This is a genomic window from Chitinophaga filiformis (assembly GCF_021646545.1).
Taxonomy (GTDB): domain Bacteria; phylum Bacteroidota; class Bacteroidia; order Chitinophagales; family Chitinophagaceae; genus Chitinophaga; species Chitinophaga filiformis_A.
The window spans coordinates 56,894-142,837 of sequence record NZ_JAKIRP010000025.1; the positions used below are offsets into that span (position 1 = coordinate 56,894).

The window sequence follows — 85,944 nt, forward strand, 5'->3', positions numbered from 1 at the left end:
ACAGCCGTTAGTGAACACGATCTTCTTACCCTGTGCCTTATACATGTCGCAGAGCGCCTCCAGTTCTTCTGCATCGCGGACATATTTATCTTTCATCGAGAAGTAAGCAATAAGCTCTGCCTGTTTACAATGAGCGGTATTGTTTTTCCGGATCGCAACTGTTGCAGCGGCGCCGGCTATTTCAGCGGCAGTGAGTGGACTTGCGCCTGCAAGACTGGCCAGTGTAAAGGCGCTGACATAGGTGTCTCCTGCGCCGGATACATTCGGATTGCTAACAGCACGTGCTGCAGTATGACAAAGCAGTTTGTCTTCCTGGAAGATCAACGCGCCCTCTTCATCCAGCGTCACTGCCGTGATAGCAGCTCCTGTTGTTGCATAGATCGCTTCACCCATCTCTTCCAGCTGTTGCGCCTTGGAGCACGGTTGTTCGGGCAATTGCAACATAGCCATCATCTCCTTGAAATTAGGTTTTGCCAATGCAGGCTGTAAGCCCTTATACTGTTGCAGCTTCTTGGCATCCACGGCGACGAACTTCCTGTGTTGTTCATTTAACCGTTCCAATGTGGCAATGATACCGGGAGTGAGCAAGCCCTTATTATAGTCAGCGATCACGATGGCATCATGCAATGGAAATTCCCTTTCCAGTACGGCTATCAACTGCGCTTCACAGGCATCGTCCAGCGGCATCTCTGTTCCTTCATCATAGCGGGTCAACAGTTGCTGCCCGGCAATCACACGTGTTTTTATCATTGTGGTCCGGGTGGCACAACGCACTACCTCATCCCTGATGCCTTCTTTTGCCAGCAGGTCGCCGGCCAGTTTAGCAGCGTAATCATCTCCAATAAGACTGACAAAGGTTACTGATGCTCCGAGATGGCGTAGGTTTGCAGCGGTATTGGCACCGCCTCCGAGTACGGATGTATGTGAACTGATATCCACAACAGGCACCGGTGCTTCCGGCGACAAACGTGTGCTGGCGCCTCTCAGGTACGTATCGATCATAAGGTCGCCCAGTACCAGTACAGCAGGCTGCATAAAAGCCCTGATCAACGTTTGATATATGAGTTCCATGTTCTGAATTTTGCAGTAGCGTTTTTGACAATAAACTGAGCAGCGTCCCGCAGATCATTTGCAATGTATGCAGGTTCATTATGTTCATTCATTTCCCACACAGTTTCATTCCCATTGTTAAGTAATACAGACTGGCAACCGGCACGATTGCCCGCTTCCACATCATTCAATATATCTCCTATCATCCACGATTCAGGGAGGAAGATATCCATCTCCTTTGCTGCCCGCAGCAGCATACCGGGCAATGGTTTCCGGCAATCGCAGCTGATGGCGTACGGCGTTATTTTTCCCGCGGGATGATGAGGGCAATAATAAAACCCATCCAATGCTATCCCCGCTTCGCTCAGCAGTTGGCTTACCTTCGCAATCACAGGCTGCATCTCTTCTTCCCGGAAATATCCGTGAGCAATACCCGCCTGATTAGAAACAACGATCAGTGCATAACCTCTCTCCTGCAGTAAGCGCAGTCCTTCCACTGCGCCTTGTTCCAGCACTATCTTGTCCGGATCTGCATTGTAGGGCACGTTACTGATCAGTGTACCATCTTTGTCGATAAATACTGCTCTTCTCATAAGGAAATACTTTCTTCTGCTCTGAAGTTTCTTGGAGATGATGTATCATCGCCGCCGATAACCCTTTCGTACACTTTCTGCATATCGCGGGCCACCAGTTCCCAGGTGAACAACCTGTTCACTCTTCTGAGTGCATTGTTGCCCATTTCTCTCAGCAGGGCCGGCGACTGCAGCAGCATAGTGATCTTGCGGGCAAGCGCTTCCGGATCTTTGGGTGGTACCAGCACACCGGTTTGTCCGTCGGCAACACTGTATTTAATTCCCCCTACATTACTACCAATCACAGGAGTGCCACATGCCATCGCCTCCAGTGGTGTGATGCCGAAAGGCTCATACCATGGGGTAGTAATAAACAGGTCGGCTGCAGTGTAGTAGTATTTCAATTCGTTCCTGGATTTTTGTCCGAGGAAATATACTTTATCACTGAGCTTCAGATCCTCCGCCAGCTGCTTCAAACGTGCAAGTTCTTTTGCAGTATCTGCGTCTCCGCCTACTATCAGCAATCTCACCTTCGCGTTCCTGCATTTTACCTTCGCCAATGCCATGATCACATTGTCCACTCCTTTCCTTGGCACCATACGTCCGAGTTGCAGTAATACCTTTTCATCATAAGGCAGGCCTAATACTGAACGGGCCACTGACTTATTGATAGGATAAAGCTCATCTGTATTAACGCCACAGGGAATGATCGTGATCTTCTCAGCAGATGCGTTGTAATATGTCATAAGGTCTTCCCTGTCCTGCGGGCACTCAGCTATGATCAGGCTCGCCTCCTTCACCGCATTCTCCTCAATAGTGATCCGTTCTCTCGGGAACTGGTCATTATCTCCCTGGTGAATACGACGGATGTGTCCCAATGCATGGAAGGTCACTACGAAAGGTATACCGAGTTCTTTCTTCAGTTCCATAGCTACCAGTGCTGACATAAAAAAGTTGGCATGTATCAGTTCGTAGCTAACTTGCTCCTGCTGTATGAAACGCAGCATATCTGCTTTAAAAGCTGGCATATATTGCAACAGTGTCTCCTTGGGAATATCTTCTGCGGGCCCGGCATTGACATGAATGATCCTTATTTTATCACCGAAGGCTACAACATCCGGCAGTTTGTTTTCATCCCGCCTTGTAAAGATGTCGATCTGGTAGCCCATGATGGCCAGTTGTCTGGCTACTTCTCCCACATATACATTTTGTCCTCCAGCATCTGCGCCCCCCAAAGCGGCCAGTGGTGAAGCATGTTCACTAATGAACGCAATCCTCCTTCCCATACACTTAATTTTAAATCAGTTATCACTGGTAATAGTGCTGTGATCAGACTCTATTGCCTGCTTTCCGAATAGTTGGTCGGTATAAATTATCTCATTCATATTTCCACTGCAGACAGTTTCAAATAACCTTTCCCAGTCTGCAGTAAAGCGATCTATATTAAACCGTTTCATGGCGGTAGTCTTCGCTGCCTCTCCCATTTGTGCTGCGAGTTCCGGCTCGTTCAGCAACAGCTTCATCTTCCTGATCAGATAATTAATATCTGTGTGAATGAACCCGTTCTTTCCATTCTCGATTACGGTTACCAGCTCAGTAGTGGCCAATCCCACAACAGGCATCCCCTGCATCATTGCTTCACAAACAGCCAGTGCCAGACTGGTATGCCTTACAGGATGGAAATAGAACCGGTACCGGCTTCTGAACGATGGCAGCTGCGGATGTAATACCTCACCAAGACCATCCTGCCCATTGCCCATTCCTACAAGGTCTACCGGCAATATATTGCGGACGTGCTGAAAGATATCCCAACCCAGTCCTCTGCCCCGCTGGGGCAAATGATTGATGGTAACAAGTCCCTTAGCCAGTTCCCCTGTGTACGACACATCAGGCATCGTCACGCCATGCTCGATCACAGTAGCTGGTGTACGGTTATTGTCCCACATCAACCGATTGTAGTGTGTCACATGCACCAGGCAAATGCGACGATCGTTTACTACATGTCGTGTGGTAACAGGATTCTTGGCAGGCGTGTTATGTTCCAGGTAGACCCTTGGCAATCTGCGCTGGGCGGGCGATAAAATATCATATTGGTCTACCAGATAGTCTTTTGTAGATTGATAAAGGATGACATCGAAGTCTAAATCTTTCACCATTCTTACCGGCACCTCATGTACATTATCACCGAACGGAAATGTCTTTCCTCTACCATAATACCCTGGAGTACGTTGCTCGTTGACAGGAATATAGATGTCATAATTTCCTTGTGACAGATAATACAGGTAGCTTCCGTGGATATGCCAAGTAAAGATTTTCAGCCTGGGCTTTTGCTGTGTAGTCGTCATATATGTCATTAAGTAGAATTGACTATGTAACAGAAATTTGCTTATTACCTTCCCGATGTGCCTTTATATTATTCACCAGACAAACATTCACTTACTCTTCCAATGGTTCAAAAGGGAAGATCAATAAACAAACCAAACATGTGGTGCTGGAAATAATTGATTTTTAGACAATTATTTTCTGCTATCGTGAATTCTGTGTAAGCGCTGTGTAGCAGCGCTTCCCCGGCGAACGCTGCTGAAGCATGAAGTAAAAATTGCGCTCACATCTATGGAGCAACGGCTACATGGCACAATTGACGCAAGAGTTCTACACTTAAGGTATCCTTATTCACGTTTTAAAGAATATGCATATATAGCTACGGCTGAAAATGGCCATGGCACGATTTTGCACACGATTTCTACCAGTAAATTCTATTTCATGAAGGCAGCTGTTTTCCATAAAATCGGAGACATTCGTGTGGAGAATGTAGAAGATCCGCGTATTGAACAATCTGAAGACATCATCGTGAAAGTCACATCCACCGCTATTTGCGGTTCTGACCTGCACATTTATGATGGCTTTTTTCCACAGTTGAAAGACCAGGTCATGGGCCACGAGTTCATGGGGATTGTAGAAGAAACAGGCAGTGGCGTATCAAAGCTGAAACGCGGCGATCGTGTGGTAGTGCCTTTTCCTATTGCCTGCGGGCATTGTTATTTCTGCAATCAGCAATTGCCTGTTCACTGCGAGAATAGTAATACCGAGCATTACGGTCCACAGGGAGATATGACTTCCGGTAAAGGTGGTGGCTTATTTGGTTACACCGATCTCTATGGTGCGTATGCCGGCGGACAGGCAGAGTACGCACGTGTGCCGTTTGCTAACTTCGGTCCGCGGGTGGTACCGGAGAGTATGACTGACGAGCAGGTGCTGTTCCTCACTGACATCTTTCCTACTGGTTGGTCTGCTATCGACTGGGCACAGCTGAAAGGTGGCGAGACTGTCGCCATCTTCGGTTCTGGTCCTGTCGGGTTAATGGCGCAGAAGGCTGCGTGGCTGCAGGGTGCGGGCAGGGTGATTGCTGTTGATCCGCTGGCATATAGGCTAGATATGGCGAGGAATGTCAATCATGTGGAAACGATTAATTCTTCTGAGGTCGATGCTGTGCAAGCGATCTATGATATGACACAGGGGCGTGGGGCGGACGTTTGTGTAGATGCTGTGGGGATGGAGGCGGATCGGAGTTTCCTGGAGAAGGTGAAGGCGACGGTGAATTTTGAGAAGGGGACACCGAAGGTGATGGAGGATTGTTTTAAGGCTGTGCGCAGAGGTGGGACGGTGACGATTGTTGGCGTGTATGGGAGTACATATGACAACTTCCCTGTGCATCGCATCTTTGATAAGGGCATTACTATTAGGACAGGTCAGGCGCCGGTGCATAGATATATCGATCATCTGATCTCTCTTGTGGTTTCGGGGCAGGTAACTTTGAATGATATCATTACGCATAAACTGCCGCTCTCTGCGGCGAGTGATGCGTATGATATCTTTAAGAAGAAAGAGGATAATTGTGTGAAGGTGGTGTTGAAGCCGTAGATTGCGCTTTGCGCGGATTGGCGGCGTGGCAGCGGGTTTTCAGATGGGATCTCTGGCTGGGTTCTTTGAAGTTTTCCTGCTGCTGAGCCGTAGATGGTCGTATTCAGCTATTGGTGAACTATTGAACCCCTATCAAGCGGGGCAGCTACTTCAAACAACCAAGGCCAGAAATCTCCATCTGAACCCGCTGCTGCTTCCAGACGTCCAATTGTGGCAGGAACGCCTCATATCAAATGAGTCGCGTTCCTATCGCTCTGTATGTTTTTATACGCTCTCATGTTCTTCTATATGCCCGCAAGCATTGTTGTCAGGGCTTCACCGCTTTCGTTCTCCAGGTTGTGTACTAACCGTATAATTCTACTCTGCTGATGTTGGTCAACTATACCTTCTGATAAATGGCTGAACTTCTTAATGACGTCGTCCCAGCTGAGTGGGCGGGTAAAGAAGCCTTTGAAGTCTTCACACTTCTGCTCTACCTCTTCCCCGCTGTTGAGCGTTATGGTTACTTTCGCCGGCATTTTATCAGGATATACGGAGGTGTAGGGATCCAGATAGTCTACTACCTTACGGGGCGTCTTCAATGGAAAGTTTGTGTGGGTCTCCACCTTCCTCAACAGCTCCTGTACGTCAGGACGACGGATGCGTTCCTTCATAAACTGGTCAGGCCCTACGACTCCATCAATCAGCGCTACTGCTATTACGTAAGCCATACTGTGATCTGCCTGCTCTTTGGTTTGTACCATGTGACGATCGCCGTAGTGGCCTCCGCCTACAATGTCGTAGGCTGTTTCAAAAGTGGTGACCTTTATTTCTTTTACTTCTCCCGGTACCAGTTTGTACTGCTCCCGCAACATCAGGGTGGCTTCTATGGCAGACTGCGTATGTACTTCTGCATTGTAGCTCTTCAATATGCATCTGGGGATCAGCGAGAAATCGCCTTTTTCCTGCCGGAAATGGGGTTTCATGCCCGTCAGATGTTCAAACCCTACTGCTCCCTCAAAATAATTGATAGGCCCTGTAATGCCCTCTTTTGCCAGTAAAACGATCTGCATACAACCGGCGGCAACCAGTGAAGAGGCTAATCCCTTCCATTCATACGTGTACGATTCCCTGCTGCCTGTGGCCGGATTGAAACTACAGGCTGCCGTACCTATGGCGTGTGCTGCCTGCTCTTCCGTCAGGGAAAACAATCTGCATAGTGTAGCAGTAATGGAACAGGCCAGTAACATGGTGTGATCTATACCTTTCAGCATCACAGGTATTTCGTCTACCAGCTTGCATTGTATCTGATAGGCAATGGCCATGGCCGTCAGTATGTCCCTGCCGCTTGCTTTAATTAATTGTGAGGCAGCCAGTATAGATCCTATGTTGTCGCTCGGGTGACAGGTAGCGTCTTTTCCCAGGTAGTTGTCCATGAAGTCAGGATACCTGATCAGTTGCGTATACCATTGTGCAGCCCTGTCCACAGCAGTACTTCCCAACAGCGGTACGATGCAGTCTCCGCTTTGTTGTAATATCTTCAATTGACGCAGACACTTCTGTATGGTGTCCTGCCTGGAAGCGTAGATCATAGAACCTATGGTGTCCAGTAAATGCCGTTTTAACTGATCGGTGATATCTGTGTCCAACTGATCAAAGGCGGTCAGATTTGCAAACCTGGCCATAGTTGTAGTCATTGCCGTAGCAATAGTGCCAGGCATAGCCGTGTGCGTTGCTGTAGTCATGCTTGTAGTCTTAATTATTGATGTGTAGTCCCTTATCAGTGAAACAAGTTATGTACCACTTCGCTATAGTGCCTGATTATGAGCCCGGCTCAACCAATTCTATTGTACAGGCATGTTAATTGATTCATTTACAGCGAACCAAACTGCAATATCATGATACAGAGAGATGGCGCACTTACCAGTCTATGGCAGGGAAACATAGCTCCCTATATTGTTACTAACAGACCCGATAAGAATGTTGTGTATGACGTAATCATTGTCGGTGGTGGCATTACCGGTATCAGTACTGCCCTCTTGCTGCAGGAAGCCGGGAAACAATGCCTGGTACTCGAAGCTGCCGAGATGGGTTATGGTACCACGGGAGGTACGACTGCACACCTGAACACATTGCTGGATACGCCTTATTACGTGATTGAGCAGAACTTTGGGGAAGAAAATGCGGCACATGTAGCAGGCGCAACTGCTGCCGCTATCAATCTTGTAAGGAATAATGTGCAACGTTTTAACATAGATTGTGGATTTAAAGAAGCCGATGCGTATCTTTTTGCACAGGATGAAAAACAGGAAAAGGAACTCGAGAAGATCCGGGAAACTTCTGCAAAGGCTGGATTGGATATTTCCTATGCACAGCAGATACCTGTGAGTGTTCCTTTTACGAAAGCAGTGAGAGTAACAGGACAGGCAAAGTTTAGTCCGCTGGAGTATGTGCATGGCATCGCGAAGGCATTTGAGGCTGCCGGTGGCGTCATTATGCAGCAGTGTAAAGTGATCGATACAGATAAAGGAAGCACGCTGAAAGTACAGACCAATGCAGGTGTGTTCTCTGCGGTTGATCTTATTTACGCAACCCATATTCCTCCGGGCATTAATCTGCTGCATCTGCGTTGTGCGCCCTACAGAAGTTATGCTATGGCTGTAACACTGGAAGATGAGGCCTATCCCGAAGACCTGAGTTATGATATGTATGATCCTTATCATTACTATCGTACGCAGGTTGTAAAAGGCGAAACATATCTCATTGTGGGTGGTGAAGACCACAAGACAGGCCATGAAACGAATACAGAAAAATGCCTGCTGACATTAGAAAGTCATGTCAGGAAATATTTCAAAGTGAAAGAAGTTGCTTACAGGTGGTCCTCTCAATATTTCGAACCTGCGGATGGATTGCCCTACATCGGTTATCTGCCTGGTTCGGAAGATCATATTTATGTAGCATCCGGTTACGGCGGTAATGGTATGACCTATAGCTCCGTTGCGGCTTTGCTGCTCAAACAGATCATCCTCGGAGAGAAACCTGCATTAGAGAAACTGTTCGATCCTAACAGGATAAAACCGGTGGCCGGGTTCACCAACTTCGTTACACACAATACAGATGTTATCAAGCAATTTTTTGGTAAGATGTTCTCTGCTGAAGAGATCAGTCAGCTGACGGAGCTGGCCCCGGGTGAGGGAAAGCTGGTGGAATATCATGATCGGAAAATAGCGCTGTATAAAAGTGAGGAAGGACAGCTGTATGCGCTTAACCCAAGCTGTGCGCATATGAAGTGTGATGTTAAATGGAACCAGGCAGAGAAATCGTGGGATTGCCCCTGCCATGGCGCCAGGTACAATTATGACGGGAAAGTGATGACAGGTCCTGCAGATACAGACCTGGAAGGTCTGGCATTGAGCTGAGCAGACATAGATAGTGTGTTTGATAATGGTTTTAGTAAGTAAATGAAATGATAGCATATGATTGATCACGGTTATGATCTTGAGATAATAAACAATATTGCTGATGTACTGATGCCTAAATATGAAACACTGGCTGTGGCAGAAAGCGTAACTGCCGGACAGTTGCAGGTAGCCTTCTCCCTTGCGGAGGGCGCTACACAGTTCTTTCAGGGTGGTATTACCGCTTACAACATCGGACAAAAATCAAAACACCTGCAGATTGATCCTATCCATGCGGGCAACTATAATTGTGTATCGGAAAAAGTGACCGACCAGATGGCGGCACACGTGGTATCGCTGTTTGCGGCAGACTGGGGCATTGCCATTACCGGTTATGCTTCCCCCGTACCCGAAGAGCACATTCATGATTTGTTTGCCCACTACACCATCTATTACAGGAATAAATGCGTGAAACATGAACGTATTACGGCTCCTCACAATGATGTGCTTACCGTCAGAACACATTTTACGAATGCGGTATTGCGCAAGTTTTATGATGCCTGCCGGACGATCGGTATCTGATATGGAGGTGGAATAATCTTTGCCGCCTTTTCCTAAAAATGCGTCTTATGGAAAGATTGTCCCTCGAGAAAGAAACAGTACATGTTGACTATACAGGGGAAGGTATTCCCGAGTCAGTGAAAAATTTCCGTCCTTCCGTATTCAGGGACGGAGATAATTATTATTGCATCCTGGGTAGCGATAAAGAGACCGCCGTATGTGGAAGTGGCGCAACGGTGGAAGAGGCATTCCTTGAATGGGATCACGCTTACCAGGATAAAACGAAAAGATAATACCATCGATGAGAAAATGTAATAAAAATGGCCATTCCGTATAAACAGAATGGCCATTTTTATCTACTGAAATTATTGAGATTATCAGGGAGTTCCTTCTGTAATATTATCATTACTATCGCTGCCTCTACTGTAGGTATTGTTCTCTTCGTCTTCTGCTCCTATGTCTTCATTCTCATCATCCAGCTCAGCACCAGGCACATCCAGATCGGCGCCGGATGTTTCCTCACCAAAGCTTCCTTCATTTAACGGGTCACCATCATCGTCAGTACTATCCAGTGAGGCTCTTCTGAGTCTGTCGGCATCTTCTTCGCCGGGTGTTACATTAGCACTGTTTTCAAGGTCCTGCCGTTCTTCATCCGTAACATCTGATTCATTGTCTATATTCTCTTCATCATCTTCGTCATCCAGGATGCCTTTCCCTTCTTCGTCATCCGAAGATATTGTAGTATCCGCCAGCTCTCCAAGTGGTGGCACGTGTATGTGTTCCTGGCCCGGGATGTCTGACACATCGGGTAGTGTCATTTCAGTTTCTTCCCGCTGCATCTTCTTTTCATCCTGCGGACTGTCCTGTATATCCTGATTCTCTTCGCTACTTTTTATACGTGTGAATGCTTTTTCCATATCATTATTTTTTAATTTTTATTGCCCTGGTCTCTGGTTTTCCGGTTGGCTTGAAAGACCAGATAGACCACAACGATAATAACGACGAACAACAGCGCAATTAGCACTACCATATATTTGCTTTACTATAAGTATTACAAATAATCTGCCATGCCGGCAGCGTTCAGTCTGCCGGAAAAGTATGTTGCCTGGGGGCTGTTTTCATGATATGGGTATTCCCCCTCCCTGATGGGCAGCGGGTTGAAATTATCTCCTGATATCCTGCGGACACAACAAAATATCTGAGGATGAACAGCCTCTTATGGAGATAGTCTGGGAATATTTATGCACAACTTTCCGGACTTACATAGCGCTGTAAGTAAGATGGTGTGCTGTATTCCTGAAGGTTTTTATTAGTGACTCAGTGCGGATCAGACCTGCGCGAAAAGATGTTGCAGTTCTTTTACGAGATCATAAACGGAGGTTGGTTTCTGTATACAACGGAAAGCCCCTCTGTTCATGGCTTCCTGTTGAAGGAAGGTGTCAATGCAGGTGGAGTACATAATGACAGGGATGTGTTGTAGTTCTTTTTTCTTTTTAATCTCTTCGAGGCAGGCAAGACCATTATGCCCTGGCATATTATAGTCAAGGAAAATAAGATCTGGCCGCGCAAAACGTAATACACCGTAGGCCATTTCGGCCCCTTCCGCCCAATCACAGGTACTATCACTTCCCGCCATCTCCACCGCCTCATTCAGAATTTCTATTTCATCGGCGTCGTCATCAATAAGCAGTATGGACCTAACCATAGAGAAAAAATTAAAGCAGTGAGACAATGCAATTTCAAGGGATAAATTGTTATCCGTTGCTTCTCGTATAATAGTTGTTTGTTTTCGTATAGGGGCAACCGCATTCCCGGTGGATGAAAGGAAAGAAATAATGCAAGCACTATTGTATGAGACCTGATAACAGCAATCAACGCTTAATGGTTACAACCGTTGTGTAAATAAATATAAGAACTATTTACCGACAAGCCAAAAGAAACATGAGCAAGATCATATTTTAATCGTTTACAACTCAACTTTTTACATCAAATAATTCAAAAAACCAATGTACCTTCCTGACAGATCGAAAAATGTAACTTAATGATGTTGATCCACCGAGGTAAATTCACGTTAAAGCGGGAACATAGTATACATACTGCCGGATTTTGCATCCTGCACAGCTCCCCGGATCAGTTGATCCAACAGCTTCACCTGTTACATCCGGAAGAACGGTCTTATTATGATACCTTAAAATTCGATAAGCGACGGGAAAGTTATCTTTTAGGCCGGATCTCTGCCAAAAAAGCGATTGGCGCCTTGTCTTCCTTTGAAGATCTGGCCAGGGTCGCCATTGAAGCGGGCGTCTTCCAGTTTCCGGTAGTTAAATACGCCACTACCCACAACCTGCAGGTCAGTATTACACATTGCGACGGGCTTGGCATTGCCCTTTCTTACCCGGAGGTACATCCGCTGGGTATAGATCTGGAACGCACAGATAAAGCGAATACAACAGCCATTAAGGAACAACTGACGGCGCATGAGCTGGCGCTGACCACTACTGTGCCGCTACCGGGTGATGTAACCTGTACCATGGTCTGGACAATGAAGGAAGCCCTGTCCAAAATACTGCGTACAGGGCTGACCATGGACCTCAAAGTGCTGGAGGTCCAATCACTGGAAAAAGATGGGGACCTATACACCAGCCATTTTACCCATCTCATTCAATATAAGGCCATTTCCTGCCATGCCGGCGCCTATATTTGCTCCATTGTAGTGCCTGGTAAAACCAGCCCTGATCTGGAAGAATTCTGGCGGTTTTTCCGCGAAACAGCATCGCGTGCAGGTGAATGAGGCTATAAGAACAACGGCCGCGCCAGAGGCGGGCCGATTGCTGTGAATAATGTCATTATGCCGATTGTGGAGAATGAACCTCATAAAGTACGTTTAAACATGCCGTATACCCGACGTATACCCGACGTATCCATGCCTTTAGGTTGGACCTGGAAACGCCTTTTATGTCATTATATCTGTTGTGGTTTACAGCAACAGCGTATCAATTCTGTGGGCTTGTACCAGCTGTACCTGTTCCGACCAGGAAAAGACGGTAAAATAACCATCCTGGGAAGCTACCAATGCAATAGCATCCCGTTGATCATGAACGAATTGTGCGGCAGAGAGGTGTCTGGTGCCCCCTATTGCGGATGGATGCATCAGCTCGGGCGTTCCCCCAATGACAGGTTCTATCATCACGACACGGTCGACCCCCCTGGAAGACCAGGCCGCCCGAGTGATCTTTGCCCCGAAGGTCAGCAGTTCATGACGGTCATTGATAACAGTAGCGCCATCTACAGCGGTGAGGCCGGTGATATTGTCTACTTCCCGGCGCATAGCGTTCTGCCAGTATATTTCGGTCACTTTAGTACCGTCCTGGCGGATAAGATCTGCCACACCTGTAAAAGCGGGAGAAATGGGATATGTCAGCGGGTGTACAATAGATTCCTTCCATTTGTCAGTACCCGACGGTACCAGCAGCAGGATGCCCCCTCTTTTATGCGCCCGCATGGATACCGCTATCTGGATCAGGACATTCACCGGGTCATTCCACATAGCGGAAGAGGTGAGTCCCAGCAGGGAAGTCAGAATGTCGGGACTGTCTGGCAGCAATCCGCAGGATTCATCGACGATCTTTACCTGGTCGCCTTTCAGCACCGCTACGTTGGCAAACTTACCCAATCCAATGCTGCGGCGGTGTTTGACTACCAGCAATCCTGGCTCAGAGACATCCAGCACAAAGCAGAAATTGGGCAGTTTAAGGGTGGTACCCCATATATACAGTTGTTCCCCTTCATACCAGATGCCTACATGCACACCGGCCCGTTCTACACCGGGCGCCAGTTTAGTGAGTACACGTACGTCGAAGGGGAGTTTTTGTGCAAATTTCAGTGGTTTCCCTGCCTGGCAGGGATTGAGGAATGCGAGGGAAATGCGGGTGGGAACCCCCTCTTCTCTCCGCAGACTGGCCCAGAAGGCCACATCGAGCATTTTCTCAATAAATTTAGCCTGCGGCACGGTGGCAAGGTCTTCTTCCCCACTCACAGCAGCAATGGCCAGGTGTTTGGAAAAATGAGTTTCTATCTGGTCAGCCACCTTCACGGCAGCCTGATAAGTCGAGTCTAGTGTCAAATCCATAGCTATACAATACAAATTAGAGCCGGCCCAAAATTAACCTTTTATTCTATGCCCCAAAACATACCACTTATTCCCTTCATATGCCTTTTTATGACATTTCAATCAATCTGCGTAAGGATAATCGGGATCTTAGAGTTCCTCTTTAAGCCAGGATATGGTTATGGTCAATGAGAAGGAGTGCCAGCCCCAGGTGCTCCTTTCTCTTTTTTATTTGAAGATCTTAAAAGCCTGGAGGAATTCATCGATATAACGGCGGCTGAAGAAAAGGGTCTCTCCGTCCCTGAAAAAGATTTCGTTATTAATAACGTTAATCTTGACCACTTCCCTGACGTTCACAATATAGTTCCTGTGCACCCGGCAGAACTGCATGGCGGGTAGCTGGACCTGTAAGTCCTTGAGCGACTGCTGGATCACGAATTTCTCTGTATGGCAAACCACCTTGCTGTATTTCCCATCCACTTCTATGTACCTGATATCGTCAATGGCGATCCTTTGCAGCAGGTTACCCTTTTTAATGAACAGGGTATCAGAGGCCTGCGGTATGGCCTGTGCAGGAGGCGCCACAGTTTCCTGTTTGAACTTTGAAATGGCCAGCTCGATCGCATATTGTAACTCCAGCGGGTTATAAGGCTTGAGCAGATAATTGTAAGGTGATGTGAATTTGGCCAGGCGGAAGGTGGTATTATCGTTTGCGCTGGTCAGGAAGATAAAGGGACGTTTTTGTTCCCGGTGTTCGTTGATGGTTTCGGCAAAGAGGATCCCATCCGGCTTATCGCCCAGGTAAATGTCAATCAGGCAAATGTCCGGGAGCTCTTCATCATATGCAGCCACCGCATCTGCCAAAGCAGTGGTGATCCTGATGTCAGTACAGCCCAGCTGGCGTAAAAAACTTTCCAGGAAGTCCGCTTCGGCGGGACTATCTTCCAGGATGAGTACTTTCAGTTCCTTCATAATGTTTATTAGCAGGCAGACAGACTACAATAGTGGTGCCGGCGCCAACACTGCCGGTAATACGTAATGCACCTCCGTTCTTTTCTGTCATAGCCTTAACCAGCCATAGTCCCAGTCCGGTACTCCTGCTGCCCGCTGTATCTTGTTGTATGCGTTTTGTATCCCGTTTGTAAATAGCCTGTATGATCTTTTCATCCATGCCAATACCCGTATCCTGCACGGTTATTTCACAGCCATTGCCGTTGGTCTGTCCGGAAATAGTGATGGTACCGCTGGGATGCGTGTATTTGATCGCGTTATCGATGATATTTCTGAAGATGATCTTGACAGTATTCAGATCTGCCAGAAAGGTCATTCCTGCCGGCACTTCGTTGATGATAGTGATCCTTTTCAGGGCAGCGCCTGCATTGAAATCGTATACCACCTGTGCAATGACCCTGTTTGCATCATGCGGTTCCGGATGCAGGCTTAACTGGCCTGTCTGGCCCAGAGACCAGTACAGCAGGTTGTTTAAAAGCGCGTAGGTATTGTCGGAGATCTTTTCAATATTCTCTGACAATGCCGTCGCTTCCCTGATCTTGTTGCGGGCAAGGGTATCTTTCAGATAGGACAGGTTAATCTTAAGGTGATTTACGGGAGAACGCAGATCGTGCGCCACAATAGAGAAGAGCTGGTCTTTCGTTTCATTGAGCAGTTCCAGCTTGTCATTCTGTTCGGCAATGATGCGGTTTCGCTTCTGTGTTTGCCGGTAGGCAAAAAATATCAGGCCGGCACAGGACAGGAAGAACAGGGAAAGGACAAAAAAAGTATTCCGCTGCCATCTTCTTCTTGTCAATTCTGCTGCACGGAGTTTATTCTCCTGCCGCAGTAACTGCAATTTATATTCCTGCTGTTGTATAGCGATCTTCTTTTCCTGTTCCGCCAGTTCCCATATTTTATCGCGGTTGGCAATCTGCGCTTCCAGCTGCTCGTATTCCTTTCTGTATGCCAGTGCAGATTGAAAATGCCCTGTGCGTTCTTCGACGATAGCGAAGTTGAGGTACACCTTACTGCGGATCTTCAGATCACTGGCTTTCTTCGCCAGCGCCAGCGCCCGCTGCAGGTAGCTCCATGCTTCCTTCTGCCGTACCTGCTGATCGTACAGCAGTGCAGTGTTCAGGAATGAGTTCACCAGTGCAGTGGTATCTTTCAGTTCTGCGGCAATGGCGATACTTTTCTCGAATTTCTCCTCTGCCTCTTTGAAACGCGCCATATGGAGCAGGCATACGCCTGTATTGTTCAGGATCTTCCTTGCAACGACGGGTTCATACAGATGGAAAAAACGCTGTTGTATCAGATTAAAATATGCGAGGGACGTGTTGAACTGTCGCTGTTCCAGGTAGATCTCCCCGATATTGGGATAGATATTAGCCTGAATATTGATATCAAGCGCAGGAACGGCTGTTAGTTTCAGGTATTCCGAGAGCGCTTCTTTATAGAAGTCCTTATAGTAAAGGATCTTGGCCTTCAGGAACTTTACGGTGAGTGTACGCGGCGCGAGGGAATTGCTATCGGTGATAGCGGTAATAGTAGACGCGTATTTAAATCCATCATCCAGGTTGCCACTATCGAGGGCAGCATGGCATTGATGAAAATAACGGGACACCACGCTGTCCTGACCCGCCGGCAGCTGATTACACACATTACATTGCTGTGTGATCAACTGCCGTACAGCGACAGGCAGATTAATTTTCTGTGCAGACACCCTGTTGAGTGCACTACAGCATAAGAATAAAATAAGCAGCGGGTAACATGGGAATCTTAACATGCGGATCAGGTCTTCTCAACGCTGGTAACGGTACCATTTGTTGTTTCAGGATCACCAATTACATAACGTACACGGATAGCTGGCATTTCGCGGCCTTCCACACAGTAACGGAATTTGATCTCCCACAGGGAATAGGCATAAATTTCAGGATGGCCTGCCGGATTGTCATAGATAATATTAATATCTCTGACTTCCATAGGTCCATTCCAGATCTCGATCACGCCACAGTCAGAAATGTTCTCATCCAGGTGTACGTTCCTGGCATGATCCGGCAGGTACATGTGAAGGTTCACATCGTAACAGTCCTGGAAGTCGCCGGACTTACGCAATGAAACCAGTGGCTCCTTGGATGACAGTTGTCCCATCAAACCTGATGCAAGTAACCTGATGCTTTGTGTTTTGATCTTTGCTTTAGATGACTCTGTAGCCCGAAAAGTGCCGGTAGCACTTCCGGCATTTGGTTGTTGTGTGTCCAAGGGATAAGGGTTTAAGTACCAAATATAAATAAATTATTATAATGAGAGATGGCAAAGATTTTGTGCAGTAGGCACATATACACTATACATATGGCTTTTATAGATTATTACAAGGTACTTGGAGTAGATAAAAAAGCCTCCCAGGATGATATTAAGAAAGCGTACAGGAAGCTTGCCAGGAAACACCATCCCGACATGAACCCAAACGATAAGGAGGCGCAGATTAAGTTTCAGCAGATCAACGAGGCCAACGAGGTATTGAGCGACCCGGAGAAACGCAAGAAATACGATGCATACGGAGAGCACTGGCAGCATGCAGACCAGTATGAGAAGGCTAAACAGCAACAGGGCGCCGGCTTTGGCGGTCAGCAGGGATATGGCGGTTTTGGCGGACAGGGTTTCGGTGAACAGGACTTCGGTGACTTTTCCGAGGGACAGTTCTCCGACTTCTTTGAATCCCTCTTCGGCAACCGTACCGGTGGCAGCCGGCGTAAGTTCCGTGGTCAGGATTATAATGCGGAGTTACATATCAGTCTGCGGGATGCTTACATTACCCATCAGCATACGCTGAGCGTAAATGACAAGCAACTGCGGATCACGATACCGGCGGGTATTGCCAACGGACAGGTTATCAAACTGAAAGGACATGGCGCACCCGGAGGGAACGGAGGGCCGAACGGAGATCTGTACATTACTTTTGTGATAGCAGAAGATCCCGTTTTTAAAAGGGTGGACAACGACCTCTATATGAATGTGGACCTGGATCTTTATACCGCCATACTGGGAGGAGATGTGACCATCGATACCCTAAGCGGCAAGATCAAACTAAAGGTGAAACCCGAAACCCAGAATGGCACAAAGGCACGACTAAAAGGCAAAGGATTTCCCGTATATAAACAGGAAAATGTGTTCGGAGACCTGATCATCACGTATTCCATATTGCTTCCAACCAATCTGACCGAAGCACAGAAAGAACTATTCAGGCAACTGGCAGCATCATCACATTAAACTATCCGTTATGCAAACAGCAATGATAGCTATTACCCAATATTGCAGCATACATGAAATTGAGACCGACTTTATTAACTCACTGGCAGACGAAGGACTAATAGCCATTACCGTTATAGAAGGCGACCGTTTCATATCAGAGGAACAGCTGCAGGACCTGGAGCTGTATACCCGCTGGTATAGCGAGATGGGGATCAATACGGCCGGTATTGAAGTGATCAAACATTTACTTGACAAGATCAGGCATATGCAGTCTGAGATAGCAACGCTCAGAGAACGGCTGCATTTGTATGAAGCATACTGAGATGATTTTTGCAGGCCTGATGAGGCATTTCATCAGGCCTGTTTATTTTAAACCCCGGTAAATTATCGACCATGAATAAATTTTTCAGAGCGCTTATTGCTTTTTGGGGAGCTAAAAAATTCGGAGGCGGGTGCCTTGGGACGATTGTGTTGTTTATTATTATTTATTGGGCCCTGGGGCATTGTAATTGACGATCCGGGGTTATCACCCCGCGATGACGGACACCCGGGGTTGCCCCCCCACGACGAACAACACGGGGTTATCACCCCGCGATGACGAACACCCGGGGTTGAAACCCCACGACGAACAACACGGGGTTATCACCCCGCGATGACGAACACCCGGGGTTGAAACCCCACGACGAACAACACGGGGTTATCACCCCGCGATGACGGACACCCGGGGTTGAAACCCCCACGACGAACGATACGGCATTATCACCCCGCGATGACGAACACCCGGGGTTGAAACCCCGCGCTACAAACGCCGCGGCTCCTAAAGGAGCCGATTGACGTTTTGTTAGATACGTTGTTTGAAATCGGAGATTGTTGAATGATGGTTACTTATTATTGTTTGTATGCGGTTTTGGTTGTACCATAAGAGATCTTCCAAACGCGGTTTGTTTTATCGTCGGTAATGAACATGTCGCCGGTGTTGGAAACGATGATACCTACTGGTCTTCCACGCACTTCTCCCGCTACACTATCTTTCATAAATCCTGTCAGGAAATCTTCTGCTTCTCCGGCAGGCTTGCCGTTTTTGAAGGGAACGAATACCACTTTATAACCAGAGAGGGGTTTGCGGTTCCAGGAACCATGCTGGGTAATAAACGCCCCATTATGATATTTTTCCGGAAAGCTGTTTTTTGTATAAAAGGCCAGCCCTAAAGAGGCGGTATGTGATTTTAGATCATAGTCGGGTACAATGGCTTTTTCTACCAGTCCTTCGGGAGCATTGGGCACCCTGGGATCCCGGTGCTGTCCCCAGTAGCTGTAAGGCCATCCATAAAAAGCGCCTTCTTTGACACCTGTCAGGTAGTCGGGTACCAGGTCGTTGCCCAGTGCATCACGTTCGTTGACCACTGTCCAGAGGGTATTGGTACCGGGCGCCCAATCCATGCCTACCGGGTTTCTTAATCCGGATGCATATACCCGCATATCACTACCATCGGGATTCATTTCGAGAATATTGGCCCTTAATACCTCTTTATCCATGCCTTTCTCCCCGTGGTCTGTACCGCAACCCACCGCTACATAGAATTTTGTTTTATCCTTATTGGCAATGATATGACGCGTCCAGTGCTGGTTGACCTTACCATTGCTGAAAGTGGCTATTTTCTCTCCTTTTACATCAATACTGGTGGCGCCCTCCGTATATGGGAAGCGCACCAAACCGTCGGTATTGGCCACATAAAACTGGTTACCTACCAGCAACATCCCAAAGGGCTGGTGCAGGCCTTTGAGGAACACTGTCCTCGTTTCAGGAACACCATCATGATCGGCATCTCTCAGCAGGGTGATGCGGTCGGCGCTCTTCTTTGTACTGTTGGATTTGCTTGCCCCGATCAGCACAGCGCCGATCTTTTTGAAAAAGCCGAAGTGCGAGTTTGATTCCGCTACCAGCAGGTCTCCATTGGGCAGTTCATATAACCAACGCGGATTCCTGAAGTCATCAGCATACAGGGTGACTTCAAAGCCCGGAGGAGCGATTGGTTTCGTGCCATCGTCCCAACCATCCACATCACTGAAATTCGTATAAGACTTTGTTGCATGAGGAGGCGGCAATTTCGGCTGCTGTGCATATAACACCCATGAATAAACAAGGAGCAAAAACAGCGGAAACATCTTTTTCATAACAGTAGGTTTATTACGAAAAAGATGTTGCAAAACACATGCCCCTGGAAAGGATACAGGCTGAGGCCGATGTTATCTGCGCAATAGATGCGGCCTATCGCTTTCTTACAGATGTTACAGATGTTGCAAGCTGGGTATTCTATCATGCCACAGATGCCGGCTTAACACCTTCTCCGGAGGGCGCAATCCCCTGCAATCTATCTGGCAACAGATATGGACTTAGCGTCTCTCTCCGATGGCTTAGCCCCGTGCATTCTATCGGCGCAACAAATGCGGATTTACCGCTTTCTTCCAGATGGCATAACCCTGGGCATTCATGTGCAGCATATCTCCCACAAACAGTTCTTTTCTGGGCTGGCCGTTCTTGTCGAGCATGAGTTGAAATATATCTACGAAAATGATGTTAGATTGTTTGGCAATGTAAGTGCGAATGAGGTTATTCGCCTGCCTTGCAACAGGCAGGAACTCTACTCTGCTGGGACTTGGCTTTATCGAAATATATACAATGGGAATATTGGGCAGTTTACTTCTGATAGTAGCATACAGGTTTTTAAACCTGTTAAAGATCGTATCTGCATTTACGCCTTTTTCTACCAGGTCATTTTCTCCCACATAAAGTACTATCTGACGTGGGTTATAGGGAAAAATGATCTGATTTGCATAGCGGACAATATCGTTTGTTACCGCACCTCCTACGCCTCTGTTCATTACCACATAGTTGCTGAACGTCCTTTCCAGGTCATCCCATTTGCGGATGGAGGAGCTGCCGGTGAACAGTATCGGATTCGCCGGAGGCGCATACATCTTATCCCATTTCAGGATGGTATTGATATCATCCTGGTAACGCTGGGCGTGAATGGAGGAAATGCTAACGAAAAGGATCAGTACTAAAAAGCTTAACAGTTTCTTCATAAACATGGTATAATGATGATTATTTGATTGCACGAAAGGTAAGACTCATTCTTCCATTGTTTATATCCGATGCGGGGATCGCATGCAGCCATTCATCCTGTACCTCCTGTGTCATATAGATCAGCGAGCCTGCAGGCAAAGGAAAATCACTCTGTTCTGATGGGTCTTTGATATTTTTAAACCGGAGCGTTCTTGTTTCGCCGACAGAGACAATCGCGATGCCCGTACCTTGCTCAAGGATATCCGTCTGATCTGCATGAAAACCCATTTTCGATTTTCCATCCAGGTAATAGTTTATAAGACAATTATTGGGCGTAAAACCAAGCGTATCGCTTATCCGCATTACAATAGCTTCCAGTTCAGGGCTGAAAGCCTGAAAAGGATAATTCATCTGCGAATAATTGTAAGCGACGCCAAAACTGGCGGTTTTACGGGCAAGCATTCTTTCATCCCATAAAACATTCTCTCTCAATGAACTAAACAATCCTTCGGGGTCGGGTATAAAATCGGGTATAAATGTAATTCCATTCATAGTGTCGCAAAAATAGACAATCTCTTCAAAGATATACCGCTGAAATCGCGTCTGGCAGGGATGATTATATCATGTAAGCCGGATTGACTATATTTACATACCAGATTTACACACCAGGAAATAAGTTTACAATGGAAAGCGCAGAAACACAAGGACAAGCAATTAAGGTAGTGATCATCGGCGGAGGATTTGCAGGCATTAATCTGGCCCAACGGTTGCAACACGACAAACGTTACCAGATCACATTGGTAGATAAGAATAACTATAACTTCTTCCCGCCACTGATCTATCAGCTGGCAACGGGATTTCTGGAAACTTCAAGCATCTGTTACCCTTTTCGTAAACTGTTCCGGGATAAACCCAATCTCCGATTCCATATGGGAGAATTCCAACGGGTAGACCCGGCAGCACATATCTGTTACCTGAACAATGGCGAAATACAGTATGATTACCTGGTTTTTGCCACAGGTACCGAAACAAATTATTTCGGCAACGAAAACATCAGGAAACACGCTATTCCGATGAAGAACGTGAATGATGCACTGGAAATGCGGAATACACTTCTAAAGCGACTGGAAATAGCCTGTATCACCAAGGATCCCGTAGAACGGAGGAAGCTCACCACCATCGTCATTGCGGGTGGCGGCCCTACCGGCGTGGAAGTATCGGGCATGCTGGCGGAATTACGTCAGTATGTAGTGAGAAAGGATTATCCGGAACTGCATGGACACGGAGGGGAGATCTACCTGGTAAACGGAGGTGAAAGCCTGCTCGAACCGATGACTAAAAAGTCGCAGCAACATACTTATAATGCTTTGCGTAAGCTGGGCGTGAAGATCAAGCTGAAAACCAGGGTGAAAGACTTTGTGGACGACCAGGTGATCCTGAACAACGGCGACACCATTCAAACCAAAACCCTGATCTGGGCCGCCGGGGTAACCGCGCGACTGATGGACGGCATCCCTGTGGCAAGCACCGGAGCGGGCAGAAGAATGATGACAGACGCCTACAACAGGGTGATCGGTGTGGACGATATCTTCGCTATTGGCGATACCTGTATACAGACAACAGATAAAAACTTCCCTGAAGGGCATCCTCAGCTGGCGCAGGTAGCCTTACAGCAGGGTAAACTGCTTGCTGATAACTTCTCTGCAATGGCGAGTAATAAACCGCTAAAACCATTCAGTTACGTAGATAAGGGCACTATGGCTATCATAGGTCGCAATAATGCAGTGGCAGACATCCCCAAGCCTAAACTGCACTTCAATGGCTTTATAGCCTGGGCGATGTGGCTGTTCATTCACGTCATGGCGCTCATCAATTACCGTAACAAACTGAAGACCATGTACAACTGGACCGTGGCCTACTTTACAAGAGACCAGGCCCTGCGTATGATCATTAAACCGATCCCGCCACAGCCAGACGTGAAGCCGGCTGAAATGGCGGCAGCAGTTAAATCTTCAGTCTGATCCTTTTCTTTTCCATCCAGCCCACCAGCAGTATCACCAGGAAAGCAATGGCGATGGAACGGAGCAGCCCTCCGGTTCCCTCACTCAGCACTGTTGGGTACCTGAACCCTGCCAGCAACATGAGAGAATAGAGCAGATAAGGGATCAGGTAGCAGGTCAGCGTGCTGGTACCTGCCGGACGGATCCATTTAAACCAGTTCATCTTCCCTTTTACGTCTACCAGCCAGATCATTGCGGTAAACAGTAATATACTGATGCCCGAACAGATCAGTACCCAGGCCGGCGTAGCCCGGATCTTGGAAATACCCGCGGTGTAAGGACGTAATATAAAAGCAGCCACTATTGCCAGCACTCCCAGGCTTATGAATACGGCCCAGAGGGAGCCTAACTTTTCTTTTTTGTCCAGTAATGTATACAATGAGGAGATCACCGCTCCTGCCATGATCAGCGATTCGGAGGCTGCATTGTTTATAACCGGAATACTGAAGTGCAGCAACCCGGCATGGGTCAGTATGTTTATCAGCAGGAAAATGCCTAAAATGGCGGTTATAGCCCCAAAATTCCCTTTTACCAGCAGGTAGAGGGTGGCACAAACCAGGTAAGCCCAGCCAATGATGCCCAGGATGCCCCACCAGGAAGGCTGCATCCAATGCGGCGCTTCTACCGGCCCGCCTTTGTATAAAGCGGCCATAGCTGCCAGCAATACAATACCAGCGCCTATCAGCGTATATCTTTTTCTTTTCTCCATTTCAGGAGGATAGTCCAGCCATACCAGGAAGAAACCGGCAGTGATGAGCAGCTCCCATATCGGGTATGGTAAGTATGCCGCCGGACTGTAACTTTCCAGGTTCACATGGAAAAAGCCCATAACGATCAGCGCCAGTGAACGCACCAGGATATGCATCTCGGTGCTGATAAAAGACTTCTGCTGACTGATACGTTTTCCAATGGCAAAGGGAATAGAAAGGCCGACAATAAACAGAAAGGCGGGGAAGACCGTATCGGCAAATCCTAACCCGTCTTCCTGGGCTTGTACATGTTCAATCCAGGCAGGAATATTTTTCACACCGCTGACATCATTTACAAAGATCATGGTCAGCATAGTAAGTGCGCGAAAGGCATCGATGGATAAAAGGCGTTGTGATGGTTTAAGCATGCTATAAGGTATCAATATTTTTTACAATATTCAATATCCCTTCCTGTTGCATGTGTAATATTTTCAACAGCACTCCGTTCGTCCATCCAAAACCGTCCTGGTTGGGATACTCTCCTCCCCCTCCAGGCAGCGATGTGTCTTTCACGTTATACTTCTCCAGCAACTTACCTGTCTGTTTAAACACCCGGATATTCTGGTGCGCCCAGCGGCCGGCGATATCTGATGCGAGGGAGTCGTTCTTATAGGTAAGCAGGCCGGATATCGTCATCCAATGCAGGGGCGCCCAGCCATTGGGGGCATCCCATTGCTCACCCGTTTCTACCGGTGTAGATACCAGTCCTCCGGGATACAGGAACTGTTGCCTTAACACAATAGCAGCGCTATCGGCCTGTCCCTGACGGGCAATTCCAAAAAACAGAGGGTACATCCCTCCCAGGTGCAGTATGGGTGTTCTGGCTCCCTTTTTAAAGTCGTAGTCCCTGAAAAAGCCCGTCTTCGGGTCCCAGCAGAAGCGCATAATAGCATCCCGGCGAACCGCTGCGGCGGATTCATACTGCAGGGCTTTGACGGTGTTGCCTTTCATACTGTAAGCATCACCCAGGGTCATTTCCAGGTTATATAACAGGCAATTGAGGTCTACCGGAATAATATCGGTGATGTGGATAGAGCCCAGTGTTTTCCCGTCTGCCAGCCAGCGGCTGCTGAAGTCCCAGCCTGATTCCGCGCAGGTGCGCAGTTCCTGGTAGACCTGTTCTACGGGCTGCCGGCGGGAAGCTTTGGCGGTATTGATATCTTCCGTCCACGCTTCTTCTCTGGGCCAGTTCCCCCTGTCATAATAGCGATTCAGGGTGGTCCCGTCCTGCAGCACTACCAGGTGTTCGCCGGTTTTACCATCGGCAGGTTGCTTCATCCAGAACTGGTATTCTTTTTCCAGGGCGTCCAGGTAGGTAGTGAGCAGCTCCTGTTTGCGGTCTTCCTTTGCGGAGATCAGCAATTGCAGCATCAGGGCGAAATAAGGCGGCTGCGAGCGTGTAAGGTAGTAAGTACGGTTGCCGTTAGGGATAAAGCCATAGGTACGGATCAGGAAAGCAAAGTTCTTTATCATACTCTCTATGAGGTCTGTACGACCGCTTTCTTTCAGTCCCAGCATAGTGAAATAGCTGTCCCAGTAATACACCTCACGGAAACGGCCCCCCGGTACAACGTATGGCGCGGGCAGGCTGATAAGCGAGCCCCAGGTATTGGCGGAGTCGGGGTCGCGTTTTAAGACCTTCCAGAGGGATTCAATATGTGCAATCACGTCCTGACCCGTATCGGAGGTATAATGTGTTGCTGCGGCTGTGGGTACATTGAAATGATTGTGTACGAAGCCGGCCAGGCTAAAGCCGGCGGCACTCTGTTCTTTCGCATAATATTGAAGGATCTTTGCAGGAGACGCCTGAGGTGCACAGTCCGCGAAAGTTTTACTGTCCGGAAAAACGTGAGCGGATTGGACGGCCTCAAACAATCCTGGGAATTCCTGCCGGGGAGAACGTTCTTTGACCAGCGGCGGCTGTTGCTGTTTACAGGCTATGCCGCATGCCATTACAATGGCAATGAACAAGAGTTTTCCATTCATACGTTACGTGGTTTCTATATTTATAAAGGCAATGCCTGTTTACCGGTTAATACGGTTCAGCAATATGGCGAAAGATCGCATATTTTCGCGGGTTGCGTTAGCATCATTTTCAGATTGCTCAAATAATTGCCGCAGGTCTTCCATCTGGCCCATCAATGCAGGCGATATAAAACTATATTTTCTCAGGATGTTGATCGCTTCATCTACCTGTGGCTTCGCATAACTATATATCCTAAAGGTGTAGGGAGGGTCGAGAAAATAGGATTTGATCTCTGCAAGGCGGATGATATCCGGATTACTTATTTTCATAATTACCACTTTTCAGACGAAACAAAGTACAAAGTTACGCTATTACCGGGGGATACGGACAAATTAATCTCTATCCTTCCTTCGGTGTACAATACTTACTTTTGCTGCTCGTGTAAAATACCTTACTATGAGCAGCTTGCTGAAAGACATTTATTCTCCTGCCTTTTATAACGGTTTCGCCGATATACTTATCAAAACAGTGCCCTCATTTAATAAAAAACGGTTCATAGAGAAGATCTACCAGGAAGGCTTTGAGGAGAAGGAGCTGAAAGAGCGGATGAAACATACAACGGCTGTTCTGCACGAATTCCTGCCTATTGATTATCCCCAGGCTATTCTGTTGATTGAAAAGACCATCAATGCTCTCAGAAAGGCCGGATATGGAGAAGCCCTGGAGTTTATCTTTTTCCCGGATTACATCGCCACCTATGGGCTGGAACACTATGAAAAGTCTGTAAAGGCGCTGGAATTTGTGACCCAGTTCATCACCTGTGAGTTTGCTGTACGTCCCTTCATCCTGCAATATGGTGACCGCATGTTGCAGCAGATGCTGGCCTGGTCTTTACATAAAAGCGAGAAGGTGAGACGTCTGGCCAGTGAAGGCAGCCGTCCGCGCCTGCCCTGGGCCATGGCAATCCCTTTTCTGAAAAAAGATCCTGCGCCGATATTACCCATTCTGGAAAACCTCAAACAGGACCCTTCTGAGTCGGTAAGACGCAGTGTGGCAAACAGCCTGAATGACATCGCCAAAGACAATCCGGCCGTTGTTATTGCTATTGCAGCCAAATGGAAAGGTATCAGCAAGGAAACGGATGCTATTATCAAACATGGCAGCCGTACCTTATTAAAGCAAGGCAGTAAGGAGATGTTGCAGCATTATGGACTGGACAGTACACACGTTGCTTTCAGCGACTTTAAAATACTCACGCCAAAGGTCAGGACAGGCGACAGCCTCGAATTCTCTTTTGCCATCAGGAACAAGGATGCGCAGCCGCAAACGATCCGGCTGGAATACGGCGTGCATTACCTGAAGCAGAATGGGACCCTATCCAAAAAGGTATTTAAGATCAGTGAAAAGACCTATGCTCCGGGCGAGCAGGTAAAGATCTCCAGAAAACAGTCCTTCCGGCTCATCACTACCCGGGTATTTTATCCGGGCAAACACCAGCTGTCTGTCATCATCAATGGAGAAGAATATCCGGCCAAAGCTTTCGAACTGATATAAGGGAAGTAATCAAGACGGCAATTTGTCTCAACTCCCCCCCTATTATGGCAATAATGCCCTGCCATTCTTTGCGCATACATTTGGACATTTGTAGTACACTAAACCTCAAAGACATGAAAGAATATATTGCTGATCAAGCCGCTACACTTGACCACCCGGTAGTGTCCCAGCAGGAATGGCTAGAGGCCCGCAAAAAGCTGATGCAGAAAGAGAAGGAGCTGACCCACCTGAAGGACGATCTGACCCGCCTGCGCATGCAGCTTCCCTGGGTAAAAGTGGAGAAGAATTATATTTTCCAGGGCCTTGACCGGGAATACACTTTGTCGGACCTTTTTGATGGCCGCAGCCAACTGATCGTACAACACTTCATGCTGGGGCCGGACTGGAAAGAAGGATGTCCCGGCTGTTCCTTCCTGGCCGATCACGTAGATGGAGCGCTGGTTCACCTGATGAATCACGATGTATCTTATGTAGCCATCTCACGTGGTACCATGGCAGATATTGAGCCTTTCCGCAAACGTATGGGCTGGGGTTTCAAATGGGTATCCTCCAACAAAAATGACTTCAACTACGACTTCCACGTTTCCGCTACACCGGAAGACATCGCCAACAATGAAATGATATATAATTATGAAAAAATACCTGTAACAGAAAAAGAATTACCTGGCTTCAGTGTGTTCTACAAAGATGAGAACGGAGATATTTTTCATACTTATTCCACTTATGCAAGAGGAGCGGACATCCTGCTCAACACCTACAATTTCCTGGAGCTGACACCGAAAGGACGTAATGAAGAAGACACCATGGATTGGGTAAAACATCACGATAAATATCAAACCAAGGCGCCCGAAGCACACAGCTGCTGCAGCCATTAACCTTGATATCATGCGTACATTTAATTGTTGCAGGGGACATGCTGAAAAGACAGTTCCCTGCAATGTTCCTGCACACGTATCCGCATCTGTTGAAGAAGCGAAAAGTGAGAAGGGGGCGTCAATAACAGATGTATCTGCCAACAAGCCAGCGGGTTCCTTCAGACGGGCTATCCGCTTCATTAAACCCATACTGCCTGCCTTTCTCCTGGCGCTTGTACCCAAATGTCCTTTCTGTCTTGCGGCGTATGTTGCACTAGGCACAGGCATTGGTCTGTCAGTAGCCAGTGCGAAGTTTCTACACATCTCCCTGTTATGCGCAGGTGTGATACCATTGTCACTGTTTGCTGCTAAACATATCGGGACATATTTCTTCCCTGTTCAGTTTGCGGGTTGGAAACCACAGCAGCAGCTGTTTATCGGCATGACGGGTATCCTGATCGGCAGTAGTATTTTATTGCTGTTCTGAGTTGATTATAATCTACAGACAGGCAAGCCCCATAAAGCAGGTGCCCGCATATCAAGCTTGAAAAGGTTCCTATCCCGCTGCATACCTCCTGAGCGACGGTTAGTCAGCGGGAGATTTTGCGACTGCAGAATAATTGATATCTTAGCCCTGACAAAAACGACCTATGAGATATATCCTACTGTTTGCCGGAGTGCTGCTTTTTTGTAACTGTCGGACCTCCCAAACGATCTCCCGCAATACCAATTCACCCGATACACTGATACGCTTTAACGCCTGGGGACTGCCGTATTTTAAAACAAAGGGAATAACAGACTCGGTTAACCGTAAATGGGGTTTCTATGAGGACTATGTGATCGGATGTGGTGTTCTCCAGACCCAGATAGACAGTCTCACACGCGATAATGAAATAGCCGCACGCCCGCTTGTGGCGAAGTATGGCAAAAACTGGCATAAGAAATACGAAAGGGATCTGAGCCTGGCGTTTGCGACACCTGCGCAGATCATTCAACCCCTTCACTTTAGTGAGGAAATCACTAAAAAACGGGATGAACTACAATTAGTGGGAGACACGCTTTTTTATCACTTTAAACAGGGAAAGGCAGCTGGTACTTACAAGGTGGACGTGGTGGGATGGCAACGCCAGGGAAATGAGAAAAGATGGGTATCGTACTACAAGTATTACTTGAGTCACAAGACAATCGAGCCTAAGCTGCTCAGTAATAAAATAAGAACTGACCCAGCGTATCTTCACAATAACGTTTATTTCTTAGAGAAGCCGGAGGAAGTATATCCAAAAAACTAATGCATGCGATATCCAGCTATTATCACAGCAAATAAAAAAGCCTTCCCGCATCAACAGGAAGGCTTTTTACTATAAATACATTTTTATATCTCCCCTTTCTTCAACTGTGCAACCGCATAATCCACTGCCCTGGCAGTTAACGCCATATAGGTCAGTGAGGGGTTCTGTGTTGAAGTGGATGTCATACACGCACCATCCGTTACAAATACATTATTCACGGCGTGCATCTGGTTCCATTTATTGAGGATGGATGTTTTTGGATCTTTACCCATGCGTGCACCGCCCATTTCATGAATGTCCAATCCAGGGGCCTGCTTTGAGTCCTCTGTACGGATGTTGGTAAAACCAGCTTTGGTATACATTTCAGTCATCTGCTCGTAGAAGTCTTTCAACATCTTTTCGTCGTTGTCATCATAGCCGATGTTGACATGTATAACAGGCACTCCCCATTCGTCTTTCTTCGTTTTATCGAGGGTGAGCTGGCTGGCTTCCTTAGGAATGGTTTCTCCCATCATGTGAGAACCTACCCACCAGTTACCCATTTCCTGGTTGAACAGCTGATCTTTCAGTGTCTGACCAAAACCATCGGTCTTGTTCCAGGTACGCCTGCCGGTACTGAAACCTGCAGCGTAACCACGCAGGAAGTCTGTTTCCTGTTTTGCCACGTTACGGAAGCGTGGAATGTAAGCACTGGTCGGGCTGCGGCCTTCAGTTGTCTTATCAAGCATACCATCATAGTCGGCAGAAATACGGCCACGATAGTTATGGAAAGCAAAATATTTACCCAGCACTCCGCTGTCATTACCCAATCCGTTCGGGAAACGGCTGGAAGTAGAGTTCAGCAGGATCAGGTTTGTATTGATAGCAGCAGCGTTGACAAAGATGACCTTTGCATAGTACTCGGTCGTTTCTTTTGTCTGTGTGTCTACTACGCGCACACCTGTTGCCTTTCCTTTCTGTTCGTCATAGATGATAGAGTCTACCACTGAGAATGGACGCAGTGTCAGGTTGCCCGTCTTTTCTGCCCAGGGCAGCGTAGACGAGTTGCTGCTGAAATAACCGCCGAACGGACATCCGCGCTGGCAGAGATTTCTTTTCTGGCATTGTACCCTACCCTGCTGGATATGAATAGGCTGAGGTTCTGTCAGATGAGCGCAACGACCATATATTACGTGACGGTCCTTGTAGTTCTTTGCCACGAAACCTTTGAAATATTCTTCAACGGCCGTCATCTCCAGTGGTGGCAGGAATTCGCCGTCAGGGAGGTTGGCAATACCGTCTTTATTTCCTGAGATACCTACAAATTTCTCTACATAGCTGTACCATGGAGCAATATCAGCATAGCGGATAGGCCAGTCTACCGCAAAACCGTCCCTTGCCGGGCCTTCAAAATCGAAATCGCTCCAGCGTTGGGTCTGTCTTGCCCACAGGAGCGATTTACCCCCCACCTGGTATCCACGGATCCAGTCGAAGGGTTTATCCTGTTCGTAAGGATGTTCCTTATCTTTTACAAAGAAGTGCATCGCATCTTCCTTAAAAGCATAGCAACGGCTTACAACAGGTGCTTCATCCTGTATAGCCTGTGGTATTTGCCCCCTGTGAGGAAATTCCCAGGGATATTTATTGGTAGTAGGATAATCTTTGAGATGTTTTACGTCGCGGCCCCTTTCCAGTACCAGTGTCTTTAAACCTTTCTCTGTAAATTCCTTTGCTGCCCATCCTCCACTGATACCAGACCCGATAACAATAGCATCGAATGTGTGGTCCTGAGCCCCCTTATTAATATTCGCCATACTGATTTATAAAATTAAGCAGTCTTTTTGCTGGTTGATTTAACCGGCACGCTTCCATGGAAACGTCCGGGTACCAGCTCGTACACCTGTACTTTAGTTAGATAAAATTCGGAAGTCGTATATCCGTAAATGGTGAGTTGTTTTGCGGTGTGGTAAAATGCAGCAGCAGCGTCTTTGCTGGCATCCGCAGCTTCCAGTTCTTTCAGGAGCGCTGCTCTTTCGGCTGAACTGCTCTTTTCAAAAGAATGACCATTCTTTTTCTGGCACAGGTCTGAAAATGCTTTCATACCGGTAAGGAATTTCTGCTGATCTTCTTTTTTCATGCAATCGTCCACCATGGTGAGGGCAAATAAATGCGCCTTCACGTCCTTTGCACCTGGTGTAGAGGTGGTCGGGATCAATGTATCTGCCAGCGCTGCCAGCATATTCTCTCCTTCAGCATCTACTGCAATATTTTTCAATGAGATAGAAGCGGGAGACGGTTTCCGCAAACAGGAAGGCAATAATGCCAGACCTGCGGATACTACTAAGACCTGTTTTAACGCGGTTCGTCTATTTACTAGCATGGATCGGTGTTTACTAAAACAAGGCGATAAGGTATAGGTTAAATTTAATATTTCCAAGCCAATTGTTTGATAATTTTCGATGTAGTATCTTCAGCCGACCTCCTTTATGTCAATTATATCAATATGCATGTTATGAAATTATACTGTTTGTCGCTCATCCTGTTCAGTCAGCTGGCCTGGCTGCCAGGCAATTGTCAGGTCCGGACCGGTTCCTCCTCTCCTGTTGTTAAAACTGAAAATGGCCGTGTGCAAGGCACTACGACCAGTCCGGCCGGGATCTATGTGTATAGGGGCATCCCTTATGCGCAACCGCCAGTAGGGCCGCTGCGCTGGAAAGCGCCACAACCTGTGCATGCCTGGGACACCGTCCTGAAGGCCGATCGTTTTGGCCCCAGGGCTATGCAGGGGAATATTTTCGGCGATATGAACTTCCGCTCCAATGGTATGAGTGAAGACTGTTTATACCTGAACATCTGGGCGCCTGCCCAGCCCTCCCAACAAAAGCGGCCGGTGCTGGTCTATTTTTATGGTGGCGGCATGGTAGCGGGAGATGGTTCAGAAGGCCGTTATGACGGCGAAAGCATGGCCCGCAAAGGGATTGTGACGCTGACGGTGAATTACCGACTCGGGGTATTTGGCCTCCTGGCCCATCCGGACCTGTCAAAAGAAGCGCCCTACCACGCCTCCGGCAATTACACACTGCTGGACCAGCAAGCCGCCCTGGCATGGGTGAAGAAGAATATTGCCGCCTTCGGCGGCGATCCTGAGCGGGTAACCATTGCCGGCGAATCAGCCGGTTCTATTTCTGTATCAGCCCTGATGGCCTCTCCCCTGTCCAAAGACCTCATCAATGGGGCTATCGGCGAAAGCGGCGCAATGATCTTCCCTACCATGCCGCCGGCCAGTAAGGAAGATGCCGAAAAGAACGGCGTAGCTTTCGCTACTGCGATAGGAGCCAGCTCGCTGGAAGCCCTGAGGGCCATTCCTGCCGAGGAATTATTGAAAAGAGCCTCCGGACCGGGTATGCCGCCATTATCAACAAATGTGGACGGTTATGTGCTGCCTAAAAAGCCGGCAGAGATCTTTGCGGCTGGCGAACAGGCACATGTGCCGCTGCTGGTAGGCTGGAATTCCGCTGAACTGCCATATAGGGCTTTGCTCTGGAAAGATGACCCTACTCCGGAGAACTATGCCAGAAAGATCAAAGAACTATATCCACAGGATGCGGAGGAAGTACTGCGCCTCTATCCGGGGAACACTAAAGAAGAGGTCATTGCCTCTGCCACAGACCTGGTCAGCGACCGGTTCATTGTATATAGTACCTGGAAATGGGCGGTACTGCATGCAGGCACCAGTCAGCAACCGGTGTACCGTTACATCTTCTCCAGGAGCCGTCCGCCAATGACGCCTAAAATGGGTAATGCACAGCCGGGGCTGGCGGGAGGTGTGATCAGAACAAGCGCTTCTCAGGCTGCTAAACCTACACCGGCAGAAACATTCAAAGGAGCGCCTCATGCCGCGGAGATAGAATATGCTTTGGGCAATCTGCGCCACAACGAGGTCTATGCCTGGACCAAAGAAGACTACCAGGTGTCTAATACGATGCTGAATTACTTTGCGAACTTTATTAAAACCGGCAATCCGAATGGCAGTTCTCTTCCAAGATGGGAAGCAGATGCTGCTACAGGTTCCCGGTACATGAATATAGATCTGCGGTCTTCCCTTCAACAGGAAAAGCATGCAGACAGGTACCTGTTCCTTGATAAAGCATATAAACAATAATACATCCCGGGAGCTGTTACTACTATCGCTGTAACGGCTCCCGGGCTTCTTCTGACTGTGCCAATGGCCTGGTTATTGTACCTGTATTTAAAACAATGTTTATGATGACCCGGCAAATAACAATTTCGCACAATGACACGCACGATATGTACGATGTATCATTTGAAAGAAGAGGAAATGCAACCGTCTACCATATTGCGCCGAACGTAAACTCCAATGTATCTTTTCCGAGGCAGTTCGACATAGTAAAACCTGACGACAGTGAACAACCTCAATATGAAACAAAGGACCTGAACAAAGAAGGCAGAGAAATAGCAGACGCCTTATGGCAACAGATCAGTTTACTTCCGCCCCAGTTCAGCGGAGGTAAGGAAAAAGTATAATTACCATCAGGAAAACAATGGAGCATAATCTTCCACAAACTGTTCGAATCTTCGCGGCTCCTTCCCTGTCACTACCTTCACATCCGGGGTGACCGCTGAAGCCTCATTCAGCCGGTAATGTGCATAGTCTTCCAGCAGACCATCCGCCTGCCATACAGGAAATCCAACGCCCAGCAAAGCCTCTTTCATAGCCTCTTCAGGCACATCTATGAATAGTATCTTACGGTCGAGTATCTTCGAAAATACCGCTGCCAGTTGCTGATGTGTCAGTACTTCCGGCCCTGTTAGATCATATATTTTATTTTCATGCCCGGACTGAGTGAGCGCTGCAGCAGCTACGGCAGCTATATCTCTTATATCTATCAGGGAAATGGCAGCATCGCCTGCAGCAGCAAAGAATTTATTCCTCAGTGAGATAGCTCCTGCAAACCCCAGGAAGCCCTGCATGAACAGGTTAGGACGAAGAAAAGTATAGGCAATACCGGAAGTCCTGATAGCTGCTTCCACAACAGCATGATAACGCAGGAAACGTACGGGGGAATTGACATCAGCAGCCCACTGTGATAACTTCACAATATGTTTAATGCCCGCTTTCTTAGCTGCTGCTACAAACCTGAGCTGCTGCTCTTCAGCAAGTTCTGAAGAATTGGTAAGCAAAAAAGCTTTTTCTACCCCCTGGAGTGCGTCATCTAACGAGGCTTCATCATTAAAATCACCTTTGACCAATGTAGCACCGGGCAGCGCTGCGAGATCTTTTGCCTGTTCTACTGACCGCACCATCGCTTTAAAAGGTATGCCCTGCGCGGATAAGATTTTGGTAAGTTCCGTACCAATGTTGCCGGTAGCGCCGGTGATGAGGATTGTAGCTGTTTGTTGTGTTGACATCTTGTTATATTTTTTTGTTGTTTGAATATTTACAGTGTCAAAATTAGGTGCAGCTACCTCCGTGGTATTGTAAGAAAACGAAAAACGGCGATTACCCTATACGAAATCAATCAGTTAACAACAATAAAAAGATTTTTTATATCATCAGGCAACCTTTACAATTCAGGTCTCGTATTAAGTAGTTGACACAAGTGCTCACAATTTGCTTATTTAAAAATTTCTAACACCATGCATTTATTAAAATCTGCAGTGGCAATGCTATTCGTTGCCTCAGTGATAACATCATGTTCAAAAGATGACAACGATGGCGGCAGTACACCTCCTCCAACTCCTAAGAAAACCGTATTATTAGCCAACAACACGACCTTAGGTAAAATATTAACAGACAGCACCGGTAAAACATTGTACTTCTTCTCCAACGATGCACAGGGTACACCCACCTGTAAGGATGGTTGTGTTGCTGCATGGCCTGTATTCTATGTAGAAGCTGACAAACTGACGATCGACACTTCACTGGACAAAGCAGATTTCACTACTGTTACACGTCCTGATGGCTCCAAGCAGACTGCTTATAAAGGATGGCCTTTATATTACTATGCTAACGATGCAGCAGCAGGAGAAACCAAAGGAGAAAACGTTGGCAACATCTGGTTTGTAGCTAAACCTGACTACACGGTAATGGTAGCTAACTTCCAGTTACACGGCAACGACGGAAAAGATTATGTACTGGACAACACCGGTACTATTGCCCTGGGTACAGGCGCTTCCAAATATCTGGTAGACGACCGTGGTCATACCCTGTACAAATTTGCCAACGACAAATCCGGTAAGAATAACTTCACCAACACAGATGAAACACACAATGCAATCTGGCCTATCTATGAAGTATCAGAGGTAAAGAACGTACCTACAGGATTTGCTAAAACAGATTTTGCGATCATCACTGTATTGGGCAAGAAACAAATTACCTACAAAGGCTGGCCGTTGTACTACTTCGGCGCTGATGCGAAAGTAATGGGCGCAAATAAAGGCGTAAGCGTGCCTTCACCAAATGTATGGCCTGTAGTATATACCACCACAGCTGCTGCACCTTTGCCATAACAGCGTAAACATACCACTGCCGCACTTGTGTTAAGCCGGCAGTAGTATAGATAAGCGGATTGCCCGACCTGGGATACCGGGTTGGGCAATCCGTTTTTATTGAGTATTTTGTTCTCAATTAAAACCTATACCATGAAAGTTCAGGTACTATTATTTGGCCTGTTATTGTCGGCTTATGCCGGTTACTCCCAAACCACCTACATTTTTCAACCCGATTCCTGCAATGGAAAAGATGCGACAGTATTTGTCAAAACCGGTCTTCCTGAATGGTCTGACAGGAACTTCGGACAACGTGATGAGATCAGCGCTTCCGGCTGGACGTATGGCGGCCAGGGAGGCGAGGACGGTTACTCCCGCACTTTTATTGACTTCGACGGCTTGAAAAGTATCCCCAGAGGTACTGTTATCACCAGCGCTACGCTTAGCCTGTATGGTAAAACAAGTAGTATATTCATTAAACAGGGGAATGCTGGCGATAACGATTGCTTCATTGAGCGCGTAACCGGCAGCTGGGATGAAAACACCATCGGCTGGAATAACAAGCCCAATATCACTTACAAACATCAGACAGTACTTCCCGGATCTAATGGCAGTCAATGGAAATACAATGTGGATGTAGATGTAACAATGCTGGTGCAGGATATGACAGACCTCCCTGCCGACAGCAGCCATGGTTTCTGTATCCAGCTGCAGGGAGAAGAATATTACAGAAACCTCCTGTTTGCTTCCAGTGAACATACCGATCCTTCGCTGAGACCTAAACTGACGGTGACATTCAATCTATGTAATCCTGCTCCCCGGCGGACAGAAACGACTACAACTTCCATTGCCAATCCACCAGTCATAAAACCTCTTCCGGTAAAAAAAGCGGTGCCCGCTAAGAAATCGACAAAGGCGACTGAGCAGCCTCAAAAAGAAGAAGCAGAGGTTGAGACAACGATTATGATAGAGCACGTGAAAGAGCCTTAAATAGTTAATTTAAATAGTTGACGGACAGCCTGTTTATAGCTGGCTGTCTTTTTTTATGCGCTTTTTATTTGCGTAACTAAAAAGTTACATATACATTTGTGTAACTTCAAAGTTACATATATGAAAAGAGACATCAAACTCAAGTGGTTCTATCCACATCCTGTAGAAACGATATGGGAATGCCTGACCAACCCCGAAATACTGAAACAATGGTCGCTGAGCTCCGGCGATTTCAGGGCGGAAGTAGGCTTTAAATGGATGGAAGTGTCGAAACCCCGTCCGAAGATGGACTGGGACGGTAAGATGTATTTTGAGGTACTGGAAGTGATCCCCTTGCAGAAACTGTCTTATTCATTCAAGGGTGGACCCAGTGAAGGTGTGTACAATCTCGACACGGTGGTGAACTGGATACTCGTGCCGAAAGATGGTGGTACAGAATTACAGCTGGAACAGACAGGATTTAAGGGTATGAAGAATTATATTAGCAGCTTTATTATGGAAATGGGCTGGAAGAACAAAGTGGCCAAACGTTTCCAGCAAGCACTTACAAAATTTACCGATGACCGCACTACAGTCAGATAGCTTTCAGGCTATCGCAGACCCAAGCCGGCGTGAGATACTGCTTATGCTGGCAGGTGAGAAAAAGTCCATCAACGCCATTGCAGAGCAGTTCGACATTAGCCGCCCTGCTATTTCGAAACATATCAAGGTATTACACCAGGCAGGTTTCATCACTTTTGAAGAGAAAGGAAGGGAACGGTATTGTATACTCCGTCGTGAAGGATTTGACGAGTTAAAGGAATGGATCAACTTCTTTGACAATTTCTGGAAGGAACGTTTGGGCAAACTGGAGCAACTGCTGGAAAAGAACCCGGACATCGCCCGAAAAAAGAAATGAAAAAATGTCTGTAACCCCGTTACCTCAGCGCTACTGCGGTAACGGGGTTACAGATCTGAAATGCCGTCTCATGCAACGCCATACGTTGGCACCAATACCTCTGCTGCCTTCTTTTCCCTGTCTTTTACGTACAGTACCGCTATGGCTGCAATGATCATAAATGCACCACCCATTACCAGGGCGAAGATCGCTTCATTGTAAAATAAATGTTTTACGATCAGGCCTCCGAAGATGCCGTTCACTATTTGCGGGAAGGTGATAAAGAAGTTGAAGATACCCATGTATACCCCGGTTTTATGAGAAGGTATTACACCAGAGAGGATAGCATATGGCGTCGACAAAATACTGCCCCATGCCATGCCAATGCCGATCATAGGCCATATCAGCAGGTTTGGATTCTGGATGAAATAGAAAGAGATCAGCGATAAGCCGCCTGCTGTCAGTGAAATGGCATGCGCTGCCCTGCGGGATGTTTTACGCGCTATATAAGGTAAGATCAGCGCATAAACAGCTGATACCGCACTGTAGATGCTGAACAGGAAACCTACCTTATTGCCTGCGTCAGCAAAGAGCGCTGAAGAAGTATCGCCTGGTTGCACCTTGTAGATATGTTGTGCCACTGCCGGTGTGGTAAATACCCACATCGAGAACAGTGCAAACCATGAACAGAACTGCACGAGGCCGAGTTGCTTCATGGCGGAAGGCATGTTGGAAAAATCTTTCAGGATAGTTCTGACTCCTCCTGTATGCAGTTCTGAGGCATGCTCCGGATTGAACTGTTTAAATTCTTCCGGTGAATATTCTCTCGAAGTAAAGATCGACCAGAGAATAGTGGCCAGTAATACCAGCGCCCCTACATAAAAGGAATAGATCACGTTATCCGGCACTACACCGGGATCGGCTGTTTTAGATACGCCCGCATATTCTGCTAAGAGATAAGGCAAAGAAGAACCCAACACCGCTCCTGCCCCTATCAGGAAGGTCTGGGCCGAAAATCCCTGACTGCGTTGTTCGTCGGGGAGATTGTCTGCCACCAGTGCCCTGAAAGGTTCCATGGCTACATTGATCGATGCGTCCATCAGCGTCAGCATACCTGCCCCTATCAATACCGGCGGCAATACATACGCCAGCAATGAAGAATTGGGCAGCAATATCAAAGCCAGTGCAGTTGCAATAGCGCCTACCAGGAAGTATGGGCGGCGACGGCCTAACCTGTTCCAGGTACGATCACTATAATGACCGATGATCGGTTGTACGATCATCCCTGTGAGTGGCGCCGCCAGCCAGAACAATGACAGGTGTTCCACCTCTGCTCCATAGGTCTGCAGAATACGGGAGGCATTCCCGTTCTGCAGGGCAAAACCAAACTGGATACCGAAAAAGCCCATGCTCATGTTCCATATGCGCGCAGCAGACAACCTCGGCTTAACCATTCCTTTCATGGGATAAATATTTTAATTGACTAAATTTCCTTGTTTTGTTGTCACCATCTTTCCTGCTGGTACCTGTACCGGTTCTCCGTACACGAGCACCGTGATATCTTCTGCAGATCCGTTCTCAATGTTCACGCCCTGCTGACTTACTTTTATCTTCAGCACCCTTCCTCTGAAACGGATATTAAAAGCAAAAGATTGCCACTTGCCCGGCAGGAACGGCGTGAACTGCAACTGTCCGTCTCTTACACGCATACCCGCAAAACCTTCCACTACACTCATCCAGGTACCCGCCATAGAGGTGATGTGCAGACCGTCTTCTGTATCGTTGTTATAGTCGTCCAGGTCAAGACGGGAAGTACGCAGGTAGAACTCATGCGCACGTTGCTCATCTCCCAGTTTAGCCGCCAGTATGGCGTGTACGCAGGGCGACAAAGAACTTTCATGTACCGTTCTGGGTTCATAGAAATCAAAGTTCCGGCGCAGTGTATCCATATCATACCTGTCTTCCAGGAAGTACAGCCCCTGCAACACGTCGGCCTGTTTGATATAACAGGAACGCAGGATGCGGTCCCAGCTCCACTTCTGGTTCAGTGGTCGCTGCGCAGGATCCAGGTCTTTCACAAGGATCTGCTCTTTGTCCAGGTAACCATCCTGTTGCAGGAAAATACCGCGTTGTTCGTCTACCGGGTAATACATATTGTCGATGATATGCTGCCATTTCTCCGTTTCCTTTCCTGCCTCAAAAGCTGTTTGTTGCAGGATGGCGGCATACCTGTCGGGAGCGGCATCCTTCACCTGTTGTAACCCTTCCATAGCATATTGCAGACACCAGGTAGCCATGGTGCTGGTGTACCAGTTGTTGTTGACGTTATTCTCGTATTCGTTGGGTCCTGTTACGCCCAGCATCACGTACTGCTGACGCGCATCGCTCCAGTTCACACGTTGCGCCCAGAAGCGCGCAATACCGATCAGTACTTCCAGTCCATACTCTGCCAGGTACCCTTCGTCCCCCGTATAGCGAATGTAGTTGAAAATAGCAAAAGCGATAGCAGCATTACGGTGAATTTCCTCAAAGGTGATCTCCCATTCGTTATGACACTCTTCTCCGTTCATCGTCACCATAGGGTACAAGGCAGCACCATTGTTAAAGCCCAGTTTAGCGGCATTCTCAATGGCCTTACCTAGTTGTTTATAACGATAGATAAGCAGATTGCGGGCCACCTGCGGATCGGCAGTGGCCAGGTAGAATGGAATGCAATAGGCTTCCGTATCCCAGTAGGTAGAACCCCCATATTTTTCACCGGTAAATCCTTTAGGCCCGATGTTCAGACGAGCGTCTTCCCCCGTATATGTCTGGTTCAGCTGGAAGATATTGAAGCGGATACCCTGTTGTGCAGCAGGATCGCCTTCTATAACGATATCGCTTTCTTTCCACTTCAGCTCCCAGGCAGCAGCCTGTTCGGCCAGCATCAGATCAAAGCCTTTCGCAGCAGCTGTGCTGACGGTGGTTTCACAGTTGTTGACCAGTGCGGCTACAGTATGATTTTCCGAAGAAAGATTAGCGGCATATTTGTAGATGATCGTTTCTTTATTGCGTGATATGGAGACAGTAGTAATACATCCAACATATTTCTCCTTCTGTACCGGTATAATGTCCAGTGCCAATGGTTTACCCTCCTGATGGATGTGGAACTGCATACCTGTACATACCTGGAAACCGGTCTTCTTTGTTTTCAGCGTCAGGTAAGCACTGTTGCCCTCTACGCTGGCATTCACCTCATCCCAGAATTTCTCATCGTAGTTGGCATCCTGGTTCTTTACATCACCATCAATATAGGAAGTTACCTGCAATGTACCCTCAAAGTTCAGCGGTGTGATGCTATAGCGGATCACACCTGTTTCATCGTCCACGATACTGCAGAAACGGGTAGCTACTACGCGTAGCTGTTTACCATCTGATAAGGTAGCGGTAAATGAACGCTGCAGATAACCTTCCTGCATGTTCAGCACACGTCTGAAATCATTTACCTGTGCAGTATGAAGATCCAGCACTTCATTGTCAATACGGATATCGATACCGATCCAGTTGGCGGCGTTCAATACTTTGGCGAAGTATTCGGGGTAACCATTCTTCCACCAGCCCACACGCGTCTTGTCGGGATAATAGACGCCGGCCACGTAGTTACCCTGTAGCGTTTCGCCTGAATAAGATTCTTCAAAGTTGGCACGCTGGCCCATACGGCCATTCCCCAGGCTGAAAATGCTTTCAGAAATCTTGTTATAATGTGGTACAAAACCTTCTTCGATAATGTTCCACCCGTCTACTTTTATATATTGCTTCATGACTCTTAGTGATGGCACCGTTTTGCGCGCGCAATTGGTATTGTTTATTTTGAGTTGTATAAATTGGTCAGTGTTTGGATATTGATATCCTGCAGGCCGCTGACTACCAGATCTGCTTCGTTCAGCACACTCTTCTCTCCTATGCCCACCACTTTCATTCCTCCTGCCTTACCTGCTTCCACACCAGCAATGGCATCTTCAAAAACAATGCACTTGTCCGGCGATACACCCAGGGCTTCAGCGCCTTTGAGAAATACTTCAGGGTCCGGTTTCGAGGCAGATACCATATTGCCGTCTATCACTACGTCGAATAAAGGCAGGATATCGACCTTCTCAAGTATCACCCGGGCATTCTTGCTGGCCGATCCCAGGGCTGTTTTTATACCAGCTGCACGCAGGCTTTCCAACAGCTCCTTTGCACCCGGCAGGATCTCTTCAGGCGTCATATGGTGCACCATGTCCACATACCATTCATTCTTCCGGGTAGCCAGTTCCTGCTGTTCGGCGGCAGACTTTTTTATGCCCCCCCATTCCAGGATCAGCTCCAGGGAACGGACACGGCTCACGCCTTTCAGCTGCTCGTTCTGTGCTTCGGTAAAGTTGAACCCCAGTTCGTTGGCCAGTCTTTTCCAGGCTTTAAAATGATAGACAGCTGTGTCTACGATTACGCCGTCAAGATCAAAAATGCATGCTGATATTCCTTGCATATAAATCAGGTAAATCGTTTGTGAATATTATCGTTCCAGTTCCATCACGAGTGTGCTCATAGCTGGGATGCGGAGGCTGTCTGACAGGCTGAAACTATTTCCAGAGACTACATCTTTTGCTTTGGTAAAACCGGTGGTCCTTTCGGTGAACCGTGCTGTTGACAATGCCATCTCCTTTTCGTTCGGATTCATGACGATCATCACGGTCTTGTCCGCGTTATAGCGGAAGTAGGTGTACACATTATCCTGCGGAATGTACTGCATCAGTTTACCTGTTTGCAGCACGGCGTTATTCTTCCGGTAGTTGGCCAGTTTGCTGACATAATCATGCAGCTCGTTCTCCTCCGCGTTACGGCCTGCAGCGGTAAATTTGTTTAATGTATCGCCAGCCCATCCTCCTTTGAAATCTTCCCGCACCAGGCCATCCGGATTGCTGAAATTTTTCATGCCAATCTCGGCGCCATAATACAGTTGGGGAATACCGCGGGTGGTGAGCAGCCAGGCCAGTGCAGCTTTGTATTTGTGTTTATTGCCGTTTACCACAGAATAAAAGCGGCTCAGGTCATGGTTGTCCAGGAATACTACATTACGCATCGGGTCCTGGTATTGATAATCCTGTACCAGGGCAGCATAGAGTTTCACCACACCATCATCCCATCCCGGCTTTTCATTGAGGGCGGCAGAAATAGCCCAGAGGCTCTGAAAATCTGTCGCGCCAGGCAGCTGTGTGTCGAAGCCCCTGTTTACCGTATTTCCCTGGGTAAAATAGACCTGTTCAGGACCACTGCGTACCCATACCTCACCAAAGAAAGTAAAGCCCGGATAAGCGGCTTTAATGGCCTTTCCCCATTCAGACATAAAATCGGCATCGTTATATGGGTAGGTATCCAGGCGGAACGCATCTACGCCGGCATATTCGATCCACCAGATATGGCTTTGTGTAAAGTATTTGCGCACATAAGGATTGGACTGGTCCATATCCGGCATATGCACATCAAACCAGCCCTCTGTCATCAGCTTCCTGTCGGCAGCTGCACTGTAAGGGTCCATCAGCGGAGCAGCCCGGAAGTTGGACCGGGTGAATGCCGGCCACTGATGTACCCAATTTCTCATAGGCAGGTCTTTCATAGTCCAGTGCTGACTGCCGATATGATTGTGCACGAGGTCCTGTACTAGTTTCATACCTCGTTTATGCAGGCTGTCAGCCAGGCGTTTATAGATTTCGTTGGAACCAAAGCGCGGGTCTATACGATAGTTTTCTGTTGCGGCATAACCATGATAGGAAGCTGAAGGCTGATCGTTTGTGACCAGGGGCGTCATCCACAATGCGGTCACACCCATATCCTGCAGGTACCCCAGGTGATCAATGATGCCTTGTATATCGCCGCCATGGCGTTTATACATGGAATCCCTGTTCAATGAGGTTTCCTGCATGCCTTTGACAACGTCATTGTTTTTATCGCCGTTGGCAAAACGGTCGGGCATGATCAGGTAAACAAAATCACTACTATTCACACCCTGCGCCTTGATGCCGCCTTCTCTTTTCTTCAGCTCATACTGGTACACTATATCTTTCTGCCCTGTTTGTCTGAATATAATTGGGAACGTTCCCGGTTGAGCAGATGAAGAGATATTGATATCCACGAAGAGATAATTCGGGTTGTCTACTTTGTGTACTTCTCCGAGTGTCACACCGGGATAGCTGAGGGATATTTCACGTACAGCTATCTTATCGCCGTGTACGATGAGCTGTACCAGTGGCTCCTGCATACCTGTCCACCAGAAAGCAGGTTCTATCCGCTCCAGTTTTGGCATCTGCGCCATGGCTGTATACATTGTAGTCAGCGTCAGGATAGCGGTCAATAACATTCTTCTCGTCTGTAACATGCGCATTTAGTCTTCTCTTGTTTTAAATAATGCAGCCCGGTTGAATTATTCCGGGCTGCATATATCATGCAATCAATCCTTACTATTGAGCCAATGTATAAATGTAGTTGCCCGGATTGTTGAGGTCCATCGTGATGGTGTATGTTCCGGCAGTCTCAATATTGATAACGCCTGCACTGCCTGCTGTCAGTACGCCGTTATTGTCGTCGTCACTCAGTGTGATAGTATTGGCATTATTAGCCCTGAAGTAGAAGCTACCCGCCTGTAAGGCTGTTGTGATGCTCCATTTTTTAGTAGTGGCATCAAAGCTCATTGCTTTGTCTGCACCACCAGCAGCGCTACCGGTAATACTCCAGGTCGTATTGGTGAGCGACCAGCTCAGGGTGTTCAGGTTCGCTGTAAGCCTGTAATATCCTGGCTCTATAGCCTTCATGTTATCACCGTTTTCTTTCAGTGATCCGCCGCCGGCATCACCATAGTTAAGGTCCCAGCTTTTGGCTGCTGCTATTTTAAACTCGGTGTTGGCATCCGGGAAATAGAGGTAGCCTTCATATACTTTATCGCTGTTCACAGAAGCCAGCGCACCCAGACGGGGATCGTCAAAAGACCATCCCTCATATGCGCCCGGTACATACACAGACGGATATACTTTCGGAACATAGTACGGTGTAACTGTCAGCAGTACGCTGTCAGAAAACACCTGGTCGCCTACAGTATCTACCGCAGCCCTTACACGGATCACCAGCTCGTGCTGACGGCCGGATGCCAGTCCCATATTATTGATAACCTGGTTCAGTGCTCCAACAGTAAATGTTTTACTCAGGCTGTTATTGCCACTAAAAGCTTCCGTTGGATTGCTGAAACCATTGCCTTTCTCATCGATCTGTAAGGTATAGTTGACTACGGCCCTGTATCCCCAGTCGCCGGAGGCTGTCCAGGAATAAGTCACCGCGTCCTGATCTGCAGTAGCTTCTGAAAAAGTGAGCTCAGTAGCGGTAGCAGAGAATGTAGGCGTAGTACCTGTCTTCACCTGCGTGAAACTGTCCTGTTTTTCGCAGGAGAGTAATCCCATCACACAAAAGCTTCCTGCTATTATTTTATTCAACCAGGCATTCATGATGCAAGTATTTTGGTATTGTGGTTAAATACGGTTTGTGATTAATAATCGTCGTTCTGGACCAGGTTAGGATTAGCCACTAATGCACTGGTAGGTATCGGGTATACATTGCGGAAATTGCCTACAGAGGTACCCGCTGCTACTCCACCCTTGAACGGCCACACATAAGTACCTCCGGTGAACAGTCCATAACGGATCAGGTCTGTTCGGCGATGTCCTTCCCAGTACAGCTCACGGCCTCTTTCTTCCAGGATGAACTTCAGGTTCAGCTGACCTGCAGTGATATTGCCGGAAGTATTGCCATATGCCCTTTGACGCAACGCATTGATATAACCAAGTGCAGTTGTGGCGCTACCACCAGTACCACCGCGCAGTACCGCTTCTGCATAGGTCAGGTACATTTCAGCCACACGCATTAAAGGGAAGTCTATGTCTACGAAAGTAGAGTTAGAGCCATCTGCTCCTTTGGATGTTTTGTTAGACCATTTGGTAATGGCATAACCATCTGTAAATGAGCCCAGATCTGCGATAGTTTTGTTTTGACCTTCTGTATAGAACATCGCACGTTTATCGGTCGCACCGGTGATATCTGTAAACAGGTTCACAAAAGCGCTGGTAGTACGTAAACCGCCCCAGCCACTGTTCACGCCGAATGCAGCTGCACTCATACTACCACCGATGGCGGCATGCACCAGGTAAGTGGTACCACCGTAAGTCTGTGTGCGCGTACCGTCAAAGTTGGCGGTCAGCAGGAATTCGGACTGAGACGTGGCATTATTATCTGCCATGAACATATGCGCATAATTGGCCACCAGCGTATATCCGGAGTTGATCACTTTACTGCTGTAGGTAATGGCATCTGTATAACGATCAGTACCGGTATATACAGTAGCATTCAGGTATAACTTCGCCAGTAAGGCCCATACACATGCTTTATCTGCACGCCCATACTCATTGGTATGCGCATCTGTCATCTGTTCTTCTATATCTTTCAACTCGCGTTCAACGTAGGCAAACAGGTCTGCACGGGATATCTGATTAGGATAATAGTATGCTACTTCATTACTATCTGTCACAAACGGTACACTGCCAAACAGGTCCAGCGCATGATAGTAGCTCAGGGCACGCAGGAAGCGGGCTTCTGCACGGAAGGTCCTTGCGGTGGTCTGGTCTTTTTCTGCAATACCATTGCTGCTCAGGTTCGCATCAGATGTCTGCCTGATGAACTCATTACACTGTGCTATCTGGTAGAACAGGCGGGAGAACATCGCGTTGATGAAGTTATCGTCCGCTGTCCAGTCCATCTGGTGAAAGTCCTGCAGGGTACCATCATTCCAGCCGATCACAGCTTCGTCAGTGGGTAACTCCTGCATCTGGAAATAACCACGGATGTAGCTGGAAGTACCTTCATCAATACCGCTGATATCGGGACTACCGGTTGGACCTACCTGTCCGGTCACGGAAAAGCCGCCGTACAGCTTCGCAAGGATAGCCTTGTAATTGGAAAAGTCTTTATATACACTGGCAGAAGTTGCCTCTGTGATAGGTGTACGGTCCAGGTCTTTGGTACAGGAAGCCAGTCCCCATGCCATTGTTCCGGCCAGTATTATCTGATATATGAATTTCTTGGTCATAACGTTTCCTGTTTGTTAATTAAAAATCAAGGTTAACACCTAAAGAATACACACGTGGACGAGGGTAGAACTTATCGTCTATACCGCTGAACACTTCCGGATCCTGGCCGCTGTACTTAGTGATCACAAATACGTTCTGTACGTTGAAGTTCAGCCGTAATCCTACTTTATCGTGCATCAGGCGACCGAAATCATAACCGAGGTTGATGTAATCCATGCGGAGGAATGAACCATTTTCCACGTAATAGTCAGACCAGTATTGAGTGGTGGCAAACTTTGTGGACAGTACACTTCTTGACAGGTTGGCCAGATAGTTACTGTTCTGGAACGTCTTGTAAGAGCCGTTGTTAGACGCCTGGTTGTTGTAGATGTAGTTACCGAGGTTACTGCGCATGCTGAAACCAAGGTTCCATTTCCTGTAATTGAACTGTGAATTAAAGCTCAGGTATACAGTTGGATTGGAAGATTTGTAACGGTATTTATCATCAGAAGTGACTGCACCATCACCATTGGTATCTTCATACAATCCTTCTATCGGGTTGCCGTTCTTATCGTAGATCTGTTTATATACATAGAAAGAATTGATCTGGTGTCCTACAGAGTTGATCTGTATGGTGTTTCCCGTACCACCGCTGATATTACCTGTAGCGATACCTACAGAAGTATCTGCTTTTGCTTTGGAGAGGGAAAGGATCTGGTTCTTGTTGTAAGTGATGTTGAAGCCTGCATCCCAGCGGAAGTCTTTGGTTTCAACCGGCGTAGCATTGATGATGAATTCCACGCCCCTGTTCTCCAGGCTACCGATGTTGGTATACAGTGTATTGGTCAGGTTAGTACCGGCAGGTGTGGTTACATCAGCCAGCAGGTCGGTGGTCTTTTTATAGTAGAAGTCCACGCTACCGGAGATCCTGTTGTTCAGGAAACCGTAATCCAGCGCTACATTGTAAGTAGCGGTCTGCTCCCACTTGATGTTCTGGTCATAACCAGCAGCACGTAATGTTTTATAGAATGCATCGCCCAGCTGATAGGAAGAGTTTGCGTCACCATAAGTATAACGGGACAGTGCCGCATATTCCTTACCAACACCAATGTTCTCCTGACCGGTCACACCATAGCCCAGTCTCAGTTTCAGGTCAGACACTATTGGCGAATTTTTCAGGAAGGCCTCGTCTTTCATTTTCCATGCAAAAGCTACGGAAGGGAAACTACCCCAGTGCTGACGGAAACGGGACGTACCGTCGCGACGCATGGTAAAAGTCAGCAGGTATTTATCATTGAAAGTATAGTTCAAACGGCCGAAGAAGGACACCAGTGTATGCTGTGCTTCACTGTAGTTGCCGGCAGCAGTGGTAGTATCGCCTGCTTCATCCAGCGTAGGATAGCCGGGCGTAGCGATGATGAAATCCTGGTAGGAATAACCCGCCATTACATCCACACGGCTTTTGATACCCTTCAGCTCTTTAGCATAGTTCAGGTAGAAGTCGAGCAGTTTGTTCTTCATCTCCTGTGAATAATGCTTGTAGGAACCGCCGGTACCATTGTAGTAAGCCAATGCAGCGTATTTCGGAATGTTGGTATTGCCTTCGCCTTTCTGATAGTCGTAACCCAGGTTCAGGTTAGCGCGCAGTTCGGGCAGGAAGTGGAATTTATAGTCAAACTGGATATTACCAATACTTCTTTTTACTTCCGATTTATCTACTTTCTGCTCAAGCATCGCAAGTGGATTCTTGGTTCCCAGGTCGTACAGCTTACCGTTGTACAGCCACTCGTAGTAACCGCCAAAGTCGCTGCTACCGGTACGTACAGGCTGTGTAGGATCGAAGGCTATAGCCGCGTTGATAGCACCCTGGTCAGCGAAACGGTTGTCTGCAAGAGACCCTTTCACGTTCATGTTTATTTTCAGGTGATCATCAAATAAACTGGGAGAGAGATTGATGCTGGCAGATTTCCTTTCCAGGTTGGAGGTCTTCAGGATACCATCCTGGTTCAGATAACCGAAAGAGATGCGGTAAGGCAGTTTCTTCCAGGAACCGCTTAGCGCGAGGTTATTGTCACTGCTGAGGGCTGACTGATAGATCTGTTTCTGCCAGTCAGTGTTAGCTGTTCCCAGCAACGCGATCTGCGCAGCAGTACCATTAGCCTTTACAACATCGGTGAACTCACTGGCAGTTAACACCGGTGAATAGCTGGTCACTTTAGCTACAGCGTTGGTAGAGCTGAAAGATACGCGGAACTTATCACCCAGGCGGCCTTTCTTGGTAGTGATGATGATCACACCGTTGGATGCACGGGAACCGTAGATAGCGGTAGCAGAAGCGTCTTTCAGCACGTTGAAGGTCTCAATATCATTCGGGTTGATGAGGCTCAATCCGTTGGATTGTCCGCTCACGTTGTTATTATCGAGTGGCACACCGTCTACGATGATCAACGGATCGTTGGTAGCATTGAGGGATGCACCGCCACGTACACGGATGGTGCTACCTGCGCCGGGTGCGCCACCATTGGAGGTGATCTGCACACCTGGTACTTTACCGGTGATCAGTTGTTCGGGAGAAGATAAAGGCCCTTTGTTGAAGTCTTTAGTAGAAACAACAGCTATAGCTCCTGTGAGGTCGCTCTTTTTCTGTGTACCATAACCCACGACTACGATCTCGTTCAGGCCCTTGGTATCGGCCTTCAGCTGGAAGGTAAGCGGTGCTGTATTGTTAGCTGCGTTCACAGGCAATTCAAATGTTTCGTATCCCATGATGCGTGCTACCACCACTATGTTGCCGGCTGTAACGCCGGTGATGGTGAAATTTCCCTGGGCATCGGAAGTAGCGTTCCTGCTGGTGCCTTTAACGAAGACGGTGGCGCCGGGAATGGGCTGGCCTGTTTCATCCGTCACTTTTCCGCTGATACTGCCCGATTGTGCATAGGTAAAAAAGGACATCAACACAAAGCACAGCAGAAATGCAAAACTGGCAAAGCGTGTTCTTTTCATTGATCGATTGATTAATTGATAAGAAATTTGTTTCACAATAGTTCACTGCAAGACCTTTTAAACAAAAGTCTCCCCCTGTCGAATCCGCCTGAATTCAACGACTATGAATTTTTGTTGTAATGATTTTACCGGTTACTGATGGTGAACCGGCTTTTAAGAGATCCGGACATGTGGTCCGGAAGTTCAATAGTTACGTTCCAGCGACTTTTCTTTTTCCTGCGGGATGATCCGGAGCAGTATAGCTTTTTTCCCTGACCTCCCGGATGCCGTCATCCGGACTGTTCTGAATGCTGTCATTTTTCTCTACGTAGGATTCATTTGCGATTTGATTTTCATTTCCGGGAACGTTCCCGGAACGTGGAACACTTTTGCTAAAGTAGAGTATTTCCTGAATACTGTAACATTCTGAAACAGATTTTTTTAAAAAAAAGTTAAAAAATGACAGCGGAGATGCTCAACAAGATAAGTCAGCCAGTACTTAATATGCTGCAAAACAATTAATTAGCGAAAAAACGATGTATAACGTCTGAAAGGGGTCTACTTTCACTTCCTTTCTTTTTATTCTCCCCTCTTTCCGGGTGTTGTCTTTATGCCTGTGGAGGAGGTTCTGGGGATGAGTTTCGAATTTAAAACGACATGGTCGTTGGTCGTGGCATTACCTTCCAGGGCTTTAAACAAGAGCTGCGCTGCATTCGTACCCAGATCATATGCCGGCTGGGTAATGGTAGACAATGCAGGGTTCAGCAGGGGCGCTATTTCCAGGCTGGAGAAACTGACGATCTTAATATCTTCCGGAATGCGGATACCCAGATGATGGCACACGTAATAACTGGAGATAGCCAGACGCTCCACTGAAGCCAGCAGACCATCCGGGCGCTGTTCCTGCAGGACCTTCGAGAGGATCTCAAAGTTCTGATCATAGTCGTTGGAGCAATCTATCACCAGCTGGGTGTTATATTCGATACCTGCATCTTTCAGGGCATCGCGGTAGCCCTGCATACGCACATTACCAATAGACAGGCTTTTATTGATCACCAGGAAAGCGATCTCCTTACAACCCATCTCTATCAGGTGCCGGGTAGCGGCAAAACTGCTGTCATAGTCGTCGGTAGTCACTTTGGGCACATCAATATCATCATACACCCTATCGAAGAATACCAGGGGAATATGCTTGTTATCAAGCCTGTTCAGGTACTGGTGGTCGTTCGCCTCCCCGGATGCCGACATGATAATGCCATCCACGCGGCCATTGTATAGTTTGTCGATAAATGTTACTTCTTTCTGATATTCATCATCTGTTACATAAATGAGCGTATGATAGCCCTTCTCCCGTGCCACACGTTCTATGCCGTGAATGGCCTGGGAAAAGAAGTTATTGGCCAGTTCAGGCACTATGATAGCAATTGTCTTGCTTTTCTTTTCCCGCAGATTACTCGCGTGGTGATTAGGCTGGTAATTGAACTCTTTCGCCATGGAAAGGATCCTGGCCTTTGTTTCAGGATTGATGTCACTGTTGCCCCTGAATGCCCTTGAAACGGTAGAGGTAGATAAATTCAGTTTTTCTGCTAACCTTTTGATATCAACGCGATCCATTGCTAAAGTTGTTTAGATAGGTTGAACGGCCAAATTAGTCAAATTTGGTAAATATTGCCGTTTTTCCCTGCTTTTTCGGCACGAATCCCTTATGATTTCTATTCAATTCCTATATGTCCATATCGCTTTTATCATCGTCCGGCTATCAGTTCGTCGTCATCTGTAGATACAAATTACGACGAACTGATATGGAAGCAAAAATCAATCTGCCAATGATGCTGCAACATTTCTGACAGCATTCAGCAACACCTGTTGATTGAGATCGCCGGAGTTGCGTTGATATACCACATTGAGTGATATAAGGCCGTGTACGGTTGCCCACATGCCAGCATAGGCAACAAACACCTGCTCTTCCGATTGCTGGCCTGCCGGCAGGATCTGTCTGATCACTCGTCCAAACAGATTAGCAAGTGCTGCTGCTTCAGGCATGGTACTGATATCGCTGCAGCCCTGGATATTGATACCAAACATTAACTGGTATAGTTCCTTTTCTGCGAATGCGAAATCCCAGTATGCCATCCACATGTTTTCCAGTTGCTTTTCCGCCAGATGATGCGCGGACCGGGCCTTTTCAATATTTCCTGCCAATTGTACGAATCCTGTTTTTGCAAGGTCCAGCAGTATAGCCTCCTTGTTCAGGAAATAATCATAGATCACCGGCGGTGTATGTTCAATCATATCGGCTATCTTCCGCATGCTAACGGTCTGCCAGCCATGCGTTCTGGCAATGCTTAATGCAGCATCGAGGATATTCGTGCGGCTCTCTTCTTTGAGGCGTAACCTTCTTTCTTTCACTTCCATTGCAGTTGTGTTTAATGGTTTATCTTTTTGTTGTAAATAAAGACATAGTAATTCCGCACTGGTCCCACACGCTTACGCGTGAGACCATTCACATGAGCACACAATTCCTTTTGAATAGACTATTTAGTCTCTTTACGGAAAGAAAAAAACAGCCATTCCCAAGGCTGTTTACGTTAATTGAGTAAGTTAAAATAAGACTGTACGTAAGTTAAATAAGACTGTACGTTGCCAGTTCTTTTTTCATTGCTTTCACTGCAGTCTTCATGGGTAGGAGGCTCCCGGTGACACGGGACATCATTGTGGCCCCCTCCACTGTTGCGAACAATTTCACCGCTATTTCATCTGCGTTTATAGATGGAGACAATTCTCCGGCTTTCACGCCTTCTTTAATAATGCCGGCCAGCATTTTGATGGTCTGGCTGACAACGGACTGTACCTTTTCTTTGATAGCCGGATTGGTGTCATCTGAATCTACAGCAAAGTTCAGGATCGGGCATCCGCCATGTATGAAAGAACTATCGAGCGGGTTCGCATTCAATTCTGCAAAAACGGTCAACTTCCCTATGGCCGTTGTCTGTTCCTGCATTAAGCGATTTCTGTGAGTAGTCAGTTTGTCGAGCAGGTATGCTGCACTGGCATAGGCTAATTCATCTTTGCTCTGGAAATGCCCATACAGACAACCCTTCGCTACCTTCGACGCCTGCAGGATCTCATCGATAGAGGTACCCGCTACGCCTTTTTCGTTAAATAAATCCGCCGCCTGTTCAATAATGAACTGCCTCGTCCTTTCCGACTTCTTCATTTACGTTAATTTAACGCTGTCAAAAATAGACTAAGTAGTCTTCTCTGGCAAATTTATTTTAAATGAAAAAACCGTCCGGCGTAGAGCGGACGGTCTTCCCCTTTTTACCACATGGTGTTATTTATTTTGACATGACTTATCTTAACGTTGTGTGTGTTCAACACTCATACTTGATTCAAATGCTGATTTCAGAGCGTTGTTGGTATCAAGATTAGCATCGATGTTCAACACGAGTTTTCCGCCAACAAAGGTACCTGTGAAGTCCCCGATCTGCAGTTTGGTCATAACGAGGTTCAGGTCGATTTTCAATTTACCATCGAAAGTCACACCATCCGTACCGATTGATACATCTTTGCCGGTAGCGGTCAGTTCAATTTTTCCTGTCACATTTACTATAACAGGGATGTCTGTTCCGCGCCAGGTGATCCGGCCGTTCATTAACAGTGCAGGTTTAGGTTCATCACCTTCTATGCGCACATACACTTTTACATGCTCAAAATTTCCTAAAGGCAGTATAAGGCTACCCAGTTCAGTACTATCGAGGATGTCAATAAACCTGTCGCTTTTAATTCTCAGGTCTATTTCATCCGGACCGTTTTTAGCTTCAAACTTCAATTCGCGGAATCTGATTTTCACACTGTCCCAGGTAAAATCAAACCGTAGGGATGGAAAGGACGCCAACGACGGATCGTTGATAATTCTGCCCAGACGTTCTGTTCCTGCGGCGTCTGCTGCAACCGATCCTGTAGGATTGACTGCCTGGATCTGGTAAGCTACACTGGCTTTACCATCTTTTGCTGGTGGTGCTACAGCTTCTTCGGAGCTTTGTTTAGAACATGCAGAGAACATAACAGCTAGCAGAGTCACAGCTGCACATAACTGAAAAAACGATTTTTTCATTTGTAATTGGTTTAATTGTTTCCAATAAAATAGAGGTAAGAAGGCTTTAGATCGATATGGTTAGCTCCCGGAAATAACAGTAAGTGCTATTGGCTCTCTACGCTGACATATTTTTTTTTCATACGGGTCTTAGCTGGTATCTCAGGTTGTTTTGGATCATACAATATTCGTACCGTAAGTGCTCATAACAGCATTATTATTAATGCGATAGAGGGAAACTATTTATACCAGAGTAACAACGTATATGCGGCACGCTATCACACTGTCTCATTTTACAGACACATTGTGGAAAAATGTCGATACTTTTCACAGTAATAAAATTGGCATCGAAGAAAGAGGACGTTAGTAAGGTCTGATTCTTGTGGCGAATTGCGAAAAGGATAACTATGAAGAAATTATCATTCAACTTATTGGTTGACGGTGTGCCCTATATGGTGAAAGCGGAGCCTTTTGCTTTTAACAGCGAACAACGTTACAACGTAAGTTTTAATGGCAGCGAGACATACATCTTTGCCTGGGACGAAGACACATTGAGATATGCGCCTATCGGAGACATTGCTGTAGATCTGCCAATGGCGTTACAACAGGAGATTGCAAGCAGGCTGTACGAAGTCACGCCCAGCAGGGAATAAGAACAAATAAAAACTTCCCTATACCTATCTTTAGAAATTCTTTTCAGCCAACGAACAAAACAAAATAAGCGCTGTTATCTAACAGTATAAAAGTTACTAACTCAAGTAAACGCATACTTACATAACTCCAGGACCTCAATTACCATAACAACAATGAACAACATTAAACACCACCAAACAATCTTTAAAAGATACCACTAAATAACCAGGACATAATAATAACAGGTCACTATTGAACCCCGTAGCAGGGTGATCTATTCTCATGTCTTCTTCTAACTGCTTCTGCCCTCCGGCGGATGATCAGATTTCTTTGTCTGATATGTATCACTCATACATACATGAACTTTCATGGCGGATACCGAAAAGCCAGAACAGAGTAGGTAATACTTTAATTTAAACCACATTTTATGTCAAACTCATCGCAAGCTCCCAGTCAGGTAAAAGCGAAACCATCCCCCAAGATAGCTGCCACCACTGTCAACATAATGACAGTTATTGACACCGATTACATCAAGGCGACATATGGGCCTAATCAACGCACAAAGGACAACCCACAGGGCCTTAACAAGCATGAAGGCATCACCATGATATGCCCTCACGCGAACTACGACGGGATCATTAATAATGACTCAGCCCAAATCGTTTTCAAGGCAAATGTAGGAGACACTGTTTCTTTCTGGGGCCTTTCTTTGTCTGGTAATTCAGAAGATGCCGTTATTATCTACAACATATATCCTGTTGGCTCTAATCCGACAAATGTATTTAATCATTTCCACCAGGACAGGGAAAGCAGGACTGGTGCAGCAATACCTGATGAGAATAGCCAGGACGGTATACCAGCATTACACGTGTCTAAAGACTTTTATACCTTCGATAGTAAGGTAGCCAATAAAGGCACAGAAAGCATGGGTATAAGCTTTGCCTTATATACACTCGACGATACCAGAGAAAACCAGGTGTTTTATGGTTTCTACTGGTGGGATCCAACCATTGAGGTAAAATAGTCAGACTTATATCATAGCACATATTGAAAGTTTTTATTACAGCAGTCCTCCTTATGCGGGACTGCTTTTTTATTATCTATCGTTGACGGATTTGTTCTATTTTTCCTTTCCGCACTCATCTAATTTTGATAAAAAAAGATGAAACGGACCATGCGTATGCTTTTAATTCCCCTGCTGCTCTTCCTGGTTGCCACCGGCTTTAGCACCCGCCATACCGGCGAAGGACAAACCCTCTACGAACAGCATTGCGCCCGCTGCCATGGGGCAGACGGTACAAGAGGAATGTTCGGGGCTAAGAACCTACAGAAAAGCCTGCTCCCGGATACGGCTATTGCCCTGCAGATCAGGAACGGCAAAAGGATCATGCCCCCTTTTAAAAAGAGGCTGACACCCGATCAGATAAACGAACTTACTACTTACATTAAAACCCTTAGAAAACCTGCAATATGACACCTGTAAAAACGACAAACATGTTTACTATCTCCTACATCGTTTTGATCATTACAGCGACGACAACCGCGCTGATCAGCGGGCTATTCTATGCATGGTCCTGTTCCGTTGTGCCAGGACTGGCACGCGTATCTGACGGCACTTATCTTGAAGCCATGCAACAGATCAACAGGGCCATTCTGAATCCCGTGTTCTTTATGAGCTTTATAGGCACAGCCCTTCTTTTACCTCTGAGCACCTGGCTGCATTACGGCCCTGAACTGAATGCCCGTTTCTGGTTGTTACTACTGGCATCGATTGTTTACCTCGCAGGTACCTTTGGCGTGACGATGTTTGGTAATGTACCATTGAATGAAGCACTGGACGCATTTAATTTATCGTCCGCCTCCGTAGAGGAACTCGCTACCCAGAGAGCAAGATTTGAAGGGCCCTGGAACAACCTGAATATCATTCGTACCATCGCCGGTGTGGCTGCCCTTGTCCTGATCATTCTGGCCTGCCTTAATCCTGTGGCAGAAACAACGCGTCCGCCTGTTGTGTACCGATAAGCTATTAATGCAACGAGGGCGTCTCGCTAAAAGCGGACGCCCCGTTGTTATTTAAATGAATGGGTTAGTTATTGTCGTAATGCCTCTATAGCGGCTATTGTTTTTGGCAGATCTTTTCCCAGCTTCCTGCTACCGTCTGCAGTGATCAGGTAGTTGTCTTCTATACGGATGCCTCCGAAGTCACGGTAAGCAGCTACCGTCTTGTAATCGATAAAGTTACTGAGTTTATCTTCAGCTACCCAACGGTCGATCAGTTCAGGAATAACATACACACCAGGTTCCACTGTGAGCACAAATCCAGGCTGAAGTTCACGTCCGAGACGCAGGGACTTCCAGCCAAATTCAGTACTCTTCTTTAACGTATCTGTATACCCTACATATTGTTCGCCCAGATCTTCCATGTCATGTACGTCCAGTCCCATCATGTGACCAAGACCGCATTGGAAGAACAGGGTATGTGCACCGGCGGCTACTGCCTCTGCAGGGTCTCCTTTCATGAGCCCCAGTGTTTTCAGGCCTTCCACCAGTTTTATGCTTGCTTGTGTATGCACTTCTTTATACTGTATGCCTGGTCTCAACAGGCTTACTGCATGATCCAGCGAATCCAGCACCACCTGGTATACCTCCCGCTGACGGGCAGTAAACTGTTTGCCTACCGGGAAAGTCCGTGTCAGGTCGCCGGCATAGTGCATTACGTTTTCTGCACCGGCATCACAGAGTACCATCTGGCCTTCTGCTACCCGGTTGCCATGGAAGTGATTGTGCAGGATCTGTCCGTTGATGGTCAGGATGGTAGGATAGGATAACCGTCCGCCGCCTGCAAGCGCCGCTTCCTCTACTTTGGCGGCGATCTCATATTCCATCATGCCTGGCCGTGTATACTTGATAGCTGCAAGATGCATATCTGCACTGATAGAAACCGCTTTCTCCAGTTCTGCTACTTCATGTTCATCTTTGATCTCTCGTTGAGAGATAACCGCTTTGATAAGGTCGAGCGAAGCATATTGCTGCAGGCTACCAATGGGTTGCTGCAACCATTCTGACAACCTGATCTTATTCTCAGGACGGTAAGGAGGCAGGATATGTATACGGCGACCAGAAGCCTGGGCATTTTTTAACACCTCTGCCAGCTGCGCATAAGGACGCGTTTTCGCAATATTAACTGCAGATGCAAGGTCCTGTAATGAAGGTAATGCGCCTGTCCAGATAATATCATCTATACCGGCTTCTCTTCCGAAGAGTGTCTCCTCGCCTGATTCTGTATCCAACACTACCGCCAGTCCCGGAATATCTATACCTGCGTAATAAATAAACGTACTGTCCTGACGGAAAGGATAGGTATTGTCGGCATAGTTCATGCTGCTGTCTTCATTCCCCATCAACAGGATGATCCCTTTTCCCACCTTCGCTGCCAGCTTTTGTCTGCGCTTGCTATAAACGAGTTTATCAAACAGATGTAAATGCATAGTCTTTAAAAATCTGCCACGAATTTAGTACTTAGATATCTAATTCCGTTTGTATTAAAAATAAAAAAGTAGGCCTTACTGTTGTTGTGCTGCTTTTACAAGATCCAGGATCTGCTCATGATAATAAAAACTCTTTTTAAGATCAGTCATGTACCTCGCCATGTTTTCCAGCACGATCACGCTTGTCTTTGTAGCGGGAAAATACACATTCATGGAAATAAAGCCTGGGGCCACACCAGTTACCGCCAGTTCAGGAATGGCGGTCTGTCGTGGGATCGTGATACCATAACCATAGTCGATCGTGCCGAATGTAAGATGCTCTCTGAAAGCATTTTCCTTCGGAGTGATCATCAGACGATAAGTACTGTCAGACAGCAGCTTGCCGCCATGGAGAGCGTTATTCCATTTCACCATATCATCTCCTGAAGAGATCAATCCGCCGGCAGCTGCAAAAACATCCAGCATACTCCGCTCCTTTTGCGGCTCGCCTTTTTCATTCAGCGTATATCCCTGCGCCAGGTGTTTGTACTGTTTAGTTCTTGGATGGAAACTATGCTGCATACCACACTGTTTAAACAGGACCATACAAAGATCAGGGAAAGTCTGGCCGGAGGTTTTCTCTACTATCTGCGATAACAGGTCAAAGCTGATGAAGCCATATGCAAAACGGGAACCGGGTCGGTAAGCAAGTGGCTTATCCAGCGCCGTAATACCATGGGTATGTGTCAGCAGATGATGAATAGTAACGGTATCCGCCCATTTTTCCGGCAGGTCTGGCAGGTATTTGTGGATAGGATCATTCAGGTGAAGACGTCCTTTTTCCATCTCCTGCAATACGATCACGGCTGTGACCTGCTTACTGATGGAACCGATAATGAACTCCGTTTCAAGGGTAACCGGATGTTGCTGCTCAATATCGGCATAACCGGTAAATCTTCTGTAGAAGGTCCTGTTTTCGCTACTGACCACCACAATACCATTAAAGGGAGTTGTTGTACTGGCTGTCAGCAGGGAATCCAGTTTTCGGGAGAGGTTTCTCTGTGGTGTGGCTCTCAGTTGTGCGAATAAGTTGTTAAAAGAACATAAGAGGGCAATGAGGAAAAGGATGCGCCGGGTCATTGAAATTGGAATTTATGCGGTGAGATTTAATGTGCTGCAAGTTCGAATTAATTATCTGGATTCATTCATCCACCGCAAAAAAATTTTTATCAGAGCAGGTTCGCTTTATACATCACCCGCGTGTCCGACCATCTGTCATACAGACTTCTGCCCTTCTTATCCAGTAATATACTTAACAGATATACGAATACGATGAGCTGGGGTACTATCAGTACTACCATCACCCATAAAGGGATATCCGCTCCCATCCGGTTGTAGTAAAACAACCAGTGTAAACCGGTATGCGCTATTTCCCAGGGCAGGAATTTCAGGATATTACGACGGATCACATCAGCTGTATGTTTTCCGGGGTCGTTGCTGACCACAACCAGGCCCATTACTCTCTTCCCTGGTGTGGCCCTGTAAGGGCCTTTTTCCCAGAGAACAAAGCAGGTTACCGCGGGTATCGTCAGGGAGAGCATACCAAGCAATTGTCCGGCCAGCGGAGGCAGCGCAGCATCCGCAAGTCCTACCAATGTGGCAATCCCAAACAATAGCAGCGCATACAATATGATAAAGGAATAATCTATAAAAGCGGCAAGGCCGCGACGAATGATCAATCTCAAAATAAAAAGGGTTAAAAAGGGTCAGACATTATTTACTTAAATATAATTTTTTCTCCTGTAATACAAGGGACATTCTACGATTGGCCTGAGCAGGTTCTGCTCATGTTTGCCTGAAAGCAAGCAAATTATGACTAATTTTATACCGGTAAGATCAAGACAATAACAACATGAAACGGCATTCCTTTCCAGACAGTCCATTCCAGATACAACTGAGTTTTTTCCATATTGTTGAAGAACTGGAAAAACGGGCAGCGGGGCCGGAGGGTGAATCCACCATCCGTGCAAAGGCCTTGCTGGCAGAGGTAGCGCAATGCCCTGAACTGGTGGAGGGATTGACTACCTTCGAGCAGATTGAAAAGAACCAGGACCTCATCCACCGCCTGCTGGCTGATTACTTTCCCAAAGAGCTGACCCTGAATGAAATCAAAGCGATCAATCTTCCTTATACGGACCTCCTTTTTAACCATACAGAACGTTTTAAGAATATACTCAAAGCTGCAGGACCAGACTTTTCATTCAATATCAGGGACTTCGACGAACACCAGTTCTATGTACTGAGCTGCTGCCTGATCCTGAATGAATTTTATGGCACCACGCTCGACTTCAGCAGGCCCTTGTTTTATGACATCCCTACGGCGGATGGCGTGATCAAACACTACCGGATATTATACAATGCTGATTTCCTGGATATTCTGCCCACTGAAAAGGCACTGACACTGACGGCTGATGACATAGACCTTTTACTGGACAGTTATGATGACCTGGACCTATGGAAATCAAAGTTCCCGAAGGAAAGCTGGACATTGAAAGGCTTTGCCATCATGACCCTGTATGATGCCACGGTGGAGAATGCCGTATCTATCTTCAAGGAAAGATTACTGGGTATGAATGCTGCAGGTTTCGAGGAAAAGATGCAGTCCATCTTCCGCTCTATTTACCGCATACCTGACATAAAGGTCGGTTTTACACTTTATAACCAGGAGGAAGATCAGTTCTCCGCCAGCGATCCTTTCAGCCAGTATATGACCAGTTTCATCGTACAGGGGCAAGGTCATAAGGAAGCCCATATGCTCTTATGTTCCAGTTCTTATAACTGCCTGATAAAAAAGAAGGAATACTTTGCCATTTCTGATGTGGGCGAATTTATAACGGCTGATCCGGAGAACCTGCTGGGTAATTACTTCCACCAAAAAGGCATTAAGAGTTTTATACTGGCGCCCGTGGTAAAGAACGGACAACTGTTAGGTGTACTGGAACTGCTTTCCCTGCGCACCAAAGAACTGAACAGCATTAATGCCAATAAGCTGGAAGTGGTCATGCCCTACCTCACCGATACGATGGAGAGGTTGCTGGTGGAATTGCAGAACGAGATACAAGCCGTCATCCAGGAAAAATTTACCGCCATCCACAGCAGCGTATACTGGAAGTTCAGGGAGGAGGTGCAACAGTTGATCGCTCACCGGGAAGCACGCAAAGACTATGCATTGCAGGAAATCGTCTTTCCGGACGTATACCCGCTGTATGGACAGATCGATATTAAAGGCTCGTCCGAGGTGCGCAACGCAAGTGTACAGCAGGACCTTCAATTGCAGATAAAGACACTATGCCCCCTCATAAAGCAGTTAAGCCATCCGGAGTATGCGATGGCGCAACAGGAAGTTTCCGGCTGGACTTCCACCACAACGGGGCATTCCCCTCAACAAACTGAGGCCTTTGGGGCGGTACAGGAACAACTACGGGATTATCTGATCGAGCTTTCGTTTCCGCTGAGAGCAGGAACGGAACAATACATTACGGCATACCTGGCCAGTGAAGTGCATCCGCTGTTACAGCGATATGCCACTGACCCGCGGGTGCAGGCCTATTTCGCGGAAACCGACAAGGAAAAGGGCGCTTTCCATTTACAGCGGCGGAAGTATGAAACCACTATTTCCAGCATCAATAACAAGTTATCCGACGTTATTGACCGGAATCAGACCACTGCCCAGACCTTATTCCCTCATTATTATGAGCGGTTCAAAACAGACGGTATAGAGCATAACCTGTATATAGGCGCCTCTATCTCTCCCAAACAGGCCTTTAGCCTTCAAAAATTGTACGACCTCCGCCTATGGCAATTGCAGACGCTTTGTGAGATGGAAATAGCGCATCATCGCCTGAAAGCGGAACTCCCCTATCCCCTGGACGTCACCTCCCTGATCCTGGTCTACAATGCCACCATCGCTATCCGGTTCCGGATGGATGAGAAACGGTTTGATGTGGACGGGAGTTATAACGCGCGGTTTGAGATCGTGAAAAAACGGATAGACAAGGCCTTTATCAAGGATACTACTGAGCGTATCACCCAGGCGGGAAAGATAACGATCGTTTTTTCCAGTAATATGGAAGAACAGGAATACCTCCGGTATATTAAAACCTTACAGTCGCAGATGATCCTGGAAAATGACATTGAGCAATTTGATGTGGAGGACCTGCAGGGAGTATCAGGATTGAAGGCGATCCGGGTGAAGATTGTTCATTAGGATGAACGGCCGCAGAACGGCTGCTGCTTCATAGCTCAGTCCCGCTTTGATTAGCAACCCTCGCTTTTAACTGCATATTACTCCGTACATCCCTCGCTTTTAACTGGATATAACGCCGTACAAGCAATGTTTCTCCGATGTTCATCTTACGTTCATCTTACGTTCAAAGACGTAAGATGAACGTAAGATGAACATCGGAGAAACATTGTTTGTTCCTGATCATATCCTGATTGTATCGGACTATTCTCCTTGCTGCGAATACCCGTTTCAGGCAGACCCAGGCATTAGACGAAGACCGGACGAACAAGCATCGAACAAGCGACGAAGAAGCGATATCGTTCAGATCCGCTCTTAAAAACATTATCCCATAGCGATCGCTACGGGATAATGCATGTAAATGGAGAGGGAAAAGCCAGTATACTATGGCGTCAAGCCTTTTGAAACTATAATTAGTAAGTAAATTTCTCCCAACCCTGAATGGTAGGACGGTTGCAGGTCATTGCCTGTACACCGTTCTCGGAAGAAACGTAAGCGCCGTTATTGCCACGCAGAGAGAACGTACCATCACCGTTATCGATCCAGTCGAATTTCTCCCAATCCTGGATGCTGGTACGGTTGCAGGTCATTGCCTGAGCGCCGTTTTCAGAAGAAACATATTTACCCATGCTCTGGAGGGCTACTTTACCACCACCGGCATCAACAATGGTGAATTGTTCCCATCCCTGGGCAGTAGGACGGTTACAGTTCATTGCCTGTTCGCCGTTCTCACCGCTCACGAAAGAGCCGTTGTTGCCCCTGATAGAGATAGTAGCGCCGATCGGAGCACCACCACCAGGTGTCTGCGTGATGTTATATACTCTGACATAGTCAACCAGCATGCTGGCAGGCAGTCCTGCATCGTTGATAACGTTACCAGGCAGGTTACCACCTACGGCAACGTTTAAGAGAATGAAGAAAGGTGCATGGAATTCCTCTGTACCGTTGATGTTGTTGAGGATGTTCGCTTCATTGAACTGCACACCGTCCACATACCAGCGGATAGCAGCAGCATCCCATTCTACAGCATACACGTGAAAATCAGTTACAGTCGTAGTAGTGCTGCGGCTATAATAAGTATAGGCAGTGTTCCACCAGTGGATGGTACCCAGCACGGAGTTGCTGGTGTTTACCTGTTCCATGATGTCGATCTCGCCACAACGAGGCCAGCCGGCGCCTGTGCTGATGCTGTTACCCAGCATCCAGAAAGCAGGCCATAAGCCCTGAACACCTGGAAGTTTGATACGGGCTTCGATACGGCCGTATTGTGTAGAGAATTTACCGTTACTGTTCAGACGGCCGGAGGTATAAGGCTGTCCCTGAACAGTTTCTTTGCGCGCAGTGATCACCAGGTTACCACCGGTAACGGCAACGTTCTGGGTTTGATAGAACTGCTTTTCGTTGTTTACGCCCAGGTTACCATTTTCATACCCCCATTTGGAAGTATTTAATGTGGTACCGTCAAATTCGTCAGACCATACCAGTTCATAAGCCTTGGCAGCTGCTACAGCACCTACGGTTTTGTCATTGGCAGAGAGTTTTGGCGCTTTTTCGGCCTGGTTTTCTTTTGTACACGATGTTACGGCAGTTGCCAGCAACAGGAGGCTCAGGAGCCCGGAGAAGGTTTGTTTTTTCATAGTTGTAAGAAATTCCGGTTTTACATTGTTCCCGCATACAGCATTCTTCGCTACCGGAATGGGCGACAATCCCCCCTGCTATCCGTAGCCAGGAAAATGTTATAACGCGGAAACTGGTTATTTTAAGATCAGGGCAAAGATGCGGTTAATTTTCAGGTCGCCTCATTTCAGGGGTACGTCTAATCTACTACAGGCCAAACATAGACTATTGATTATCAATAAACATTCTTTACGTCAGCACTACTTCAAACCATAATATTCCTATTTTTAGCGAAACGTTATGGAAAATGAACAAGCTCATTTTGCTTGTGCTGTCTATCCTATGGACAACTGAAAACCTGGCACAACAGATTATTGGCTTACCACCTATTGTCAACTATACCAGGCAGCAATACCTGGGAGGCGGACAAACCTGGGACCTGGACATGGACAGTAATGGCATCCTTTATTTTGCCAACAATGAAGGACTGATGACTTTTAATGGTCATTCCTGGAAACTGCTGCCTGTTCCGAATCATACGCGGCTGCGTTCTGTGAAGGCAGATAAGGACGGACGTATCTACGTGGGCGCACAGGACGATTTCGGATATTATCTGGCGGATGCGGATGGAGTACTCCGTTATACTTCCCTTAAGCCGGCCGTGAGGGACCGGAAAGACCAGTTTGCGGATATCTGGGACATCGTCTTCTATAATGGGGGCGTTTTTTTTAGAGGGACCACCAAGATCTTTTATTATGATCATCACAATTTGCATATATATCCCGGCACATTACAATGGCAGATGCTATGCCGCGCCAACAACAGATTATATGCCCAGGATGCGAACAAGGGGTTGATGCAATTCAAAGATAACAGCTGGCAGCCAGTCTGTAAGGAAGTTGCCGACAGGCATTTGCTGATCAGGGAGATCATTGGAACAGCGGGCAAAGGCGATGCAAGCCCTGGCTCTGAGGATGATAATGACACCTTACTGGTCTGCACATTGAAAAATGGTATTTTCAAATTACATCGGGGACGTCTCTTCCCATTCCAAAGTAGCGCCACCCCTATTTTCATCAAAAACCAGATCTATTGTGCAAGGCCCTGGGAAGACAATCAACTGCTGATCGGGACATCTTATGGAGGCTGTTATATTATACACCGGAATACAGGTGCTGTTATCCAACAGTTCACCGTCAGTGAAGGATTACAGCACAATAGTGTACTAAAGATCTTTACTGATCCCGGAAAAAATATCTGGCTGACGCTGGACAATGGCATTGACATGGTACGGTATAATACCGCCGTAAAACAGATCCTGCCGGATAATAAACGTTACCTCACTACTTATACCGCCACCATCTTTGACAAGCAATTGTATATCGGTACTTCTGATGGGGTATACAGTACGCCGCTGGACGAGCAGCGGGACCTTAGTTTCCTGGAGAGCCATTTCCGGCAGATAGACAATACCGCCGGACAGGTATGGAGCATTGCCCAGGTGGAACAGCATCTGCTGATGGGACATCATGAGGGCGCTTTCGAGATCCGGGGATCAACAGCAGTTCCTTTGTCAAAGCGTACGGGATGCTGGTTGTTCCAGCCCTTATCATCTTATATGCTGGCAGGCTGTTATAACGGCTTGCAGTTGATGCGTAAAGATGGAAGCGGGTTGTCGGCCGCAAGACCCATAAAAGGACTGTTTGAGTCGCTGCGCTTCCTCACAGTAGAAGACGACAGCATTATCTGGGCCTCCCATCCATACCGGGGTGTATTCCGCATGCACCTGGACAGAGATACGGTACTGCGGTATACATTATATACCCAAAAGAACGGGTTACCCGCTGACTACAACAACTTTGTATTCAGGATCAGGGGCAGGATGATCGTAGCCACGCAGGCGGGCGCATACGAATATGATGCAGCAAAAGACCGTTTTGTGCCTTCACGCTGGCTATCCCCGATCCTGAAGGATGCCAGCGTGCAATACCTATCGGAAGACGCAAGCGGGAATGTATGGTTTATTTCTGACAAGATGCCCGGCGTGATAGACTTTCATAAACCTGTTCCGGAACATGCGTACAGCATCGTGCATTTCCCTGAACTAAAAGGACAGATCGTCAACGGCTTTGAATTCCTGTATCCTTATAATGATGAGAATATTTTCGTGGGCGCCGAGAAAGGCATGTTCCATATTAACTATAAACATTACCGGCAGGCAAAGGAGCAGCCATTGGTACTCATCAGTCATGTGAGCGCGCACGGGAAGGCGGACAGCCTGCTATTCGGCGGATATCATCCCTCGGGAAAACATTCCTTCAAAGCAATGCCGAATGCTTTTTCCGGGTTTCATTTTGAATATGCATCGCCGGTATACAGTCAGGGTAATACGATTGAATACAGTTATAAACTGATCGGGTTTGATCAGCAGTGGAGCGAGTGGTCTGTAAAAACAGAAAAGGATTATACGAATCTTCCTTATGGTCATTATACCTTCTCAGTAAAAGCGAAAGACAATCTGGGGAATGTATCCAAGGCGGCTGTGTATTCGTTCAGAATATTGCCAGCCTGGTATCAGACGCCGCTTGCAAGAAGCGGATATGTACTACTTGGATTAGCAGTATTGTTGTGGGCTTATATCTCCCAGAAAAGAAAATTTGCACGGCAGCAGCGCCGTTATCAGCAGAAACAGGAGCAACTAATATTGCGGCACAAGTTTGAGAAAGAGCAGCGCGAGAAAGAACTGATCAGTCTTCAGAATGAAAAGCTCACCACAGAAGTTCGTTTTAAGAATAAAGAGCTGGCTACCGCTACGATGTATCTGCTGCACCGCGGCAAGGTATTATCCAATATTAAGGAAGAGTTGCTGGTAGCAATAAAGAAGATAGATCCCTTGCCGGACAATATATTTAAAAAAGTATTACGCCTGTTTGAGGAAGCGGAAAACAACGAAGAGGACTGGGAGCAGTTTTCCCGGCATTTTGATGAAGTACATAACAATTTCCTGTACACACTGAAGCGCAAATATCCTGACCTGAGTACGACCGACCTCAAGTTATGCGCCTACCTCCGCATCAACCTGACTACAAAGGAAATTGCACAGTCGCTGGGAATATCCGTCAGAGGCGTAGAGACCAGCAGATACCGGCTGCGGAAAAAACTGGAGCTGCCGGCAGATACCAGTTTATATGATTTCCTGATGGCGGTGACCGGCGACCCGGAGAAACCACTATGAAAACCAGTGACAAACGGTTATATTTGTGTTTTACGCCTTTACCACAATTGTCATTGTCAGAGCCTATTGTTCATATACGCATAGCAGAAGAAGAGGAAAGAAATTTACTTCAAAATGTTGCAGCTGGTGACTGGCAGGCTTTCACGCGCCTTTACGAGGCATATTCCCCCCTTATTTTACATTATTTGCAGGTATACCTGGCAGACAAACAGGATGTCGAAGAGATCGGCCAGGAAGTGTTCCTGAAGGTCTGGAAGAAAAGGGAACTACTTGTAACAGTACGTTCCTTTAAGAATTATGTGTTCATTATGGCCAGGAATGCCCTGAATGACTTCCTGAAGACCCAGCAGGCGCTGATACAGAAGCAGGCAGGATACAGCAAGGATTATGTACAACCGCATTACAGTGCCGACGACAAACTGATCACCGACCAGTACGAATCCCTCGCGCGGGCTGCCCTGGATACACTCCCGGAGAAACAACGCCAGATCTTTTTGTTACGAACCCGCGATGAAATGACTATACAGGAAATTGCCGATATGCTGGGCATGTCTGTAGGTGGGGTACATAAATCATTGCAACAGGCAACTACCTATCTTAAAGATTATCTCGCCAGGAATGGCATCAGCTTTACCCTCCTTTTACTGATCCTCTTTTTCCAGCCCTGAAAGTTTTTTTAAAATTTTTTACTGTCCCGGTGAAAATTCGGATTCAACGACCGTCTTTATCCGTATATGTCCTATATGAATATATCTGAAGCCATATTACACGTTACGAGACTGGCAGAAGGGCATGCAGTAAGTGAGGAGGAAACAGCCGAATTCCGGCAGTGGTTCCTCCAGGAGGCAAGTGAAGAGGAACTGCAGGAGCTGGCAAGTGCGCATGAAGCTGTACTGATGGAAGTGCAGGAACCCGTCTATGATAATAAAGAGATTGTCAGTAATATATACAGCCGGCTGACGGCCTACTACCAGGCAGAAGTAAGCGCCATGGAGGAAAGCAACAGACAGGAAACTACTATCCGGAGGATCAGGAAACGTAATTACTGGTGGGCCGCAGCGGCATCTTTACTCCTGGTGGGAGGCAGCGTCCTATGGTTCATGCGTCCACAGGAACCTGGACCAGCCCAAATGGCACAAACTGCCGTGCTGGAGCCGGGTGGCAATAAAGCAATTCTTACACTGGCGAATGGCCAGCAGATCATTTTGGACAACCAGGCAAACGGCAGCATTGCTGTGCCGGGTGGTATAACAATCATGAAAGCAGATAGCGGCGCTATCGCTTATATGAGGACAGGGGACAATGTTCAATACCACACACTGTCCACTCCGCGGGGTGGACAGTTCCAACTGACATTACCCGACGGCTCAAAGGTTTGGTTGAATTCGGCCTCATCCATACGCTATCCTACGGCGTTCACCGGATCTGAAAGGAAGGTGGAAATGACCGGAGAGGGATATTTCGAGGTTGCCCCTGACGCTGCCAAACCCTTTACCGTGAAAGCGGGAAGACTTGATGTACGCGTGTTGGGTACAGGTTTCAACATCATGGCTTATGCCGATGAAAATGCCATCCGTACAACGTTGGTAAGCGGATCGGTAAAGGTGACGGCAGGCGATGCAACAACGGTGCTCACGCCAGGAGTACAGGCCAGCCTGGCAACGGAAGCGCAGACATTTAAAACCACCAGACCAGACCTTGCAGAGGTGCTGGCGTGGAAGAACGGGCAGTTCCGTTTCAACCGGACTGGTATTAAGAACATCATGCGTCAGGTGGCCCGCTGGTACGACGTAGATGTGCGTTATGAAGGGAACGTAGATAATATAGAGTTCCAGGGCATTTTATCCCGTAAGGTAACTGCCAAAGCATTACTGGAAACACTGGAAGCGACAGGAGAAGTGCATTTCAGGATCGAGGGAGACCGCATCAGTGTTATACCGGGCGCAAAAAAATAATATAGGGTAGGGTACGATAAATAGAAACAGGTTAGCATTCTATGGCACAGGATCAATCAAACATCTAAATCAAACAACCAATCAGCGTATGTCGTAAACGGGAAAACAACCAACGAATCAGCACAGAACATTGAACAGCTGTAAGTAAGTCCTGATACAAAAGGCAGGGCCTCAACTGCAATTGAGGTCCTGCTATGGGACTACTTCATTAATGTCACTTACGTCATTTAAATCAGTAAATCCCTAAATGTACAAGTATGAAGAATATTGTACCTGGCAAAGGTATGCCAATTCCTTTTTCAAAATTAGTAATGATTATGAAACTAATCATCCCGCTTATCCTTGTTGCGGTGCTTCATGTAAGTGGAGCTACTTATGGGCAGAAGGTAACGATAAGCAAAAAAAAGGCGGCACTGACTGATATCTTTAAAGCCATCAGTGAACAGACAGGACGGGAGTTTCTGGCCAGTCCTACCTTGTTGGAAAAGACCCAACCGGTGGATATTAATGTAAAGGATCAGGAGATCGGCGAATTCCTCCCTGCCTTACTGGCAAAACAAGGACTTACTTATTCCATTCTCAACAATGTGATCGTCATTACCAGGGACCCCAAATCATTTTTCCCGGTGGCCCCGGTAACTGTTGCACCGCCCGATCCGCCCAGGCTCGTGAAGGGATGGGTAGTTGATCCTTCCGGTACAAGACTACCAGGAGCAACGGTGATGCTGAAAGGCACGCGCAGAGGAACAACTACCGATGCCAGTGGCTATTTCGAATTGAAGGTGGACGATGGAATTGAAAATGCAGAACTGACCATCACTTATACCGGATACATTGTAAAAACCGCCACTGTCACCCTTAAAAATCCAACCTTCATTTATCTGAAACCTTCTACAAGTGAGCTGGACCAGGTACAGGTGATCGCTTATGGCACTACCACCAAACGTTTCAGTACCGGTAACGTTGCAACTGTTACGGCGGCAGATATCGCCAAAAACCCGGTGAGCAATCCCCTGCTGGCCTTATCAGGAAGAGTATCCGGCCTGGTGATCAACCAGACGACGGGTATGCCTGGAGGTGCAGTAAGTGTACAATTGCGCGGACGTAATTCCATTGCCTCAGGCAACGATATACTTTATATCATCGACGGCGTGCCATTCAAAGGAGGTACCGCTGGTTCGGTGAACAGTGCACTGGCGCAGGGCAATCTGCTTGACCTGGTGAACCCTGCAGATATTGAAAGCATTGATGTGTTGAAGGATGCCGATGCTACCTCCATTTATGGTTCGCGAGGTGCAAATGGCGTGATCCTGATCACTACTAAAAAAGGAAAACCAGGACGTACGCAGGTGAACCTGACAGCCTATACCGGTATCAGTAAGATCACCCGTATGCCGGAGTATATGAACCTGCAGCAATACCTGCAGATGCGTCGTGAAGCATTTGCGAACGACAATGCTAAACCTGGCTTCCTTGACTATGATGTGAACGGTACCTGGGATACCACGCGATATACCAACTGGCAAAAACTAATACTGGGTGGCAGTGCACATACCTCCGATGTACAGGGAACGATAACAGGCGGCACGGACAATATCCAATACCTTGTAGGTGGCGGTTATCACCGCGAGACGCCGGTCATGCCAACAGATGGCGCTTTGAAAAAAGGTTCTGCGCATTTCAGCATAACCGGTACCAGCAACGATAGAAAATTAAGCATTAATGCAGGTGGTATCTATGTGTCTAATACCAACAATATTACCCCGCTTGATCCCACATTCAACATCAGGAACCTTGCACCCAATGCGCCTGAAATTTATAATCCGGATGGAACACTGAACTGGGAGAACGGCACCTTCGACAATCCGTTTGCAGCCCTGTCACAACCTTACCTGGGGCGTGCCAATCACCTGAACGGGAATGTGACTATCGGATACAGGTTGATCAAAGGAATGAATGTAAAAGTATCTGCAGGCTACGAAAATGTAGCACAGAGAGAGTATGTAGGCAATCCCCTTTCCATCTCCAATCCTTACACGTCAGCAGGAAGGCTGGCCTCCGCCAGATACAGGAATGCCAATTACGGCAGCTGGAACGTGGAGCCGCAGGTAACTTATAATTTCAATCTTGGTAAAGGTAATGTTGAGACCTTACTGGGTGCCACATTCCGGCGGGAGCGGAATGAGAACCTGACGCAGAGGGGTGCAGGCTTTGCGAGCGATGCATTACTGCAAAACCCGCAGGCAGCAGCTACCATTACCGTTGAAGATTTTGGCGATAATGAAAACAAATACACGGCTACTTTCGGCAGGATCAAATACAACTGGGCCAATAAGTATATCCTTAACTTAAATGGAAGGTATGATGGTTCCAGCCGCTTTGGTCCGGAGAGCAGGTTTCACTTCTTCTGGTCAGCAGGTGGTGCATGGATCTTCACCGAAGAAAAAGGAATAAAAGAGCTGCTGCCTTTCATGAGTTTTGGTAAACTGAGAGGAAGTTATGGTACTACGGGTAATGACAACATTGGAGATTATGCCTTCCTTGATCTCTATAAATCTTTAGGATTCAGCTATCAGGGCGATAAAGGTTTACAGCCAACAGGACTATTTAACCCGGAGCTGGCCTGGGAAGCAACCCGTAAAATAGAGGGTGCGATAGATCTTGGTTTCCTTAATGACAGGATACTGGTAACTGCTTCCTACTATACCAACCGTAGTAATAACCAACTGCTGTCGTACCAGCTATCGGCGGTAACAGGCTTTGGTTCTATTCAGCGTAACCTGCCAGCTTTGGTACAAAACACCGGATGGGAATTTGAGCTGCATACTACCAATATAAAGAGCAAGAACTTTGAGTGGAACAGCTTCCTGAATGTATCATTACCACGCAATAAACTTATCGAATTACCGGGACTAAGCCCTGATGATCCAAACTTCATGATCGGCAAACCCCTTGGTATCACGAGGGTATACCAGTATGAGGGGGTAGATCCGCAGACAGGCACCTACCGCTTCATCAACAGTGAAGGTAAGAGCGTGGGGGCGCCCGACCAGAAGGTTGCCGTTATTGATCCCACAGTGAAATATTTCGGGGGCTTCCAGAACTCTCTCCGTTACAAAAACTGGTCGCTCGATCTGTTGTTCCAGTTTGAACAACATACTGTTAAAAACCCCTTGCTGAATGGCATCTACCCTCCCGGCTTCATGGGCAACCAGTTGGTAAATGTTGCACTGGACCGCTGGCAGCAACCAGGCGATGTAAAGGACATACCGAAGTACACGCAGAACATCTTCGGTTACCTGCCCTGGGCATTATATGCAAGAAGCAGCACGCTGGCTTACTCCGACGCCCCTTTCCTTCGTCTGAAGAATGTGTCCTTCTCTTACCAGCTGCCGTCAAAATGGCTGCAGAAGATGCGCTTGCAACAAGTGGCGTTGTTTGCACAGGGCCAGAACCTGCTGACGTTCACGAAAAAAGAATTCCGCGATTTCGATCCGGAGTCCGGAGGTCTCAACCTGTCGCCGATGAAGACATTTACCGGTGGTGTTAAAGTAAACTTATAAAACGAGCAACCATGACATTTCAATATAAATCGTTCCGTTACCTGTATACTGGTCTTATGCTGCTGGCATTGGGTAGCAGCTGTAATAAGGCTGTGGAGATCGATCCGCCAACATCGAGGATCATAAGCTCGGAAGCCTTCGCGGGCAATGCCTCTGCAACGTCTGTCATGACAGGTTTATATAGCGCCATGATCAGCAATAGAGGATTTGTAAGTGGCATCAATGGTATCAGTATGCTGGAAGGGATGGCAGCAGATGAAATGACTAACTACCTCCCGGCTATTATGGGCCAGACGCTGCAGGAGTTTTATACCAACACCTACAATGTAGGCGGTAGTTATTTCTGGAATGAATTTTATCAGCGTTTATATACGTGTAATGCTACCATAGAAGGGGTTACTGCCTCTAAAGGGCTTTCAGAGCCGGTAAAACAGCAGTTACTGGGAGAAGCAAAATTTCTGCGTGCGCTTATTTATTTCTATGCCGTGAATACTTATGGAGATGTGCCGCTGGCGTTGACTACTGATTACAGGGTTAACAATACACTGTCACGCACGCCGAAAGAACAGGTATATGCACAGATCATTGCTGACCTGAAAGACGCACAATCATTGATGGGAGAAGCTTACTTCAGAGGTATCACTCCAGGCACCACTGAAAGAGCACGCCCTAACAAACTGGCCGCAACTGCACTATTGGCACGTGTGTATCTCTACAGAAAAGACTGGGCCAATGCAGAAGCACAAGCGACTGCTGTGATCAGCAATGCCACTTATCAGCTGGAGCAGGACCTGAATAAAACGTTCACTGCAACAACCAAAGAAGCCATCTGGTACCTGCTGACGGTTGATCCTATTAACTATGCCACTTACGATGCGCAGGCGTTCATTCCATTCACAAATCCACCGGGAGTTACCCCTAACTTACCAGGAGCACTCAGCACTTCGCTGGTGAACGCCTTTGAACAGGGAGATGCCCGTCGTGATAAATGGGTAGGCGCCTTCGTTGCGAATGGTACTACGTATTACTACCCTTTCAAGTATCAGAAAAACCCAAGCGGTACGCCTGAAGCATTGATCGTGTTGCGCCTGTCAGAGCAATACCTGATACGTGCAGAAGCCAGAGCACAACTCGGCAATATCACGGGCGCAGGGAGCGCGCAGGCAGACGTAGATGCCATCCGCGCTAAGGCTCTATTGCCAGGTACTACTGCTGCAGACAAAGACGCTATGCTGGCTGCCATTGCGCAGGAGCGAAGAATAGAGCTCTTCACGGAATGGGGACACCGCTGGTTTGACCTCGTACGTACGGATAAAATAGATGAACTAATGACTGTGTTAGCTCCGCAGAAAGGTGGCGTATGGGACCCGAACCATAAGGTACTACCCATACCATTCTCGGAAACACAGCTCAATACGAATATCAAACAGAATCCGGGTTATAGCAATTAAAACACACAACCTTTTTCATAGCCTTGCCATATCCAAATAGGAAAGCCATGCCGACAATTTAAAACACACTATTACCGATGAAATCTGCAACCGCAAGCATGATGCTTGGAATGCTATGCACCGTGGCCATTGCATTACCGGCAGCCGCACAGAAACAACAGAAGGGGAAAGACACCACTATTATAAAAAAAGACAGTGTGGCTGCCGCTTTGGCCAAATTGGCCTTACCGGCAAAACCGGACGCGCTGAAACCATATAAGGAAGTGATTCCGGCAGGTACCATTACCACTAATGGACTGTTTAAAGTACATAAGTCGAACGACAAATATCTCTTCGAGATACCTGATTCATTGCTCGAACGGGACATGCTGGTAGTTGGCAGGATCGCCAAAGGCTCTTCAGAATTCCGTTTCATGCTGGGTACTTATTCCGGCGATCAGATCGGGGAAAAAGTGATCCGCTTTGAGAAAGGCAATGGTAACAAGATTTTCCTGAAAACGATCTCTTTTAAAGAACGCTCTGCAGATAGTTCTGCGAATGGCTTATATCGTTCCCTGCTGAACAATAACCTGCAATCCATACAGGCTGTTTTTAGTATCAAAGCGATCAACGATAGCGCCAAAAGCAGTGTGATAGATGTGACGGATTATGTAAACGCCGATAACGCTATCCTGTTCTTTGATCCGGCACTCAAAAACCTAATGGGGCTGGCGATGATGGCGCCGGATAGATCTTATATAGAAGACATCCGTTCCTATCCGATGAATGTAGAGGTGAAGACAGTACGTACTTACAATTCAAGGCCTTTTCCCAATGGAGAAACCAGGACGTACAGCTTTGAGCTGAACAGCTCAATTGTACTACTGCCAGCTATACCTATGCAACCGCGGTTCTTTGATCCACGGGTAGGTTTCTTTGCAGATGAATATGTTGACTTTGATGCGAACTCCCAGGGCATAAAGAGTGAAAGCATGATCTGGAAATGGCGCATGGAACCGAAAGAGGAAGACCTGGAAAAATATAAACGCGGGGAACTGGTAACGCCTAAACATCCCATCGTTATCTACATCGATCCGCTGACGCCGAAGAAGTGGGTACCGTACCTGATGGCGGGCATCAATGACTGGCAGGCAGCTTTTGAATCAGCAGGGTTTAAGAATGCCATCATGGCTAAAGAGGCCCCTACTGACGATACCACCTGGAGTATTGAAGATGCCCGTCATTCGGTATTGGTATACAAGCCGTCCAATATCGCCAATGCGATGGGGCCGAGTATTAAAGATCCACGCACAGGAGAGATACTGGAGACACATATCAGCTGGTATCACAACGTGATGGATGTGTTGTACAAGTGGTATTTCGTACAGGCAGGCGCTATCGATAAAAGAGCACAGGCCCCACAGCTACCTGATTCGCTGATGGGAGAGTTGATCCGCTTTGTTTCTTCCCATGAGGTGGGACATACACTAGGACTGCGTCATAACTGGGGCGCCTCTTCTACTGTGCCGGTAGATAGTCTTCGCAACAAACAGTGGGTAGAAGCTCATGGACATACACCTTCCATCATGGACTATGCGCGTTTCAATTATGTAGCACAACCGGAAGATAATATCGGGCCTAAAGGTATCTTCCCCCGTATTGGTGAGTATGATAAATGGGCAATTGAATGGGGATACAAGCTGGTACCTGGCGCTAAAAGTGCGGCAGAAGAAACACCAGTGCTAAACAAAAGAGTGATCGATAAACTTGCATCGGGTAAGCAATACTTCTTCGGTATTGAGAGAGTGCCTAATGATGCGAAAACACAATATGACCCGAGGAATCAGCGTGAAGACCTCGGCGACGATGCCATGAAGGCCAGCACTTATGGTATCGCCAATCTGAAACGGATAGAGAAACATCTGATGGAATGGACACGCCAGCCTGACGAAGATTATTCAAAAGCTGGTGAGATGTATATGGAAATTGTGAAGCAGTTTGATCTTTATGTAGGGCATGTGGCATCGCAGGTAGGTGGTATACTCACCACACCGAAGACGGTGGAACAGTCGGGTGCTGTTTATGAATTTCCTGCAAAGAGCAAGCAACAACGTGCAGTGGCCTTCCTGAACGAACAGCTGTTTACCACGCCTTCCTGGCTGGATGACAAACAGCTGGCTTCTCTGACCACTACTGACTTTTCTGCCGTGACGACTATCCAGAAGAAGGTGCTGATGCAGTTACTGTCGCCGGACGTGCTGGACAGGTTAAATGCACAGGAGACATACGATGCCTCTAAGGCCTATACAGCGGCGCAGCTGCTGCATGACCTAAAAGCAGGCATCTTCTCTGAATTAACGACGCATAAAGCAACGGATGTTTATCGCCGTGGCCTGCAGCGGGTTTATGTGGAGAGCCTGTTGGCTATACTGTCGCCCACTGCAAGGATCAGCAAAGACAGTGAAGTGACACCGCTGATCAGGGCACATGCAAAAGAACTGGCAAGCGCCATAAAAATATCGATGCCATTGATGGCAGATGTTACGACCCGCAATCACCTGCAGGACCTTTCTGAAAGGTTGAATAACGGGTTGTATCCTAAAAAGTGATTATTTCTCAGGGCTAAATATGTGGTAAAGAGCATATGAGCTCTATTAGGTGTAAACATGGGACGTGCGATGTCTATCGCACGTTTTCTGTAAGTAGTAAGAAGCCCGGCACTCGTATAAGTGCCGGTTTTTTTTCTTTAACGCTCAATTATTGCAAGGGAAGGAATGATAATCAGTGTTGTATGCAGCGCAGTCATTTTATGAAGCAAAAGATTCCCGTTATGTCTACCGGTTCTCGTGCGCAATGATTAAATTACTGATATTATTTACCACGTTCACGTTGACCTAAATTTCACTCTATGAAGAACCCAAACTACCCAACACGCAAGTTGAAAAAGAGCCCATTCCTTGCAGCTGTGCTCTGTCTTTCACTTGCCTCCCTTGCAACCCAGGCCCAGCGACAACTTGTCTGGGAGGAAAATTTCACCACCGCCACTCTTAATCCGCAGACATGGACCTACGAAACAGGAGATGGCTGTAATAAAGGAAATTGCGGCTGGGGAAATGCCGAGTTGGAATATTACACCAACCGGACAGAAAATGTAAGAATTGAAAATGGTACGCTCATCATTGAAGCCCGCCGGGAGAGCATGGGCGGCAAGCCTTTCACCTCGGGGCGTATCAAAACTGCAGGACGTGTATCTTTCCGTTATGGATCATTAGAAGCCAGGATCAAAGTGCCTAATGTAGCGAATGGCCTCTGGCCGGCTTTCTGGCTACTGGGCGCCACAGGTGGTACCTGGCCGCGTAATGGAGAGGTAGACATTCTTGAAATGGGATTTGCCGGCGCCCTTGCTGAAGGCCGGGCCAACAGGACTGTCAGTGCCGCTACGCACTGGTGGACAGAAAACCCTGGGGGATATACCGGACATGCGACTTACGCAAAAGATTCCGTCCTCCAGACTACGCAGCTGAATGACGCCTATCACCTGTACAAACTGGAATGGGATCCGCAGTACCTGACCATCTTCCTGGATAATAGTCCTTACTACAGGATAGACATCAGCGGCACAAATGGATTTGATGCCTTCCGTAATCCCTTCTACATCATCCTCAATCTGGCGGTAGGCGGGAACTATCCCGGTATTACATCCGCAGCAGGAGTAACCGCTCCCCTACCCGGCCGTATGGAGGTTGATTACATCAAACTGTACCAGGATATCACTAAGGGCGAAGAATTGATCCTTGGTTCCAACAATGCACCGGAGGGTAATTACGGCATCTTCACTGACAATACCACTGTCAGCGACAAAGTGGTGTTCGGACAGGGAGCTAATCTCTATCTGTGGAACAACATTACGAATATCACACCTGCACCGGCGCCGTTTGAAGGCAGCAATGTATGGGCATTTCATGCGAATGCAGGCAGCTGGTTTGGGCTGGGCGTAGCCAACGACACTAAGAATATGAGCAACTATGCAGGTGGTAGCCTGAAGTTCCATATGAAAACTACCTCAACCGCGCCTTTTAAAGTAGGTATTGTAGCGGATGGCGTGGAAGGCTGGGTGAATTTCACCGGTACTAATGAACATGGACTGGTGCGAGACGGGCAATGGCATGAGGTGACCATTCCTGTCAGCGAGTTCGGTGCACTGGACCTTATGCAGGTTGGGCAGCTATTCATGTTCTCCGGCGATGCACCAGCAGCAGCGGCAGATTTCTACTTTGATAATGTCTATTATACCGGAGGTGTGTCCAGTAATCCGGCGCCTACGGTTGCTATTACCAACATCGCCAATGAAGCGGTATATACTACTCCGGCGTCCATCTCCATTCAGACGAATGCGAGCGATCCGAATGGCACTATCAGCAAAGTAGACTTCTTCAATGGAGCCAATTACCTGGGAACGGTAACCTCTGCGCCGTTCAATTATACGTGGCAAACGTCTACCCAGGCCATCAACAAACTGATTGCGAAAGCGACAGATAATCAGAACAAGACCACTACCTCCAAACCTGTTACCGTACTGGTAGCAGCGCCGGGTAATACTGCTCCGCAGATCAGCATCACCTCTCCTACTGCCAGCACGCCGTATAGAGGTCCGGCGAAAGTGGTGATCAATACCAATGTATCTGACAATGGCCTGATATACAAGGTAGAGATCTTTAATGGCAGCACATTACTGACTACTCTTACGCAGCCGCCTTACAATTACACCTGGGAGAATGTGCCGCAGGGTACTTATACCATTACCGCTAAGGCTACTGATAATGGCAAGCTAAGTACCACGTCTGCACCTGTAACCATTACCGTGCGGGATAATAAGATCCTTTCCAACCGGTACGGTATCTACAGTGAAGATCCATCGATGCCGGACAAGCTGACCTATGGTCTGGATGCCAATCTCTATGTGTGGAATAACCTGGCCACCATCAGCGGGGCAGCACCTTATGAAGGCACGCAGGTAATGGGCTTTACAGCGGCTGCCAATAACTGGTTTGGTCTGGGTGTATCGCACGATGTGCGCGACCTGTCGCATTTCAGCAATGGCTTCCTGAAGTTCCAGTTCAAGACCAGCTACCAGGGTTCTTTCCGTTTCAGTATTATTTCGCAAAACGGGGAGCAGGCCATTTCCTTTGCCGCCGGTGAACAGAAGCTGGGACTGATCAGGGATGGTCAATGGCATGAGGTAACTATTCCTGTCAGTTCACTGACGAATGTGAACCTGGCTACCATTACCCAGGCCTTTACTTTCTCCGGAGATGCGCCTGCAGCTGCTGCGAGCTTCTACATTGATAACGTCTATTATGTTACACCGGATACTGTCGCAACGCAGACTAACCTGGCGCTGAATAAACCTGCTGTTATTTCATCTTACGAAAACGCTGTCTTTTCCGGTCAAAATGCCGTAGATGGTAACATCAACACCCGCTGGTCCAGCGCCTTTAGCGATCCGCAGTGGATACGGGTAGACCTGGGTGCAGATTACAACATCAACCGGGTGAAGATCACCTGGGAAACTGCAGCAGGGAAAGATTATATCGTACAGGTATCGAATGACACTGTTAACTGGTCGCCCCTGAGAACAGTGACCAACAACAATGTACTGGTAAATGATTATACCGGTCTTACAGGACATGGTCGTTATCTCCGCATATATGGTACGGCGAGAACTACGGTATATGGTTATTCCATCTTCGAACTGGAAGCATATGGTAGCTTGCGTACCGGTGCAGGTTTGTTGGGCAGCTCAAGTGCGGCGACAAAAGCAGAGAGCACATGGAAGGCTACCGTGTATCCCAATCCTGTTGTGAATGACAGGCTACAGCTGTTAAGTAATGAAGGTATAAAGCAGATCAGAGTAGTTGATTTGAACGGTCGTTCAAAAGCTGTACAATTATCACAGGAAGGTAAAATCTCTGGTACGTATTCAGTAGATGTAAGTGGCTTACCGGCAGGTATTTACTTCATTCAACTGACGAACAAAGAGCAAAAGACCTTGCTGCTGAAATTCGTTAAACAATAATCCACAAGCAGTTAAATAGTTGATACGTTTGCCTATCACCGTTAGGTGATCGTATCAACTATTTTTTGAGATAGTATACTAAACCGATCTACTTGTATTAGTACAACATGAAAAGTTCATTTAGGGGTAATGCAAGTATCAAACTTATGTCGTAATTTTCGTCGTCAACAAATCAAAATAGCCTTATCCTGTATCTTATTTTATCACTCCCTAAACCATATTCACAAACCTTAACACGTCAATAATTACACTCTAGTTTTTCAACAAAAAACCATTTAAACACAATGAAGAAAAACCTGCTGCTTAGGTTTCACAAGCATTTGCTTACAGCATGCTGTGGAGTAGCCATGTTCGTGGCGGGCACGAATAGTGCTTACAGCCAGTTGCCAACTGGCTTCACACAGAAAAAGTTAACCGAGAACGTTATCAATGAAGCGACTGCCCTGGCGCATGCTCCGGATGGCAGAATCTTTATCGCAGAACGTGGAGGTAACGTTAAAGTGTACCAGAATGGAACTGTCACTACTGTGCACACTGCGCAGACGGTTACTGATGCTGAACAGGGATTGCTGGGTATTACCCTGCATCCGCAGTTTGCATCCAATGGTAAGTTTTACATTTTCTACACCAATCCGGAAATGACACGTCACTACCTGGACGTTATCACGATCACTGCTACCAACCAGGTAACTGCTGTTACCCGAGTAATGGAATTTGATCCGATCATTAACGGTGCACACAATGGTGGTGCTATTCTCTTCCGTCAGGGACTGCTGTATGTAGCTGTGGGAGAAAGTAACTCCTCTGTTGAATCTCCCAAGCTGGATACTTACCGCGGTAAGATCCTGCGTCTGACAGATGATGGTCAGCCGGCACCAGGCAACCCTTACTACGATGTACCTGGCGCCAGCCGTCAGCAGAGAAGCATCTGGGCACGCGGTCTGAGAAACCCATGGAAAATGGCACTCGACCCGGTATCCCAGAAGATCTTTGTAGTGGACGTAGGTGGCGACTATGAAGAGATCAACGATGTAACCACTCCTGATGCCAGCAAAGGTTATAACTATGGCTGGAGCCAGGATGGTAAATCTGGTCCTAGCCAGGCTGCAGGAACTATCACAGCAGCTTATTACTACGATCATAGCGATGACAAGGGAGGATGCGCCATCACATCCGGCGTGTTCTTTAATCCGCCAGCTACCAACTATCCACCAGAATACCGTAACAAGTTCTTCTTCACCGACTGGTGCAGGGACTGGTACAGGTTCGTGGATGTTAACAACCTGACGCCTGCATCTCAGTATACTGAATTTTCAGCAAAAGGTTTCGGACGCATTTTAGGTACAAGTGTTGGCATTGACGGCAACATTTATTATATAGGATACGCTACAAGTGGTGCTTTATGGAGAATTGAATACAATAATAACCAGGCTCCGACCATCGTTAACCAGCCTTCAAACGCAACCGTTACTGCAGGAGATCCTGTACAGTTTTCAGTAACCGCTTCAGGTGGTATTCCGATGTCATTCCAGTGGCAGAAAAACGGGGTGAACATCCCGGGAGCAACAGAGAGCACTTTCTCTATTGCACAGACCACACGGGCTGACTCAGGTCTTTACCGTTGTGTAGTGATCAATCACATTGACACTGCTATCAGTACTGCAGCAAAACTGACCGTACTGCCTTTCAATGCAAGACCAGTTCCACACATCAGCGCACCAACCGGTGACGTTAAGTGGAGCGTAGGTACTGTGATCAACTTCTCCGGTACTGCTACCGATACAGAAGATGGTACATTGCCAGCATCTGCATACCGTTGGGAGCTCCGTTTCTTCCATAAGGATACAGAAACCAGTGAGCACTGGCACCCTGGTCCTACCCTGCCCGCTGGTATCAAATCAGGTTCTTTCACCGCAGACAACCTGGGTGAGTCTTCTCCGAATATCTGGTTCAGACTGCTCCTGACTGTTACGGATTCCAATGGCCGTACAGGTGTTGACTCTGTAGATATCTATCCTAACAAGATTCAGGCAACCGTAACTTCCAATGTTCCTGGTCTTCAGGTAGTATTGGGTAAAGAAGCTGCTACTCCGTTTACCAAGACGATGGTAGTAAACGCACTCACTACCCTGCAGGCAATTTCACCTCAGGTACTGGGAGATACTACCTATGCATTCGTATCATGGGCCCATGGCGGAGATACTTTACAGTCTATCCGTGTTCCGGCTGTGAATACTACTTATTCTGTTACTTATAAGGCAACTGGTTCCCGTCAGAATCCTTTCCCTGCTGGTACTGCACCACGTGCTATACCTGGCAAGATCGAGATCGAAGACTTCGATTCCGGTGGTGAGGGTATCGCTTATCACGATGAAAGCACTGCCAACCAGGGTAATCAATACCGTACCAATGAAGGCGTAGACCTGGAAAACTGCTCAGAAGGCGGTTATAACATCGGCTACGTGAACAATGGCGAATGGCTGGAATACTCCGTTAATGTTACCATTCCAGGTAAATATACCTTCGCTGCACGCGTTGCCAATCCGGGTGCTGCCAAGACCCTCCATGTAGAACTGGACGGCCAGAACATCACTGGTACCGTTACCGTACCTACTACTGGTGGCTTCCAGGCATGGCAGACCATTTCTGCTACTACTACAACATTACCTGCCGGTAACCACGTTGTACGTATCGTAGTTGAAGCAAATGACTTCAACGTAAACTACTTCACTTTCGCACTGGCTATCGGCGATGCTCCTACTGTGAACATCACCGCTCCTGCGAATGGCGAAGCGTTCCTGAGTGGTTCCGACATCCTGCTCAAAGCCAATGCAGCTGATACAGATGGTACTGTGAAGAAAGTTGAGTTCTTCCAGGGTGCTACCAAGATCGGTGAAGATACTACCAGCCCATATCAATACCTGTGGACTGGTGTACCTGCCGGTGCTTACAGCATCACTGCCAAAGCTACCGACAACAACCAGATGACAGCTACCTCTACTCCGGTTGCTATCAACGTAACCGCTGCTCCTGTTCAGAAGAACATCCCTGGCCGTATCGAGGCGGAAGATTTCGACGCGATGAACGGTATCGGTACCGAAGGTTGTGCTGACGTAGGCGGTGGCGAGAACATCGGCTGGGTTGGTACCGGCGACTGGATGGACTACAACGTAAATGTTGCCACTGCTGGCACTTACACCGTAGCCTTCCGCGTAGCCAGCGCTCCTGGTGGCGGTCAGCTGCAACTGCAGTCTGGCACCAACGTACTGACTACCGTTGATGTAGACGCTACCGGCGGATGGCAATCATGGGTAACCAAGACCACTACCGTTACATTGGCTGCTGGCAGCCAGACGCTCCGCGTTTACGCTTCCAAGGCTGATTTTAACCTGAACTGGTTTGAGTTTAGTGTTCCTGCTCAGACGTTTGCTGTTAGTAGTTTGCCTTCTCAGGAGCCGGTGATTAAGGTTTATCCTAACCCGGTAACTGATCTGCTGACAGTGGGTAATGTGAAGAATGATGGGCTGTTTACTATTACTAATGTTGCGAATTCACAGACGGTGACAATCAAAGCTGTGAATGGTATTCTGGATGTAAGTAAGCTGACACCAGGTGTTTATGTGCTGAAATTCAGTAATGCAGGGAAACAGGTGGTGAAGAAGTTTGTGAAGATGTAATTGAGTTTTTTCTTATAGAGAGCCGTCTCATTTTTGAGGCGGCTTTTTTTATTTTGGAGATTAGGAATATTTGTGTAGGTTTGCACCCCGTTAGAATGATTCCGTAGCTCAGTTGGTAGAGCAATACACTTTTAATGTATGGGTCCTGGGTTCGAGTCCCAGCGGGATCACAAAATGGCGTCCAATGGACGCCATTTTTGTTGCTCAAAGCAGCTTTTGTAGCCAGTAAAACGGAAAAAATACCCACCTCCAACTTCATCTCAAAAACCTACGCCTTCTCCAATATCATTGATGACTATGTGAACGAGTATGGCATCATCGAAAAACGGAGCAACGAAATAAACGGATAAAAAATACAGTCGTACTAAAAGTACGGCAAGCATACCGCCCATCCAGAGATGAACGATGCTATGGATAAGGTTTCGGAAACTGAATGACTGTCAAATCGCCCACCAGCTTTCCCCGGCAAACTTTATAGATCCTTCACTGCATAATGGAGATCAACACCTGAAACCTCATATTTATGCAACTGTCCCGTAGTATCTTTTAGCGTCATTATTAATTTGTATGGTTTTCTAAACGTCATATGTGCGGCTTCAAGCGCAAAACCGGGAACAAACAGTCCGAATTCCTTACCAGGCACTTTTTTGTTAATATTTTCTGACCAATCACCATTACCTGCCAGCTCTTTTATATCACTAATTGTTGCAGGCCAGCCTTCATTGTTCATCCCGATGGAAAGTCTGGCACTGGAACCCAGGAGGGCACCTGTGCGATTTGCCGAAATAACAGGCCCAAAATGGCGAACTACAGCTGTTGTCACATAACGCCTTCCATCATGCAGCAGATTAATACCCTGCTGCCTTAAGGTCTCCCTGTCAGAGGATGCAATATATTCTTTCAGACAGCCAGCCTGTAACTGTTTACAGGATATCTTAACAGGAGACCAATAACTGGCGTAACGTGTATACTCATCTTCTACTTCCCAGGCCATAGGCTGATCCCTCTGCGTAGCTGTAATCATTTCCACAGGCGTAACGGTTATCTCATCACCCCTGATATCCTCTATTTTTAAATAAATGGTCGTATCCTTCCAGCTATTACTCAACCGTAGTACGCTAATAAAATCCCTGGTTGTCAGATTCTGCAGTTTTGATTCCAATACTGCCTTTTCTGCGTTGAAATGTCTGATAGCTAACTGTCTATCTTTGTAATGGGAATAGCTCTCATTCAGCTGGTAACCGAGAAATCCGATAACAGCCGACAAAATAGCCAATAATGGTCCTGCATACGTGTAAAAAGGAGTTTTTACTGACTTCGCAGCAGCAGATTCATCCACAAGCAGTTGTAGCGCCAAAGACATTTCGTATAGCCTATTATTTTTACGAACTGCCCACGTCCTACCCAGACCAAAACAGGGGATATATAAAAGATGAAAATACGTTTGTCGTACCTCAATGCGAATGTTCGGTTCCTCGTTATACACGATACTGAGATCTTCCAAAGAAAAACTACGAATTCTAAAACTTTTTATGCCGAAGACAATCATCATAGGAGTAGAGATAGGTTATTATGTTTGTTTTGATATGTGCGTTAAAGAGATAAATATATTATGAACAATTGATGCTTGCAAACTGGCCGAAGACATAAATGATGGTAGTCCCAATTTATATAACAACGTCAGACATTGTGGAGGTCTCGTCATACAGGCCTCCCAACGTATTGTCAATTTAGTTCAAATGTCAATGGCCAAATTAGTTATAAATTTAATATCTGAGGTCGAATTTTAATTAGAATGCTAAATCATGTATGCCTCCGGGCAACTGCATATTGTAAATGTTAGGAAGTAGTGATAGCTTCGCCGATTATGAGTATTGATACACCCCAGTCCCCAACAAAAGCCAGTACCGTAAACCGATCTGTTACGGAGAAGAAGCGTCTATTGTCCGAATGGGAAACGAGTACGCTGAAAATGAAGGCATTCTGTGAGCAGAAACAAATATCTGTAAATGGATTGAAATCTTGGATAAAGCAGTTTGGCATGGGACGCAAGCGC

Annotated in this window: 69 protein-coding genes and 1 tRNA gene (1 of these 70 running past the window's edge); 34 read left to right on the plus strand and 36 right to left on the minus strand. The window is 47.2% G+C overall.

The window, feature by feature from the left end:
• The 4 genes in view from rfaE2 to L3C95_RS33640 are tightly spaced (at most 15 nt apart) and all read right to left on the minus strand, a layout consistent with a single transcriptional unit that may run on beyond the window.
• Positions 1–1,071: the 5' portion of a D-glycero-beta-D-manno-heptose 1-phosphate adenylyltransferase gene (gene rfaE2, locus L3C95_RS33625; RefSeq protein WP_236395054.1), read on the minus strand. It extends 414 nt beyond the left edge of the window; 1,071 of the gene's 1,485 nt are visible here — the first part of the coding sequence; it begins with the start codon at positions 1,069–1,071; its stop codon lies off the left edge, out of view.
• Positions 1,047–1,643, minus strand: coding sequence for a D-glycero-alpha-D-manno-heptose-1,7-bisphosphate 7-phosphatase (locus L3C95_RS33630; protein WP_236395055.1), 597 nt, complete (start codon positions 1,641–1,643; stop codon positions 1,047–1,049). The genes rfaE2 and L3C95_RS33630 overlap by 25 nt, the downstream gene beginning before the upstream one ends.
• Positions 1,640–2,908 carry a glycosyltransferase family 4 protein gene (locus tag L3C95_RS33635; protein WP_236395056.1) on the minus strand — a complete coding sequence of 423 codons (1,269 nt, stop codon included), beginning with the start codon at positions 2,906–2,908 and terminating at the stop codon, positions 1,640–1,642. Before L3C95_RS33635 ends, L3C95_RS33630 begins: the two co-directional genes overlap by 4 nt.
• 15 nt (positions 2,909–2,923) lie before the next feature.
• Positions 2,924–3,976 (minus strand): glycosyltransferase, encoded by a 1,053-nt coding sequence (locus L3C95_RS33640; RefSeq protein ID WP_236395057.1) that lies wholly within the window; start codon positions 3,974–3,976, stop codon positions 2,924–2,926.
• 409 nt (positions 3,977–4,385) lie between these two features.
• Here L3C95_RS33640 and L3C95_RS33645 point away from each other — a divergent pair, with 409 nt between their 5' ends.
• Complete coding sequence (locus tag L3C95_RS33645; protein WP_236395058.1) at positions 4,386–5,543, plus strand: zinc-dependent alcohol dehydrogenase; 1,158 nt, start codon at positions 4,386–4,388, stop codon at positions 5,541–5,543.
• 284 nt (positions 5,544–5,827) lie between these two features.
• Here L3C95_RS33645 and L3C95_RS33650 read toward each other — a convergent pair whose 3' ends face one another.
• Positions 5,828–7,267 carry an MmgE/PrpD family protein gene (locus L3C95_RS33650; RefSeq protein ID WP_236395059.1) on the minus strand — a complete coding sequence of 480 codons (1,440 nt, stop codon included), beginning with the start codon at positions 7,265–7,267 and terminating at the stop codon, positions 5,828–5,830.
• Positions 7,268–7,420: 153 nt separating this feature from the next.
• Here L3C95_RS33650 and L3C95_RS33655 point away from each other — a divergent pair, with 153 nt between their 5' ends.
• The 3 genes from L3C95_RS33655 to L3C95_RS33665 are packed head-to-tail and all read left to right on the plus strand — an operon-like array spanning position 7,421 to position 9,774.
• Complete coding sequence (locus L3C95_RS33655) at positions 7,421–8,941, plus strand: FAD-dependent oxidoreductase (RefSeq protein ID WP_236395060.1); 1,521 nt, start codon at positions 7,421–7,423, stop codon at positions 8,939–8,941.
• A 57-nt stretch (positions 8,942–8,998) separates the two neighbouring features.
• On the plus strand, positions 8,999–9,502 hold the full coding sequence (locus L3C95_RS33660; RefSeq protein ID WP_236395061.1) for a CinA family protein: 504 nt from the start codon (positions 8,999–9,001) through the stop codon (positions 9,500–9,502).
• Between the two features lie 47 nt (positions 9,503–9,549).
• Positions 9,550–9,774: a hypothetical protein gene (locus L3C95_RS33665; protein WP_236395062.1), complete on the plus strand. Its 225-nt coding sequence runs from the start codon at positions 9,550–9,552 to the stop codon at positions 9,772–9,774.
• Positions 9,775–9,858: 84 nt separating this feature from the next.
• Here the strand turns inward: L3C95_RS33665 and L3C95_RS33670 are convergent, their stop codons facing one another.
• Both L3C95_RS33670 and L3C95_RS33675 read right to left on the minus strand, forming a co-directional pair.
• A complete protein-coding gene (locus L3C95_RS33670; protein ID WP_236395063.1) occupies positions 9,859–10,398 on the minus strand; it encodes a hypothetical protein in 540 nt (179 codons plus the stop codon).
• A gap of 410 nt (positions 10,399–10,808) precedes the next feature.
• Positions 10,809–11,186 (minus strand): response regulator, encoded by a 378-nt coding sequence (locus L3C95_RS33675; RefSeq protein WP_236395064.1) that lies wholly within the window; start codon positions 11,184–11,186, stop codon positions 10,809–10,811.
• Between the two features lie 336 nt (positions 11,187–11,522).
• Here L3C95_RS33675 and L3C95_RS33680 point away from each other — a divergent pair, with 336 nt between their 5' ends.
• A complete protein-coding gene (locus L3C95_RS33680) occupies positions 11,523–12,272 on the plus strand; it encodes a 4'-phosphopantetheinyl transferase family protein (RefSeq protein ID WP_236395065.1) in 750 nt (249 codons plus the stop codon).
• A gap of 186 nt (positions 12,273–12,458) precedes the next feature.
• On the opposite strand, the gene L3C95_RS33685 is transcribed toward L3C95_RS33680, so the two are convergent.
• The 4 genes from L3C95_RS33685 to L3C95_RS33700 all read right to left on the minus strand — a co-directional run bounded on the left by L3C95_RS33685 (position 12,459) and on the right by L3C95_RS33700 (position 16,844).
• Complete coding sequence (locus tag L3C95_RS33685; RefSeq protein WP_236395066.1) at positions 12,459–13,610, minus strand: putative sensor domain DACNV-containing protein; 1,152 nt, start codon at positions 13,608–13,610, stop codon at positions 12,459–12,461.
• A 207-nt stretch (positions 13,611–13,817) separates the two neighbouring features.
• Positions 13,818–14,561: a LytR/AlgR family response regulator transcription factor gene (locus L3C95_RS33690; RefSeq protein WP_236395067.1), complete on the minus strand. Its 744-nt coding sequence runs from the start codon at positions 14,559–14,561 to the stop codon at positions 13,818–13,820.
• Entirely contained in the window at positions 14,527–16,368 is a 1,842-nt protein-coding gene (locus tag L3C95_RS33695; RefSeq protein ID WP_236395068.1) for a sensor histidine kinase, read from the minus strand. Before L3C95_RS33695 ends, L3C95_RS33690 begins: the two co-directional genes overlap by 35 nt.
• Before the next feature lie 5 nt (positions 16,369–16,373).
• Positions 16,374–16,844, minus strand: coding sequence for a hypothetical protein (locus L3C95_RS33700; RefSeq protein WP_236395069.1), 471 nt, complete (start codon positions 16,842–16,844; stop codon positions 16,374–16,376).
• A gap of 90 nt (positions 16,845–16,934) precedes the next feature.
• Here L3C95_RS33700 and L3C95_RS33705 point away from each other — a divergent pair, with 90 nt between their 5' ends.
• Both L3C95_RS33705 and L3C95_RS33710 read left to right on the plus strand, forming a co-directional pair.
• Positions 16,935–17,852: a DnaJ C-terminal domain-containing protein gene (locus tag L3C95_RS33705; protein ID WP_236395070.1), complete on the plus strand. Its 918-nt coding sequence runs from the start codon at positions 16,935–16,937 to the stop codon at positions 17,850–17,852.
• A 10-nt stretch (positions 17,853–17,862) separates the two neighbouring features.
• On the plus strand, positions 17,863–18,156 hold the full coding sequence (locus L3C95_RS33710; RefSeq protein WP_236395071.1) for a chaperone modulator CbpM: 294 nt from the start codon (positions 17,863–17,865) through the stop codon (positions 18,154–18,156).
• 566 nt (positions 18,157–18,722) lie between these two features.
• Here the strand turns inward: L3C95_RS33710 and L3C95_RS33715 are convergent.
• The 3 genes from L3C95_RS33715 to L3C95_RS33725 all read right to left on the minus strand — a co-directional run bounded on the left by L3C95_RS33715 (position 18,723) and on the right by L3C95_RS33725 (position 21,453).
• On the minus strand, positions 18,723–20,009 hold the full coding sequence (locus tag L3C95_RS33715; RefSeq protein WP_236395072.1) for a PQQ-dependent sugar dehydrogenase: 1,287 nt from the start codon (positions 20,007–20,009) through the stop codon (positions 18,723–18,725).
• 255 nt (positions 20,010–20,264) lie between these two features.
• Entirely contained in the window at positions 20,265–20,921 is a 657-nt protein-coding gene (locus tag L3C95_RS33720; RefSeq protein WP_236395073.1) for a GDSL-type esterase/lipase family protein, read from the minus strand.
• A 19-nt stretch (positions 20,922–20,940) separates the two neighbouring features.
• A complete protein-coding gene (locus tag L3C95_RS33725) occupies positions 20,941–21,453 on the minus strand; it encodes an alpha-ketoglutarate-dependent dioxygenase AlkB (protein ID WP_236395074.1) in 513 nt (170 codons plus the stop codon).
• 131 nt (positions 21,454–21,584) lie between these two features.
• On the opposite strand from L3C95_RS33725, the gene L3C95_RS33730 reads away from it, so the two are divergent.
• Positions 21,585–22,922, plus strand: a complete 1,338-nt coding sequence (locus L3C95_RS33730) for an NAD(P)/FAD-dependent oxidoreductase (RefSeq protein ID WP_236395075.1) — start codon at positions 21,585–21,587, stop codon at positions 22,920–22,922.
• On the opposite strand, the gene L3C95_RS33735 is transcribed toward L3C95_RS33730, so the two are convergent.
• Genes L3C95_RS33735 through L3C95_RS33745 form a run of 3 tightly spaced genes read right to left on the minus strand, consistent with a single transcriptional unit; the run spans position 22,906 to position 26,005 of the window.
• Positions 22,906–24,078 (minus strand): DUF5009 domain-containing protein, encoded by a 1,173-nt coding sequence (locus tag L3C95_RS33735; RefSeq protein WP_236395076.1) that lies wholly within the window; start codon positions 24,076–24,078, stop codon positions 22,906–22,908. The two genes, L3C95_RS33730 and L3C95_RS33735, sit on opposite strands and share 17 nt — an antisense overlap.
• 1 nt (position 24,079) lies before the next feature.
• On the minus strand, positions 24,080–25,696 hold the full coding sequence (gene treF / locus L3C95_RS33740; RefSeq protein WP_236395077.1) for an alpha,alpha-trehalase TreF: 1,617 nt from the start codon (positions 25,694–25,696) through the stop codon (positions 24,080–24,082).
• Positions 25,697–25,735: 39 nt separating this feature from the next.
• The gene (locus tag L3C95_RS33745) at positions 25,736–26,005 is read right to left on the minus strand and encodes a hypothetical protein (RefSeq protein ID WP_236395078.1); all 270 of its coding nucleotides are present in this window, start codon (positions 26,003–26,005) and stop codon (positions 25,736–25,738) included.
• A 127-nt stretch (positions 26,006–26,132) separates the two neighbouring features.
• Between L3C95_RS33745 and L3C95_RS33750 the strand changes: the two genes are divergently transcribed.
• The 4 genes from L3C95_RS33750 (at position 26,133) to L3C95_RS33765 (ending at position 29,373) form a co-directional block, all read left to right on the plus strand.
• A complete protein-coding gene (locus tag L3C95_RS33750) occupies positions 26,133–27,230 on the plus strand; it encodes a DNA alkylation repair protein (protein WP_236395079.1) in 1,098 nt (365 codons plus the stop codon).
• A gap of 113 nt (positions 27,231–27,343) precedes the next feature.
• Positions 27,344–28,105, plus strand: coding sequence for a DUF899 domain-containing protein (locus L3C95_RS33755; protein ID WP_236395080.1), 762 nt, complete (start codon positions 27,344–27,346; stop codon positions 28,103–28,105).
• Positions 28,106–28,115: 10 nt separating this feature from the next.
• Complete coding sequence (locus L3C95_RS33760) at positions 28,116–28,571, plus strand: hypothetical protein (protein ID WP_236395081.1); 456 nt, start codon at positions 28,116–28,118, stop codon at positions 28,569–28,571.
• A 163-nt stretch (positions 28,572–28,734) separates the two neighbouring features.
• The gene (locus tag L3C95_RS33765; protein WP_236395082.1) at positions 28,735–29,373 is read left to right on the plus strand and encodes a hypothetical protein; all 639 of its coding nucleotides are present in this window, start codon (positions 28,735–28,737) and stop codon (positions 29,371–29,373) included.
• 83 nt (positions 29,374–29,456) lie between these two features.
• Here the strand turns inward: L3C95_RS33765 and L3C95_RS33770 are convergent, their stop codons facing one another.
• A complete protein-coding gene (locus tag L3C95_RS33770; protein ID WP_236395083.1) occupies positions 29,457–31,166 on the minus strand; it encodes a GMC oxidoreductase in 1,710 nt (569 codons plus the stop codon).
• Positions 31,167–31,180: 14 nt separating this feature from the next.
• Complete coding sequence (locus tag L3C95_RS33775) at positions 31,181–31,732, minus strand: gluconate 2-dehydrogenase subunit 3 family protein (RefSeq protein WP_236395084.1); 552 nt, start codon at positions 31,730–31,732, stop codon at positions 31,181–31,183.
• Between the two features lie 132 nt (positions 31,733–31,864).
• Between L3C95_RS33775 and L3C95_RS33780 the strand changes: the two genes are divergently transcribed.
• Both L3C95_RS33780 and L3C95_RS33785 read left to right on the plus strand, forming a co-directional pair.
• Complete coding sequence (locus L3C95_RS33780) at positions 31,865–33,514, plus strand: carboxylesterase/lipase family protein (protein WP_236395085.1); 1,650 nt, start codon at positions 31,865–31,867, stop codon at positions 33,512–33,514.
• A gap of 101 nt (positions 33,515–33,615) precedes the next feature.
• Positions 33,616–33,897 (plus strand): hypothetical protein, encoded by a 282-nt coding sequence (locus tag L3C95_RS33785; protein ID WP_236395086.1) that lies wholly within the window; start codon positions 33,616–33,618, stop codon positions 33,895–33,897.
• A gap of 6 nt (positions 33,898–33,903) precedes the next feature.
• Here L3C95_RS33785 and L3C95_RS33790 read toward each other — a convergent pair whose 3' ends face one another.
• Complete coding sequence (locus tag L3C95_RS33790) at positions 33,904–34,782, minus strand: SDR family oxidoreductase (RefSeq protein WP_236395087.1); 879 nt, start codon at positions 34,780–34,782, stop codon at positions 33,904–33,906.
• 228 nt (positions 34,783–35,010) lie between these two features.
• Here L3C95_RS33790 and L3C95_RS33795 point away from each other — a divergent pair, with 228 nt between their 5' ends.
• The 4 genes from L3C95_RS33795 (at position 35,011) to L3C95_RS33810 (ending at position 37,750) form a co-directional block, all read left to right on the plus strand.
• Complete coding sequence (locus L3C95_RS33795) at positions 35,011–35,883, plus strand: hypothetical protein (RefSeq protein WP_236395088.1); 873 nt, start codon at positions 35,011–35,013, stop codon at positions 35,881–35,883.
• 132 nt (positions 35,884–36,015) lie between these two features.
• Positions 36,016–36,852, plus strand: coding sequence for a DNRLRE domain-containing protein (locus L3C95_RS33800; RefSeq protein ID WP_236395089.1), 837 nt, complete (start codon positions 36,016–36,018; stop codon positions 36,850–36,852).
• Positions 36,853–36,972: 120 nt separating this feature from the next.
• Positions 36,973–37,434 (plus strand): SRPBCC family protein, encoded by a 462-nt coding sequence (locus L3C95_RS33805; RefSeq protein WP_236395090.1) that lies wholly within the window; start codon positions 36,973–36,975, stop codon positions 37,432–37,434.
• Entirely contained in the window at positions 37,412–37,750 is a 339-nt protein-coding gene (locus L3C95_RS33810; protein WP_236395091.1) for an ArsR/SmtB family transcription factor, read from the plus strand. The genes L3C95_RS33805 and L3C95_RS33810 overlap by 23 nt, the downstream gene beginning before the upstream one ends.
• Positions 37,751–37,818: 68 nt before the next feature.
• On the opposite strand, the gene L3C95_RS33815 is transcribed toward L3C95_RS33810, so the two are convergent.
• The 11 genes from L3C95_RS33815 to L3C95_RS33865 all read right to left on the minus strand — a co-directional run bounded on the left by L3C95_RS33815 (position 37,819) and on the right by L3C95_RS33865 (position 53,953).
• Positions 37,819–39,192 (minus strand): MFS transporter, encoded by a 1,374-nt coding sequence (locus L3C95_RS33815; protein WP_236395092.1) that lies wholly within the window; start codon positions 39,190–39,192, stop codon positions 37,819–37,821.
• A gap of 12 nt (positions 39,193–39,204) precedes the next feature.
• Positions 39,205–41,529, minus strand: a complete 2,325-nt coding sequence (locus L3C95_RS33820) for a glycoside hydrolase family 65 protein (RefSeq protein WP_236395093.1) — start codon at positions 41,527–41,529, stop codon at positions 39,205–39,207.
• A gap of 44 nt (positions 41,530–41,573) precedes the next feature.
• Positions 41,574–42,236, minus strand: coding sequence for a beta-phosphoglucomutase (gene pgmB / locus L3C95_RS33825; RefSeq protein WP_236395094.1), 663 nt, complete (start codon positions 42,234–42,236; stop codon positions 41,574–41,576).
• A 27-nt stretch (positions 42,237–42,263) separates the two neighbouring features.
• Complete coding sequence (locus L3C95_RS33830) at positions 42,264–44,129, minus strand: glycoside hydrolase family 13 protein (protein WP_236395095.1); 1,866 nt, start codon at positions 44,127–44,129, stop codon at positions 42,264–42,266.
• 76 nt (positions 44,130–44,205) lie between these two features.
• Entirely contained in the window at positions 44,206–45,240 is a 1,035-nt protein-coding gene (locus tag L3C95_RS33835; protein ID WP_236395096.1) for a SusE domain-containing protein, read from the minus strand.
• Positions 45,241–45,281: 41 nt separating this feature from the next.
• Positions 45,282–46,874, minus strand: a complete 1,593-nt coding sequence (locus tag L3C95_RS33840) for a RagB/SusD family nutrient uptake outer membrane protein (protein ID WP_236395097.1) — start codon at positions 46,872–46,874, stop codon at positions 45,282–45,284.
• A gap of 19 nt (positions 46,875–46,893) precedes the next feature.
• Positions 46,894–49,857: a SusC/RagA family TonB-linked outer membrane protein gene (locus tag L3C95_RS33845; RefSeq protein ID WP_236395098.1), complete on the minus strand. Its 2,964-nt coding sequence runs from the start codon at positions 49,855–49,857 to the stop codon at positions 46,894–46,896.
• Positions 49,858–50,415: 558 nt separating this feature from the next.
• Positions 50,416–51,450, minus strand: coding sequence for a LacI family DNA-binding transcriptional regulator (locus tag L3C95_RS33850; protein WP_236395099.1), 1,035 nt, complete (start codon positions 51,448–51,450; stop codon positions 50,416–50,418).
• Between the two features lie 201 nt (positions 51,451–51,651).
• Positions 51,652–52,251, minus strand: coding sequence for a TetR/AcrR family transcriptional regulator (locus L3C95_RS33855; protein WP_236395100.1), 600 nt, complete (start codon positions 52,249–52,251; stop codon positions 51,652–51,654).
• A 208-nt stretch (positions 52,252–52,459) separates the two neighbouring features.
• The gene (locus tag L3C95_RS33860) at positions 52,460–53,053 is read right to left on the minus strand and encodes a TetR/AcrR family transcriptional regulator (RefSeq protein ID WP_236395101.1); all 594 of its coding nucleotides are present in this window, start codon (positions 53,051–53,053) and stop codon (positions 52,460–52,462) included.
• A gap of 141 nt (positions 53,054–53,194) precedes the next feature.
• Positions 53,195–53,953, minus strand: a complete 759-nt coding sequence (locus L3C95_RS33865) for a hypothetical protein (protein ID WP_236395102.1) — start codon at positions 53,951–53,953, stop codon at positions 53,195–53,197.
• Positions 53,954–54,339: 386 nt separating this feature from the next.
• On the opposite strand from L3C95_RS33865, the gene L3C95_RS33870 reads away from it, so the two are divergent.
• The 4 genes from L3C95_RS33870 to L3C95_RS33885 all read left to right on the plus strand — a co-directional run bounded on the left by L3C95_RS33870 (position 54,340) and on the right by L3C95_RS33885 (position 56,587).
• Positions 54,340–54,585, plus strand: a complete 246-nt coding sequence (locus L3C95_RS33870) for a hypothetical protein (protein ID WP_236395103.1) — start codon at positions 54,340–54,342, stop codon at positions 54,583–54,585.
• Between the two features lie 407 nt (positions 54,586–54,992).
• Positions 54,993–55,589: an inclusion body family protein gene (locus L3C95_RS33875; RefSeq protein ID WP_236395104.1), complete on the plus strand. Its 597-nt coding sequence runs from the start codon at positions 54,993–54,995 to the stop codon at positions 55,587–55,589.
• A gap of 138 nt (positions 55,590–55,727) precedes the next feature.
• Positions 55,728–56,039, plus strand: coding sequence for a c-type cytochrome (locus L3C95_RS33880; RefSeq protein WP_236395105.1), 312 nt, complete (start codon positions 55,728–55,730; stop codon positions 56,037–56,039).
• Positions 56,040–56,059: 20 nt separating this feature from the next.
• Complete coding sequence (locus tag L3C95_RS33885) at positions 56,060–56,587, plus strand: DUF1772 domain-containing protein (RefSeq protein ID WP_236395106.1); 528 nt, start codon at positions 56,060–56,062, stop codon at positions 56,585–56,587.
• Between the two features lie 68 nt (positions 56,588–56,655).
• Here L3C95_RS33885 and L3C95_RS33890 read toward each other — a convergent pair whose 3' ends face one another.
• The 3 genes from L3C95_RS33890 to L3C95_RS33900 form a co-directional block, all read right to left on the minus strand.
• Positions 56,656–58,053: an aminopeptidase P family protein gene (locus L3C95_RS33890; RefSeq protein ID WP_236395107.1), complete on the minus strand. Its 1,398-nt coding sequence runs from the start codon at positions 58,051–58,053 to the stop codon at positions 56,656–56,658.
• A 75-nt stretch (positions 58,054–58,128) separates the two neighbouring features.
• Positions 58,129–59,172 carry a serine hydrolase domain-containing protein gene (locus L3C95_RS33895; protein ID WP_236395108.1) on the minus strand — a complete coding sequence of 348 codons (1,044 nt, stop codon included), beginning with the start codon at positions 59,170–59,172 and terminating at the stop codon, positions 58,129–58,131.
• A gap of 89 nt (positions 59,173–59,261) precedes the next feature.
• Positions 59,262–59,777 carry an RDD family protein gene (locus L3C95_RS33900; protein ID WP_236395109.1) on the minus strand — a complete coding sequence of 172 codons (516 nt, stop codon included), beginning with the start codon at positions 59,775–59,777 and terminating at the stop codon, positions 59,262–59,264.
• Positions 59,778–59,944: 167 nt separating this feature from the next.
• Here L3C95_RS33900 and L3C95_RS33905 point away from each other — a divergent pair, with 167 nt between their 5' ends.
• Positions 59,945–62,299 carry a GAF domain-containing protein gene (locus L3C95_RS33905; RefSeq protein ID WP_236395110.1) on the plus strand — a complete coding sequence of 785 codons (2,355 nt, stop codon included), beginning with the start codon at positions 59,945–59,947 and terminating at the stop codon, positions 62,297–62,299.
• Positions 62,300–62,748: 449 nt separating this feature from the next.
• Here the strand turns inward: L3C95_RS33905 and L3C95_RS33910 are convergent, their stop codons facing one another.
• Positions 62,749–63,972, minus strand: coding sequence for a family 16 glycosylhydrolase (locus L3C95_RS33910; RefSeq protein WP_236395111.1), 1,224 nt, complete (start codon positions 63,970–63,972; stop codon positions 62,749–62,751).
• 287 nt (positions 63,973–64,259) lie between these two features.
• Between L3C95_RS33910 and L3C95_RS33915 the strand changes: the two genes are divergently transcribed.
• From L3C95_RS33915 to L3C95_RS33960, 10 genes are all read left to right on the plus strand, one after another.
• On the plus strand, positions 64,260–67,187 hold the full coding sequence (locus L3C95_RS33915) for a triple tyrosine motif-containing protein (protein WP_236395112.1): 2,928 nt from the start codon (positions 64,260–64,262) through the stop codon (positions 67,185–67,187).
• The gene (locus tag L3C95_RS33920) at positions 67,184–67,855 is read left to right on the plus strand and encodes an RNA polymerase sigma factor (protein ID WP_236395113.1); all 672 of its coding nucleotides are present in this window, start codon (positions 67,184–67,186) and stop codon (positions 67,853–67,855) included. The genes L3C95_RS33915 and L3C95_RS33920 overlap by 4 nt, the downstream gene beginning before the upstream one ends.
• 75 nt (positions 67,856–67,930) lie before the next feature.
• The gene (locus L3C95_RS33925; protein ID WP_236395114.1) at positions 67,931–69,142 is read left to right on the plus strand and encodes a FecR family protein; all 1,212 of its coding nucleotides are present in this window, start codon (positions 67,931–67,933) and stop codon (positions 69,140–69,142) included.
• A 317-nt stretch (positions 69,143–69,459) separates the two neighbouring features.
• A complete protein-coding gene (locus L3C95_RS33930) occupies positions 69,460–72,705 on the plus strand; it encodes a SusC/RagA family TonB-linked outer membrane protein (RefSeq protein ID WP_236395115.1) in 3,246 nt (1,081 codons plus the stop codon).
• Positions 72,706–72,716: 11 nt separating this feature from the next.
• Complete coding sequence (locus L3C95_RS33935) at positions 72,717–74,156, plus strand: RagB/SusD family nutrient uptake outer membrane protein (protein ID WP_236395116.1); 1,440 nt, start codon at positions 72,717–72,719, stop codon at positions 74,154–74,156.
• Positions 74,157–74,233: 77 nt separating this feature from the next.
• Entirely contained in the window at positions 74,234–76,744 is a 2,511-nt protein-coding gene (locus tag L3C95_RS33940; protein ID WP_236395117.1) for a zinc-dependent metalloprotease, read from the plus strand.
• Between the two features lie 299 nt (positions 76,745–77,043).
• A complete protein-coding gene (locus tag L3C95_RS33945) occupies positions 77,044–80,211 on the plus strand; it encodes an Ig-like domain-containing protein (protein WP_236395118.1) in 3,168 nt (1,055 codons plus the stop codon).
• Between the two features lie 284 nt (positions 80,212–80,495).
• Positions 80,496–83,888 (plus strand): carbohydrate-binding protein, encoded by a 3,393-nt coding sequence (locus L3C95_RS33950; protein WP_236395119.1) that lies wholly within the window; start codon positions 80,496–80,498, stop codon positions 83,886–83,888.
• A gap of 97 nt (positions 83,889–83,985) precedes the next feature.
• A tRNA-Lys gene (locus L3C95_RS33955) sits at positions 83,986–84,058 on the plus strand.
• 27 nt (positions 84,059–84,085) lie between these two features.
• The gene (locus L3C95_RS33960; protein WP_236395120.1) at positions 84,086–84,238 is read left to right on the plus strand and encodes a hypothetical protein; all 153 of its coding nucleotides are present in this window, start codon (positions 84,086–84,088) and stop codon (positions 84,236–84,238) included.
• Between the two features lie 122 nt (positions 84,239–84,360).
• Here the strand turns inward: L3C95_RS33960 and L3C95_RS33965 are convergent, their stop codons facing one another.
• Positions 84,361–85,440: a hypothetical protein gene (locus tag L3C95_RS33965; protein ID WP_236395121.1), complete on the minus strand. Its 1,080-nt coding sequence runs from the start codon at positions 85,438–85,440 to the stop codon at positions 84,361–84,363.
• A 315-nt stretch (positions 85,441–85,755) separates the two neighbouring features.
• On the opposite strand from L3C95_RS33965, the gene tnpA reads away from it, so the two are divergent.
• Positions 85,756–85,944 (plus strand): IS66 family insertion sequence element accessory protein TnpA (gene tnpA / locus L3C95_RS33970; protein ID WP_236395122.1); only part of this gene is annotated, 189 nt, incomplete at its 3' end.

Excerpts from the sequence above, each read along its gene's own strand:
- L3C95_RS33690 (WP_236395067.1), bottom strand. The coding sequence starts at position 14,561 with ATGAAGGAACTGAAAGTACTCATCCTGGAAGATAGTCCCGCCGAAGCG.
- L3C95_RS33815 (WP_236395092.1), bottom strand. The coding sequence starts at position 39,192 with ATGAAAGGAATGGTTAAGCCGAGGTTGTCTGCTGCGCGCATATGGAAC.
- L3C95_RS33755 (WP_236395080.1), top strand. The coding sequence starts at position 27,344 with ATGAAAGAATATATTGCTGATCAAGCCGCTACACTTGACCACCCGGTA.
- L3C95_RS33930 (WP_236395115.1), top strand. The coding sequence starts at position 69,460 with ATGAAACTAATCATCCCGCTTATCCTTGTTGCGGTGCTTCATGTAAGT.
- L3C95_RS33710 (WP_236395071.1), top strand. The coding sequence starts at position 17,863 with ATGCAAACAGCAATGATAGCTATTACCCAATATTGCAGCATACATGAA.
- L3C95_RS33890 (WP_236395107.1), bottom strand. The coding sequence starts at position 58,053 with ATGCATTTACATCTGTTTGATAAACTCGTTTATAGCAAGCGCAGACAA.
- pgmB (WP_236395094.1), bottom strand. The coding sequence starts at position 42,236 with ATGCAAGGAATATCAGCATGCATTTTTGATCTTGACGGCGTAATCGTA.
- L3C95_RS33660 (WP_236395061.1), top strand. The coding sequence starts at position 8,999 with ATGATTGATCACGGTTATGATCTTGAGATAATAAACAATATTGCTGAT.
- L3C95_RS33800 (WP_236395089.1), top strand. The coding sequence starts at position 36,016 with ATGAAAGTTCAGGTACTATTATTTGGCCTGTTATTGTCGGCTTATGCC.
- L3C95_RS33705 (WP_236395070.1), top strand. The coding sequence starts at position 16,935 with ATGGCTTTTATAGATTATTACAAGGTACTTGGAGTAGATAAAAAAGCC.
- L3C95_RS33680 (WP_236395065.1), top strand. The coding sequence starts at position 11,523 with ATGATGTTGATCCACCGAGGTAAATTCACGTTAAAGCGGGAACATAGT.
- L3C95_RS33820 (WP_236395093.1), bottom strand. The coding sequence starts at position 41,529 with ATGAAGCAATATATAAAAGTAGACGGGTGGAACATTATCGAAGAAGGT.
- L3C95_RS33910 (WP_236395111.1), bottom strand. The coding sequence starts at position 63,972 with ATGAAAAAACAAACCTTCTCCGGGCTCCTGAGCCTCCTGTTGCTGGCA.
- L3C95_RS33835 (WP_236395096.1), bottom strand. The coding sequence starts at position 45,240 with ATGAATGCCTGGTTGAATAAAATAATAGCAGGAAGCTTTTGTGTGATG.
- L3C95_RS33865 (WP_236395102.1), bottom strand. The coding sequence starts at position 53,953 with ATGAAAAAATCGTTTTTTCAGTTATGTGCAGCTGTGACTCTGCTAGCT.
- L3C95_RS33880 (WP_236395105.1), top strand. The coding sequence starts at position 55,728 with ATGAAACGGACCATGCGTATGCTTTTAATTCCCCTGCTGCTCTTCCTG.
- L3C95_RS33870 (WP_236395103.1), top strand. The coding sequence starts at position 54,340 with ATGAAGAAATTATCATTCAACTTATTGGTTGACGGTGTGCCCTATATG.
- L3C95_RS33770 (WP_236395083.1), bottom strand. The coding sequence starts at position 31,166 with ATGGCGAATATTAATAAGGGGGCTCAGGACCACACATTCGATGCTATT.
- L3C95_RS33695 (WP_236395068.1), bottom strand. The coding sequence starts at position 16,368 with ATGTTAAGATTCCCATGTTACCCGCTGCTTATTTTATTCTTATGCTGT.
- L3C95_RS33725 (WP_236395074.1), bottom strand. The coding sequence starts at position 21,453 with ATGAATGGAATTACATTTATACCCGATTTTATACCCGACCCCGAAGGA.
- L3C95_RS33950 (WP_236395119.1), top strand. The coding sequence starts at position 80,496 with ATGAAGAAAAACCTGCTGCTTAGGTTTCACAAGCATTTGCTTACAGCA.
- L3C95_RS33685 (WP_236395066.1), bottom strand. The coding sequence starts at position 13,610 with ATGGATTTGACACTAGACTCGACTTATCAGGCTGCCGTGAAGGTGGCT.
- L3C95_RS33630 (WP_236395055.1), bottom strand. The coding sequence starts at position 1,643 with ATGAGAAGAGCAGTATTTATCGACAAAGATGGTACACTGATCAGTAAC.
- L3C95_RS33655 (WP_236395060.1), top strand. The coding sequence starts at position 7,421 with ATGATACAGAGAGATGGCGCACTTACCAGTCTATGGCAGGGAAACATA.
- treF (WP_236395077.1), bottom strand. The coding sequence starts at position 25,696 with ATGAATGGAAAACTCTTGTTCATTGCCATTGTAATGGCATGCGGCATA.
- L3C95_RS33785 (WP_236395086.1), top strand. The coding sequence starts at position 33,616 with ATGATGACCCGGCAAATAACAATTTCGCACAATGACACGCACGATATG.
- L3C95_RS33675 (WP_236395064.1), bottom strand. The coding sequence starts at position 11,186 with ATGGTTAGGTCCATACTGCTTATTGATGACGACGCCGATGAAATAGAA.
- L3C95_RS33730 (WP_236395075.1), top strand. The coding sequence starts at position 21,585 with ATGGAAAGCGCAGAAACACAAGGACAAGCAATTAAGGTAGTGATCATC.
- L3C95_RS33810 (WP_236395091.1), top strand. The coding sequence starts at position 37,412 with ATGACCGCACTACAGTCAGATAGCTTTCAGGCTATCGCAGACCCAAGC.
- L3C95_RS33665 (WP_236395062.1), top strand. The coding sequence starts at position 9,550 with ATGGAAAGATTGTCCCTCGAGAAAGAAACAGTACATGTTGACTATACA.
- L3C95_RS33760 (WP_236395081.1), top strand. The coding sequence starts at position 28,116 with ATGCGTACATTTAATTGTTGCAGGGGACATGCTGAAAAGACAGTTCCC.
- L3C95_RS33895 (WP_236395108.1), bottom strand. The coding sequence starts at position 59,172 with ATGACCCGGCGCATCCTTTTCCTCATTGCCCTCTTATGTTCTTTTAAC.
- L3C95_RS33860 (WP_236395101.1), bottom strand. The coding sequence starts at position 53,053 with ATGAAGAAGTCGGAAAGGACGAGGCAGTTCATTATTGAACAGGCGGCG.
- L3C95_RS33920 (WP_236395113.1), top strand. The coding sequence starts at position 67,184 with ATGAAAACCAGTGACAAACGGTTATATTTGTGTTTTACGCCTTTACCA.
- L3C95_RS33735 (WP_236395076.1), bottom strand. The coding sequence starts at position 24,078 with ATGCTTAAACCATCACAACGCCTTTTATCCATCGATGCCTTTCGCGCA.
- L3C95_RS33855 (WP_236395100.1), bottom strand. The coding sequence starts at position 52,251 with ATGGAAGTGAAAGAAAGAAGGTTACGCCTCAAAGAAGAGAGCCGCACG.
- L3C95_RS33750 (WP_236395079.1), top strand. The coding sequence starts at position 26,133 with ATGAGCAGCTTGCTGAAAGACATTTATTCTCCTGCCTTTTATAACGGT.
- L3C95_RS33850 (WP_236395099.1), bottom strand. The coding sequence starts at position 51,450 with ATGGATCGCGTTGATATCAAAAGGTTAGCAGAAAAACTGAATTTATCT.
- L3C95_RS33765 (WP_236395082.1), top strand. The coding sequence starts at position 28,735 with ATGAGATATATCCTACTGTTTGCCGGAGTGCTGCTTTTTTGTAACTGT.
- L3C95_RS33845 (WP_236395098.1), bottom strand. The coding sequence starts at position 49,857 with ATGAAAAGAACACGCTTTGCCAGTTTTGCATTTCTGCTGTGCTTTGTG.
- L3C95_RS33935 (WP_236395116.1), top strand. The coding sequence starts at position 72,717 with ATGACATTTCAATATAAATCGTTCCGTTACCTGTATACTGGTCTTATG.
- L3C95_RS33745 (WP_236395078.1), bottom strand. The coding sequence starts at position 26,005 with ATGAAAATAAGTAATCCGGATATCATCCGCCTTGCAGAGATCAAATCC.
- L3C95_RS33650 (WP_236395059.1), bottom strand. The coding sequence starts at position 7,267 with ATGACTACAGCAACGCACACGGCTATGCCTGGCACTATTGCTACGGCA.
- L3C95_RS33790 (WP_236395087.1), bottom strand. The coding sequence starts at position 34,782 with ATGTCAACACAACAAACAGCTACAATCCTCATCACCGGCGCTACCGGC.
- L3C95_RS33925 (WP_236395114.1), top strand. The coding sequence starts at position 67,931 with ATGAATATATCTGAAGCCATATTACACGTTACGAGACTGGCAGAAGGG.
- L3C95_RS33915 (WP_236395112.1), top strand. The coding sequence starts at position 64,260 with ATGAACAAGCTCATTTTGCTTGTGCTGTCTATCCTATGGACAACTGAA.
- L3C95_RS33780 (WP_236395085.1), top strand. The coding sequence starts at position 31,865 with ATGAAATTATACTGTTTGTCGCTCATCCTGTTCAGTCAGCTGGCCTGG.
- L3C95_RS33840 (WP_236395097.1), bottom strand. The coding sequence starts at position 46,874 with ATGACCAAGAAATTCATATATCAGATAATACTGGCCGGAACAATGGCA.
- L3C95_RS33640 (WP_236395057.1), bottom strand. The coding sequence starts at position 3,976 with ATGACATATATGACGACTACACAGCAAAAGCCCAGGCTGAAAATCTTT.
- L3C95_RS33940 (WP_236395117.1), top strand. The coding sequence starts at position 74,234 with ATGAAATCTGCAACCGCAAGCATGATGCTTGGAATGCTATGCACCGTG.
- L3C95_RS33885 (WP_236395106.1), top strand. The coding sequence starts at position 56,060 with ATGTTTACTATCTCCTACATCGTTTTGATCATTACAGCGACGACAACC.
- L3C95_RS33905 (WP_236395110.1), top strand. The coding sequence starts at position 59,945 with ATGAAACGGCATTCCTTTCCAGACAGTCCATTCCAGATACAACTGAGT.
- L3C95_RS33670 (WP_236395063.1), bottom strand. The coding sequence starts at position 10,398 with ATGGAAAAAGCATTCACACGTATAAAAAGTAGCGAAGAGAATCAGGAT.
- L3C95_RS33965 (WP_236395121.1), bottom strand. The coding sequence starts at position 85,440 with ATGATGATTGTCTTCGGCATAAAAAGTTTTAGAATTCGTAGTTTTTCT.
- L3C95_RS33645 (WP_236395058.1), top strand. The coding sequence starts at position 4,386 with ATGAAGGCAGCTGTTTTCCATAAAATCGGAGACATTCGTGTGGAGAAT.
- L3C95_RS33795 (WP_236395088.1), top strand. The coding sequence starts at position 35,011 with ATGCATTTATTAAAATCTGCAGTGGCAATGCTATTCGTTGCCTCAGTG.
- L3C95_RS33945 (WP_236395118.1), top strand. The coding sequence starts at position 77,044 with ATGAAGAACCCAAACTACCCAACACGCAAGTTGAAAAAGAGCCCATTC.
- L3C95_RS33830 (WP_236395095.1), bottom strand. The coding sequence starts at position 44,129 with ATGCGCATGTTACAGACGAGAAGAATGTTATTGACCGCTATCCTGACG.
- L3C95_RS33875 (WP_236395104.1), top strand. The coding sequence starts at position 54,993 with ATGTCAAACTCATCGCAAGCTCCCAGTCAGGTAAAAGCGAAACCATCC.
- L3C95_RS33715 (WP_236395072.1), bottom strand. The coding sequence starts at position 20,009 with ATGAAAAAGATGTTTCCGCTGTTTTTGCTCCTTGTTTATTCATGGGTG.
- L3C95_RS33720 (WP_236395073.1), bottom strand. The coding sequence starts at position 20,921 with ATGAAGAAACTGTTAAGCTTTTTAGTACTGATCCTTTTCGTTAGCATT.
- L3C95_RS33805 (WP_236395090.1), top strand. The coding sequence starts at position 36,973 with ATGAAAAGAGACATCAAACTCAAGTGGTTCTATCCACATCCTGTAGAA.
- L3C95_RS33775 (WP_236395084.1), bottom strand. The coding sequence starts at position 31,732 with ATGCTAGTAAATAGACGAACCGCGTTAAAACAGGTCTTAGTAGTATCC.
- L3C95_RS33635 (WP_236395056.1), bottom strand. The coding sequence starts at position 2,908 with ATGGGAAGGAGGATTGCGTTCATTAGTGAACATGCTTCACCACTGGCC.